This is a genomic window from Variovorax boronicumulans (genome assembly GCF_040544675.1).
GTDB lineage: Bacteria > Pseudomonadota > Gammaproteobacteria > Burkholderiales > Burkholderiaceae_C > Variovorax > Variovorax boronicumulans_D.
The window spans coordinates 330,484-445,826 of the sequence record NZ_JBEPKK010000002.1; the positions used below are offsets into that span (position 1 = coordinate 330,484).

The window sequence follows — 115,343 nt, forward strand, 5'->3', positions numbered from 1 at the left end:
CCACGCCCCGAGGCGGTGGCGATGGCGACGATGGGATCGGAGGTGCGGGCAAGCGTCATGGCAGCGCGATTCTTTCAGCAAAAGGAAAAGGGCCGCGGATGCGGCCCTTTGCGGTGGTGGCGAAGACGGTGCGGCTTACTTGCCCAGCACGCCCAGCCGCTTGTTGATGAACCACTGCTGCGCGATCGACAGCACGTTGTTCGTGATCCAGTACAGCACCAGGCCGGCCGGGAAGAAGATGAACATCACGCTGAACGCGAGCGGCATGATCCACATCAGCTTGGCCTGCATCGGATCGGGCGGTGTCGGGTTGAGCCAGGTCTGGAACAGCGAGGTGGCCGTCATCACGATCGGCAGGATGTACCAGGGGTCCGGTGCCGAGAGGTCGGTGATCCAGCCGATCCACGGTGCGTGGCGCATTTCGACCGACGACAGCAGCACCCAGTAGAGCGCGATGAACACCGGGATCTGGATCACGATGGGGAAGCAGCCGCCCATCGGATTGACCTTTTCGGTCTTGTAGATCCGCATCATCTCCTGCTGCATTTCCTGCGGCTTGTCTTTCAGCCGCTCGCGCATTTCCATGATCTTGGGGTTGACGGCCTTCATCTTGGCCATGCTGGCGTAGGCCTTGGCATTGAGCCAGTAGAAGGCCGCCTTCAGCAGCACCACCAGCGCCACGATGGACCAGCCCCAGTTGCCGATGATGTCGTGCAGCTCGTTGAGCAGCCAGTACAGCGGCTTGGAGATGATCGCGAAGATGCCGTAGTCCTTGACCAGGTCCAGGCCCGGTGCAATGGCTTCGAGCTTCTTTTCTTCTTCAGGGCCGGCGAACAGCGCGCTGTTCACGACCTGCGTGGCGCCCGGGGCGATCTTGGGCAGGCTGGCCACCATGGCGATGGTGAAGAGGTTGTCGCCCAGGTCCTTCACGCGGAACTCGCGGCGCAGCTGTTCGCTCGCCGGGTCGCCCTTGAGGAGCCACGCCGACGCGAAGTAATGCTGGACCATGGCGATCCAGCCGTCGTTGGCGGGCGGCGGCGGCTCGATCTTGCCCTTGGCGATGTCCTTGAAGTCGAGCTTGTGGAACTTCTTCTCGTTGGTGTAGGCGGCCGGACCGGTGAAGGTGTTGGTGCCGAACATCGTGCCGGCAGCCACGGTGCCGTGGCGCAACAGCTGCATGTAGAGCTGCGCTTCGCGCGGCTGGTCGCTCACGTTGGTCACTTCGTGGCGCACGCCGATGGTGTAGTCGCCGCGGTGGAACACGTAGGTCTTGGTGTACTTCAGGCCGCCGACGGGGGCGCTTTCGAAGCTCACTTCCAGCGTGTTCTGGCCGTCGGCCATCTCGCGCGGACCGGCCTTCGGCGTCATCGGCGTCAGGTGGTTGGGAAAGCGGTCACCCGAGTCGACAGGGTTCAGCAGGCCGGTTTGCGCCACATAGCGCGTGGCCGGCGAACCGTTGTCGAACAGCACCACGCGCTGGGTGCGGTCGGCTTCGTCGTATTTCTGCAGCGCGAGGTGGTTGACCGTGCCGCCTTCGCTGTCGATGGTGGCCTTGAACAGGTCGGTGGTCACCACGACCTGCTCGCGGGGCGTGGCCGGCGCGGTCTGCGTGGGCACGGCGCCCGCGTTGCCGCTGGTGGCGGCGCCCGATGCCGTGGGCACGCCGTTGTTCGCGCCGGGCGCGGTGCCGGCCGGAGCGGCAGCCACGGCGGCCGGCTTGGTCGACGGCAGGAAGGTCGGCTTGTTGCCGTTGAAGACCTGCCACTGGTCCCACAACAGCACCAGCGAGAACCCAAAAATCACCCACAGGATCGTGCGGCGGATATCGTTCATGACGAAGACTTCTTGTCGGAGGAGAGAAGAGACGAAAACAGCGAGCCTGACTTGTCAGTGCGACACGGTGATTTCGGTGGAACCGGATCGTGGCCGCCCTGGCACCAGGGCTGGCAGCGCACGATGCGATGCAGAGTGAGGTAACTGCCTTTGAGCGCCCCGTGCACTTCCAGCGCCTCGATCGAATACACCGAGCAGGTCGGCGTGAAGCGGCACGACTGGCCGAGCCAGGGGCTCAGCAGCAGGCGGTAGCCCTTCACGAGGCCGATCAGCAGGCGTTTCATGAGGAGGATGAGGTGGTGGGCGAGGGCGAGGACGGGGGCGGTGCCAACGGCGCAGGCGCCGGTGAGCGCGCGGCCCGCGCCAGCAGCTGCTGGAGTTCGGCGCGCACGGCGCCCTTGAGCTTGTCCGAGGAGGCGCTCACGAATTCCTTGCGGTCGAAACCCGCCCGCAGCCGCACCACGTGCGCGGCACGAAGCAGGCCGACGTCGGACGCGGCACTCACGGTGTAGATCTGGCGCTTGATGGCGTTGCGCGTGACCGCGCGGCGCGCCCAGCGCTTGGGCACCATGGCGCCCAGCCAGACATCGTCGGACGCGAACAGCGGAGCCGCGCTCGATGCGAGATCGAGCGCACAGCGATGCAATGCGAAATGAGCAGTGCGCGCCACGGTGGCACCTGCGAGGACGGCCTGGAATTGCGCGCGGGTCTTGAGCCGCTGCATGGAAGCCGAGCCGTGTCCGTCGTTTCCGGTCGGGCCGTTTGCGCTAGCTGAGGATGCTGGCGCTGGCGGGTCGGCTGCTGGCAACGGCAGGTGGGCTGCCGTCAGACGGCCAGGCGCTTGCGGCCCTTGGCGCGGCGTGCGTTGATGACGGCGCGGCCGCCGCGGGTCTTCATGCGGACCAGAAAGCCGTGGGTACGGGCGCGGCGGACTTTGGATGCTTGGTATGTGCGTTTCATGATGGTTCCTGATTCCCTGATTTCCGCATGTGAAAAACCTGCGGGCGCTGGGGAGCGTGGTTCGGATGGCCCCCGAAAGACGCAATGAGGTTTTCAGGGAAACCCGCAATTATCGCAAACATTCGGACGGGGAACAATCTTCGACTGCATTTGCGGGCCTTTCGCAGCCATTTTGCGGCCGTCCGCAGCGTGTGGATAAGGCTTTGACAAGTTAGAATGCCAGCCGCCTTCCAGCAGAGAATATCCACAATACCTATACCAAGAAATGCCTGAAGGTTTCACCACTTTTCCCAACGCCCATGTCCACTGACGGCATCGGTGAAAGCCTCTGGCAGGCCTGCGTCGACCAGCTCGCGCAGGAACTGTCGGAGCAGCAGTTCAACACCTGGATCAAGCCCCTCACAGCACAGGTCGCCGACGACCTGTCGCGCATGACGGTGTTCGTGGCCAACCGCTTCAAGCTCGACTGGATCCGCGCCCAGTACGCCGGCAAGATCGCTGCCATGGCCGAGAAGATGTACGGCCAGCCGGTGGCCGTCGAGTTAGCGCTTGCTCCTCGCGAAGCGCCCGTGCGCTCTGCACCTGTTGCCATCACGACCGAAACCGATGTGCCGCGCGACGTGGCCGGCCCGGGCGAAGATCCGGCCGCGGCCGGCTTCAAGAACCGACTGAATTCGGGCCTCACTTTCGACACCCTGGTCGAGGGCACGGCCAACCGCATGGCGCGCGCCGCGGCCATGCACGTGGCCGGCATGCCGGGCCATCTGTACAACCCGCTTTTCATCTACGGCGGCGTCGGCCTGGGCAAGACCCACCTGATGCACGCCGTGGGCAACCGGCTGCTGGCTGACCGCCCCGATTCCAAAGTTCTCTACATCCATGCCGAGCAATTCGTGTCGGATGTGGTCAAGGCCTATCAGCGCAAGACTTTCGACGAGTTCAAGGAGCGCTACCACTCGCTCGATCTGTTGCTGATCGACGATGTGCAGTTCTTCGCCAACAAGGACCGGACGCAGGAAGAATTCTTCAACGCGTTCGAGGCCCTGCTCGCCAAGAAGTCGCACATCGTGATGACCAGCGACACCTATCCCAAGGGCCTGGCCGACATCCACGAGCGGCTGGTTTCGCGCTTCGACTCGGGCCTCACGGTGGCCATCGAGCCGCCCGAGCTCGAGATGCGCGTGGCGATTCTTATCAACAAGGCGCGCGCCGAATCGGCCGAGATGCCGGAAGAAGTGGCTTTCTTCGTCGCCAAGAACGTGCGCTCCAACGTGCGCGAGCTCGAAGGGGCGCTGCGCAAGATCCTGGCCTACTCGCGCTTCAACCAGAAAGAGATCTCGATCGCCCTGGCGCGCGAGGCGCTGCGCGACCTGCTGTCGATCCAGAATCGCCAGATCTCGGTCGAGAACATCCAGAAGACGGTGGCCGACTACTACAAGATCAAGGTCGCCGACATGTACAGCAAGAAGCGCCCGGCCAGCATTGCGCGGCCGCGGCAAATTGCGATGTACCTGGCCAAGGAACTCACGCAGAAAAGCCTGCCGGAAATCGGCGAGCTCTTCGGCGGGCGCGACCACACGACGGTGCTGCACGCGGTGCGCAAGATTTCGGGCGAGCGCCAGCAGCTGACCGAACTCAACCAGCAGCTCCACGTCCTCGAACAAACGCTCAAAGGCTGAAGCCGGATGTCACCCAGAATGCCCCTCGCGACAGCGGAGAATGGCGTCTTACAAGCTGATTCAAAGAGATAAGAGAAGAGGAAGAGAACATGATCGTTTTGAAGGCCACCCAAGACAAGGTCCTCGCCGCGCTGCAGTCGGTCGCGGGCATCGTGGAGCGGCGTCACACCCTGCCGATCCTGGCGAACGTGCTGATCCGCAAGACCGGCGGCCAGCTCCAGCTGACCACCAGCGACCTCGAGATCCAGATCCGCACCACGGCCGAACTCGGCGGCGACGAAGGCAACTTCACCACCACCATCGGCGCGCGCAAGCTCATCGACATCCTGCGCACCATGCCGGCCGACCAGACCGTGAGCCTCGAATCGAGCGCGAGCAAGCTGGTGCTCAAGGGCGGCAAGAGCCGTTTCACGCTGCAGTCGCTGCCCGCCGAAGACTTTCCGCTGGTGCAGGAAGCCGCCAATTTCGGCCCGGTGTTCAGCGTGCCGCAAAAGACGCTGAAGGACCTGCTCTCGCAAGTCTCCTTCGCCATGGCCGTGCATGACATCCGCTACTACCTCAACGGCATCCTGTTCGTCGCCGAAGGCAAGCAGCTGAGCCTGGTGGCCACCGACGGCCACCGCCTGGCGTTCTCGTCGGCCACGCTCGACGTCGAAGTGCCGCGCCAGGAAGTCATTCTTCCGCGCAAGACCGTGCTCGAAATGCAGCGCCTCCTGTCCGATGCCGAAGGCGCCATCGAGATGCAGTTTGCCAACAACCAGGCCAAGTTCAGCTTCGGGGGCATGGAGTTCGTCACCAAGCTGGTCGAGGGCAAGTTCCCCGACTACAACCGCGTGATTCCGAAGAACCACAAGAACTCCGTCACGCTCGGCCGTGCAACGCTGCTGGCCAGCCTGCAGCGCACCGCCATCCTGACCAGCGAGAAGTTCAAGGGCGTGCGCCTGAACATCGAGCCCGGCACCCTGCGCATCGCATCGAACAACGCCGAGCAGGAAGAAGCCCAGGACGAGCTCGACATCGACTACGGCGGCGACGCCATCGAAATCGGCTTCAACGTGACCTACCTGATCGACGCGCTGTCGAACATGTCGCAAGACATGGTCAAGCTGGACCTGGCCGACTCCAACAGTTCAGCCTTGCTGACCATCCCCGAGAACGCATCCTTCAAGTACGTCGTGATGCCGATGCGTATCTAGAAGCCACACCACGCAGCGCCTTGCGCACACAACCCGCGGCCCCCCGCGGGTTTGCGCTTTCAAGAGGCGGCGAATCGAGATCTTGAGAGCCCGACAAATCACGTCAATGCCGTGAGAGAGATAGAGGAATATCGAATGAGTGCAGAAGAAAACAAGCCCGAAGTGCCGCACACCGAGCCGGTCTACACCCCTGAAATCCAGGTCGTGCCGCCCGAGGCCATTGCGGCCGACACCAGCTACGGCGAAGGCTCGATCACGATCCTGGAAGGGCTTGAAGCGGTGCGCAAGCGCCCCGGCATGTACATCGGCGACACCTCCGACGGCACCGGCCTGCACCACCTGGTGTTCGAAGTGGTGGACAACTCCATCGACGAGGCGCTCGCGGGCCATTGCGACGACATCGTCGTCACCATCCACAGCGACAACTCCATCTCGGTCACCGACAACGGCCGCGGCATTCCCACCGGCGTGAAGATGGACGACAAGCACGAGCCCAAGCGCTCGGCCGCCGAAATCGCACTCACCGAGCTGCACGCGGGCGGCAAGTTCAACCAGAACAGCTACAAGGTCTCGGGCGGCCTGCACGGCGTGGGCGTGAGTTGCGTGAACGCGCTGAGCGTCAAGCTGCGCCTGATCGTGCGCCGCGAAGGCAAGATCCACGAGCTCGAATTCAGCCGCGGCTTCGTGCAGAACCGCCTGCTCGAAACCGTGAACGGCGTCGAGGTGTCGCCCATGAAGATCATCGGCGACACCGACAAGCGCGGCACCGAAGTTCACTTTCTGCCCGACACCGAAATCTTCAAAGAGAACGCCGACTTCCACTACGAAATTCTCAGCAAGCGCCTGCGCGAGCTGAGCTTTTTGAACAACGGCGTGCGCATCCGCCTGCTGGACGAACGCACCGGCAAGGAAGACGACTTCTCCGGCGCCGGCGGCGTGCGCGGCTTTGTGGAATTCATCAACAAGGGCAAGACCGTCCTGCATCCGAACTCGTTCTATGCAGCGGGCGAGAAGCCGGCCGACACCTACGGCGGTATCCCCGGCACGCACATCGGCGTCGAAGTGGCGATGCAGTGGAACAGCGGCTACAACGAGCAAGTCCTCTGTTTCACCAACAACATCCCGCAGCGTGACGGCGGCACCCACCTCACGGGCCTGCGCGCCGCGATGACCCGGGTCATCAACAAGTACATCGAAGAGCACGAGTTCGCCAAGAAGGCGAAGGTCGAAGTCACCGGCGACGACATGCGCGAAGGCCTGTGCTGCGTGCTGAGCGTGAAGGTGCCCGAGCCCAAGTTCTCCAGCCAGACCAAGGACAAGCTGGTGTCCAGCGAAGTGCGCGCGCCGGTGGAAGACATCGTCGGCCGCCTGCTCACCGACTACCTGCAGGAGCGCCCGAACGACGCCAAGATCATCTGCGGCAAGATCGTCGAGGCTGCCCGCGCCCGCGAAGCGGCCCGCAAGGCCCGCGAAATGACGCGCCGCAAGGGCGTGCTCGACGGCATGGGCCTGCCCGGCAAGCTGGCCGACTGCCAGGAGAAGGATCCCGCCCTGTGCGAGGTCTACCTGGTGGAGGGCGACTCCGCCGGCGGCTCCGCCAAGCAGGGCCGCGACCGGAAGTTCCAGGCCATCCTGCCGCTGCGCGGCAAGATCCTGAACGTGGAAAAAGCGCGCTACGAGAAGCTGCTCACCAGCAACGAAATTCTCACGATGATCACCGCGCTGGGCACCGGCATCGGCCGTGCCGGCGCCACCACCGCGGGGGGCGGCGCGGACGACTTCAACGTCGCCAAGCTGCGCTACCACCGCATCATCATCATGACCGACGCCGACGTGGACGGCGCCCACATCCGCACGCTGCTGCTCACCTTCTTCTATCGGCAGATGCCCGAGCTGGTCGAGCGCGGCCACATCTACATTGCGCAGCCGCCGCTGTACAAGGTGAAGGTCGGCAAGGAAGAGCAATACCTGAAGGACGGGCCCGCGCTCGACACCTTCCTGCTGAAGGTGGCGCTGAAAGACGCGCGCATCGAAACCGGCGGCGCCGGCTCCACCACGCTCAGCGGCGACACCCTGGCCGAACTGGCGCGCAAGCACCAGGTGGCCGAGGCCGTGATTGCGCGCCTGCGCAACTTCATGGACGCCGAGGCCCTGCGCGCCATCGCCGACGGCGTGTCGCTCGACCTGGACACCACGCCCGCCGCCGAGGCCTCGGCCATTGCGCTGCAGGCCAAGCTGCGCGAGCTCAACACCACCGGCATCCCCGCCGAGGTGAGCAACGAGTTCGACGCCCGCACCGACAAGCCGCTGCTGCGCATCAGCCGCCGCCACCACGGCAACATCAAGAGCAGCGTGATCACGCAGGACTTCGTGCACGGCGCCGACTACGCGGCCCTGGCCGAAGCCGCCAACACCTTCCGCGGCCTGCTCAGCACCGAAGGTGCGGTGGTCAAGCGCGGCGAAGGCGAACGCACCAAGGAAGAAAAGGTCGACGACTTCCGCCAGGCCATGAAGTGGCTCATCAGCGAAGCCGAACGCGCCACCTCGCGCCAGCGCTACAAGGGCCTGGGCGAAATGAACCCCGAGCAGCTGTGGGAAACCACCATGGACCCGACCGTGCGCCGCCTGTTGCGCGTGCAGATCGACGACGCGATCGAAGCGGATCGCGTGTTCACGATGCTGATGGGGGATGAGGTGGAGCCGCGCCGGGAGTTCATCGAGCAGAACGCGTTGCGGGCGGCGAATATCGACGTTTGAGTTTGTGTAGGTTCTCAGAGTAGATGCAAAAATTCTCATCACTTGCAAAAACTCGGACGCCTTTCACCAGCATCTTTCGACTGGAAATATCAGCGGGGCTGAATTTTTCCTCTGGCGAGAGTTACACGGGTCTGCCGTGCCGTTCTCGCAAGCCTTCATTACCACAGGCGTCTCATCCAATCATCGTTGACTGCTAAGGAATGGTCAACGCACGCCTGTACCTCTTGCGGGTGCGCACGGCTGCGCGCCGCGAACTGCCGATCCAGACCAAGACGGGAACTCTGACCGACACCGAGCGGGCCATGAAGGCGGCCAAGGTCCGTCTCAACGACTACTCATCGATCCGGTGGGCCGAGGCGCAAGAATCATCCGACGCACTCGTGGTAGCAGCCAAGTCAAGAAAGCGCCGCCTGACGCCCGAGGACACGCTGGCGCTCCACCAGCGTGACCGCGCCTGGCTGGCCCAGAAGCTGGCTGAGCCCTTCGACGGGCCGACGGTGGTTGTGACCCACCACGCCCCGCACCGAAACTCTCTCGCGCGGCACTATCAGTCCGACTGGCTGTCCGCATCTTTTGTGAGCGAGCTCCCAAGTTCCTTCTTCGAAGTGCCGTCACTCTGGGTGCATGGCCACATCCACGAGAGCTTTGACTATCAAGTGGGCAACTGCCGGGTGGTGTGCAATCCCCGGGGGTACTTGCAGCATGGCCGCGGCCTGGAGAACAAGCAGTTCAACCCCGAGCTCGTGGTCGAGCTATGAGCAACACCCCGTTGCTGCCGGACGCGAGGTCTTGAACGCTGAACCCAAAGGATCTGCATCGTTCCCATTGGACGGATAACACCATGGCCCCCACCCCCACCATCCACGGTGCCGAGCTCATCGCCTTCTTGCAGGACAGCTCGGGCAGCCAGACGAAGTCAATCCTCATCGAGGCCGAACGACCGACCGTGCGTGCGCCCTCGCGCTCTGGAAAGCACCCAGTCTCGTCTGCCCGACGCATGCTGCCTCCGCCCGCGGCGGCATTGTTCAAGCGGCACGCCAAGAAGGCCGGCGATACCGCGCCAGCGGCCATGGCGGAGATCGAGCAGACCCTGAAACGCCTCGGTCTTGACGGCTTGGCCCGTCGAAATGATCTCTGTGGCTCCTTTGTTGTGGAGGCCACACCCGAGCAGATTCGGGAGCTGGCAGCAACGCCCGGAGTCCAGGCCGTCCGACCGAATCGGCGCCATCGCAAGATCCACGCTGTTGCTGCGTAGGCTCGTCAAAGGAAAGCCATGGACCAGGTCCCAACTCAACGACAGCAGCACGATCCGGCAGACCAAGGCACCGCAGACTACCGACGTCTGGCCCAACAGCTCTGCGATGTGGTGGACGGGCGCCAGATTCTGTCGCCAGCGAAGTTCATCGAGATGATGGGCTTGGATATCGATTCCTTCTCCAGTAACGCGCATGTCCATCGAAGCACGGTCATTCGCGCGCCCGCAGCAGAGAGCATCCAGTCGCATATCCGCACGAGCCTACGAGTGCTGGCTGCCGTGGCGGCGGTCTCGGGAGGGGACCTCCAGGCCGCCAACTTCTGTTACCGGAACGAGCAGCTCACCCCGTTCAACTACAAGACAGCCGAATCCCTGGTGGCCGAGGGGCGAGCCGCCGATGTGGTCGACCTCATGACGTCTTACGAAGCAGGGTTCACTGGATGACCAACCCTGCACTCATGTTCTTTGGCGACCCACACGGTGATCTCCATCCCGTGATCGCCGCAGTCGAGCGCTTCCGGCCCGAGGCGATCGTGTTGCTGGGCGACATCCAGGCGCACCAGCCGCTGCACGTCGAGTTGAGCCCAATCTTGGAACTCACCGAGGTCTGGTTCATCCACGGAAACCATGACACGGATTCGGACGCTGATTACGACAACCTGTGGGGATCGGAGCTCGCCGACCGCAACCTGCATGGGCGCATCGTCAAGATCGCCGGGTACAAGGTTGCGGGCCTGGGCGGCATCTTTCGCAGCAAGATCTGGGACCCGCGGCGGCCGATCAAGGAGGCCGCATTCGCTTCGGCCGACACGTTGCATCGGTCCATGCGTTCCGAGGAGCGGTGGAGGGGCGGCGTTGGCCGTCGACACCGCTCCACCATCTTCCCGGACGTCTATCTGCAACTGCTGCGCAGCCCGCCCGCCGACATTCTGGTGACGCACGAGGCGCCGGCAGCACACCCGCACGGCTGGCGGGCGATCGACGAACTCGCCGAGACGCTCGGCGTCCAGCTCGTAGTCCACGGTCACCATCACCAGAGCGTCGACTATCTCGCGGAAGGGATGCAGAGTGCTGCAGCACCGTTCCGCGCCTTCGGCGTCGACATGGGCTCGCATCTGGCGTGGCCGCGGGATCCGCAAAAGGAGACTGGATCGGAAGTTCATCCACAAGACTTGCTGGACCTCGCCATGCAGGTATTCGGCGCAGAGGCTCCAGCTTGGCTGAACAAGCCGCACAAGCTGCTCGACGGCCAAACGCCTGCAGCATTCGCTGCCGGGGGCGGCTTGGACAAGGTCCGATCAATGCTTGTTGCCATCCAGTACGGCGGTGTCGTATGAAGGCCGATCAAAATGGATCGGGAGGTCCGGAGTGATCCTGTTCCTCGACTTCGACGGCGTTCTGCATCCAGAGGGAGAAGATCACACCCTCTACGGTGATGTCGACTTCTACTTTCTGCTGCGCCTGGAGGCGTTGCTGCGCGAATTCCCGCGCGTGAACATGGTGATCAGTTCGTCTTGGCGCGAGCAGTTGCTCTACAAGACCTTGCTGAAACCGTTCTCGAGTGACATCCGAGCCCGAATTCTTGGGGCCACACCACATTCGGGCTTTGGCCTTCCGCCGCCGTACAGGAAGCGCGAAGGAGAAATCCTTGCCTGGCTCCAGATCCACGAAGCGGTCAACGAGCCCTGGGTCGCACTCGACGATGCCTATTGGCAGTTCGATCACTGCAAGGACCATCTGGTGGTGTGCGGCTCGTTCACCGGCTTCGATGACAAGGCCAGCGCCGAGCTTCGCGCGCACTTTGAGGAGGCATCCCGATGAAAGTACTGGTCCTCTCCGACCTCCACCTCGAGTTCGCCCCGTTCGAGCCGGTGCCCAATCTTGAATTCGATGTCGTCATCCTTGCCGGCGACATTCACTCGCCGGCCGAGCGTGCCGTGCAGTGGGCAGCGGATCGCTTTCGCGGCATGCCGGTGATTTATCTGCTCGGAAACCACGAGTACTACGACGGCCGGTTGGACACGACACTGACCGAAGCGCGCACGGAAGCCGCGGGCATCCAATTTCAATGATTCAGTGGACTAGTTATGCCGGCGGGGCGTCCCGAGTGGATTTTCTGCTTCCGGAAATTGAGGCCGTCGTTGAGGTCAAAAAATCGAGGTCGGGGCTCAGCGCGAGGGAACTGGGGGCGCAACTTATCGTGGATATTGTGAAGTACGAGAGGCATCCGAACTGCCGCACGCTTTTCTGCTTCGTGTATGACCCAGATGGTCGAATCGCTAATCCGCGTGGAATCGAGAACGATCTAAATGCGAAACAGGACGAGCTCACAGTCAGAGTTCTGATTGCTTCGTGAGCATCAAATGTGGGCTCTAATTTTCTGGAAGCGCAAGGTGCCTGGCTACACCGTGATTGATCCTGCTTCCAGTCCCGCGTTGAAAACGGCGCTGTTCTCACGATCACCCAAAAGTCCCTGGGACATCAGGCCGTCGTGAACCTCAGGCAGCGGCGGACATCACACCGACCTCGGCCACGATGATCGGCGTGTGCATGACCATGATGTCCATCGGGACCCTGGGACCGCGCGACGACCTGTGGCTGATCATCGACCGCCTGCTGGCGGTCGACGCGCTGGTCTTCCTCGCGAGCGCGCTGCTGTCCTTCATCTCGAGCCGCTCGGGCGCGCGGCTCGAGAGACGATGTTCATCGCGGGCTGGTCCTGCTGGCGCTGGGCGCGGTCGCGCTGACCTTCGCGTTGCGCTGATCGCGTCAGGTCAGCGGGTCGGCCGGCCCGAACAGCTGGCGCGTGATCGTCCGAAACCAGTCCTCGGAGAACTGCGCCTCCCTCGACAGATCCTCCTCGGACGCATCTTGCGCCGTCAGTCCGCCCGACAACTGGGTGATCCGGTTGCCGGTCTTGTCGAAGCCGTAGCGGTGTGCGATCGAGATCGCGTAGCCGGGCTCCAGCAGGCTGAAACAGGCATTCATGTACTGCGGCGCCGGCGCCGGCTGGCCTTGCAACTCGTTGGCGATCGCGAACGCGCAGACCTTGGCCTGGGAGGACGCGGAGAAGGCGGACTTGGGCATGGTCGCGGCATCGCAGACGTCGCCCACGACATGCACGCCCTTCAGCAGGGTCGACGCCATCGTGGCCTTGTCCACGGGACACCAGCCGCCCTCGTTGGCCAGGCCCGAGCGCGTCAGCATGGCGCCCGCGTGCTGCGGCGGGATCAGGTTGCAGACATCGGCCGCGAGCGTCTCGCCGTTGCCCAGCTTGACGCGCCGGCTCTGTGCGTCGATGCCGACGACCTTGCCGCCGTGGTTGCCGCTGATCCGTTCGATCAGGCTGTTCGGCGTGCCGAAGCCGTAGAGGCGCTCCCAGCCCTGCTGGAACAGCGGCTGCTTCGAGAAGGTCTCGTTCGCGTCCGCGATGACGAGCTTGGCCTTGGGCTTGTGCTTGCGCAGGAAGTGCGCCACGAGGCTGGCGCGTTCGAACGGGCCGGGCGGGCATTTGTAGGTGCCGGGCGGCGGCGCGATCACCACCAGCCCGTTGTCGGGCATGGCGAGCAGTTGCGACCGGAGCGCTGCGAACTGCGCCTCGCCGCCCCAGGCATGGGGCGCCTGCAGCGTGTTCTGCGCGGACAGGCCCTCGATCTCCTCGTAGCGGAACTGCACGCCGGTGGCGACCACGATCCGGTCGAAGGCATGCGCCGTGCCGCGCTGCGTGAGCACCTTGCCGGATTCGATGCCGGTCACGGTGTCCTGGACCCAGCGCACGCGCCGGGCCCAGTTCTCGTAGCCGAAGCGCAGGTCGCTCTCGGGCCGCAGGCCGCCCAGGGCCTCGTTCGACTTGAAGCAGCTGTGATAGGTGCGGCCGCTCTCGAACACCGTGATGTTCGCGCGCGGCATCAGCTCCAGCAGGTAGCGCGCGGCCGTCAGGCCGCCGACACCCGCGCCGACGATGCCGATGCGCACGCCCGTGCCCGCGAGCGGCTTGCCGGCATGGGCGACCTCGGCGGCCATGGCGCCCAGGATCGAGGCGATGAAAGCGCGGCGGCTGAATTCGTTGGAGGAAGAGGTCATGGGGTTTTCAGAGGATCGAAAGCAGGAGTTCGGCCTTGGCGCCGAGCTGCGCGTCGGCGGACGCGTTGTCCCGCAGGTGGTTGGCGAGTTGGCGGACGGTCGGTGTCTTGAAGATCACCGATGCATCCAACTGGACGTCGAACAGTTCGCGGATCTGCGCGATGACGCGGATGGCCGTCAGCGAATAGCCGCCCAGCTCGATGAAGCTGTCGTGCACGCCGATCTGCTCGACCTTCAGGACCTTGGCCCAGATCCGCTGCAGCACCTGTTCCAGCGCGTCCTCGGGCGCGGCGTAGTGCGTGCTCAGCACCGGCCGGCCCTGGGGCGGCGCGGGCAGCGCCTTGCGGTCGAGCTTGCCGTTGCGGCTGCGTGGCAACTGCGCCAGCCAGACGCAGGCGCGCGGCAGCGCATGGGGCGGCAGGTGACCGGACAGCCAGGTCCGCAGTGCCATGTCCGTGGGGGGCGCCTGCTCGCCGCGCGCGACCAGATAGGCCACCAGCCGGTCGTCGAGCGCCGCATGGTGGACCACGGCGGCTTCGGCGATGCCCGGATGCGCCAGCAGCCGCGCCTCCACTTCCGCCAGCTCGAGGCGGTGGCCGGCGATCTTGACCTGGCGGTCGCTGCGGCCGAGGAAGACCAGGGCGCCCGTCTCGTCGAGCAGCGCGCTGTCGCCGGTGCAGTACATGCGTTCGCCCGCCGCCGCCGGATCGGGCAGGAAGGCGGCCGCCGTGGCGCCCGGCGCCCCGGCATAGCCCAGGCTCAGGCCGGCGCCGGCGATGTGGAGCGTGCCGATGCTGCCCTGGGGCACGGGATCGAGCCGGTCGTCGAGCAGGTAGCAGCGGGTCGCGGCGATCGGCACACCGATGCTCTGCCGCTGCGGGCCCAGCCGCGCCGCGGTCGACCAGATGGTGGTCTCGGTCGGGCCGTAGCAGTTCCATGCCTCCTGCGCGACTTCGCACAGCCAGTGGCCCAGCGGCGCCGGCAGCGCCTCGCCGCCGACCAGCGCCTGGGTGCGCGGCACGCCCTGCCAGCCGCGCAGGCGCAGCGCCGACCACAGCGAGGGCGTCGCCTGGATCACGGTGCGGCCGGCGATGTCGCTTGCCGGCTGGTAGGCGGCGGGGGTCAGCGCCTCTTCCCGGCTCAGCATCTGCAGCATCGCCGCGCTCGCCAGCGGCAGGCCGAACTCCAGCAGGCTGATGTCGAAGCTGAGGGCGGAGCTCAGCATCACGCGGTCGCCCGGCCCGGTGCCCAGCAGCGAACGGAAATGCACCAGCACGTTCGCGTAGCTCGCGTGGCTGACCTCGACGCACTTCGGCGCGCCGGTCGATCCCGAGGTGTACATGCGGTAGGCGGGCAGCGCCGGGCCGGCGCGCACGGGCGTGGGCGCGGGCGCGGGCAGCGACCGCGCCTCGTCCTCCAGCGCGCGCAGGCTCGCCCAGCCTCGCGGGCCGAGCCGCCGTGCGCCATCCTCGCCGCAGACCACCAGTGCCGTGTCTTCGGCGATGCGCTCGAAGCGCGACGGCGGATCTTCCGGGTCGAGCACGACGAAGCAGCCGCCGGCGCGCAGCACGCCCAGCAGCGCGACGGCCAGCGCCGCGGTGCGCGGCAGCATCAGCCCGACCACGCTGCCGGGGCCGATCCGGCGCGCGCCGAGGGCAGCCGCCACGGCCGCGGAACGCGCGTCCAGCTCGCGGTAGCGCATGTCGCCATCGGCCGCGCGCACGGCGATCGCCTCGGGGTGCCGCTCGGCCTGCACGGCGAACAGCGCGGGCAGGTGCGTCGCCGGGCCCGTGCCCTCGTCGGCCACCAGCACCGAGGGGCGCAACGACGGCAGTGCGCGCGCCGTTGGCAGCGGCGCATCGATGTCGTTCGCGAGCGCCTCGAGCGCGGCCTGATAGCACCGCGCGACCTGGTCGGCACGCGCCTGGCTGAAGCGGCGCGCGTCGAGGCAGAGGTTGTACGAGATCAGGCCGCTGGCCGGCTCGACGTTGAAGCTCGCGGTCATCGCGAAGCTGGTGACCTCGTGCGCGAAGCGGTCGTGCTGCACCAGCGCCGGTGTCGCCGCGATGCGGTTGTGGAAATTGGTGAAGTAGAACAGCGATTCGGACAGCCGCTCGCCGCCCGCGTCGCGCTGGATCTCGGAGAACGGCAGGCGCCGGAAGCCGAAGGCCTCACGCTGCTGCCGGCCGACCCGGCCCGCCAGCGCGCGCCAGTTCTCGTCGCCGATGGCGGCGCGCACCGGCAGCGTGTTGATGTAGAGGCCGACGCTGCGTTCCGCGGCTTCCTCGTCGAGGCGCACGTTGGCGACGCTGCACGACAGGATCTCGCGCTGCCCCGTCAGCAGCCGCAGCGCCACGAGATGCGCGGCGAGCAGCAGCACGGCCAGGGGCTCGCTGGACTGGCGCGCGGCCTCCTGCAGCCGCGCGTAGATCCGCGGCGGCAGCGTCACCGGATGGTTGCGATGGGCGCCGTCCTGCGCCGCGAGCGCTTCGGGCCCTGCCGCGCCGGGCGGCGCCAGCGGCGTGAGCGCCGCGCCGGCGAGGTAGTCCTGCCAGAAGGCCCGTGTCGACGCGGACTGCATCGCGGCCGATTCGGCGGCGACGAAATCGCGATAGCGGCCGGGCGGCGGCGCGATGGTGTCCGGCCGCTGCTCGACCAGGGCGCGGTAGTCGGCGAACAGCTCCGTGTGGATCTGCTGGTCGCTCCAGCCGTCCATGATCGCGTGATGGAAGCTGACGGTGAACTGGATGGTTGCGGCGTCCAGGCGCTGCACCTGGAAGCGCAGCAGCGGCAGCGTGCGCACATCGAAGCCGCGCTCGCGTTCCGCTTCGATCCACTGCGCGATCCGCTGCTGCTGCGCATCCGGCGCGAGGGCCGAGAGGTCCTCGCACGCGAGCAGTTCCACGCCCTGTGGCCAGACCTGCTGCACCGCGCTGCCGTCGCGTGCGACGTCGAAGGTGGTGCGCAGGCCCGGATGGCGCGCCACGAGCCGCCGCGCGGCCTCGTGCAGGCAAGCCTCGTCGAGCTGCAGGCCGAGACGGTAGCTGAAGATGTCGTGGTAGCGCCCGTCCACTTCGTTCTGGAAGATCATGCCCATCTGCAACTGCGAGACGGGGAAGCTGTCCTCGACGCCCGGTGGCGCGTCGGTGTTGCGCGGCGCAAGCTCGGGCGCGGGTGAAGCCCGTGGCCCTTCGAGCGCCGAGGCTGCCACCGCGAGGTCGCGCAGCACCGGGTGGTCGAACAGGTGCTCGACCGACAGCATGATGCCCTGCCTGCGCGCTTGCACCGCGACGGTGATCGCGCGGATCGAATCGCCGCCCTCGGCGAAGAAATGGCTGGACGGTCCCAGCGTCGGCACGCCCAGGACCGTGCGCCAGATGGCCGCGAGCGTCGACTCGATGCCCTGTGCCAGCGGACCCGCGTCGGCGCTGTCGGCCTGCGCGAGCTCCGCCAGCAGTTGTCGTTCGTCGACCTTGCCCTGCGGCGTGCAGGGCAGGCGTTCGATCGCCACGATGCGGTTGGGCAGCATGAGCGCCGGCAACCGGGTCGCGAGCCAGGCATGCAGCGTGCGCGTCTCGACGGCCGCGTGGGTGGTCACGGCGCAGACGATGGCCGGCTGCGGCTGGTCCGGCAACTGCCGCGCGAAGGTGTGGCAGCCCGAGACGGCCGGATGGCACAGCATCTGCGCGCTGATCTCGCCGGGCTCGATGCGCACGCCGTTGCGCTTGATCATCTCGTCGAGGCGGCCGAGGAAGACATGGTGGGCCGCATCGGTGCGGCGCACGCGGTCGCCGGTGCGGTAGAGCCGTTCGCCGGGCCGGCCCTGGGGATCGGGCAGGAAGCGCTGCGCGGTCTCGCGCGGATGGCCCGCATAGCCCTGCGCCAACTGCGCGCCCGCGATGCAAAGCTCGCCGTCCTCGCCATCGGCCACGGGCTGCAGCCGGTCGTCGAGCACGCGCAGCGCGGTGCCCGGCGTCGCCGCGCCGATCGACACCGGCCCGGGCGCCAGGGCATCGGCGGGCTCGCTGTGCACGCAGCAGCCGACCGTCGCTTCGGTCGGCCCGTATTCGTTGTGCACGATCGATGCGGCCTCGCGCAGCGAGCGCGGCAGCATCGCGCCCGACAGCGCGGCGCCGCCGACCACCACGTGGTCCGGCCAGCGCAGCGGGCGCGGGTCCAGCGATTCGAGCGCCGCGATGCCCTGCAGGTGGGCCGGCGTGAGCTTGACGAAGGACAGCGGCGCCTGGTCGGCGTCGGCCAGCAGGCCGTACAGCGCATCGAGCGGCAAGGGGTCGGGCGCGAAGCGGACCGGCTCGCCCGCAAGCAGCGGCAGCCAGAGGCAGGTCTGCGTGAAGTCGAATGTGAGTTCCGAATGCACCAGGGTGCCGCCGCGCCGCTCGCTGGCGTAGCGCGGCGCTGCCCAGCCCAGGTAGGCCGCGAGCGCCGCGTGGCTGACCGCCGAGGCCTTGGGCGCGCCGGTCGAGCCCGAGGTGAAGAGGATGTAGGCGGGCGCGGCCGGATGCGGGCGGTGCGCGTCCGCGCCGTCGGCGTCCGAAGGGCCAGAGGCCGTCGGCGCCAGCACCGGCGGCAGGCCGTCGGCGTCTGCGGCCGGCGGGTCGGTGCGGATCAGCAGACGCGCACCCGCGCGCCGGCAGCTCTCGCCGGTGCGGCCCTCGGGTGCATCGGCCGCGAGCGGCAGCACGGCGCCGCCGGCGCGCCAGATGGCGAGCCACCAGACGATCCATGCCGGACCGCGCGGGGTCTTCAGCGCCACCGTGTGTCCGGGGCGGATGCCGCGGCTGCGCAGTGCAGCGGCCGCCGCGCGGACGGCCTGGTCGAGTTCGGCATACGACAGCGTCGTGGTCTCGCCGATCAGCGCCGGTCGTTGCGGGTGCTCGCGCGCCCAGCGGGCGACCGCCTCGCCGATGTCCGTGTCCGCGGGTGCGTGCCAGGGCAGGGCGCCGAGGCGCTGGTGCGCCTCGTCGTCGGCGGGCCGCAGCAGACGGCCGAGGCCGGCGGCCGCGGCGTCGAACTGCGCGGGCGTCAGCCCGCGCCCGGTCAGCCGGAGCTCGCCGGGCGCGTCGACCGCGAGCTCCAGCAGCGCCGCCGAGGGCGGCGGCGTCAGCGTGGCCTCCTCGACCGTCAGGCCGGCGAAGCGCGCGGGCAGCGGACAGGCCGGCACGAACAGGAAGCGCGGATCGCCGCCGGCGGCGGCTGCCGCGCCATCGAAATGCTCCGCATGGGAAAGATCTGTGGCCGCCTGCCCGGCAATGGCGGCGGCCGCGCGCGCGCTGCCGCCGCTCCAGTCGACGTCGAACGGCAGCCGCAGCACGCGGCCGATCGGGCCGAGCATGTCGGCATCGCCCGCGAACCGGTTGCCCGGCGCGAGATAGCCCGATGCAACCCGGCCGCGCCGCGTCCAGCGCGACAGGAACAGGACCCAGCGTGCGAACAGCCAGTCGTCGCCCTGCGCGGGGTCGCAGCGCAGCGTGGCGCTTCGTTCGTCGTCGTGCGCCGCGGCCGGCGGCGTCTGGTCCGTCACGGCGAGCTGCCGACCCGCCCAGTAGCTGCCGCCCTGCGGATCGCGCAGCAGGTCGCGGTAGCCTTCGGACAGGTCGGCGTACTGGAGCACCAGCGCCGGGTCCGCCAGGGCCCGGTCCAGGTAGAGGTCGGAGATCCGCCCGAGCAGGTCCGCGACCGACCAGCGGTCGGCGCACCAGGCGCTCAGGCCCAGCTCGAGCACGCAGCCCGTGTCGGTCTCGCGCAGCGCGGCGCACAGGGGCGTTGCCTGCGCGGGCGCCGGCAGGTCTTGCGGCAGGTCCGGCAGCGGCAGGTGGGGCGCGATCTTCTGTTCCGGCTCGGCGCCGTCCCGCGGGGCCTGCAGCGAGGTGCGCAGGATCTCGTAGCGCCGCACCACCGCATCGAGCGCGGCGAGCAGGCGTTCGCGCTGCAGGCTGCCGCGCAGCCGCAGGCGCACGACGTAGCGCTGCGGCGGTTCGTCGCGGCGCCAGCGCGCCTGCTGTTGCGGCGAGAGCGGATAGCCCGGCGATGCGTCTCGGAGTTCGTTCTTCATGTCGTGGGAAATCTACGCGGTTCGTGGGAGGCCTGGGCCGGCGAGCCGATCGTGCGGCCCATCATCAGCCGGATGTCGCGCGGGCCCTCGAAGGCGCAGCGGCCATGCGCCATCAGCAGGTTGTCGACCATCAGCACGTCGTCCTTCTCGAGCAGCAGCCGGCGCTCGCAATGCGCGTAGGCGGCACGCAGCGCGGCGATCTCGTCTTCGCCGATCGGCGAGCCATCGCCATGGAAAGATCGGTTCGGCAGGTAGCCGTCGCCGTACAGGTCGCGGATGGACGCGCGCACCGCGCCCTCGAGGCTGGACTCGTGGAAGAACAGCGCATGGTTGAACCACGACGCTTCCTGCGTGACGGGATGCGTCGCAATGGCGGCGGCGACGCGCGACAGGCTCAGCCGCGTCTGCGAATGCCAGGTGACGTCGTAGCCGGCGGCGCGGCAGATGGAATCGACCTCTTCGGGCCGCTCGCACTGGAACACGTACTGCCACGGCATGCCCAGCGGCGGGCCGAGCTCGCGCCGGTAAAGCACGCCGCGTTCGGCGAAGCGCTCCCGCAGCGCCCAGGGCAGGCGGGCCAGCACCGCGCGCGAATCCGCGAGCAGGTTCTCGCCGCCGGACGCCGCGGGCGCGGCGCACCAGAAGAACAGCGTGCCCGGCCACTGGTGGGCATAGGCGTTCTCGTTGTGCAGTTCGATGCGCTGGTGCGCGGGATGCTCGGTCGCGGTGTAGAGCTTCTCGCCGAGCCGGGTGCGCGGCGTGGAGCGTTCGGTGTAGCCGACGAGCTCGCCGCACAGGCCGATCGCGAGCCGGCTCAATTCCTCGGCGCTCACGCCCGCGAAGCCTCGGGCCAGCACGGCGCCGTGGCGCTGCAACTGCGCGACCAGTTCCGCGCGGGCTTCGAGCGCGCTGTCCGCGAGCGTGGCATGGGGGCGGCAGGGCTCGATGCGCGGCACCGGGCAGTGGGCATCGGCCGCGACGAACCGCACGGCAGCCTCCGAGGGGCCGGCCGGTCGGCGGCGCGCCTTCTGCAGTTGCGCGAGCAGCGCGGCCCCGCCGCCTTCGCTGTTTTCGCTGCGTGATGCCGCGCGCCGCGCGGCCAGCGCCTGTCTTTCGAGCTGGATGTCGTCCATCTGCGCCAGCCGCGCGAGCACGGCGAGGAAATCGTCCCATAGCGCCCGCACCGCACGCTCCGAATGGCGCAGCGGATCGAACGCCACGCTCCCCGAGAAGCCGTCCGCGTCGCGCTGCAGGTTGATCAGCAGGCCGAACTTGGCCGCGCTCGGGGCCAGCACGCGCTCCCCGATCGCCAGCCCGTGCAGGCTCTCGAGCGGCGTGCGCGCGTCGTTGAGGACGAACTTGGCATCGAAGTGCGGCGCCAGATGGGTGCCCATGGCCTGGCGCCATTGCGCCACCAGCCATTCGTAGGGGTAGGCCTGGTGGCTGAAGGCATCGGTCAACTGGCGCTGGAAGGACTGCACGAGTGCGCCGGCATCGCCGCGCTCCGGCAGGCGCATCGGCAGCAGCAACTGGTTCACCATCATGCCGGGCACCTGCTCGAACTCGGGTCGCTCGCGGTTGCGCGCATCCGTCGCGATCGTCACGAGGCGGTCCGTGCCTGCGTCTTCCATCGCCAGGCATAGGGCGGCGACCAGCACGCTGAACTCGCCGGCGCGGTGGCGCGCGCTCAGCAGGTCGACCACCCGCGCCGGCTCGGCGCCGATGGCCACGCGTAGATGGCCGGCCGGCGGCGCGCTCGTCGCCGCGGCGCCGACGTCGGTCGCGGCGCGGCAGCGCTCGGTCTGCGCGGCCCAGAAGGCCGCCAGCTCGTCGCGTCGCGCGGCGAGGTGGCGGGCCTGCCAGTCGGAGAAGTCCACGTACTGCCACGGCGCTTCGGCCGGCTCGGCCGCCGAACCCGCGAGGATGCGGCCGTAGTCCCGCAGCAGTTCGACCAGCACGAGGCGCAGCGTGGCGCCGTCGCTCGCGATGTGGTGGATCACGAGGCACAGGCAGTGCGTCTGCTCGCCCGTGCGCAGCAGCAGCGCGCGCACCACGCGGCCGTTCAGGAGGTCGAAGGGCTCGTCGGCGAACGCGCGCAGCGCCTGCTCGGGCGATGCGCCGTCCACGGCGGCCACGCGGAAGTCCGGCGCGAGATCCTCGCGCCACACCTGAAGGTAGTCGCCCTCGTCGAAGCGGTAGGCGGTGGTGAAGATGCGGTGACGGCGCACCAGCGCCTCGAAGGCCTGCCTCAGCACCTCGGCCGAGAGCGGCCCCTCGATGTCGAGCGCCACGTGGTCGTGGTAGGCCCGGGCCTCGCCGCGGCCATCGAGGATGAGCATCGCGCGCTGCGCGGACGAGACCGGGAAGCTCGCCGTGCGTGCGACGCGCACCAGGGCCGTCCCTTGCGCGCCGGGCCCGCCGGCCAGGATCGCGCGGCGGTGGCCCGCGAGCGTGGGCGCGCTGTAGAAGTCGCGCAGCGTGACTTCCGCGCCGAAGTGCGCATTGGCGCGCGCCAGCAACTGCAGCGCGATCAGCGAATTGCCGCCCGAACGATGGAAGTCCGCCAGGCCGTCGAAGCCCGGCATCGCCTCGCGCCACAGCGCGTGCAGGGCGTCGTGCGCGGCCGGCGCCGGCCGCGGCAGGGTGGAGGTCGGCGCGCGCGTTTCGAGGTGGATCTCCTCGAGCCGACGCAGGTCCACCTTCTGGCTCGCGGTGAGCGGCAGCTCGGGAATGCAGACGATGTCGCGCGGCAGCGTGCCGACCTCCCACTGCAGCGCGAGATGGGCCTGCAGGGCCTCGGCCAGCCGGTCGTCGGCCGCGCCGCGCGGCACCACGAAGGCGACGATGGCCGGCGCGGCGTCCGGCGTTCGCGTTCCGCAGACCAGCACCTGCGCATCCGCGACCGCCGGGTGCCGCGCCAGCGCTTCGCGCATCGCGGCCAGCTCGACGCGGTAGCCGTTGATCTTGACCTGCGCATCCTGACGGCCCATGAACACCAGGCGCCCGGATGCATCGACGCGCGCGCGGTCGCCCGTGGCGTACAGCCGTGCGCCCGGCGCGCCGAAGGGATCGGGCACGAAGGCGGCCGCGGTCTGCGCCGGCCTGCGCCAGTAGCCCTGCGCGACGCCGACGCCGCCGATGTAGAGCTGCGCCTCCACACCCCGCGGCACCGGACGCAGCATCTCGTCGAGCAGATGGACCCGCACGCCGGCCAGCGGCGTGCCGATGCCCGAGGGGCCGCTGCGCCGCGCGGGCACGCCGCAGGCGGTGGCCCAGATGGTGGCCTCGGTGGGGCCGTAGAGGTTCGCGATCTGGGCGTCCGAGGCCATGCGCATGCGCCGCAGCAGGCCGTCGTCGAGCGCCTCTCCGCCCACGGCCCAGAAGGCGAGCCGCTCGAGCGCGCGCGGCAGGCGTCCGTCCTGCTGGAGCAGCAACCGGGCGGCCGACGGCGTGCATTGCAGGTGCGTGGCTGCGGCCCCGGCCGCGTCGGTGCTGCTGCCCGCGTCGCGTGCCGCCGCGAGCCGTTCGAGGCTGGCGGCGACGGTGTCGGCCGGCAGCCCGAAGTCGATCAGGCAGGCCACCTCGTCCACGCCCAGGCGATGGAGCCGCCGCAGGCGCTCGCGCGCCGTGCGCGGGCCGCAGATCAGGCTGCGGTCGGCGACCAGCCGCCGCGCCGCGCCGTCGAGCAAGGCCTCCTGCGTGGGCGCCTCGATCGCGGGCGCCAGGCTGCGCAGCGCATCGCGCGCGCCGTCGAGGTAGCGCACGAGCAGCGGCAGCGCCACTGCCGCGGCCCGGGCGTCGTCGGTGTCGACGTGCGTGTGCAGCATCAGCGTGACCCGTCCGCGCGGCGCGTCCTCGCCATGCAGCGCCTGCCATCTGTGGCGGTAGCGCTCGACATTGCGCGCCAGTTGCTCGATGTCCTGTTCGAGCAGGTGGGTCAGCACGTCCACGCCTTGCTCGGCCGCCGCCTCGAACTGCTCGGGCCGGTTCGACACCGTCATGGACAGCGGGATGGCGGCCTGCGGCGGCAGCGGGATGCGCGCCTCGAAATAGCGGCCATCGGGATCGTGGAACGGCACCGCTTCGCCGCGCCACAGCGCGCGCAGATCGCGCAACTGGCCGGCGACCGTGTCCGCGCGTTGCGCGAGGGGCCTGTGCGCGAGGATGAAATCGGCCGGGTTCCAGCCCGTGGCGAGCGACAGGCCGGCGCGGCCGTTCGACAGGCGCGACACTGCGGCCCAGTCCTCGGCCAGGCGCAGCGTGTGCTGCAGCGGCCCGATCGCGCTTCCGGCGCGGATCGCGATGCGCTGCGTCAGGCCCGCCAGGTGCATGGCCGTCAGCGCCGGGTTGGAGAAGAAGCCGCCGAACGCGGTGAAGTGCCGCTCGGGTGTCCACAGCGTGTCGAAGCCCTGGCGGTCGGCCCATTGCGCGGTCTGCCGCAGCAGCGCGAGGTGATCCTGCGGTTCGTAGTGTTCGGTCGAGCCGAAATAGAACAGGCCCAGCGCGGGCAATGCACCGGCCGCGTCATACGCCTCGTCCGCCGGCGCCTCGCACAGCGCGGCGAGCGAACCGATCCTGACGTGGAAGCCGCGGCTCATCGACCACAGCAGCTCGAGCATCGAGATGTCGAAGGACAGGCTGGAGACCGCGAGCCAGACCTCTTGCTCCTGCGCGCGCGTGCGCGGGACGATCCGGTCCATCGCGCCGCAGAACGCCTCCAGGCTGCCGCGCGACACCAGCACGCCCTTGGGGCCGCCGGTCGAGCCGGAGGTGTAGAGCAGGTAGGCCGGCAGCTCGGGCGAAAGCGGCGCGGGTTCAAAGTCGTCGAGCGCGATCGGCCGCGCCTCGCGCAGCCAGGACGACAGGTCCCGCCATTCGCCCGGCAGATCCTGCACCGGGCCGTCGGCGAGCTGCCAGTGCGCGGCCGCGTCGTCGAGGATCAGCCGCAGTCTCGCGGGCGGGAGGTCCGGCGCCAGCGGCACGTAGCTCAGGCCGCGCGCAAGGCAGGCCCAGATCGCGCAGAGCGTCGCGTGGTTGCGCTCGCCGAGCACGGCGACCCGCTCGCCCGGCCGCGCGCCGAGGCGGTCGAGCGCGGCCGTGACCGCGCGGATGCCGGCCTCCATCCGCGCGAAGCTGAAGTGCGTGCCGTCCTGCGTTTCCAGCGCGATGGCATCGGGCCGGCGCGCGGCCTGGTCGCGCAGCGATTGCAGCAGGCTCGGCGCTTCGCGCGCGGCCAGGCGGGGTCCTTCGAGCATGCCCAGGGGGATGCCCTCGGGCAGGAGCCGGTCGACCGGCAGCGCCGGCTGTTCGAGCGCCTCGCACAACTGCACGAGCATGCTGCGAAAGCCCGCGGCGAACTGCTCGATGCCGGCCTCGCGGTAGAGGCCGGTGTCGTACTCGATCCACAGGTCGATGCCGTCGCCGGCCTCGGCCAGGTAGACGCTGAGATCGAATTTCGCGATGCCGGTCTCCAGGTCGAGCGTCGCCATCTCGACCTCGCCGAGCTGCAGCGGCGGCAGCGGCGTGTTCTGCAGCGAGAACAGGATCGAGGGCGGCTCGGCGACGGCCTGGGGCGCCTCGTGCGCGATGCTGTAGAGCGACACCTGGCCATGGCGCAGCAGATCGCGCAGGGTGGCCGACACGTCGGCGACGAAGGACGCCACCGTGTCGTCCGCAGCGCAGCGATGGCGCACCACCACCGTGTTGGCGAGATAGCCGACCAGGCGTTGCCGCTGCCGCTCGTGGCGGTTGGCCAGCAGCGTGACGATGGCGAGGTCGCGCTTGCCGGTGCGGCAGGCGAGAAAGCGCAGGAAGGCGGCGACCAGCAACTGGTAGCGCGTGACGCGCAGCGCGCGGGCCGAGGCATCGAGCGACGCCATCACGCCGTCGAAGCGGCGCCGCAGCGTGCGCCCGCGCCGCAGTTGCGGCCGTGGCCGGGCCGGGTCCGCATCGGCCGGCAGCCGGGTCCATTGCAGTCCGTCCAGATGGTTCTTCCAGTAGGCCAGCGATGCGAGATAGGCGGGCTGGCGCGCGGCATCGAGCGCATCGGCCACGTAGTCGTCGATGCGGGAGACGGCGGAGCTCGGCGCCGCGGGCCGGCCCGAGGTGTAGGCGACGTAGGCGGCCGCTATGTCCTCGATCAGCACGCCGAGCGACCAGCCGTCCATCACCATGTGATGCAGGCACAGCAGCAGCACCGCGCTGCCCGGCGCGAGCGCGAACAGGCTCGCCCGCATCAGCGGTCCGCGCTCGAGGTCGAAGGGGCGGCGCGTTTCCTGGTGCGCGCACCGCGCCAGCGCCTCCTGCCGCGCGGCTTCGCCGAGCGCGCTCAGGTCATGGCGTTGCCACGGAAGTTCGGCATGGGGCTCGATGCGCGCGACCGGTTGTCCGTCCACGGCGGGGAAGCGCATGCGCAGGCTGTCGTGCCGGGACACGGCCTGCCGCAGGCAGACCGCGAGCGCGGTTTCGTCGAGCGGGCCCGACAGCCGCAGCGCGCTCAGGTGGTGGTAGGCGGGATCGCCCGCGTGCCGCTGCGCCAGCGCCCAGAGCCGGCGCTGCCCCAGCGTCAGCGGCAGCGTTCTCGCGGCGCGCGCATCCGATGTCTCGGCCTGCATGTCCGGCTAGCCGGAACGGGCGAAGCGGAAGACCCGGCTTCCATCGGAGGCATGCCCGGCCATCTAGTCGAGCTTCATGACCTGGAAGATGTTGCCCTCGGGATCGACGCCGTCGTACATCGCGTAGTCGAATCCGTCGTAGCGCTTGAGCGACTGCACCGCGACGCCCGCGCCCGCCAGCTTGTCCCTGTGCTGCGCCAGGTCCGACGAGATCGTGAAGACGAACTTGGCGTTGGTGCCGCTGTGATTGCCCGCCGGCTTCGCACGGAACGCCTCGCCGACGAGGTGCAGCGCGAGCTCGACGCCACCCGCATCGAAGACGACCCATTCGTTCTCGATCTCCTCGGTGATGACGGAGAGTCCGAAATGCTCCTGATAGAAATTCTTGAGCAGCGCGACGTCCCGCACATAGAGGATCAGTCGGGTCATTCTGGTTGTCATGAGCGCTCCACTGGACAAATCGTTGGCACTTGTATGTATGTTCGAAGGCATCGAACCCGTCCAGCGCGCCGGTGGCCCGGCGGTTCCCTCGCTGGCCGCACGTTCACCGTGTCGGCATGCCGCGTTCCCCTCGATCAACTCCTGGCGTAAAGCATACCGCCAACTCCGCGCGCTACAAACTTTTGTTCTTGAAAGTTCGGGTGCGCGCTAGCGCGTCGGCCTCACATCCACGAGGCGGGCCGCCCACAGCGCCAGCAATTCGGCCGTGACGCTCTCGTGCGCACTGCCCTGTTCGTCGAGCAACGCTCCGATCGATCGATCGGGCGCGGCCGCGAGCAGCAGCCGGAACAGCGGCTGCGACACTTCCTGCTCGACCTGGCGGTAGTACTTGTCCGAGTAGTCGTTGGCGATCAGGTGGCGCACGGTCCTGTGGCCCTGGTCGTCGCAAGCTTGCGTCAGCCTGAGTTCGAGGTACGGCGGCACCTCGATGGCCATGTGCAGCAATCCGTCGGCGGTCGCGCCGCGCCGGCTCACGACGAGCTCGCCGGCCACGAGCTGGTCGATGCCCGTGGTCAGCAGGCAGGCCAGTCCATCCTCGAGCGTGTCGACGATCGGCTCGCTGTTGTTGTTGAACGAGGTGTTCAGCAGGACCGGCGTTCCGGTGCGCGCGCCGAAGGCCTGCAGCAATTGCCAGAAGCGCTCGTTGTCCCGCGGCGTCACCGTCTGCAGCCGCGCCGTGCCGTCGACGTGCGTAACGGCGCCGAGCAAGGCCCGGTGCTCCTCGCGCACCTTGACCACCACGCCCATCGACGGGTACTCGCGGCCCTGCGGCACCTCGAAGTAGCGCGCGGCATCCGCCAGCGGCACCGACGGCGCGAAGGGCCGGAAGGCCTCGCGCTTCTTGACCATGGCATTCACGCGGTCCTTGTTGGCGGCGGGGCGCGCGTCGGCCAGGATGCTGCGATGGCCGAGCGCGCGCGGACCGAACTCGGACCGGCCCTGCATCCATCCCAGCACCTGGCCTTCGGCGAGCAGGTCGGCGCTGTGCGCCACGACGTCGTCCGGCCGATGCCATTGCAGCAGCGGCGCCCAGGGCTGCAGCCGCGCCTCCAGGCTCGCCTCGTCGAGCGCCAGGCCGAGGAACGGCGAGGCGCACGCGTTCGCCGCGGGCGCCGCGGCGGCGGGCGCTTCGTCCAGCGCGACCGCCATCGCGGCGCCGAGCGCGCAGCCGGCATCGTGCGATGCGAAGCAGACCGCGAGTTCGTCGAACAGTCCGCTGCGCTCGATCGCGCCGGTCATCGCGCAGTTCTGCGCCACGCCGCCGGCCAGGCAGAGCTTGCGCAGGCCCGTGCTGTCACGAAAGTGTCGCAACAGATGCAGCACCGCGCGCTCGAGCGTGCGCTGCAGCGCGGCCGCGAGATGGTGGTGATCGGCCGTGATCGGCTCGTGCACGCGCCGTGGCCGGAACAGGCGCAGCAGCGAGGGCAGGCGCTCCTGGTGGACCACGATCTCGCCGTTCTCCTGCAAGCTGATGAGCCGCTCGAACGCCGCTGCGTGGACCTCGGGATCGCCATAGGGCGCCAGCCCCATCACCTTGAATTCGTCGCGCGGCTTGAATCCCAGCAGGCGCGTGACCTGCGTGTAGAACGCGCCCAGCGAGTTGCGGATCGGGAGCTTGCGCAGCACCTCGAGCGAACGCGCATGCGCGCGATAGACCGAGCCCGACGCGAGATCGCCCTCGCCATCCATGGTCAGCACCAGCGCCTCGTCGAAGCCCGAGGTCGTCCACGCGCTCACCGCGTGACAGCGATGGTGCTCGATGAAGCGCAGCCGGCTTTCGTCGATCGCCGCGCCGGTCGAGGCCGACAGCGCGGCCGCCAGGAAACTGCGTCCGGACGGATGCACGCCGGTCGCGCGCGGCCGCAGCAGCGCGCGGAAGCCGACCAGCAGATCGAAGTTCTGCTCCTCCATGAAATAGGCGATGCGGTCGACGTCGGTGATCGACACTCCGGCCTGCCGGCAGCAGGCCCGGATCGCTTCCTCGGGCCGGTGGCCCGAGTGCTTGATGCGATTGATGCGCTCCTCCTCGATCGCCGCCACCACGATGCCGTCGCGCACCAGCACCGCCGCGCTGTCGTGCAGCCAGGTGTCGAGCGCCATGGGCTGCTGGTGGTCGCTGGCGCGGCGCGGACGGTCCAAGCCGCCGCTGATGCCGAGGATCAGCATCGGCGGCTCCCGCCCGTCGTTTGCGAGGGGTTCGAAGTCGTGCCGGGGCAATCTCCGGGACCTCGGGTGCAAGGCATCTTCATCGCTCTTTCCTGGTGCGCGGCACCTTCATCGTCGTTCGATGATACGGGCTGATATTCGCGCACGGCATGCGCGATATCCTGGTTGCACAAGCGCGGACGCACAGTAAAATTGGCGCGACTTTTGCGACAGGCCCCACGCCGGATCGCGAAGGCAACGTGGCCGGCCCCGTCGACGATGGGCTGCACGGCTTCGGAAAAAAATAAATACGAGGGGTGCGGGTGCAGAGATTCCACGATGAGGATCCGCTCGATGACAAGGGAGCCATCGCGATCGTTGGCATGGCTTGCCGTTTCCCGGGAGCCGCCGACCTCCAGGCCTTCTGGCATCTGCTGATCGGGCAGCGCAGCGGCCTGCGCATGCTGTCCGACGAGGCGCTGCTGGCCGCCGGCGTGGCCGCCGAAGCGCTGCGCGATCCCGCCTACGTGAAGGCCAACGGCAGCCTCGACGACGCGCTGTGCTTCGATGCCGGCTTCTTCGGCTACGCACCGGAAGAGGCCGCGCTGATCGATCCGCAGCACCGCGTCTTTCTCGAAGCCTGCTGGCATGCGCGCGAGGATGCGATCGGCACGCGCGCCGACGACGAGCGCATCGGCGTCTACGGCGGCTCGGGCTTCAACACCTATCTGCTGACGCATCTGCAGGCCGACGCGCGGACCTGGCAGGGCCTGGACCGCTGGCGCGCCGGCATCGCGAACGACAAGGACACGCTGACCTCCAGGGTCGCCTACAAGCTCGGCTTCAGCGGGCCGGCCGTCACCGTGCAGACCGCCTGTTCCACCTCGCTGGTGGCGGTGCACCTCGCATGCCAGGCGATTCTCGACGGCGATTGCGAACTGGCGCTGGCCGGCGGCGCGAGCGTGCATTTCCCGCTCGGCCACGGCTACCGCCACCACGCGGAGGGCATCGAGGCGGCCGACGGCGTCTGCCGGCCCTTCAGTGCCGAGGCGACGGGCACGGTCTTCAGCGACGGCGTCGGCGTGGTCGCGTTGCGCAGGTACGAGGATGCGCGGCGCGCGGGCGACCGCGTCTACGCGGTGATCCGAGGCAGCGCCATCAACAACGACGCGGCCGACAAGGTCGGCTTCACCGCGCCGGGCATGCGCGGGCAGATCGACGTGATCCGCATGGCGCACGCGGTGGCCGGCGTCACGGGCGGGGCGATCGACTACGTCGAGGCGCACGGCACCGGCACGGCCGTCGGCGACAGCATCGAGCTGCAGGCGCTGGAGCGGGCCTTCGGCAGCCCCGGCGCGCCGCGCACGCCGTGCCTGATCGGCGCGGTCAAGGGCAACATCGGGCACACCGACAACGCGGCGGGCATCGCGGGTCTGATCAAGGTGGCGCTGGCGCTGCACCACCGGCAATGGCCCTCGACCCTGCATGCCGCCGCGCCAACGCCCGCCCTCGCATCGAGCGCGAACTTCGCGCTCTGCCGGCAGGCCGCGGCGTGGTCCGACGACATACGGCTGCGCTGCGCGGGCGTCAGCTCCTTCGGCATCGGCGGCACCAATGCGCATGTGGTGGTCCAGCAGGCGTTCCGCTCCCAAGCCGGCGCGGGCTGGGCGTCCGGCCACCCGTTCCGGCGCACGCACGTCGAGTACCTGCCGCGCGGGCAGCAGGTGTCCGAGGCGGGGCCGCAGGTGCATCTCACGCACCTGCAGTGGGTCGCGGACCCGAGACGCCGGCACGCGGCCGGACAGTCGATCGATCGTATCCTGCTGGTCGCGGCGACCGCGCCGCCCGCGGCCTTGTTGCGAAGTCTCGGCGCGCTGGGGCCGGTCGATCTCTGGCTGCATGCGCAAGCCGATGCCGCGTCCGCATCGGCCTGCTTCGACTTCACCGACGCCGCGCAGTGGGACCGCCTCGCGATGGCACGCGGACATTCACAGCCACCCTCGGCGATCGTCTATCTCGGCGGCCTCGCGCAGGCCCCGGCCGGCTTCGACGACACGCTCGGCTGCGCGCTCGGCTTCGCCGGCTGGGTCGCGCGCATGCGGGGCAGCGGCGCGCTGCCGGGCGTGGCCGTGCACTGGATCTCGACCGGGCTGTCCGGCGCGAACGGTTCGCCATCGATCCCGGCGCATCTGGCCCTGTGGGGCCCTGCGCGCGTGCTGCCGCAGGAAGTCCCGGGCGTGGCCTGCCGGGTCTACGACGTGCACGAAGGCAGCCGGCCGCGCGATGGCGATGCATGGCAGGCGCTGGGCCGCCTGATCGCCATCGAGCAGGCGGCCGAGCGGCCGGCGGACGGCTCGTTCGCCGTCTTCGCATTGCAGGGCGATCGGATCTTCGTGCCGCATCCGGCCGCCGTTGCGCAGCCGTCGGCGCAGGCCGAAGCGCCCGCGCTACGCACCGGCGGCACCTACTTCGTGACGGGCGGCGCGGGAGGCATCGGGCGTGAACTCGCGGCCTGGCTGGTCTCGCGCTGCCGGGCCCGCGTGATCGTGTGCGGACGCCGTCCCGTCAACGACGTGCAGGGCTGGTCCGCTTTCCATGCGCAGTTCCCGTCGATCACTTATGTGCAGGCGGACGTGGAGAGCGACGCGCAGCTCGCCGCCATCGCACAAGACGCGGGGCTCGCCCCGGACGGCATCCACGGCGTCTTCCACTGTGCCGGCGCGGCGGGCGAGGGCGGCCTGCGCGCGAAGGACGTCGCCGCGGCCCGGCGCCGCTGCGCGGCCAAGGTCGCGGGCGCTCAGGCGCTGTGCTGCGTGTTCGCCGATGTGCCGCTGGACTTCATGGTGTTCTTCAGCTCGGTCAACGGCTGGCTCGGCGGTCCGGGACAAGCCGAGTACTGCTCGGCGAACGCCAGCCTCGACGCGCTGGCGCGTTCGGGCGCCTTGCCGTGGCGCACGCTGTCGATCGCCTGGGACACCTGGCTCGACACCGGCATGGCGCGGCGTTCGCAGGACGCGGCCGATCCGTCCGCGCCGGCGACAGGCGCGCACGAAGCGGGCGTCTCCTTTCACCTGCCGGCCTCGTCCTGGCTGCTGCACGAGCATCGTGTCGATGGCGTGGCGGTGCTGCCCGGCACCGCGCACCTCGCCTTGCTGTTGCAGGTGGCGCAGGCCGAGGGCAGGGCGCTCGAGCTCCAGGGCGTCAGGCTGCTGAATCCGGCGCTGGTGCGCGAGGGTTCGGACATGCGCCTGTCGGTGTCGCGCCCCACCGCCGCGGACGAGGCCTTCCAGGTGCGCGATGCGAGCGGCCTCGTGCTCGCCAGCGCCACGGCCGCCGCACACGCCGATGAGGCCGCGTCCGTGGCGCTGCCTTCGCACCTCGCGGGCTTTTCCGCCACGCAGGCGCAGGCCTGCGAGATCCGTCCACCGGCGCGGCTGCAGGTGGGCCAACGCTGGCAGGGCGTCGAAAGCCTGAGCCGCTGCGGCGAGCTGTACCGCGTGGCGCTGCGCACCGGCGCGCTCGCGCAGGACTTCGGCGAGTGGCCCTGGCATCCCGCCGTGATGGACCTCGCGCTGCTGCCGCTGCAGACGCAGGCTGCGGCTTTCTCTGTGCCCGTGGCCTTCGAGCGCGTGCAGCCGGTCGCTTCGCTCGCGACGGCGCGTTTCAGCTACGTGCGCCTGCGCGAGGGCGCGGCATCGCGCGGTATTGCCGATGTCTGCATCACCGACGCGCACGATGCGGTGCTGCTGACGATGTCGGGCGTCGCCTTCGTGCCGCTCGAGGCGCGCGCGTTGCGGCAACGCGCCGTGACGGACGAAGCCTTGTCGCGCGGCCTGCCCGTGCCCGCGGCGCTCGAGCAGCTCGGCCGCCTGCTCGACGGCTGCGCGCTCGATGCCGTGATCCTGTCGGCGGCGAGCCTGCCCTTGATCGAGGAGCATGCCGAGGCATCGGCCCGGCGCTACCGCGGCGTCGCCACGCGGCCGGCCGAAGCAACCGGGCAGGACGCCGCAGCGCGCGAGGCGCTGCTGTGCCGCCTGGTCGCGGGCCACCTGGGCTACGACACGGTGTCACCGGACGCGAATTTCTTTTCGCTCGGCGGCGATTCGCTCAGCGGCCTGCTGCTGATCGAAAGCGCGTGCAAGGAGGGCCTGCAGCTCTCGCTGGGCGCGCTCTACGATGCGAAGACGCTGGCGGAGCTCGCGCGGACGGCGGCGCCGGAGGCCGCGGTGCAGGCCGTCCCCGCGCCGCGCGCCGAGCCCTTCGCGCTGCTGTGCGACGAGGACCGCGCCCGTGTCGCCGAGGAGGTCGCGGGCGCCGTCGATGCGTTCCCGCTGTCCGCGCTGCAGAAGGGCGTCGCCTACTACCGCTCGCGCTACGGTGACCGGCCGATCTACCGCGACCTGCTCTGGGTCGACGTCGAGGGACCGTTCGACGAAGCGCTGCTGCGCCAGGCCTGGTCGGACTGCGCGCGGCGGCATCCGGTGCTGCGCACGCGGGTCGACACCGCGCGCTTCCGCGAGCCGCTGCAGATCGTCAGTGCCGATGACGAGGCCCCCCTGGCCGTCGGCGATCTCGCGGGCCGCGGCGTGCGCGAGTGGGCCGAGGCGTCCGATCTGCCCGCGCGCTGCCCGGTGGGCCGGGCCGTCTATCTTTTCGCGCTGACCGACGGCGCGGTGCTGCATCTGCTGCTGCTGCTCGACGATGCCCTGCTCGACGGCTGGAGCGCCACCTCGCTGCTCGCGGAACTGCTCGGCAACTACGGGCAACGGCTCGACGGCGGGCTGCCGCCGCGGCAGCCGTCTCCCGCGCTCTCGTTCCATGACCATGTACGCCACGAACGGCAGGTCATCGCCGCGGGCGAGGAGCACCGGTTCTGGCGCGAGCACCTGGACGGCTGCGTCCCTTCGGCGCTGACGCGCAAGGCGCCCGACGCGCGCGAGCGGGTGCCCGAGATCGAGATCCGCGAGCTGCCGTTCGGCGCCTCGGGCGAGGTGGACGCGCTCGCGCGGACCTGCGGCGCCACGCCCAAGGTGGTGCTGCTCGGAAGCTACCTGCGCGCGCTGTCGCTCTGGTGCGGCAGCCACGAGGTCACGACCGGCCTGGAGACCCACACCCGCCTGGAAGCCGAAGGCGGCGCCGAGGTGCTCGGTCCGCATCTCAACATGCTGCCGCTGCGGCAACTGTTCGCGCCCATGCCGGTGCGCAGCTACCTGCTCGCGCTCGCGCGGGCCGAGGCGCAGGCCATCGCGCACCGGCATCTGCCGCTCAGCGAAATCCAGCGCGACTGGGCCGTGCCGCTGTTCGACAACTGCTTCAACTACACGCACTTCCGCAAGCTGCAGGAGGTGGCGGGGGACGGTGGCCTCGGCCGGTCGCTGCGCTTCAAGGGCTATGCGGGCGAGGAGAAGACCCACTACCCGTTCAAGCTGTGGGTCGACTGCAGCGCCGCTGGCATCTACCGGCTCTACATCGCCTACGACCGCCTGCGCATCGACGAGGCCGATGCCCGCGCGATCGCGGCCTTGTTCGACACCGTGGCGCAGGCTTTCGCGTGGGCGCCCGATGCGGACCTGATGTCGGTCGGCGCGCCCTCCGGCGCGCAGGGGGCGCTGCGCGCGGTGGAAGCAACGCCCGAACTGGGCGAGCTGTTCCGGGCGTCGTGGCAGGCGCACGCGCATCGCACCGCGGTGCGCGAGGCGGACCGCTGCTTCTCCTACCGCGAACTCTCGTTCGAGGTCGAGCGCAGCGCGCGCGAACTGCGGCGGCGCGGCTGCCGCCCCGGCATGACGGTCGCGGTCGTGCTGCCGCGCTCGTTCCGCTGGATCGTCGCGATGCTCGGCGTGCTGAAGGCGGGTGCGACGATCCTGCCGATCGACCCCTATCTGCCCGATGCGCGCATCGAGATGATGCTGCGGCAGGGACGGCCGCTGCTGGTCGTCGCCGATGCGGCGATGCAGAGTGAGCGGCTGAAGGCTTGGCGCGGCCCGATGCTCGCGCCGCTGGAGGACGCCGCGTTCGACGCAGAGCTGGCCGGGCCTTGGGCGGCGTCGGCCGACCTGCCCGCCTACCTGATCTTCACCTCCGGCAGCATGGGCCTGCCCAAGGGCGTGATCAACACCTGCAGGGGCCTGGCCAACCGCTTCGTCTGGCAACTGCGCAGCCATCCGGTCGGCCCGGACGACGTCTTCCTGTCGCGCACGCCCGCGAGCTTTGCCGACGTGTTCTGGGAAAGCTTCGGGCCGCTGTGCGCGGGCGCGACGCTGGTGATCGCCGACGATGCCGAAAGCCGCGATCCCGCGCGCATCGCGCAGTTGCTGCGGCGCTGGCAGGTGACGCACCTGGTCGTGGTGCCCACGCTGCTGGAGCCGGTCCTCGCGCAGATCGAGGCCGACGCCGGCAACGGTCCGTTCGCCCTGCGGCAGGTGTCGGTCAGCGGCGAGCCGCTGAAGGTCGCGCTCATGGCGCGTGCACGCGCGCTGCTGCCGTCCGTGCGATGGCTCAATCTCTACGGCTCGTCGGAAGTGTCGGCCGATGTCAGCGTCTTCGAACTCGGCGACTGGCAGGCGCGGCCGGACGAGCCTTCGATCGTTCCGGCGGGGGCCGCGCTGCGCAACATCGGACTGCATCTGCTCGACGAGAACCTGCAGCCGGTGCGCGAGGGCTGCACGGGCGAGCTCTATGTCAGCGGCGTGGCCCTGGCCGACGGCTACCTGCGCCAGCCCGGGCTGACCGCCGCGCGCTTCCTGCCGAACCCGTGGCCGCAAGGGGACGACGACACGCGGATGTTCCGCACCGGCGACGTCGCGCGGCAGGGGCGCTGCGGGCTCGAGGTCCTGGGCCGCGCGGATCGGCAGGTCAAGGTGCGCGGCGTGCGCATCGACCTGGGCGATCTCGAGACGCGGCTGGAGCGCCTGGCGCCGGTGGCGCGCGCGGCGCTGATCGAGGGCGGGGGCAAGCTGGCCGCCTACGTGCAGTGCCGGCCCGAGGCCGATCCCGCGCAACTGTGGCCCGTGCTGCGCGCGCAACTGCTGCCCGAGGAGCGGCCCGTGCAGATATGGCTGGTCGAGCGCATGCCGCTGACGACGGCCGGCAAGATCGATCGCCTGGCGCTCGCCGGCACCGGCGTCCTGCATTCGGACCTGGCGCGCGCCGCGCTACAGGGCGAGACCGAACACCGGCTGGCCGGGCTCTGGGCCGAGCTGCTGCCCGGCGCGAACATCCATGCGGACAGCCATTTCGATGAGCTGGGCGGACATTCGCTGCTGGCGCTGCAACTGGCGGGGGGCATCGAACGGGTCTTCGGCCGCCGCCTCGGCATCGCGCAACTGCAGGCCACCGGCCAGTTGCGCGCGCAGGCCCGGCTGGTCGATGCGCAGCACGCCGCCGCACCGGTCGCGCACGCGCCGATCGTGCCCGATCCCGCCGCGCAGTCGCTGCCTTTCTCGCCCACGCCGCTGCAGCAGGCCTACTGGGTCGCGCGCCACCGCGAAAGCCCCGAGGGCGGCAGCAGCCACCTCTATCAGGAGTGGCTGATTCCGGGGCTCGATGCCGACAGGCTCGAGGCCGCATGGCGCCGCGTGGTCGCACGCCACGGCATGCTGCGCGCGCGCATCGACGCCAACGGACTGTTCACGGTGCGGGACGCGAACCCCTCCGGCCGCATCGTGCGCCACGACCTGTCTTCGCTGGCGCCGCCGGCGCGCGAGGCGGCGCTGCTGGCATCGCGCGAGCGCCATGCCTTCACGCCGTTCGCCGATGGCGAGGCGCTGTTCCAGCTGCAGGTCTTCCAGCTCGCGCAGGCCGAATCGGTGCTTGCCGTGAAGTTCGACCTGCTGCTCGCCGACGCCTGGAGCATGGGCATCCTGGCGCGCGAACTCTGGACGCTCTACGCCGACCCCGCGGCCGAACTGCCGCCGCTCGGGATTTCGTTCCGCGACGTGCTCGAACACACGCGCGCGCACCACGATGCCGCGGCCCGCGAGGTCGCGCGGCGCTACTGGAGCGAACGCATGGCGCGCTTTCCGGGCGCGCCGGAGCTGCCGGTGCGCGCGCACGCGCCGGATACGCTGGCGGTGCGCCGGCGCGAGATGGTGCTCGAGCCTTCACGCAGGCAGGCGCTCGAAGCGCTGGCCGCGCGCGCCGGCCTGCCCGCGAGCAGCCTGCTGCTGGCCGCCTTCGCGGCCGTGCTGCAGCGCTGGTCGGCCCGCAAGGCGTTCGCGCTGACGCTCACGCTGTTCGACCGCCCGTTCGTGCATCCGCAGGTCAACCACGTGGTGGGCGACTTCACCTCGGTGCTCTGGCTCGCGATCGACGGCGAGCGGCCCGGCGCGTTCCTCGCGTTCGCGCGCGCGCTGCATGCCCGGCTGCTCGAGGGGCTGGAGCATCGCGCCTTCAACGGCATCGACGTGGCGCGCGCGACGCGCTCCGAATTGCGCGCGGTGGATGCGATGCGCTACGTGTTCACGCACATCGCCGAGGTCGACGGCGGCGCGGCCGCCTTTCCCCCGGGCAGCAGCGAGCGCCATCGCATCACGCGCACGGCCGGCGTGTGGATCGACAGCCAGGCCGTCGGCGAGGCCGGCCGGCTGCGCCTGCATTGGGACGCGGTCGACGAACGCTTCCCGCCGGGCCTGGTCGACGACATGTTCGCGGCCTACCGCGACCTGCTCGAAGCGCTGCTCGCCGAGGCCCAGGCCGAGGGCGGCGGCGCGGCGGAGGCCGTCGAGCTGCAATTGCCCGCGGCGCAGCAGGCGCGCCGGCAGGCCGAGCGGCAGGCCGATCCGCCCGCGCAGGACTACCTTGCGGCCATCGAGGCGCAATGCAGCGAGGCGCCTGACGCGCCCGCGGTCATCGCGGCCGACAGGACGCTGTCGTACGGCGAGCTGTGGGCCCGCGCGCGGCGGCTCGCGCTGCAACTGAAGACGCAGGCGCCGGACGCCGCCTGCGTGGCGATCCACCTCGAGCCCGGCTGGCGCTATGTGGTGGCGGTGCTCGCCACGCAGATCGCGGGCCTGGCCTATGTGCCGCTGTCCCTGCGCTGGCCGCGCGCGCGCGTGGCCGGCGTGATCGAAAGCTACGGCATCGGCCATGCGATCGCCGACGAGGAGCTCGCGGCCTGGAGCCCGCGGCCCGGCGGTGTCCGCACGCTGCGGGTGCCGGCGCAGGACGACGGGCCGGCGCCGCCGGCTTCCATGCAGTCGGCGTCCGACCCCTCGCTGCTCGCCTACGTGATGTTCACCTCGGGCAGCACCGGCGAGCCCAAGGGCGTGACCATGCGGCGCGGCGCGGTCGCCAACACCCTGCGCGACATCTGCGCGCGCCTGCGCCTGAACCGCGACAGTCGCGTGCTGGGGCTGTCCGATCCGGGCTTCGACCTGTCGGTGTTCGACATGCTGGGCACGCTGATGGCCGGCGGCGCGCTGGTGCTGCCCGACCCCGCCGACCGCATGAACCCGCAGGCCTGGTGGGCGCTGTGCCGCCGCCACGGCGTCACCGTGTGGAACAGCGCGCCGGCCCTGTTCGAGATGCTCGCCGACTACGCCCGCGGCAAGACCGGGCGGCTCGGCACGCTGGGGCTGCGCTGGGTGATGTTGAGCGGCGACTGGATCGCGCTGCACCTGCCCGCGCGGCTGCGCGAACTCGCGCCCGGTGCGAGGCTGCTGTCGCTGGGCGGCGCCACCGAGGCCGGCATCTGGTCGGTCTCGTTCCCGGTGACCGCGGTGCAGCCGGGCTGGACCCGCATCCCCTACGGCATGCCGCTGCGCGGCCAGCGCTGCGACATCGTGGATGCGTTCGGCCAGTCCTGCCCCGACGGTGTCGCGGGCGAGCTGACCATCGCCGGCGCGAGCCTGAGCGACGGCTACTGGCAGCGCCCGCTGCTCACCGCGCAGGCCTTCGTGACCGACGAGCGGACCGGCGAGCGGCGCTACCGCACCGGCGACCTGGCGCGCTGGCGGCCCGACGGCGTGATCGAGCTGATCGGACGCATCGACTCGCAGGTCAAGATCGCGGGCCATCGCATCGAGTGCCAGGAGGTCGAGCACGCGGTGCTGTCCCATCCGGGCGTCGCGCGCGCCGTGGTGGTGCCGGTCGACGGCAGCGGCGGCCTTGCGCTGCATGCGGTGCTCGAACATGCGGACGACGTCTCGATCGAGTCGATCCGCCTGCATTGCGCCCAGCGCCTGCCCGAGGCCATGGTGCCGCGGCATTGGCACAGCCGCCTGGGCATTCCATTGAACGACAACGGCAAGATTGATCGCCGCGCATTGCGCGAGCGCATCGAGGCCACACTGCAGGAGGTTGCTGGCGCATGACGCAGAGACTGATTCGAACGAGGGCTTTCGCGCCATGGCGCTTCGCATGGGCCGCCGGCCTGCTGCTGGGCCTCGCACAGGGCGCGCAGGCGCAAGACGGCGCCTACCTGGCGAAGGACTGCATGGCGTGTCACGACAGCGCGCAGGGCCGCAACCAGGGCATCCCTTCCATCGTGGGACAGAAGCGCGAATTTCTGCGCGCCCGGCTGGATGCGTTCCGCCGTCCGGGCTCGGACGCGAAGCTCATGCCGCGTCTCATGGCCGCCTACACGTCCGACGAGATCGAGCAGATCGCGGCCTACCTGTCGACCCGGCCCTCGCCGCTGATGCCGGTGCCCGATGCGGGTCCGAAGAGCGGCGTCACGGTCGCCGGACTCGCCAAGTACCGGGCCCATTGCGCGGCCTGCCACGAGCACCTCGATGCGAGCCCGCTGCTGCGCGGGCAGAACCGCGCCTATCTGGTCAACGCGTTGCGCGATTTCGTCTTCGGGCGCCGCGCCATGCCCGATGGCATGCGCGACAGCCTGTCGGGGCTCAGCGCCGAGGACCTGGGCGCGGTGATCGATTTCATGGCCTCTTCGAAGAAGGACAAAGAGTGAAGCGTTCGTCATCCCCATTTCTCGCGCGCGCCGCAACGGCGGCGCTGCTGGGCATCTCGCTGTCGGCCACTGCGGCCGAAGATGCTCCGCGGCCGGCCGAGCTCAGCCCGATCTTCGTCGCGGCCTCGGCCTACGCGAAGATCATGTGCTCGGGGATCTTCGTCTCGGGCCTGCGCGAGAGCCAGATCCGCCTGGAGGACCTGTCGACCATGCCGCCGATCCCGGTGGAGATCGACCGCGAGCGCCGCACCGTCACGGCCGTGACGCGCTCGGCCCGGCGCGTGGCCCGCTTTCGCGAGGGGCTGGGCTGCACCCTCGACAACGCGCCTTCGCCGCTGCTGGACCGCGCCAGCTCGCCGAAGTCCTATGCGCAGATGCCCGAGGCGACGGCGGGACGGCCGGCGGCGCTGCCGCTGGCGCTGCATCCGCAGCTCGAGAAGATCCTCGACCACGCCTTCCGCGAGGACGACTCCGCCTTGCTGAAGAACACGCGGGCCGTGCTGGTGATCCATCGCGGCAAGATCATCGGCGAGAGGTACGCCGACGGCGTCACGGCGGACACGCCGCTGGCGGGCTATTCGATGGTCAAGGGCGTCGCCAATCTGCTGACCGGCCTGGTGGCGCAACGCGGCTGGCTGACGCCGCAGCGCATCGGCCTGCGGCCGGAGTGGGGCGTCGCCCCGGCCGATGCGCGCAACGGGATCTCGGTGGACCACCTGCTGCGCATGACCTCGGGCCTGGACTGGTCGGAGCAGTACCTGGGCGCGATGTCCGACCTCATGACCATGCTGACCTCCGCGCCGGACCCGGCCGCCTACGCGGCCGCCAAGCCGCTCGCGGCGCCGTCGCGTCCGGCCGATGCGGCCCGGGCGCTGCCGAACGCCGAGCAGTTGTCCACGCTGCTGGGTGCGCCGGGCATGTCGCGCCAGCGCGCCGAGACGAAGAGCGTGCTGCCCGGACAGGCGTGGCGCTATTCGGGCGGATCGTATGAACTGCTGTCCGACACGCTCGCGAAGACCCTGCGCGCGCACGACGAAGACCCGCTCGTGTTCCCGTACCGCAACCTGTTCGCGCCGCTGGGCATGACTAGCGCCGTGCTGGAGGCCGCGCCCAACGGCACCTTCATGCTGTCGTCGTTCATGCTCGCCACGTCGCGCGACTGGGGGCGGCTTGGTATGTTCCTGCTCGACGAGCAGCGCGGCAAGCCGCGGCCCGGTGTCGCGCTGCCCCCCAACTGGCTGAAGGACAGCCTGCGTCCGACGCTCGCGCAGGAGCTGCCGGTCGGCACAGAGATCGGCTCGGGCTACTGGCTCAATTCGCTGGGCAACAAACTGCCGCGCGACACCTTCTACCTCGGCGGTTTCCAGGGGCAGTTCCTGGTCGTCGTGCCCGAGCGCGAGCTGGTCGTGGTGCGGCTCGGAACCACCGCGTCGGACGGCAACTGGATCATGCGCAAGCTGCTCGAGGAGCTGATGCCGCTGGTCGATTGAGCGGACCGGCCCGTCGAGGCCCGGCCACCTTCCTGTTCCCTGTGTTCAAGAAAGAAGAAACGATGAAACTCACGATGAAATTCCTGGCGACGACACTCGGGCTGGCCGCCGCGCTGGCCTGCGGGCAGGCTTCGGCCCAGGCGCCAGCGGGCGGCGCGAATGCAGCGCCCGCCAACGCCGCGGGCGGACCTGTGGCCTCGATCGTCAGCATCTACGTGAACCCCGCGAAGCAGGAGGAATTCCAGACCTCCTACAAGCAGCAGTACGCGGCCCAGACCCGGCATCCGGAGGGCGTCCTCGAGTCCTATCTGCTGGCGCCGGCCGCCGGCGACTCGGCAGCGCCCTTCAAGCACGTCACGATCTGGCGCGACCGCGCCTCCTACGACGGCTTCCTCAAGAAGGTGACGAGCGGCGAACATCCGGTCGGCGCGAAGACCAGCTACGGCAACGGCGACGACATGTACGCCAGGCGGCCGATCTACGAGCTGTATTCGGTGAGCCTGCGCCGCGTGGACGCGGCGTCTGCGTCCGACGCGCCGAAGAACTGACGGGTCGTGGCGTTTCCGAACGAGTCCGGCGCGGCGCAGGCCGTTGCCGCTGCGCAGCCCATGGACCGGGTCCGCGCCATCGTCGAGTCGGTCCTCGGCGTGGCGGTGCCCGGGGACGAGACCAACATCATCGGCCTCGGGGCCAACTCGATGGAGCTGGTGCGCATCATCAATCTCATCGAGGACGAGACCGGGCTGCGCCTGCGGTTCGAGGACGTGGGCTTCGAGCCCACCATCGCTGCGCTCGCGCGCAACATCGAGGCGGCGCGCGAACACGAGGCCGAGGCGCCGGTCCCGCGCGGCGATGCGCGCGAGGCCGAGGCGGCCGTGCCGGCGCGGTCGCTGCCTGCCGTTGCCGGCATTCGCCGCAACGAGGGCTGGCCCGTCGTGAAGCTCGCGGGACCCACGCCGCCGGCCGATGCGCCGGGCGCGAGCGTGCGGGCATTCGGCCGCGAGCCGCTGGCGCTGGCGCAACTCGCGCAGTTGCTGGAGACCCTGCGGCTGCCGGGCGAGGGGCAGGCGGGCCATGCGGCGTACGCCTCCGCGGGCGCGCTCCATCCGGTGCAGACCTACCTGTACGCGAAGACCGGCGCGGTGGAGGGCCTGCAGTGCGGGCTCTACTACCACCATCCGCGCAGCGGCGAGCTCTGGCTGCTGGCGCCGGACCTCGTGCTCGACGAGTCGCTCTACGAGCCGCTGCTCAACGCGCCGGTCTACCGGAGCGCGGCGTTCGCGCTCTACCTGGTGTCGCGGCCCGGCGCCATCGAGCCGTCCTATGGACAGCGCGCGCGTGACTACTGCCTGCTGGAAGCGGGGGCGATGGCGCAACTGCTGCGCACGCGCGCGCCATCCTGCGGCATAGGCCTGTGCGCGATCGGCGAGTTCGCCTTCGAGCCGGTGCGCGACTGGTTCGAGCTCGACGACGATCAGGCCTGCCTGCATTCGCTGGTCGGAGGCGCCGTGACATGAATCCGGTCCAGGGGGCGGCAGGCCATCCGCTGTCGGTGAACCAGCAGTCGCTGTGGCGCAGCCAGCAGCTGTTTCCCGACGCGCAGACCTACGGGATGCTGGGAATCGCGCGCACCGGCACGGTTCCCGCCATCGCGCCCCTGCGGCGCGCCTACCGCCGCCTGCTGCAGCGCCACGAGATCCTGCGCTGCCGGATCGTCGAGGCGGCCGGCGTGCCGGCCGCCCACCCTGTGCCGCTCGAGGGCTTCGGCGACGGCGAGTTGCTGCCGTTCGTGGACGCCTCCGGCTGGTCGGCCGCGCGCCTGGCCGCCTTCGTCGACGAGCGCTTCGGCCAGGCCCACGCGACCAGCGGCACGACGCTGTTCCATTGCGTCGCGCTGGTGGCCGACCGCGCGGCGGCCGATGCACTGGCGGCGGCCGACGCGGAGCGCGCCGCTCCCGGCGGCGAGAGCGTCGGGCTGCTGGTGTTCACGGGACACCATCTGGTGATCGATTTTCTGTCGTTCCCGCTGCTGCTACGCGAACTGCAGTCGCTCCATGCCGAGGAGGAGGAGCAGGGCGCCGCGCCCGGTGCGCGCGAAGGCTTCCTGGCCGATGCCAATGCCTGGTCGCTTGCGGCCTCCGAGCGCGAGCTGGTCGCGAAGGAGGAGGCCGCCATCGGCGCGTTCGCCGCGCGCCTGACGCCGCCGCCCGAGCCGCTGTCCTTCGGCGGCGATGCGGCGCCCGCGTCCGGCGGCCCGGCGCGCGAACGCCGCTTCCCGTTGCCCGCAGCCGCGCGCGAGGCCTTGCTGCGCTGCGCGCGCGCGCACGAAGTCACGCCCTACGTGGCGATGCTCTCGCTGTTCCAGGTGTTGCTCCACGTGCATTGCGCCGCCGCCGACATCAGCGTCGCGACGCCCCTGCACGGCCGCCAGCGCCGGCCGTTCGGCCGGACCGTGGGCTATTTCGCGAACGTGCTGCCGGTGCGGCAGCGCCTGGACGCCGGCTGCGGCTTCGGCGACCTGCTGCGGCGCAACCACGCCGCGCTGCGCGAGGCGATGCGGCTGGCCGCCGTGCCGTTCCCGCTGCTGTGCGAGCGTGCGCGGGTGCGCGAGCTGCGGCCCGGGTCGACGGCCCTGACGCAGGTCACCTTCGTCTGGGACGCGATGCCGGCGCCGCGCGATGGCGACTGGCTCCAGACCCTGCGGATCGAGCAGCGCGGCACGCCCTATGAACTCGCGCTGACGGTGTATGCCGAGGACACTGGCTGGACCTGCGGCCTGAAGCACGACGCGGCCCGCGTGAGCGCGCATTTCGTCGAGCGCTGCATCGAGGACCTGCCGCGCTTCGCGCTGCAGCTCGCGCAGGCGCCCGAGCTGCCGCTCGGCGCCGCCGGCCTGGTGCAGCCGCCCGCATGGCACTGCCCCGCGGCCATCGCGCCGCCGCCCGCCGAAGACCTGATCGAGCAGGCCTTCCTGGCGAACGCGAGGCAGGCGGCTAGCGCGACCGCCTTGCGCGATGCACACCAGTTGCTCACGCACGCGGAGCTCGAACGCACCACCCGGCAGATGGCCGCCGCGCTGCTGCGCCTCGCGCCCTCGGGCGGTCCGGTCGGAATCCTCATGGAGCGCGGCGTCGACGCCGCGATCGCAATGCTCTCGGCCTTCCGCGCCGGCATTGCTTTCGCGCCGCTGCATCCCGGCCAGGCAGCGCCGTGGCTCGCGCAGGCCTGCCGCGGCGCGGAGCTGCGCTGCCTGGTCTTCTCGCCGTCCCAGGCCGCCGCTGCCGCCGCGCTGCCCGTGCCCGGGCTGGCTCATGCGCGCTGGCGCGAACTGGCGCAGGAGGCGCCGCCCGCCGACTTGCCCACTGTGCATCCGCTGGCGACCGCCTACGTGATCCACACCTCGGGCTCGTCGGGCGCGCCCAAGGGCGTGGCCGTCTCGCGCGCGAGCCTGCAGCACCTGATGGCGGCCACCCGCTTCATGTTCGCGGACCCGGGCCAGCACTGGAGCCTCGCGCACCACGCCAGCTTCGACTTCGCGATCTGGGAGCTGTTCGGGCCGCTGGTGCACGGCCACGCGCTCACGGTGCTCGACGAGCGCAGCGCCACTTCGCCGGATGCGCTGCACGCCGCGATCCTGCGCGACGGCATCACGCACCTGGGGCTGACGCCGCCCGCCTGCCGTCTGCTGCTGCCCTGGCTCGAACGCCAGGGCATGGGGCGGCTGCGCACGGTCTGCGCCGGCGGCAGTGCGGTCGATTCCGCGCTGGCCGGCGCGTTCGCAGGGCTCGGGCTCGATATCTGGAGTTTCTACGGTCCGACCGAAGCGACCGTCTGGGCCACCGCCGTGCGGGTCGGCAACGGCCGGCCGGGCGCGCGCATCGGCCATCCCTTCGCGGGCCTGCGCGTCTACGTGCTCGACGACGCGCTGCAATGGGTGAGCGAGCAGCGCGCGGGCGAGCTCTACCTGGGCGGGCCGCAACTGGCCGGCTACCTGCAGCCGGCGCTCACGGCCGCGAGCTTCCTGCCCGATCCCTGGCAGGCGGGCGAGCGCATGTACCGCACGGGGGACAGGGTCCGCTACACGCGCACGCACGGCCTCGAATTCGTCGGCCGGAGCGATCGGCAGGTCAAGCTCAACGGCTATCGCATCGAGCTTGATGCGGTCACGCATTCGCTGGCGGGCTGCGAGGGCATCGCGCAACTGGCCTGCGTGCACCTGCCGGCGCAGGGCCTGTGCGTGCCGTACACGACGGCCGACGGGCAGCCGTTGCCGGCCCCGGCGCTCGCGGCCTTCGCGCGCCAGGTGCTGCCGGCCTACATGCTGCCGCTGCGCTTCGTGCACCGCGCGGCGTTTCCGCTCACGCGCAACCGCAAGCCCGATCTCGATGCGCTGGGCGCGGAGCTGTCGGCGCAGCTCGCAGCCAGCGGCGGGGCCGAGGCGAGCGACGAAGCGCGCTGGGTGGAGGAAATCCTCGCGGTGCTGCGGCAGGCGCTCGGCGTGCCGGTGGTGCGGGCCGACGAGAACTTCCACGAACTGGGCGCCAGCTCGATCGTGCTCGCGCGGCTGCATGCCCATCTCGCGCAGCTCGCGGCCACGGCGCCCGAGCTGGTCGATCTCTACACCTTCCCAACCGCCCGCGGTCTCGCGCGCTGGCTGGCGCAGGGCGGGGAGATGCAGGCAGCGTCGCCGGCGCATGCGCCGGCCCGCTGGCAGGGGCGGCGCCCGCGCGCGCCGCGTCCCGAGCGGCATCCGCCGGGGAGCGCCTGAGCCATGTGCGGATTCGTCGTCGCCTGCCATCTCGAAACGCCCGTGCCGGCCGCCGCGCTGGAGGCCGCGCTCGACACGCTGCGCCACCGCGGCCCCGACGGCCGGGCTTCGTGGCGCTCGCAGGACGGCCTGTGCGGCATGGGCTTCCATCGGCTCGCGCTGGTCGGCGCCCGCGAGCAGGCCCAGCCCTTCCATGCTGGCGAGGTGCATGCCGTGGTGAACGGCGAGATCTACGGGCATGCGGCGCTGCGCGGCGCGCTGGAGGCCGGCGGCGCGCGCTTCGCCACCGACTCCGATTGCGAGGTCGTGGCGCACGGCTACCTGAGCGCGGGCATCGGCCACATGCGTGGATTGAACGGCGAATTCGCGGGCGTGCTGTGGGATGCGCGGCGGCGTCGGCTGTTCGCGTTCCGGGACCGCTGGGGCGTGAAGCCGCTGTTCTATCGGCTCACGCCGCAGGGCATCCATCTGGCCTCGGAAGTGAAGGCGCTGATCGCGCTCGGCGCCCGGCCGCGCTGGGACCGCGCGAGCCTATTCCAGCACTTCTTCGCCTCGATCGGCCCGGCCCGGACGCTGTTCGAGGGCATCGGGCAGGTGCCGCCGGGCCATGTGCTCGAGTGGAGCGCGCAGGGCTGCACGGTGACGCCGTTCCTGGACCCCGCCGACGAGCCCGACGAGGCCGCGCGGCAGCGCCTCGCGGCCGCGCCGCGCGAATGGATGCCGCGGCTGGTCGAGGGTCTGCGGCAGGCCGTGCACGACCGCTTCCAGGGCGATGCGCCGGTGGCCTGCTACCTGAGCGGCGGCGTCGATTCCGCGACGGTGGCCGCGCTGGCCGCGCGCCACGGCCGGGCCGGTATCACGGCCTTCACCGTCGACTTCGGCGGCGGCGCCGGCGACGCGCGCGAGGCCGCCGACATCGCGGCCGGCCTCGGCCTGCGGCACGAGGTGCTCCCGGTCGCAGAGACGCAACTGGTCGCGCATTTCGCGGACGCGGTGCGCCACGCCGAGACCATCGGCTTCAATGCCATCGGCGCCGCGCGCTGGATGCTGGGCCGGGCGGTGGCCGGCGCCGGCTACAAGGCGGTGCTCACGGGCGATGGTGCCGACGAGCTGTTCGGCGGCTACGGTTTCTCCAGCGTCGATCGGCTCTGCGCGCGCTCGCCGAGCCACGCCCGCCTGATGGACCAGGTGCTGGAAGGCGGGCGCCAGGCGCTGGCGGCGGAACTCGGGCAGCCGCTGCCTCTGTTCAAACTGGACCCGGCCCGCCATGGCGGCCAAGTGCCCTATCTGCTGGCGAGCTGGAACCACCAGCGCAGCGGGCTGCGCCATCTGCTGCGCCCGGAGTTCCTCGAAGCCTTCAGCGGCTGCAACCCCTACGACGCGCTGGTGGAGCAGACCGGCGCGTCTGCGCCGTCCGGCCTACGCCGGTCGCTGCAGCTGTGGCGCCGGTCGCTGTTCGTGAACCACATCCTGGTCTCCGAGCGCTTCGACATGGCGCACGGCGTCGAGACGCGCTATCCCTTCCTCGACAACCGGGTCGCCGCCATCGCCGGGATGCTGCCCGACGACTGGCTGGTCGAGGGCGCACAGGACAAGCGCTTCCTGCGCGAGGCCGTGGCGGCGTTGACGCCCGAGGCAGCGCGCCGCGCCCCGAAGCGGCCTTTCGAAGCGCCGGCCGCCTTCGCGGCCAGCGGCGACGGTCCGTTCCGGCGCTACCTGCGCGAGGTGCTGCACGGCGATGCGGCGCGGCACTCGGGCATCTTCGATGCGCGGCAGCTCCAGCGGCTGGAGGCGCGGCTGCCGTCGCTGTCGGGCAAGTCAGCGCAGCGCGTGGACGGCCTGCTGACGATGGCGCTGAGCTTCTTCGTCCTTCAACAGTCTCTGGGGGTGGCCGAATGAAGCGCGAGGCCGCAACCCCCCGTTCTTCTCTCGCGCCCTCGCGGCGCAACGCATTCGCAAAACAGGCGCACCGGCGCAACACCATGAGGATCAGACCGTGAGCACGCTAGACACATTGCTTCTGTCCGCCGAGCAACTCGAGCGCTACCGCGCGCTGTTGGCCGAAAAGGGGCTCGCGAGCCGGCAGCCGCTGCGCATTCCTGCGCGCGAGCCCGGGACCCGCGCGCCGCTGTGCAGCTACCAGGAGCCGCTGTGGTTCATCGACAGCTATGCCGGCGGCGACACCGCGCACAACGTGGTGTACCCGATGGGCCTGCCCGAAGGGGAGATCGACGAGGCGGTGCTGCAGCAGGCCATCGGCCGGATGATCGAGCGCCACGAGATCCTGCGCACCACCTTCCGGCAGGAGGCCGACGCCGTGGTGCACGTGGTGCACGAGCACTGGCCGCCCACGCTCGAGCGCGTCGATCTGCGGCCGCTGCCCGAGGCGCTGCGCGAAGCCCGCGGATGGAAGCTGGTCGACCAGGAGGCGGGCCACCAGTTCGACCTGGAGCACGGCCCGCTGCTGCGCTTCACGCTGCTGACGGCCGCGCCCCGCAAGCACGTGCTGCTCGTGTCGCTGCATCACATCGTCTGCGACACCTGGTCGGTGGCCATCATCGACCGCGAGGTGCGCACCCATTACGACGACATCCTGCACGACAGGCCCTGCTCGTTGCCGCCGGTGCCGCTGCAGTTCCCCGACTATGCGGTCTGGCAGCGCGGGCAGTGCGACAGCGGCATGTACGCGCGCCATCTGTCCTACTGGATGGAGCGGCTCAAGGACGCGCCGCAACTGCAGCTTCCCACCGACTTCCCGATCCCCGAGCAGCGCAGCCACCGCGCGAGCAACTGCCTGGTGCTGGTGCCGCCGCCTCTGCTGGAGAAGGTCAAGGCCTTCGCCCAGCGCGAGGGCGTGACGCTCTACATGGTGCTGCTGACCGCCTACAAGGTCATGCTCTCGCGCCACACGGGCCAGACCGACATCATGGTCGGCACGCCGCACGCGAACCGGGAGCGCGACGAGCTGCGCGACGTCATCGGTTTCACCATCAACTCGCTGGTGCTGCGCACCGAGCTGGGCGGCAACACGCCGTTTCGCGAAGCGGTCCAGCGCGTCAGGATGTCCGCGCTCGAAGCCTACGAGTACCAGGACGTGCCGTTCCAGACGGTGGTGGAGGCGCTGGGCACGCGCGGCAAGGGCCGGCAACTGAGCCGCTATTCGCTGTTCCGGGCCTTCTTCTCGGTGCAGAACATCCAGTGGGCCGACATCCAGTTGCCCCAGATCAACACCGGCTCGCTGCACCAGAAGCCGCGCTTCACGGTGCCGCATCCGACGACCAAGTACGACATCTACATGTACCTGCGCGAGCGCGACGGCATGGTGCTCGGCGGGCTCGAGTACGACGTCGAGCTGTTCTCGCAGGAGCGCATCGAACGCATGGTCCGGCACTTCCTGCGGGTGCTCGAGCAGGGCGTGGCCGATCCGCTCGCGGGCATCCACGAGCTCGCGCTGCTGGCGCCCGAGGAGGCCGCGCAGCAGCAGGCGGCCCTGCGCGGCGAGGCGCGCGACGCGGCGCCGCCGGCGGACATCTACAGTTGCTTCGAGGACGCGGCGCGGCGCTTCGCCGACCGGCCGGCCCTGGTCGACGGCGACACGCGTCTGAGCTACCGCGAACTGGCCGATGCCTGCGCCGCGTTGGTCGGGCTGCCGCCGCGGGCGGCCTCGGGGGCGCAGCGCCGCATCGGGGTCCTCGCGGACCGTTCCGCGGGCATGGTCGTGTCGCTGCTCGCGAGCCTGCGTGCCGGCGGCCTCTGCGTGCTGCTCGATCCCTCGGCGCCGGCCGCGCGCATCGAGGAGACGGTGCGGGCCCATGGCATCGAGCTGCTGCTGTGCGATGCCGCCGTCGATCTCGCGGGCGGCGTCGAGCAGCGCCTGATCGCGCACGAGGTGCAGGCCGGCGGTGCGGCGACGCCGCGCCCGCCGACGCCGGCCCAGGCCGGCGCCTTCGTCTTCATGACCTCGGGGTCGACCGGCGTTCCCAATGCGGTGGCGCTCTCGCACGCCGGCGTCCTGCACGGCCAGTTGCCGCAGACCTGCCCGCATCCGATCGGGCCGGACGACCGCTTGCTGCTGAGCGCGCCGACCAGTTCGGCGCGGCTGGTCGGCGAGCTGCTGTGGCCCTTGCTCAACGGCGCCGCCGTCGTGCTGTGCCGGCCGGGCGGTCACCAGGACCCGGTCTACCTGGGCGAGATGCTGCAGCAGCACCGGATCACGCATTTCAGCGTGGTGCCGCAGGTGCTGTCGGTGCTGGTCGAGGAGCGCGTCCTCGAGCGCTGTCCGGCGTTGAGCCTGGTGTACTGCGTCGGGCAGAACCTCGATGCGGCGCTCGCCTCGCGCTTCGTGCAGGCCTCGCGCGCGACCCTGTACAACAGCTATGCGCAGACCGAGGCCTGTCCCGTGAGCTTCCATGCCTGCGATGGCGTGCAGAGCGAAGGCCTGGTGCCGGTCGGGCGGCCCGCCCCCAACACCCCGGTGCATGTGCTCGACGCCTGGTTGCAGCCGGTGCCCGTCGGCGTGACCGGGGAGATCGCGGTCGGCGGCGCGAGCCTGGCGCAGGGCTACCTCGGCAATCCGCGGCTGACGGCCGAGAAGTTCATGCCCGATCCCTTCGGCGAGCCCGGCGCGCGGCTCTACCGCAGCGGCGACCTCGGCGCCTGGACCGAGTCGGACACGCTCGTGCTGCTGGGCCGCAGCGACCAGCGCGTGAAGATCCGCGGCTACCGGATCGACCTCACGGAGATCGAGCACGCACTGCTGGCCATCGAGGGCGTCGAGGAAGCGGCGGTGGTGGTCGCGGCCGGCGCGCGCGACGAGCCCGCCATCCTGGCCTTCGTGAAGGCGCAGCCGCTCTCGGTCGAAAAGCCCGGCCGGCTGGCGCAACTGCTGCGCGCGCGCTTTCCGGTGCAGCGCAAGAAGGTGCAGGCCACGCTGCCCGAGCAGCTGCGGGCGATCCTGCAGGCGAAGCTGCCGTTCTACATGGTGCCCGCGCGCATCGTGCAGCTCGACGAGCTGCCGCGCGGGCGCACCGGCAAGGTCGACCGCGTCGCGCTGGCCGAGCGCGGCAGCCCGCAGGAGGCGGCCGGGACCAAGCCCGACGGCGCGCCCAGGAGCGAGCTCGAGCGCCGGCTGATCACGATCTGGCGCGAGGTGCTGGGCGTGCCCGCGGCCCAGGCGATCGGCATCTACGACAGCTTCTTCGAGCTCGGGGGGCACTCGCTGAGCGCGGTCAGGATCGTCAAGCGGGTCCAGTCCGAGCTGGAGGTGAAGCTGGAGATCCGGCATGTGTTCGAGGCCGTCACGATCGCGGGCCTGTGCGAGCTGATCGCCTGGACCTCCGACGCCGAGAGCTTCGACGACATCAAGCTCTGAGTGGAACGCGGCGACATCCCGGCGGCGAAGACGGCCGGCCCCCGCGGGCAGGGGCTGGCGCCCTACGTCCGCGTGTTCGAGGCCACGGCGCGCGCGCATGCGGCCGCGCCGGCCGTGGAGGAGGGCGAGGAGCGCGCGAGCTACGCGCGGCTCGACGGCCTGGCGAACCGTTTCGCCGCCGAGCTGCGGCAGCGCGGCGTGGGGCGCGGCGCCTTCGTCGCCATCGCGCGCGAGCGCGGCGTGCTCGCGCTGGCCGCGATCCTAGCCTTGTTCAAGCTCGGCGCCGCCTATGTGCCGCTCGATCCCGCGCTGCCTGCGGCGCGCCGGCAGCGCATGCTGGCGCTGTGCGGATGCGCGCTGGTGCTGGCGGGGAACGAGGAGGGCGAGGACGGCTGCCCCGTCGCCGACCTGCAGGCCTGGGCGGCGCTCGGCCCCTTGCCCGATGCCGACTTCGCGGGCGGTGACGCCGCGGACCCGGCCTACGTGATCTTCACCTCGGGATCGAGCGGCGAGCCCAAGGGCGCGGTGCTGTCGCAGGCCAACCTGCTGAACCATCTGTGGGCCAAGGTCGAGGACCTGGGCCTGGGCCCCGGCGACCGCATCGCGCAGACCGCGCCGTTCGGCTTCGACCTGTCGGTCTGGCAGTTCCTGGCCGCGGGGCTGGTGGGCGCCTGCGTGAGCGTGATGGACCGCGAGACGGTCGCCTATCCGCCCGCGCTGCTCGACGCGATGGTTGCGCGCGGCGTGACGGTGTTCCAGGCGGTGCCGAGCTACCTGTCGGTGTTCGTCGATGCCGTCTCGCGGCGTCCGGGCGGGATGGGGACGAAGATCCGCGCGGCAGTCACGGCCGGCGAAGCGCTGCCCGCGGCGCTCGCGCGCCGTTGGTTCGAGACCAGCGCGATCCCTCTGATGAATGCCTACGGCCCGACGGAATGCGGCGTCGACGTGACCCATCACCTGATGCACCGCGCGCCCGAGGGCGAGCTCGTGCCGATCGGCCGGGCCATCCCGGGGGCCGCGCTCCACGTCGTCGATGCCGACCTCGTGCCCGTGGCCGAGGGCGAGAGCGGCGAGCTGCTGATCGGCGGCGTCGCGACCGGCATGGGTTATGTCAACGCGCCCGCGCCGACCGCCGCCGCCTTCGTGGAACTGCCCGCGCTCGGTGGCCGCTTCTACCGCAGCGGCGATCGCGTGCGCTGCCGCGGCGGCGTCCATGAATTTCTCGGCCGGCTCGATCTGCAGATCAAGCTGCGCGGCCACAGGATCGAACCCGAGGAGATCGAGGCCGCGCTGCTGCGCCAGGCCGGCGTGCGCGCCGCCGCCGTCGTGCTGCACCGCGAGGGCGAGCGCGCCGAGCTGGTCGCGCTCGTGCAGCCGTCGCAGCCGCAGGGGGCGGACGGCGAACTGGCGGGCCTGCTCGCGCAAGGCCTGTCGGCCGACCTGCCGGCTTACATGGTGCCGCGCTTCATCGAGTTCGTGCACGAGATGCCGCTCAATGCGCGCGGCAAGACAGACCGCGGCAAGGTCGGGCAATTGCTCGCCCTGCTGAAGCCCTTCGAAGCCTAGGAGCTGCGAACTTGAGCATCGTCAACCGCCTTCTCTACCGGATCGCCGAATGCGATCCCCTGTACCGCCACGTGCTGAACCGGCGTGCCACGCGCGAGTTCCGCGCGCACCAGGCCGAGCTCGGCGACGAAGGCCGGCGCGTGCTCCACGATCTCGACGAGAGCGGGCTCGCCTTCACCCGCATCGAGCGTTTTCCGGGCATGGCGGACCTGTTCGAAGAGCTGCGCGAACGCGCGCTGCTGGTCGAGGCGCGGCGGCGCGACGTCGTGCCGGCCGGGTCGGACCAGGCCCGGACCTATGCCTTCATGTCCAACGTGCTGGGCTCGTACCCGCGCTTCGATCCGCAGAGCATCTTCGCGCGCTTCGCCTGCCAGCCGCCGATCCTCGAGATCGTGAACGCCTATTTCGGCATGTTCACCCAGTTGCGCAAGTACGCGGTGTTCAGGAACGTCTTCTCCAACCGCTCGGAGAACGGCAACTGGCACCGCGACGGCGTGTGCGACGCGATGGTCATGCGCGTCTTCGTCTACTTCGACGACGTGGACGAACGCAACGGCGCGATGCGCTACGCGCGCGGCACGCACCACCGCAGCGAGGGCGGCAGCCGCGAGCGCATCGAGGGCGCGCGGCTGGACACCCTGTCGGTTTCCTGCTGCGGGCCGACCGGGACCCTGGTCTTCGCCGACACGCGCGGCTACCACCGCGCGGGCGAGTTCACCGAGGGCGAACGCTGGCTCTACTACGGCATGTTCACCTCGCCGGGCTTCGGCCTGGACTACTTCCGGCGGCAGGAGCACCGCGCGGCGCAGCGCGGCGACCCGGTGTCGTGGGCGCTGTCGAGCCCGATGACGCTGGCCGACAACTTCCGGGCGGCGCCATGAGCACCGACGACCCGCAGGCGCCGCTGTCCTGGGGGCAGCGGCAGATGTACCGCGCCATGCAGGTCGATGCCCAGCCCTGGCATTTCCACATGACCGACGTGCTCGTGCTGCGCGGCGCGGTCGACCTGGAACTGCTCGCGCGCAGCCTCGCGCAGGCGCTGGCCGCGCAGCCCTCGCTGCATGTGAAGCTGGCGCCCTGCGCCGACGGCGCGGAGGGCGTGGTGCAGCGCTTCGACGGCCTGATGCCGACCGAATGCCCGGTGCACGACTGGTCCGACCGGCCGTGCGAGGAGGTCGAGGCCCGGCTGCTCGAGATGCGCGCGCATTTCGGCCGCACGCCGTTCGACCTGGCGGCAGGACCGCTGTTCCGCGTCGCGCTGGTGCGCCTGCGCGCCGACGAGGCCTGCCTGCTGCTGACGCTGCACCATCTGCTGGCCGACGACTGGTCGATGGGCCTGCTGCAGCAGGACGTGGCGGCGCGCTACGCGGGCGCGCCGCTCGTGAGCGCCGAGCCCGCCCCGTACTTCGAATTCGCGCGACGGCAGGAGGCCTGGTTGCAGTCGCGCGAGGGCGAACGCGCGGTCGCCTGGTGGAGCGACCGGCTGCAAGGGCTGCCGGCGCAGTTCCCGATACCGTCCGACCGGCCGCGCCCCGTGGCGCCGGCGCGGGGACGTGCCACCGTGAGCGGCAGTCTCGCGGGCGAGCTCGTGCAGTCCCTGCGGCAGCTCGGCCGCGAGGCGCGCAGTTCGCTGTTCGTCGTGCTGCTGGCGGCCTACAAGGTGCTGCTGTGGCGGCTCGCGCTGAGTCCGCGCGTGCCGGTGGCGACCCTGGTCGGCAACCGGGACGACGGTGTGTTCGACCGGACGGTGGGGCTCTTCTTCAACACCATCGTGCTGGTGTCCGAGCTCCGGCACGACCAGCCGTTCCGCGATTTCGTGGCGGACCTGACGCGCACCACGCTCGACGGCATGCAGCGGCAGGCGGTGCCGTTCCAGCACCTGGTCGATCGCCTGTGCCCGGTGCGGGACCCGGCGCGCGTTCCCTTCGCGCAGGCGATGTTCTCGTTCATGGCGGCGTCGAGCCGGCGCCTGCGCATCGGCGATGCCGAGCTCGAGCAATTCGGCGGCATCGACACCGGCTCGGCCTACGACCTCAAGGTCACGGCCTACGAGAAGGGCGAGGGCGTGGAGGTGCTGCTCGAATACGACGCGGACCTGTTCGATGCCGCGACCGTGCAGGCATGGCACGAGGCCTACCTGCGCATCCTGGCCGATGCCGCGGCGGCGCCGCTGGCGCCGGTGCAGGCGCTGGGATTCGCACAGGCGTCCGCGCAGGCCGGCGCCGCGGTCGTGCGCGATGCCTGGGGCGCCGACGTACCGGCCGGTTTCGCCGGCGAGCTGTGCCGCCTCGAAGGCGGCGAGGCCGTGCGCACCGGCCTGCTCGCGCGGCGGCTGGCCGATGGCCGCATCCAGCCTTTCGAGGCGAGGCCCGCTACCTGGGTGGTGAATGGCGAGACGGTAGAGGTCGCCCTCGTGGAGCGCTGCGCCCAGGCCGTCCCGGGCGTTCGCCAGGCGCTGCTGACCTTCGACGCAGCGCGCGGGCTGGTCCTCCATCTGGTGATCGATGCCGAACCCTTCCGGCTGCCCGCCTTGCGCCGGCAGCTCGTCGCGTCGGTGCCCGCGCATTGCGTGCCGGGCGGTTTTCGCGTCGTCCCGTGGATCGCCGAACGCATCGGCGGCATCCCGGACCTCGACGCGCTGTGGCAGATCGGGCGCGACGCCGATGCGGCGGCTGGCCGCGCAGCGGGCGATGCGCGCGAGGCCGCGATGCTCGCGATCTGGTCGCAGGCCATGCGCGTGCCGGCGCTCGGGCCGGACGACGACTTCCTCGGCGCCGGCGGCAACTCGCTGACGGCGGCGCTGATCGTCGCGCAGGCCAACCAGCACCTGGGCGCCGCGCTGACGCTGCGCCATCTGTTCGAGGCGCGGACCGCGGCGCGCTTCGCCGCCCTGGCCTCCGGGGCGCCGGCCGCGGCCGTGGCGCAGCCCTGGCATGCGCAGCCGCAGGCGCGCAGCGCGCAGCAGGCCCGGGTGGAGGTCGATGGCCGCGTGTCGTACCCCGCGTCCGAAGCGCAGGCGCGCATGTGGATGCTGGACCGGCTGCTCGGTCCGTCGGACCGCTACGTGCTGCGCAACGCCTTCCGGGTCGCGGGACCGCTCGACGCGCGCGCGCTGGGGGCCGCGTTCGAGGCCCTGGTCCGGCGGCACGAACAGTTGCGCGCCGTGTTCCTGGAGAGCGACGGCCTGGTGCGGCAATGCCTGCTGCCGGCCGACGGCATCACGCTGCGCGAGGTTTTCTGGGACGCGGAACCCGGACCCGATGCGCTGCCTCCCGCCACGCTCGTGCGCGAACTCGATGCAGCTTTCGACCTGCGCACCGGGCCGCTGGCGCGCGCGCTGCTGGTGCGCACCCGCGATCCCGAGGTCCACCAACTGCATCTCGCGCTCCACCACAGCGTCGCCGACGGCTGGTCGCTGGGCGTGCTGTTCGACGACTGGCTTCGGCTCTACGCGGGCGACCGGGCGCTGCCTGCGTTGCCGGCCGAGTACCGCGACCACTGCTGCTGGCGGATCTCGCAGGCGGGCGCCCAGGTCCACGACGAAGACCTGGCGTACTGGCGCCGTCAACTCGAGGGTGCAGACGCGACCCTGCCGCTGCCCGAGCGGCCGGCCGGGGAGGCCGCGCCGCAGCAGGCCGGCCGCCGCGCGTTCCGCTTGCCCGCCGCGCTGTGCGAGCGCCTGGGCGCGATCGCCGCCGCCGAGGACGCGACGGTCTACACGGTCCTGCTGGCGGGCTTCGCGGCGGTGCTCGCGCGCTACGCGGGACAGAAAGCGCTGAGCATCGGCGCGCCGGTGGCGAACCGCGACCTGCCGGGCACCGACCGGATGGTCGGGCTGTTCGTCAACACCGTGGTGATGCGGCTGCGCATCGGGGCGGCCGCGTCCCTGCGCGAGCTGCTGCGGGACACCCGCGACACGGTGCTCGCGGCCCTGGCGCATGCGGCCGCGCCGTTCGAGGCGGTGGTGCAGGCGCTGCAGCCGCAGCGGCACCTGGATGCCTCGCCCCTGTTCGAGCTCATGTTCGCGTTCCAGAACCTGCCCGGCGTCTCGTCCGTGCCCGGCGAGCTGGCGCTCGGCGTGCTGCGCCAGGACGCCGCGCGGGCGAAGTTCAAGCTCGGCTGCACGCTGACCCAGGTCGAGGGCGTGGCCTACGGCGAGCTGGAGTTCCGCGAGGACCTGCTCGATCCCGCGCTGATGGAGCGCCTCGCGGCCGACTACGTCGCGGTCCTGACGCAATGGGCAGGGCAGCCCGATGCGGCCTGTCATGCGCTGCGCGTGGCGGTCTCGCGGCCACGGCCGGTGACGGGCACGGCCTCCGGCGTGGCCGGCCTTCGCGCGGCCTGGGAGATCGTGCAGCGGCAAGCCCTGCGCACGCCCGAGCGCGCGGCGCTGCGCCATGGGACGGCGACCCTGTCCTATGTGCAGCTCGATGCCGCGGCCGCGCGCATCGCCGCCGCGCTGCGCGCGCGGGGCCTGGGCGCCGGCCACCGCATCGGCCTGTGCCTGCCGCGCTCGCCGCGCGCGATCGTGGGCCTGCTCGGCATCCTGCGTGCCGGCGCGGCCTACAGCCCGATGGACGCCGATGCGCAGGACGACGCCTGGCGCGAGCATGCGAGCGGCGCGCGGCTCGACGCGATCCTGCGGCTGCCGGACGCCCGCGCATGGCCGGACGATCTGCGCGCGCTGGACCTGGAAGAACTGCTGGCGGCAACGCAGGCGCCGGCGGCGCACGAGGACGCCGCGCGCCATCCCCAGGCCGCGGCCGTGATCTTCCGCACCTCGGGCTCCACGGGCCAGCCGAAATACGTGACCGTGCCGCACGAGGGCATCGTGGCGCTCGTCGCCTGGGGCTGCGAGGCCTACGATGCCGACACCTATCGCCACGCCAGCTTCGCGACCGCGCTGGGTTTCGATGTCTCGCTGTTCGAGATGTTCGTTCCCTGGGCCCTGGGCGGCTGCGCGGTGCTCATGGACCATCTGCTCGCGCCGCGCGAGGAAGAGCCGGCATTGAGCTGCATCAGCGGCACGCCCTCGCAGGTGCGGGCCCTGCTGGGCCAGGGGCGCTTCCCGGCGGGAGCGGTCACGCTCAACATGGCCGGAGAGGCGTTGCCGCCGGAGCTGGTGACGCGCGTCTTCGCGCAGACGCAGACGCGCCGGATCTTCAATCTCTACGGGCCGACGGAGTGCTCCGTCTACGCGAGCTTCGAGGAGATCCGCCGCGATGACCGCGCCGGTCCGGTGCGGATCGGCCGGCCGCAGCCCCACGTCACGATGCACGTGCTCGATGCCATGGGCCGCGAAACGCCGCAGGGCGTGGCCGGCGAGATCTGCATCGGCGGCAGCGGCCTGGCGCACGGCTACACGGGACAGGCCGCGCTCACGGCCGAGCACTTCGTGCCCGATCCCTTCTCCGGCGTGCCGGGCGCGCGCATGTACCGCACGCGGGACATCGGACGGGTCGACGGCGAGGGCGCGGTGACCTACGTCGGGCGCGCCGACGGCGTGCAGAAGCTGCGCGGGATCTGGGTCAACTTCGACGAGCTCGCGGCCGATGTCCGCGCCTGCCCGGGCGTGCGCGACGCGGTGGTGCTGCCCGTCGCGGAACGGGAGGGCGGCGGCGATGGCGGCGTGGTCGCGTTCTGCGTGCCCGAGGACGGCACGCGCTTCGACGAGGCGGCCCTGCGGCGGCTGTTCCGCGCGCGGGTGGGGCGGACGCGGCCGCTGGCCTACGGACGGATCGTCAACCGCTTCGTCGCGCTCGACGCGCTGCCGCTCCTGCCCAGCGGCAAGGTCGATCTGCAATCGCTCGCGCGGATGGCGCCCGGCCGGCCCGTGCGCGAGCGCGCCTCGGTCGCGCCGACCGACCTGCTCTGGCACCTGCTGCGCGAGGCCTGGGGCGCGGCGCTGGGCATCGAGGACGTGGGCGAGGGCGACGACTTCTTCGCGCTGGGGGGCCACTCGCTGCTGGCCTTGCGCATGCTCGCGGCCATCGAGGCGTCGAGCGGCCTCGCGCTGCCGTTCGCGACGATCTTCGAATTCCCCGTCTTCACCGAGTTCGCCGACGAGGCCGGCCGGATCGCGAGCGGGCAGGCCGGGCCGGATGCGGCGGCGGGACCGATCGATCGCCTGGCGCGGACCGGCGGCGACGACCTGCCGGTGTCGCGCGCGCAGCGGCGGCTGTGGTTCCTCGACCAGTTCGAGCCCGGCACACACCACAACGTGCCGCTGGTGCTTCGGCTGCAGGGCGCGACGCACGCCGCGCGGCTCGGGCAGGCCGTGCATGCCTGCCTGCAGGAGCACGAGGTGTTCCGCACCTCCTTCCACTTCGCGGACGGCGACGTCGTGGCCCGCATCGCCGGGGAGGCGCCCGCCGGGCCGGTGCTGCACGACTGGTCCGCGCTCGCGCCCGAGGCACGGCGCGAACGCGAGGCCGCGCTGCGGCAGGCCCATGCGGCCCATCGCTTCGACCTGTCGCGGCCCGGCCTGGTCCGCATCGAGCTGGCCCGCCTCGCGCACGACGAATGGCTGGTGGCCATGGTGTTGCACCACATCGTCACGGACGGCGAATCGATCGCGCTGCTGGCGCGCGAGATCGGCCGGCGCTACGCGCAGCCCGGGGCCGTGTCCGCGCCGCGCCTGCAGTACGTGGACTACGCGGCCTGGGACCGGCGCGGCGCGCTCGATCCGGCCCATCAGGCGCACCTGGCGTACTGGAAGACGCAGCTCGACGGCGCGCCGGCCTTCCTCTCACTGCCGGCCGACCATCCGCGGCCGGTGGTGTCCAGCCACGCGGGCGCGGCCCATGCCTTCTTCCTGCCGGAGGCGGAGCTGGCGCAGGCCGGCGAGGTCTTCGCGCAGCTCGGCGTCTCGCGCTTCATGGGGCTGCTCGCGACGTTCAAGCTCGCGCTCTACCACCACACCGGCAGCCGCGACCTGTGCATCGGCACGCCGGTGACGAACCGCCGTGCCTTGCCCACGCGCGCGATGCAGGGCTACTTCCTCGACATGCTGGTGCTGCGCACGCGCTTCGCCGCGACCGACACGCTGGCCGATTTCATCGGCAAGGTGCGCGCGTTGTGTGGCGCGGCCTTCCGTCACCAGGCGCCCGGCTTCGACGCCGTCGTCGACCTGCTGCAGCCCGAGCGGACGCCGGGCTACCACCCGCTGTTCCAACTGGCCTTCGTCTACACCGACGGTGGCGCGGCCTCCGCCGACGAGACACCGGGCCTGCGCTGGACCGCCTCGCAAGGCGGCAACCGGGGCACGCAGTTCGACCTGACCTGTCACTGCAACGAAACGCCGGACGGGCTGTGGGTGACGCTGGACCACAAGGCCACGCTCTACGCGCCGCAGACCATCGCGGCCTTCGGCGCCCACTTCCGCCATTGCCTGGCGCGGCTGTGCGCGCACCTGCATGCGCCGATCGCCGCGTTTCCCACGCTGGCCGCGCGGGCCTGCGTGCCGCCGCCGCGGAACGCGGCCCTTGTGGCGCGCGGCGACAGCTGCCTCGCGGACGGCTTCGAACGCTGGGCGGCCCGGACGCCCGAGGCGATCGCGCTCAGGACCACGGCGGCCGAATTCAGCTACGCGACCATCGAGACCGAGGCCAACCGGCTCTCGCACCGCTTGCTGCGAGACGGCCTGCGGCCCGGAGAACCGGTCGCGCTGTGCCTCGACCGCAACGAGACGCTGGTCGTCGCGCTGCTGGCCGTGAGCAAGGCGGGTGGCTGCTTCGTGCCGCTCGACAGCCAGATTCCGCCGCTGCGGCTGCGGGCGATCCTCGCGCGCCACGGCATCCGGCGACTGGTCTCCACGCAGGCGCTGCTCGCGCCTCTACTGTCGGGCGCGGCGCAACCGCTCGAACTCTCGCACTGCTACGACTTCGGCGCGCGCACGGTGTCTTCGGCCTGGCGGGGGATCGGGACGCTGGTGGGCGCGCGGGACTGGGCCGGCGAAAGCAGCGCCCGCGTGCCGTCGCGGCACCGGCTGGCGCTTCCGGCCTACGTCATCTTCACCAGCGGTTCGACCGGTGAGCCCAAGGGCGTCGTCGTCGGCGATGCCGCCGCCTGCGCGACGCTGGACTGGATCAACGCGCGTTTTGGCGTGGGCCCCGGCGATCGCCTGCTGTGGTGCGCATCGGTCGGCTTCGACCTGTCGATCTACGACGTGTTCGGCACGCTGGGCGCGGGCGCCACGGTCTGCATCGCCGACCGGGGCATGCTGGCGGACCCCGTCATCATCGCGTCCTACCTCGCGCTCTGGGGCGTGACGATCTGGGACTCCGCGCCCGCGGCGCTGCAGTTCGCGCTGTCCGGCTGCGAGGTGCTCGGCGCGGCCCATCGCTGCGATGCGCTGCGGCTGGTCATGCTCAGCGGCGACCGGATTCCGGTCAAGCTGCCGGCCGCCGGCAGCGGCGCCTTTCCGAATGCGCACTGGCATGCGCTGGGCGGCGCGACCGAAGCGGCCGTCTGGTCGAACCATTACGAGATCGGCGACGCCGAAGGCGCGCGGGCCCTGGGCCGCGGCGCCGCGGTGCCCTATGGCCGGGGCTTCGGCGCCGCCGCCTATTTTGTGATGAACGATGACTTCCAGGTCTGCCCCGACGGGGTCGAGGGCGAGCTGTTCATCGGCGGCGGCTGTCTGGCGTACGGCTACCTCGATGCGCCGGGCCTGACGGCGCAGCGCTTCGTGCCGCATCCGTTCGAGGCCGGCGCCAGGCTCTACCGCACCGGCGATCGCGTCAGGCGCGACAGCACCGGCACACTGTGGATCCTCGGGCGGCAGGACGGTCAGGTGAAGCTGCGGGGCTTTCGCATCGAACTCGGCGAGGTGGAGCAGGCGATCCAGGGGCTGGCCGCGGTGAAGTCCGCTGTGGTGCTCAAGGACGCGACGCGCGACGCCCTACACGCGCACGTCGAACTGCACGGCACCGGGACGCTCGCTCCCGCGGTCGTGCAGGAACACCTCGCCGCCCGCCTGCCGCACTACATGATTCCGTCGGCGATCCATGTCGTCGAGGCCTGGCCGATGACGGCCAACGGCAAGCTCGACCGCGAAAGGCTCGCGCGCGCCCACGGCGCAGCCGTGGCGCCGCGCCGATCGCCGCCGGCCGCCGCCGGCACCGTGGCCCACCGGCTCGCCGCGATCTGGGAGCAGGTGCTGCAGGTGCCGGTGGACGACGCGCAGCGCAGCTTCTTCCACTACGGCGGTTCGTCCCTCGATGCCATCGAGATGCTGCGGCACGCCAACGCGCAGTTCGGCACCTCGCTGCGAGTGACGGACATCTTTCATCACCAGACGCTCGCGCTGTTCGCCGCGCGGATCGAACAGCGGGAGACGCCGGCCCGGACGGACGATGGCGCCCTGACCATCTGGAAGGCTGGCGACGGCACGGCCCCCGCGCTGGTCTTCATCGCACCGCCCGGGGCGGACGGTGCCTGCTATGCCGCGCTGCTCGACGAACTCACAGCCTGGCCCGGCGCCCTGTGCACGGCGGCCTTGACTCTGCCGCTGCTGCGGCGCTGGCATGGGGGTGCGGAACGCACGCTCGACGCGCTGGGTCGCCTGCTGGCCGATGCGATCGCGCAGGCCGGCATCGCGCGCTTCGTGCCCTGCGGCTGGTCCTTCGGCGGCACGCTCGCCGCGCGCCTGCCGGGGCGCGGCGAGCGCGCGCTGCTGATCGACGCGTACGAGGCCTCCGCGGTCGCCGGGGGGCTGCGACCGGAGGACGAGGACTGGCGCGACTGGCAGGGCCGCATGGGCGAAGGCCTGCTGCCGGCCGGTGCGGACGCCGCCACGAGGGCCGAGCTGTTCTCGCTGTCCCTCGCGGTGCTGGGCACGGGGGGCGATGAGAGCGGGCCCGCGGGGCAGGGCTGTCTTGCGCTGATCGAGAGCAACCGGCCCGACGGCCGGCGGGCCTCGGCCGGCTGGCCTTTGCTGCGGCTGTCGCGCATCGACGAACTCGATGCGCACCACTACGAGATGCTGCGCCAGCCCTGGGTGAAGCAGGTGGCGGCATGGATCGGGGCGTGCCTGGCGCGCAACGCGTGATCGGGGCCGCGCGCGACACCGATTGTTTTTATGCCGCTGATATCATTATTCGCATGAAGGACCCGCAGGTCCTTCGCGTCAAGGAGAAGCTTCAATGAGCTGGGATCAGGAAGACACCGAGTTCCACGTCGTCGTGAACCACGAAGAACAGTATTCCATCTGGCCGGTCTACAAGGAGGTGCCCGCGGGTTGGAAGACCGTCGGCGTCCGCGGCAAGAAGGCCGAGTGCCTCGACTACATCGAGAAGACTTGGATCGACATGCGTCCGCTGAGCCTGCGCAAGGCGATGGAGAGTTCCTCGGGCGGCCAGTCTTGAGCTGAGAGGCGCAGAGGCATGGCCGCGGCGGGAATGGAAAAGCTCGGGCCGTCCGTTTTTCGCGTGCTGCCCACCAAAGTCACGCCGACGAAGTACTGCAACTTCTTCGTCACCCATCCGCAAGGCAATCTGCTGTTCCCCTGCTTCGCCAAGGGCGGCAACATCGATGGCGCCTTCGATGCGATGGAGGCGATGGGCGGTGTCGGCGCGCAGCTGCTCGGCGACATGCACCTCAAGAGCAGCCACTGCGACGAGCTGCGCGAGCGCTTCGGCACATTGACGTATTGCAGTGCGCCCGAGCTTGAGGACGTGAAGAAGAGCGTCAAGCACGTCAAGGCGTTTCCATTTCGCAGGCACCGGCTGTTTCCGCACGTCGAAGTAATTCCCACGCCCGGCCACCGGCCGGGAGGGACCTGCTACCTGGTCGAGTTGGAAGGCCGGCGCGTCCTGTTCGCCGGCGACAACGTCGGCTACGACGCGGGGCACTGGACGGCCTTTCCGTCGAAGCAGGGCAAGGCTGAGCTGCTGCAGTCGTTCTCGGTGCTCGCGGCCTGCGAGTTCGATGTGCTGTATGCGATCACGCTCGCGACCGAGCCGGTGTGCTCGGTCCGGCTCGCGACGGCCGCCGCGCGCGAGCGCTTCTTCCGGGATGTGGCCGCGCGCGCAGGCCTGGCCTGATTCCGCCCGGTCATGCCTTCCTTCATCGATCTCAAGCAGGCGTTCAGCCGGCGCGTGGTGCTGCATTTCCTGCCCGGGCATCGCGACGGCGTCGTGCAGTTCATCGTGGGAGCACAGCCCGAGGGACGCTTCCATGCCGAGCTGGCCGACGGCATCCGGCTCCATGACGGCGTGCATGCGGCGCCGGACGCGAGCATCGCGATGACCGAGGAGGCGTTCCAGGCCCTGGTGGAGCACCCCGAGCAGCCGCTGCGTTGCGGTGCCGTGCTGAACGGCGACCGTGCCTTGCTGTCGCTGGTCGCGCTAGCGGCGCATGGCGAAGGCGCGCCCGGCCCGGCCCGGCTGCGGGCGATCGAGCATCGTGCCGCGCAGCGCCTGCGCCTGGATCCACCGGTGCGCCGCCGCGCGGACATCGATTCGGCCGTGCTGTTGTGGGCGCTGCATTTCGGCGTGCCCCTGGTGCTGAGCTCGATGCTCGGCCAGGGGGGCTGGCGGATGCCGCTGGAGAACCTGCGCGAGCAGTTCGGCGAGCTGCCCCTGGTCGGGCTCGACGCCGACGTGCTGGGCGCGTCCCTCGACATCTCGACCTTCGGCGCGCTGATCCGCGACGCGCGGGAGGGTGCGAGCGCCCCGGCCTACAGCGGCGGATGCGCGCTGCCGGGACCCATGCACGAGGCGTTCGCGCTGCCGCTGCTCAAGCCGGGCTGCTTCACCCGTCCCCAGCTCTGGATGGGGCGGCGCGACGAGGCCGCCTGCACGCGGCTGCATCGGGACTTTCTGCATGCGTTCATCGGCCAGGTCAGCGGCGTCAAGACCTTCATGCTCGCGCCGCCGGAGGATGCGCCGACCCTGTACCCCGGCGCCTGCTTCAACATGTTCCAGCTCGCGCGCTTCGATCCCTTCCTGCCGGACTTCGCGAAATTCCCGCTGGCCCGCGAAGCGAGGCTGTTCGAGGTCGAGCTTCAGCCCGGTGAACTGCTGGTCCTGCCCGCGGGCTGGTTCCATACGGTGCGAAGCAACGGCTTCGTGATGTCCGTCAATCGCTTCATGAAGGAAGAGGCCTGGGCCTCGCTCGCCGAGCGCATCGAAGCCGCGCCGCCCGGCACGGCGCGCGAGCGTGCGGATCAGTTGCGCTGATGCGCCGGCCTCAGCGCCGGGCCGCCACCGCGGCAATGTGCCCGACCAGTTCCTTCGGCGACTCGATCTCGAACGCATGCCCCAGGCCTGTTGATGGCGCAGTGGCGGCAGCAACAGTCACCTGCATTCGGACCAATGTAGCCAGCTCACCATGCGTCGGCCACGGTTTCGATGGCCGCATCCAGCATGGTGTTGACCAGCTCAGCATTTGGATGCTCCCCAATGGACCAGCTGATGACCAGGCCATCGAAGCAGTCGATGATGGGTGAGAGGTACACCTTGCCGGCCGGGATCTGGAACTCGGTGATGTCGGTGAGCCACTTCTCGTTCGGGGCCGCTGCCTGGAAGTCCCGGTTGATGAGGTTCTCGGGCGCTGGACTGATCTCCCTCAGATAGGAGCCATACCGGCGCCGCTTGGGTTTAGAGACGACCGAGCTCTCTTGTTTCATCAACCGCTGCACGACCTTCTCCGAGATCGTGACGCACTGCCGGGCCAGAGATGCCTGCAGTCTGCGGTAGCCGTAGCAGCGGTGGTTGAGTTCGAAGATGTCGCTGATGCTGCGGCGGACAGCGAGGTATTTGTCTGCCACCTTCACACGGGCTCGATGGTAGAAGTACGAGCTTCGCGCCAGTTCCAACTGGACGAGGAGCTCTGGCAGGCCATACAGCTCCTTAAGGGCGTCAACCAGCAATGTCTTCTCCCGGTTGGTCAGGAGTTGCAGATCGACGCCCAGGCCTTTTTTTAATATTTCATTGGCCTTCTTCAAGAGATCGCGCTCGAGCTGCAGTTGCCGGATGTCGCGTTGCAAAGCCTCCAGCTGTCGCTCCAGTTCCTCTCGCTCTGGCACTGGCACAGAGTTGTTGTGGCGTTTCATGGATGCAGGAGCCTCACGACCGAGTAGTTGGTTTTTCCAGTTGTACAGCGTCGGCCTGCACACGCCCAGCTTTTCGGCCACGGCCTGCGCGCCTTCTTCTCGATTGCAAAGTCCGATGACTCCGGCGTGCTTCAATGCCTCTGGATACCTTGGAGGCGCAGACCTGCCAACCAAGGCCTTCATGGTCTCAGGAAGCGCCTCGCGAACCCACGCAGTCAACGTCCCTCGACCGGGATAGCCCAGAGCCCTCATCGTTGCAGCAATGCAGCGATCATGAGTGAGGTAGTGCTCGACAGCCGCCTCCTTCTGCGCTTGCGAGTACTTGGGAGGTCGACCCGCATAGCCCACGGGCAAATCGAGGCGCTGCTCGAATTCCCGGCACCAGCCCTTCAAGGCATTCTTGGTTGGGTAGCCCAGCTGACGAATGGTCGCTCGGACGCGTTTGCCGAGCTTGATGTAGAGCTGGACCGCTCGAACCCTGTCTTCGTACGAATACATGAACTACCTCCTGGTAGTCCAAGTTTTTGTCCGCATCCCCCAACAGGCAGCTCGAATGGCTCGCTCTTCGGCGCCTTTACCGACGGACCGATCATGACGCTCGTGTACAGCTCGCTGGGCTTGAAGTTCAGGATGTTTGATTCCACCGACTACCCCGCCAAACATCTCTGCGCCTTGACCTATCAAGGCCCGGATCGGTTTGTCGGACGACCCATGGCGCTATCATTCATCAAGAATGATTCTCAATATCAGCTTTCCGCCGGCCTGAAAAGAAGCCCATGCAAGCCCGACGCACTGCTGGGAATCTCACCGAGATCGTCCTGCCCGAACCGAGTCCGTCGGCCGATGACGAGGTGATGCATTGGCCCTCGCACATGGGGAAGGGGGGCACCCGGCTGTGTGCGCTCGACGAAGGCCTGCTGCTCGGCATCACACAGGGCAGTCTGCACCGGCCAACCCGCATCGCGGCCGAGCAGCCGAGTTGCCTGGTCAACCTGTGCTTCGTGGTCGATGGCGAGATCGGCGCCGAACCCGAGGCGCCCCTGCCTGCATTGCGCGGCGGCGCGGGCGTGGCCTTCGCCTGGTTGCTTCCGCAAACCACGTCGACCACCGAGCTGTCGCAGTGCCATCGGCTGGCTGCCATCGACCTGTCGGTCTCGCGCGAGTTCGTCCAGGGCTGGGCCGAGACCTGGCAGCTGTCCTTGCCCGATGCCTGGCGCCGCGCTGTCGAGGGCCGCGACGTGCCACTGATCGAGACCGGCGGCATGCCGCCGGCGGCGCTGGGCCATGCAAGACAACTGATCGGGCAAGCCGGCGAGACGCCGCTACAGCGCTTGCGCCGCGAATCGATGGCGCTGGAGCTGCTGTCCGAATACCTGTTCGCGCGCGTCGAAGCCCAGCGCCGCACGCCCGCAGGCCGGCAGCTCGCGCCGATCGAACTCGAACGCGCACTCGACGCGGCCTCGCGCCTCGCGGGGCGCCTGGAAGATCCGCCGGGCATCAACGAGATCGCGCGCGAGGTCGGCCTCTCGGGCTCGCGATTGAAGCTGGCGTTCCGCCAGCTCTTCGGCTGCGGCGTCTACGGCTACGTCAAGGCGCTGCGGCTCGAGGCCGCGCGCTGCGCGCTGATCGAGGGCCAGCAGGTCAAGTCGGCGGCGCTCTCGGTGGGCTACACGAAGGCCGGGCATTTCGCCCGCCAGTTCCGAGACCGCTTCGGCATTGCGCCCGGACGCTATGGCGCATGAGGCCGCCGATACCGAAGTGCCTCTCACGCGGCAACTGCCGAGCGGGCTGAGGCTGCGCGTCTTCGCCGCGAAGCAGGCCGCGCCGGTGGACTGCGCCGGCATGGTCGCGCTGTTCGTGCGCGCTGGCGAGTTCCTTGTCGACGGCATGGCCATCACCGCCGACCAGTCCTGGCACGGCCCCGCGCAAGCGGTGCGCCTCGTTGCCTCGTCCACCGTAACGCCCGACGCCGTGCTCATCGACACACCAGGCGACGCACGCTTCGGCGACGAGCCCGGCGACGAAGCCCCGAGCCCTATCGACGCCGAATCGGCCGTCGCCCTGGAGCGCCTGATCTCGCTGTCGACACGGACCGACGCAGCCAGCACGCTCGGCTGCCATTTCGAGGCGATGCGCCTGCTGACGATGCCGGCGATGCGCGCCACCAAGCCCGCCGCGCCCGATGGCCGCGTGCTGCGCGCGGCCTCGATCCTGCGCTCACGGATGCAGGACCCACCCAGCCTCGAGGCCCTGGCGCGGGAGGTCGGCCTGAGCCCGGCCGCGCTCAAGCGCGCCTTCCCCGCGGCCTTCGGCAGCCCGCCCTATGCCTGGCTGCGGCGCGAGCGGCTGATCGAGGCACGTCGCCTCATCGAGCAAACCGCGCGGCCCATCGCCGACATCGCGCACAGCGTCGGCCTTGCGGCCGGTGGACATTTCGCTGCGGCCTGCCGCGAACTCTTCGGCATGGAGCCACGCGCGCTGCGCGAGGCCGTTCATGTTCCTCACGGAGCCGCATGGAACACTGCGCGCGAACTGCGCCGCGAATAATTCCTTCACGCGAAATTGCCGCGGTCGGAAAAAAGGTCTCCATCCATGTCGCGTCCCCGCGAACACGTCGTCCGCCGGACCCTCGCCGTGCTGCTGGTCCTCGCGGGGTCCACCGCCATCGTCCAAGCGCAGCCCGCGCCCGCCGCGGCACAACCGCAGCAACAACAGCAACTCAGTGGCCGCGACATCGCCCAGCGCGCGCGCCAGGCCGAAACCCATCGCGATGTCTACCGCCGCTACCTCATGACGGTCGAGCGCGAGGGCGTCACGCTGCGTCGCGGCCTGGAAAGCTATTCGATGCGCCTGCCCGACGCGAGCCGCGGCCTGCTGGTGTTTCATGAACCGGCCGACGCGCGCGGCATCAAGTACCTGACGTGGAACTATGACGAGATCGCGCGCGACGACGACATGTGGATGTTCCTGCCCAACGAGCGCATCGTGCGCCGCATTGCCGGCAGCTCGCGCCGCGGCTCGTTCATGCGCAGCGACCTGCTCAACGAAGACCTGCAGGATCGCAGTGTCGACGACGACGAACACAAGTGGCTGCGCCGCGAGCCCTGCGGCGACGCGAACTGCCAGGTGATCGAGTCCAAGCCGGTACGCGCCGATGTGTCCGAGTATTCGCGGCGTGTGACCTGGGTGCGCGAGGACCTGTGGCTGCCGGTCAAGGTCGAGTATATGGATCGCTCGGGCGCACTGGTCAAGACCGCGAGCTACCAGGACTTCCAGCGCTTTGGCGACGCCTGGAGCCGGACCAGGACCGTGATCACCGCCGCCGACGGCCGTTCGCGCACCGTCCTGCTGGCCGAAGAGACGCGCATCAACGCTGGCCTGCAACCCCGATTGTTCGAACACGCCAGCCTGCGATGACTCGCGGCTGACGGGCTGCCGTCGCCACCAAAAATCCGCCTGCCGACACTAACTCTCCGTCGGCCGCTTGTTCCTCCCTTTGTCGGCAAGGGTTCGCTGAGCACAATCACCCAAGTTGCGAATTATTCGCATTTGGGTGATTTTTTAGCGATCAAGGAACAAAAATGGGGAAGAGGAGTATCGCGCGGCGTGCCGCGCCAATGAGAGGAGCGCACCTGCGGCCGCTGATGCTGCCGCTGCTCGCGTGGATGGCCGCCGCGGGCCTGGCGGCACACGCCCAGGATGCCGCCAGGCCGGAGCCGGCAGCCGACGAAGGGCTGCCCACTGTCCAGGTCACGGCGCAGAAGGTGCTGCAGGACAACCAGAGCGTGGGCGCCAGCGTCTACGTGCTGGGCGGGGTCGATGCCAGGGAGCAGGGCATCACCGGCCTGACCGACCTGGTGGGGCGCGTGGGAAGCCTGCACAACCTGCAGACGGGCAGCACGCCGCTGCTGTCGATACGCGGCATCGGCCAGCGGCTGAACACGCCGGGCGTGGGCCTCTACGTCGACGACGTCCCGTACCTCGACCACTTCGCCTTTCCAGCCAACCTGCAGCTGTTCGACATCGAGCGCATGGAAGTGCTGCGCGGACCTCAAGGCACGCTCTACGGCGGCAACACGATGGGCGGCGTGCTGAACATCGTGACGCGCCAGCCCGATGCGCAACTGCGCGGCGAGGGCCGGGTCACGCTCGGCAACCACGGCCTGCGCCAGGCCAGCGCCGACCTCAACGTGCCGCTCAACAAGGACAACCTGTTCCTCGGCATCTCCGCCGCCAGCATCCGGCGCGACGGCTACACCCGCAACACCTTCCTCGGGCGCGACGTCGATACGCTCGACGAGCAGGGCCTGCGGCTGCGGTTGCGCTATCTGCCGACCGACCGCCTGGACATCACCCTGGGCGTCGACATCGCGCGCATCCGCGACGGCTACTACGACAAGACCGACGCCAGCAGAGGCCGCCGACTCGAAGACACGCCGGCCCATCGCCTCGCGCTCGACTTCCCGGGCCGCGACGACAAGGACCTGCGCGGCGCCTCGCTGCGCGTGCGCTACGACGCCGATGCGTTCAGCGTCACCTCGATCACCGGCCTTCGCGACAACAAGTACACCTTCGCCGGCGAATTCGATGCCACGCCGCAGCCGGTGGCCAACGACGTCTTCGGGATGCAGCAACGCCAATGGACGCAGGAATTGCGCATCGGCTCGCGCACCGCCGAGAAGACCGGGCTGTCCTGGCTTGGCGGTGTCTTCCTGTTCAACGACCGCCGCGAAGGCCAGGACAAGCTGGCGATGGTCCCGCTCGGCATCGACTCCTACACCGACACCCGCCGCCGTTCGCACGGCACCGCCTTCTTCGGCAATGCCGAGTACTGGTTCACACCGCAATGGGGCGTGCAGGCCGGCCTGCGCCACGAGCGTGAGACCGTGTCCTTCGGCGCCGAATCCTCGTCATACATGGGTCCGATGCGTGTGGCGAACACACCGTTCAAGAACTACGAGCGTTCGTTCTCGCAGACAGCACCCAAGGCCGGCGTGATGTTCAAGCCCACAGGCAGCACGATGTTCTACGGCACCGTGGCCAAGGGCTTTCGCAGCGGCGGCTTCAACAATGTCGTGCTCAGCGAAGCGGACCGCGCCTACGGGCCCGAGACCAACCTCAGCTACGAAGCCGGCGTCAAGGTGGCCTCGGAGGACAAGCGCCTGCAGCTCAACGCCTCGGTGTTCCGCGTCAACATCGACGACCAGCAGATCAGCCAGTCGCTGGGCGCCGGCGCCGAGGTCACGCGCAATGCCGGCAAGTCGCGCCACCAGGGGGTCGAACTCGACGCGGCCTACCTGCTTCCCGCGGGCTGGCAGGTGTCGACCTCGCTGAGCTACCTCGATGCCAAGTTCCGCTCGTATTCCGATCCAGCCACCGGCGCCAACTACGCCGGTAACCGCGTGCCCTTCGCGCCCAACCGCATCTTCTCTGCGGCGATCCAGAAGCGGCATCTGCTCGACAACGGCCTGCAGTTGGTTGGCCGCGCCGAGGTCAGCCATGTCGGCGACATCTACTACGACACCGCCAATCGCCTGAAGGCGAAAGCCTACAGCTTGCTCAACCTGCGTGTCGGCCTCGAGGGCACGCGCTGGTCGGCCTCGCTGTGGGCCCGCAACGTGACGAACAGGAAGTACATCAAGGACGCCGGGGTCAACCCGCTGACCTTCGCCAACCAGGTGGCCTTCGGCGCGCCCCGCACGGTGGGCCTCGATCTGGCCGTCAAGTTCTAGCTGCCGATCCCCGGCCCGCCTCGCGCGGGCAAGCGGCGAAGCGCGGTCCACGGGCCGCGGTGCCGCCGAAGTTTCACCGCCATCTCGATGGAGAAATCAAGGATGTCTCACGCAGACAAGGGCCTGGGGAATCTCCTGCTCGAACGGGTCGCCGCCGCCCCCGCCAAGACCGCGCTTCGCTTCCTGCGCCAGGGCGAAGAACAGACCGAAGCCCTCAGCTACGAAGCCCTGTATGCGCGCGCCGCCCGCCTCGCGCATGCGCTGGCCGCGCACCAGCCGCGCGGCAGCCGCGCGCTGCTGCTGTTCGATGCCGGCATCGACTTCGTCGTCGCCTTCTGGGCCTGCACGCAGGCCGGCATGGTCGCCGTGCCTGCGCCGCTGCCCAAGCTCAACCGCAGCCTGCGCTGGTACGAACACATCGTGCAGGACGCGCAGATCGGCTGCGTGATCGGCGAGCCCGCGCTGCAGGCGCGCCTGGCTCCGGCCTTCGCAGCCAGCCCGCCGCTGCGCGCACTGCACTGGTTCTTCGAAGACCCGACGCGGCCCGCGCTGCCGCTGGTCGATGCGCGCGGCGAGGACCTCGTGTTCCTCCAGTACACCTCCGGCTCCACCGGCGCGCCCAAGGGCGTGCGCGTGTCGCATCGCAACCTCCTGGCCAACGAGGCCGTGATCCAGTCGATCTGGCGCAACGACGCCAACTCGGTCATCGTGAGCTGGCTGCCGCACTTCCACGACATGGGGCTGATCGGCAAGATCCTGCAGTCGCTCTACCTCGGTGCCGAGCTCGTGCTGATGCCGCCGGCCGCGTTCATCCAGCGGCCCGCGCGCTGGCTGGAGGCGATCACGCGCTACCGCGGCACCAACAGCGGCGCGCCCAACTTCGCCTACGAGGCCTGCCTGCGCGACGTCGGCGACGCGCAGCTCGCCGAACTCGACCTCGCGAGCTGGCAGGTCGCGTGGAACGGCGCCGAGCCTGTACGCGCCCGCACGCTGAATGCCTTCGCCGATCGGTTCGCCGCCTGCGGTTTCCGTGGCGAGGCGTTGAGTGCTTCCTACGGCCTGGCTGAAGCCACGCTGATCGTCGCCAGTGCCAGCACCGGGCCCACGCCGTTGCTGCGCGTCGACGCGGCGGCGCTGCAGCGTGGCCGCGCGCAGGTGCTCGAACGCGCACAGGCCGGCACACCCGCGCTCGACTGCGCCACCGACGATTGCTGGCTGGTCGGCTGTGGTCCCTGCGTGCCGGACCACCGGCTGCGCATCGTCGATCCCGACACGCGCAAGCCGCGCGAGAGCGGCGAAGTCGGCGAGGTCTGGTTTGCCGGCGCCAGCGCATCGGGCGGCTACTGGGGCCAGGCGCAGGCGAGCGAGGACACCTGCCACGCACATCTGGCGGACGATGCCGGCGACGCCACGCCCTACCTGCGCACCGGCGACCTCGGTTTCATCGACGACGCCGACGGCCAGCTCTACATCGTCGGGCGCATGAAGGACATGCTCGTGATCCGCGGCGCCAACCATGCGCCGCAGGACATCGAGCACAGCGTCGCCACCAGCGACGCCGCTTTCGTGCCCGACGGCTGCGCCGCGTTCTCGGTGATCGCCGGCGGCGAAGAGCAATTGGTCGTCGTGCAGGAACTGCGACGCAGCCATGCGCGCAACATCGATGGCACCGCGCTGCTGCGCCGCGTGCGCGAGGTCGTCGCGACGAACCACGAGCTGCAGCTGTTCGCGCTGTGCCTGATCGTGCAGGCCCACTTGCCCAAGACCACCAGCGGCAAGGTGCAGCGCCGCCTGTGCCGCACGCTGTTCCTCGAAGATCGGCTCGAAAGCGTTCACGCATGGCGCCGGGGCGAAGTCGACGCGCAGCAGGCGCTGCTGGCCGACGCGGCGCACCAGAGCCGGCGCTACGGCGCGGTCGGGCTCGCGGCGCCGCGGCGCGACGAAGCGGCCGCGCTCGATTGGCTCGAACAGTGGATGACCGCGCACTGCGACGCCGACCCGGACGGTTTCGACCCCGACCTGAGCTTCGCCGCCCGCGGCATCGATTCCGCGATGACCGTGCGCATGGTCCATGCGCTGGCCCAGTGGAGCGGCCTCCCGCTCGAGCCCGAGGTCGCCTGGAACTACCCGACGCCCACCGCGCTGGCCGCCCATCTCGCGTCCCATCCCGAACCCGCGCCGGACAGCTCGCGCGAGAAAGCGCTCGCATGACAGAAGACCCACGCAACGAACCCATCGCCATCGTCGGTGCCGCCTGTCGCCTGCCCGGCGGCGTGCACGACCTCGACAGCTACTGGGCCCTGCTGCGCGACGGCCGCGATGCGCTCGTGCCCGTGCCGCCCGAGCGCTGGGACCGCGCGGCCTTCTTCGATGCCGATCCCGATGCGCCCGGCAAGTGCTATGTCGACCAGGCCGGCTTTGTCGCCGACGTCGACCGCTTCGATGCCGCCTTCTTCGCGATCCAGCCCGACGAGGCCGCCGCCATGGACCCGCAGCATCGCCTGCTGCTGGAGACCGCGTGGCATGCGCTGGAGTCGGCCGCGCTCGTGCCCGACGCCCGCTTCGGCGAGCGCACCGGGCTCTTCGTCGGCCTGTGCACCGACGACTACGCGCAGCTCGGCCTGCCGATGCACGCGCTGTCGGCCGTGTCGGCGCACCAGCAGCTCGGCGGCATGCGCGCGCTCGCGGCGGGGCGCGTCGCCTATCACCTGAACCTGCAGGGGCCGGTGATGCAGCTCGACACCACCTGCTCCTCGTCGCTGCTCGCGGTGCACCAGGCCTGCCGCAGCCTGCGCAGCGGCGAGACCGACTGCGCGCTCGCCGGCGGCGTGAACCTGATCCTCTCGCCGGCGCCGATGGTGGCGATGAGCCGCCTGCGCGCGCTGTCCCCCAGCCAGCGCAGCCGCGCCTTCTCCGCCGATGCCGACGGCTATGCGCGCGGCGAAGGTGTGGGTCTGGTGGTGCTCAAGCGGCTGTCGGATGCGCAGCGCGCGGGCGATCCCGTGATCGCGGTGATCCGCGGCTCGGCCATCAACCACGACGGGGCGAGCAACGGGCTCACCGCGCCCAACGGGCTCGCGCAGGAACGTGTCATCGTCGCCGCGCTGCGCGATGCGGGCGTGGCGCCGTCGGCGGTGGGCTATGTCGAGGCGCACGGCACGGGCACGCTGATGGGCGATCCGATCGAGGTCGGCGCGCTGGCGCGTGCCTATGCGCCGGGACGCGACGGCGCGCACTCGCCCCTGTGGATCGGCTCGACCAAGTCCAACATCGGGCACCTTGAAGCCGCTGCCGGCATCGCGGGACTGCTCAAGCTGTGCGCGGCGCTGCGGCATCGGCAACTGCCGGCGAGCCTGCACGTGCAGCGGCTGAATCCGCACGTGCCGTGGGACCGCGTTCCGGTGCGCGTTGCGACCGGTCTGCAGGACTGGTCCGCGCCTTCGGGCGGCGCGCGCTGCGCGGCAGTCAGCGCCTTCGGGCTGAGCGGCACCAATGTGCACGTGGTGGTCGAGGAGGCGCCGATCCCTGGCGCAACCGTTCCAGCTTCATCAACCTGCCTGCTGCCGTTGTCGGCCCGCACGCCCGAGGCCTTGCGTGCGCTCGCCCGGCGCTACCGCGACCTGCTGACCGATGACGCTGGCATCGACCTGCGCACCCTGTGCTTCAGCACCGCCACCGGACGCAAGGCCTTCGCGCAGCGCCTCGTGATCGCGGCCGACAGCACGGCGCAGGCTGTCGAGCGCCTGGATGCATGGCTGGCCGATGCGGCCGCACTCGGCGACGACAGCGGAATGCCGCCCGCGCTGCGCGATGCGGCGCAGGCGTGGTTGCGCCGCAAGCCCGTGGACTGGACCTCACTGTTCGAAGGGCACGACGGCCGCCGCTGCGCCGTGCCGCGCTATCCGTTCGCGCGCGAACGCCACTGGCTCGCGCAGCAATGGTCGTTCACCGGCGAGACCTTGCCGGCGACCACCCCCAGCCTGCTGCACGCATTGCGCTGGCAACCATGGGCAGCGCAGCGCGGCAGGCTCACGTCCTGCCTCATCCTCGGCGCCGACTCCTTGTCCGCCCGAACGCTGGCCGACACCTTGCGCGATCGCGGTACCGACGTCACGCAGGCCATGGCGCCGACGCTGCGGCCCGACACCACGGCCGAAGCCTGCATCTGGCTCGCCCCCGACAACCACTCGATCGAAGCGACGCTCGACGAACTCGCCACCGTCGCGCAATGGGTGAACGCCCGGCCTGCCGCGCCACGGCTGTGGATCGTCACGCGCCAGGCCTTCACCGACAACGAGGCCTCGGACCTGACGGGCGCCGCGATCTGGGGTTGGGCGCGCTCGGCGCGGCTCGAACTCGGCGCGCGCTGGGGCGGGCTGGTGGACCTGCCGGCCGGCGATGCGGCCCGATCGCACGAACGGCTCGCCGAGTGCCTTGCGGCACAGACGACGGAAGACGAATTCATCGTCCGCGTCGATGGCACGGCCATCGAAGTCCCACGGCTCGAAGCCGCGACCCGGCCCGTCGATGACGCCGCCTTCACCTGCGACCCCTCCGGCAGCTATCTGCTGACCGGCGGCCTCGGCGCGCTCGGCATGGCCCTGGCGGAAGAGCTGGTGCAGGCCGGTGCCCGCCACCTGGTGCTGGCCTCGCGCGAAGGACCCGAGCGCCTGGCGCGCGACGCCGACTGCGCCGCGCGTGTATCGGCATGGCAGGCGCGCGGCGTGGCCGTCGACGTGCGGCGCCTCGACGCATCGCAGGCCACCGAGGTGGCCGATTGCCTCGCGCAACTGGCACGCGACGGACGCCGTCTCAAAGGCATCGTGCACGCCGCCGGCGCCCTCGATCGCGGTCCGCTGGCGGGCCTTCTGCAACCGGCCGCACCGCGCACCGGCTGGCATGCCAAGGTGGACGGCGCACGCCATCTCGACCGCCTGAGCCGCGGCGCCGCGCTCGACTTCTTCTGGCTCTGCTCCTCGGTCACCGCGCTGTGGGGCATGCCTGCGCTCGCAACTTACGGCGCCGCCAACGCCTGCCTCGACGCGATCGCGGTGGGGCGCCGCGCCGAAGGCCTGCCGGCCCTGTCGCTGCGCCTGGGCCGCTTCGAGGTCGCGGGCATGATGAGCGACGCCGATGCCGCAGGGCTGGACGTCATCGGCATCGCGCCGATGCGGCTGCGCGATGCGATGGCCGCCATCCGCAGCGCCGCGCAACAGGACGCGCCCGTGGCCACGCTGGTCGCGGCCGATTGGCCCCGCTTCGCGCGCCATCGCCGCGAGCATGGCCCGGCCATGCTGTTCACGCAACTGGCCGGCGATGCAGCCCCTGTCGCCACCGACATCGCCCCGCCGACCACCGACCGCCACGCCTGGCTCGCGCGCACCATCGCCGAAGCGATGAAGCTGCCGGTGGCACAGGTCGCCGACACCGGCAACCTGTTCGAACTCGGCCTCAACTCTCTGATGTCGATCGTGATCCGCCGGAAGATCGAAGCGGCCTGGGGATTGTCGACCGCAGCGACGCTGATGTTCGAGCACCCGAGCGTCGATGCGCTGGCCACCTGGCTGGCCAGGCACTCGCAACAGCCGCAAGCCGCTGCGCGCGATGCCGGCCCGCCACGCACCGTCTTCCTGTTCAGCGGCCAGGGGAACGTGCACGCCGGCATGGGCCGCGATTTCTATGCGCAGGCGCCAGGCTTTCGCCACACGGTCGACGAATGCTGCGCGCAGCTGCAAGCGGAATTCGGCTACGACCTGCGCGAGCGGCTGTTCAGCACCGATCCCGAGGCCCTGTCCCGCACCGGCGATGCCCAGCCCGCGCTGTTCGTGGTCGAGCTCGCGATGGCGCGCCTGTGGGAAGCGCAGGGCGTGCGCGCGGACTGCCTGCTCGGGCACAGCATGGGCGAGTTCGCCGCCGCCTGCCTCGCGGGCGTGTTCTCGCAGGCCGATGCGCTGCGGCTGGTGATGGCGCGCGCGCGGCTGGTGCAGGCGCTGCCGGAAGACGGCGGCATGTACGCGGTGTTCGCGCCGCGGCAGGCGGTCGACGCCGCGCTCGCACGCTGGCCCGGGCTCTCGCTCGCGGCCGTCAACTCGTCGCGCCAGTTCGTGCTCTCGGCCGACAACGCCACGCTCGCGGACTGCATCCCCGCGCTCCAGCAGGAGGGCATCTCCTGCCAGCCGCTGATGATGCGTCATGCCTTCCACTCGCCCCGGCTGCGCCCCATGCACGCGGCCTTTGCCGAAGTCGCGCGTTCGCTGCGCTTCAGCCCGCCCAAGCGGCCGCTGATCTCGACCGTGACCGGCATGCCGGCCGGCGACGACATCGCAACGCCGGCGTACTGGGTCCACCACATCGAAGCCACCGTGCGCTTCGACGAGGCGATGCGGCTCGCGCTGCGCGAAGGCGGCAACCGCTTCATCGAGATCGGGCCGCGCGATGCGTTGACCGGGATCGCGCAAGAGCTGGCAGGCGAAGTCGATGCGGCGAGCGGCGAAGGTCCCATGCAGCGCGAGTTCATCGCCTCGCTCCCCCGCGACGAGCATGGCGCCTTCGAAGCCTGGGAGTCCGCGGTGCAGCGCCTGCGTCCCACCGCGCTGCTCGCACCCGATCCCGCACGGCGCCACGACCCCTTCCCGATGACGCCGATGCAGCAGGCCTACTGGCTCGGACGCCATGCCGCCGTGGCGGGCGGGCAGGTCGCGATCCACATGTACCTGGAGCTCGATGTGCCCGCGCTCGACGTGGCGCGCATGGAGCAGGCCTGGAACGCACTGATCGCGCGCCACGACATGCTGCGCGCGATCGCATTGCCCGACGGCTCGCAGCAGGTGCTGGCCGAGGTGCCGCGCATCGCGCTTGCCTGCCATGACGCGCGCGATGCCGACGATGCGCAGCTTGCGGCGCACCTGTCCGAGGTGCGCGGCGTGCTGTCGCACCGCAATGTCGCGCTCGACCGCTGGCCGCTGTTCGATATTCGCGCGACGCACCTGCCCGGCGATGTGTCGCGGCTGCATATCAGCCTCGACGGCTGGTGCCTCGATGGCTGGAGCTACCAGATCCTGTTCCACGAGTTGCATCGGCTCTACGTCGATCCGCAAGCGAACCTGCGCCCGTTGAGCCTGGGCTTTCGCGACTACGTGCTGGGCCTGCAGGAACTGGAGAAGGGGGAAGCGCACGCGGCGGCGCTGCAACGCTGGCAGCAGCGGCTGCCGACACTGCCGCCTGCACCGCGCCTGCCGCTGTGCGAGGTCCATGGCATTGCGCCATTGCAAGGTGGATTCAATCGCTGGCAGCGCCAGCTCGACAGCACCGTCTTTGCCGGCTTGCAACGGCATGCGGCGCGCCATTCGCTCACCGCCGCGACCGCGATGCTCGCCGCCTATGCGCGCGTGCTGAGCCGCTGGAGCGAATCCACCGACATCGCGCTCAACGTTCCGCGCTTCAACCGCCAGCCGTTGCATCCCGACGTGCCGCACCTGGTGGGCGAGTTCGCTTCCTTCACGCTGCTGGCCGTGCGCCGCCGTGCGGGCGAGGACTTCGCGACGCAGGCGCGCGGCTTGCAGGCACAGCTGTGGGAAGACATGGAAGGCACGCCGGTCGCCGGCGTCACGCTGCTGCGCGAGCTCAACCGCCTTCACCGGCTGCAGGCGAGGGAGCACGGCGAAGCCACGGGCCCGGTGCTGATGCCATATGTCTTCACCAACATGCCCGAGGAAGCGCTCGACGGCTCGCAGATCGGGCTGCTCGATGCCTGGGGCGCCGACGGCCGCATCCACGACTTCATCACGCAGACCCCGCAGGTCTGGCTCGACTGCCAGTACCACCTGCGCGATGGCGGGCTGTTCGTGTTTTGGGATGCGCTCGACAACGTCTTCGCACCGGGACTGCTCGACGCGCTGTTCGAAGCCTACGTCGGCCTGCTGACGAAGCTCGCGCACGACGATGCGGCCTGGACCGAGGTCGATCCGTTGCCGCTGCCCACCGCGCAGGCGCAGGTACGCGATCGCATCAACGGCGTGGTGCGCGCGCTGCCGCAGGACACGCTGTACGACCGTTTCGCGCGAAGCGTTGAACAGCACGGGGCGCGCCCCGCGGTGCTCGGCGAGGGCTGGACCCTGAGCTATCGCGAACTCGACACCCAGGCCAGCCGCTTGGCCGGCCGCATCCTGCGGACGCTTGGCGAACGCGCGCCCGATGCCGGCCCCCCTGTGGTGGCCGTGGTCATGCGCAAGGGATGGCAGCAGGTCGCCGGCGTGCTCGCTGTGCTTGCGGCCGGCGGCGTGGTGCTGCCGCTCGATCCCGAGATGCCGGCGTCGCGGCTCGCGTGGATGCTCGGCGATGCGGACGCCGCGCTGGTGGTCGTGCGCGAAGGCGGTCCCGTGTTGCCCGAGGGTCATGCGCTGCAGCAACTGGTCGTCGAAGAACACGCGACGCCGCACGCCACCGGCATTTCACTGCCTCTGCGCGCACATGACGGCCTCGCTTTCATCATCTACACCTCGGGCTCCAGCGGCGAGCCCAAGGGCGCACGCATCGGCGAGCCCGGCCTGCTGAACTCCGTCGACTTCACGATAGAGCGCTTCGGCATCGGCAGCGCCGACCGCCTGCTGGCCCTCACGCCGCTGCACCACGACATGGCCTGCTTCGACCTGTTCGGCGCGCTGAGCGTCGGCGCGGGGATCGTCATGCCCGAGCCCGTGGGCACCAAGGACCCCGGCCACTGGCTGCGCCTGATGCAGGCGCACGGCGTGAGCGTGTGGAACAGCGTGCCGGCGATGCTCGACATGCTGCTGAGCCATGCCGAGAGCGATGCGGCGATGGCGCGCGAGGCCTGCGGCGCGCTGCGCCTGGCCTTCCTTGGCGGCGACTGGATCGCGCTCACGTTGCCTGCGCGGCTGCAACGCCTGAATGCGGCCGCGCGCGTCGTCAGCGTCGGCGGCCCGACCGAGACCACGCTGTGGAACGTGATGCACGAGGTCGAGGCGCTCGATCCGCACTGGCGCAGCATTCCCTACGGCCGGCCGATCGCCAACACGCGCTACCACGTGCTCGACGACCTGCTCGAAGAGCGCCCCGACGGCGTGATCGGGGAGATGCACGTCTGCGGCATCGGCGTGGCGCAGGGCTATGTCGGCGATCCGGCGCGCAGTGCTGCCGTGTTCCTGCGCCATCCGCGCACCGGCGAGCGCATGTACCGCACCGGCGACCTCGGCCGCTACGGCGCCGACGGCACGCTCGAATTCATGGGTCGGCGCGACCGGCAGGTCAAGATCTCGGGCGTGCGCATCGAGCCCGCGGAGATCGAGGCCGCGCTGCTGCGCCATCCGGGCGTGACGGCCGTGGCCGCGGTGATCGTCGGCGACGGCACGCACCGCAGGCTCGCCGCGGTGTGGGTGCCGAAGGCCGGCACACCGGCCGATGCCGAGGCGCTGCGGCTGCATGCCGCCGCCGAACTGCCGCTTGCGCTGCGGCCCACCGCCTGGCTGCCGCTGCCGGCGCTGCCGCTGACCGCGAACGGCAAGGTCGATCGCCGCGCGATCGCCGCCTTCGTGCTCGCCGCCGTCGCACCGCAAGCGCCCCGGACACCCGCCTCGCCGGAGCGCATGAACGCCGTCCAGCAGCAGATCGCCCGCCTGTGGGCCGACCTGCTCGAACGCCCGAGCGTCGGCCTGCGCGAGAACTTCTTCGATGCGGGCGGCAACTCGCTGCTCGCGACGCAACTGTTCGTGCAGCTGCGCGCCGCCTGGCCGCGCATCGCCTCGGTGGTCACGCTCTACGAGCACCCGACCGTCGAGGCGCTGGCTGCGCATCTGCAACCTGGCGAGCACGCGGCACCGCGCAGCGGCGCATTGCCGGCGGCCGCGTCGCGCGGCGAACGGCGGCGCGCGCTGCACCAGGGCACGGCCCCATCCAACCAACTTCCACAGCTGCCATGACACCTGCACACCACGATCTCCCCGTCGATCCGTCCCTTCAAGGGACCCTCGCCATCGTCGGCATGGCCGGCCGCTTCCCGGGCGCCGAGGACATCACGACGCTCTGGCGCCACGTCTGCGAAGGCCGCGACGTGCGCGACACCACGGCGCAGGGCTCCGGCTACCTGTTGCAAGGCATCGAGGACTTCGCGGCCGACTTCTTCGAAGTGCCGCCGCGCCAGGCGCGGATGCTCGATCCGCAGCACCGCGTGTTCCTCGAGACCGTGTGGCACGCGCTCGAGAACGCGGGCTACGTGCCCGACCGTTGTCCGGGCCATGTGGGCATCTACGCGGGCTCGAACTTCAACAACTACATGTTCCATGTGGCGGACAACTTCGACCTCGATGCCATCGAGACCTACCTCGAAGCGATGATCGCCAACGACAAGGACTACCTCACCTCGCGCGTCGCGCACAAGCTGGGCTTCAGCGGGCCGGCGGTGACCGTGTCGACCTCGTGCTCGACCTCGCTGGTGGCGATTGCGACCGCCTGCCAGAGCCTGCTCGACTTCCAGTGCGACATGGCGATCGCGGGCGGCGCCGGCCTCAACGTGCCGCAGCAGCGCATCTACCGCGACTACAAGGAAGGCGGCATGTCGCGCGACGGCGCCTGCCATGCCTTCGATGCCGACGCGACCGGGGTGGTGCATGGCAACGGCGTGGGCGTGCTGGTGCTCAAGCGCACCGAGGACGCGCTGCGCGACGGCGACGCGATCGTCGCGCTGGTGCGCGGCTTCGCGGTCAACAACGACGGCGCGCGCAAGGTCGGCTATTCGGCGCCCAGCGTCGAAGGGCAGGCCGAGGTGCTGGCCGAGGCGCTCGCGATGGCGGGCGTGGACCCGGCCTCGGTGGGCTACATCGAGGCGCACGGCACGGGCACGCCGGTGGGCGATCCGATCGAGTTCGCGGCGCTGTCGCGGGTCTATGGCGAGCAGGGTGCCAAGCGCTGCGCGCTGGGTTCGCTCAAGACCCACGTGGGCCATCTGGGCGCCGCCGCGGGCGTGGCCGGCAGCATCGTCGCGGCGCTGGCCTTGCAGCGGCACACCGTGCCGCCGATGCTGCACTACACGCGGCCCAATCCTTCGATCGACCTGGCGGGCAGCCCCTTCGAGGTGCTGACGCAGGCGCGCGACTGGCCGGCCCAGGCGCAGCCGCGCCGGGCGGCGGTGAGCTCCTTCGGCATCGGGGGGACCAATGCGCATCTGGTGCTGGAAGAAGCGCCGCAGCTGGTGCCGGTGCAGCCTGCTACGGGCACGCAGCTGGTGGCGCTGTCCGCGCGCAGCCGCGAAGAACTGGACCGCATGGCGCAGCGGCTGGCCGATCATCTCGAAGCGAATGCAGGCGCATCGCCGGCCGACGTCGCGTTCACGCTTGCGCACGGCCGCAAGGCCTTCAAACACCGCCGCACCGTGGCCTGCGACAGCGTGCAGGACCTCGTGCGCCAATTGCGCCAGTCCGCGCGCGTCACACCGGCTTCCGAGACGCCGCCAGCCATCGCCTTCATGTACCCCGGCATCGGCGCGCAGCACGCGGGCATGGGCGAGGCGCTCTATCGGCAGGAGGCCGTCTACCGCGACAGCATCGACCGCTGCGCCGCGTTGTTGCAGCCACTGCTCGGGCGCGACATCCGCTCGGCGCTGCAATCGGACGATGCGACCGATCTCGCCGATCCGCCCTTCGGCCTGGCCTGTGTGCTCGCGGTCGAGATCGCGCTGACCGAACTCTGGCGCAGCCGTGGCGTCGCGCCGTCCTGCCTGATCGGGCACAGCCTCGGCGAGTACGCGGCGGCCTGGGCTTCGGGCGTGTTCACGCTGCCGCAGGTGCTCGGGCTGGTGGTGCTGCGCGGGGAGCTGATCCGCCGCACCGCCGAAGGCGCGATGCTGGTGGTCAGCCTCGACGAGGCCGCGTTGCGCGCGATGCTGCCGGATGGCGTGTCGGTCGCTGCCGTCAATGCCGAGCGGCTCTGCATGGTGTCGGGCTCGACGCAGGACATCGCGGATTTCGAACGCATGCTCGGTGCGGCCAAGATCGTCACGCAGCGCCTGGGCGCGGACCGCGCGGCGCATTCGAGCCTGCTCGATCCGGTGCTCGACGAATTCAGGGCGGCCGTCGCGGCCATGCCGCTGCAGCCACCGGTCGTGCCTTTCATCTCGAACGTCACGGGCACCTGGATCACGCCCGCCGAAGCCACCAGCGCCGACTACTGGGTGCGGCATCTGCGCGAGACGGTGCGCTTCGCCGACGGCGTGGCTGTGCTGCTGAAGGAGGGCCGCCACGCGCTGCTCGAACTCGGCCCCGGGCGCGGCCTCGCCACGCTGGCCAAGCGCCACGCGCTGGCGCGCCGCGACCATTGCATCCTCGCGAGCCTGCATGGCGGCGAGAAGGCCGGTGACGACGCGCGCGCCTTCACGCAGGCACTGGGCGCGCTCTGGTGTGCCGGCGGCCCGGTGGAGATCGCGCGGCTGGTGGGCGACGCTTCGGCGAGGCGCATCGCGCTGCCGGTCTATCCCTTCGAGCGCCAGCGCTATTGGCTCGATCGCCGCGCGGCAGTCGCGGACGCATCGGCCAGCCTTGGCAAGCGCAGCGACATCGACAGCTGGTTCTACGTGCCCTCGTGGCGGCAGGCGCCCGCCCCAGCGAGCAGTGCCGCCGCGCATGGCGTCGAATGGCTCTTCGGCGTCGCGGGCGAATGGTTCGATGCGCTCGCGGCCAGCCGCCGCGACGAAGGCCACACCGTGGTCCGTGTCGAAGCCGCCGACGCATGGGAACGCGTGGGACGGACCCACTACCGCGTGCGCCCTGCCAACGACGAAGACCATGCGCGCCTGTTCGAAGCCGCGCTGGCAGACCACGGCACGCCCGCGCGCATCGTGCACGCGTGGGCCGCAGCGCCCCAAGCAGCCACTCGCGCGCAGGACGATGTGCTCGCATCGCCCGCGCAGCAACTGGGGCATGCGAGCCTGCTGTGCCTTTCGCGCGCACTCGCGGCGCGCGGACTCACCGGATCGGGCCTGGGCATCGCGGTGCTGTCGAGCCAGGTGTTCGGCGTCACCGGACAGGAACGGCTGGTGCCGGAGAAGGCGACGCTGCTGGGTCCGTGCAGGACCTGGCCTTATGAATTCCCGCAGCAGGGCTTCGTGCACATCGACCTCGACGAAACGCCGCAGCCCGGGCCGTGGATCGACGGCCTGATGCGCGACATCGATGGCGCCGCCGCGCAGACCGGCAACCTGCTCTCGCTGGCCTGGCGCCAGGGGCGGCGCTGGCGCTTCGGCGTCGAGGCGCTGAGCCTGCCGGCGCCATCGACCGACACGCCCGTGAGGGACCAGGGGCTCTACCTGATCACCGGCGCGTTCGGCGGCATCGGCAGCCTGGCCGCGCAGTGGCTGGCCAGCACCGCGAAGCAGCCGCGCCTCGTGCTGCTGAGCCGCAGTGCGCTGCCGCCGCGCGCGCAGTGGGCGGCGCTGCTGGCGGATGAAAGCGCCGAGGCGGCGCTGCGTGCGCGCATCCGCCAGGTGCAAGCGCTCGAAGCACTCGGCGCCGAGATCGAGACCGTGCAGGCCGACGTCGCCGACCGCACGCGCATGCAGGCCGTGCGCGCACAGATCACCGCGCGATTCGGCGACGCCCCGTTCCACGGCATCGTGCACGCGGCGGGCGTTCCGGGCGGCGGGCTGATGCAGCTCGAGGACAGCGCCGCCGACACGCGCAACCTGCGCGCCAAGGTCGACGGCACGCGCCTGCTGGCCGAGCTCTTCGACACGCCCTCGCTCGATTTCCTGATGCTGTGCTCCTCGCTCGGCGCGCTCGCGGGCACGCTGGGGCAGGCCGAGAACACGGCCGCCAACGCCTTCCTCGACGCCTTCGCGCAGGCCGGCCCTCTGCGCGCGGGCGTGGCGCGCAGCGTCAACTGGGACTACTGGCTGGAGGTCGGCATGATCCTCGAGCTGGCCGAGCGGCACCACCGCATCACCGGCGGAGAGATCGAGACCGGCATCCGCCCGGCGGAAGCGCCCGGCTGCTTCGAGCGCGTGCTGCGCGCCGGGCTGCCGCAGATGGTGGTATCGACCGCCGATTTCCCCGCGCTGCTGGCCGCGCGCGCGAAGGCGGCAGGGCAGGCCCTGGCCGTGTTCGAGAACGCCGACCTGCGGCGCGATGCGGACGCACCGGGCCGGCCGCTCGACGGCCCACCCTATGCGCCGCCGACCAACGCGATCGAACGCGTGCTCGCGCTGCTGTGGCAGGAGCGGCTGGGCATCGAACGCATCGGCATCGACGACGAATTCCTTGCGCTGGGTGGGGACTCGATGCTCGCGCTGCCGCTGATGGCGGAGATGCGCGAGGCCTTGCAGTTCGACTTGCCGGTGCGGACCTTGTTCGCCGAGCAGAGCATCGCGCGCATCACGCGGCACATCGTCGGCAACGAGGCGCAGCCCGGGCTGACCGAGCGTGTGGCGGCGGTCTATCTGCAGGTGCGGGGGATGTCGTCGGAGCAATTGGCGGCAGCGCTGAACGAAGAGGTGACAGCATGAGCAGCACGAGTCTCAACGCGCAGCAGCGTGCCCTGATGCAAAAACTTCTGCGCGGCGCCGGTGTCGCCATGGCGCCACCCACCGAAGCCACGGTCCCGCGCATCGAACCCGACACCGCACACCGCCACGATCCCTATCCCCTGACCGACATCCAGCAAGGCTACCTGCTCGGCCGCAGCCGCCACTTCGTGCTGGGCAACGTCTCCAGCCACGCCTACCTCGAGTACGAGATAGAAGGCCTCGACATCGAGCGCTACCGCATGGCCTGGCAACAGGTGATCGCGCGCCACGACATGCTGCGCACGGTGGTGCACGACAGCGGCCGGCAGCAGACGCTGTCCGAGGTGCCGCCGTTCGAAGTCGCGGTGCAGGACCTGCGCGGCCTCGATGAAGCCGAGCGCGAACGCGCGCTGCTCGCGCTGCGCGAGAAGATGTCGCACGAAGTGCGCCCCGCCGACTGCTGGCCGCTGTTCGACGTGCGTGTGAGCCTGATCGGCGGCGACCGCCAGCGCATCCACTGGAGCTTCGATGCGATCGTCTCGGACGTCTACAGCAACTTCATCTTCCAGGAGGAGCTGCTGCGCTGCTACCAGGATCCGCAGCTGCGGTTGCCGCGCACTACGCTGAGCTTTCGCGACTACGTGCTCGCGCTCAAGGCGCAGGAAACCACCGAGACCTACGCCCGCGCGCAGCGCCATTGGGATGCGCGGATCGAGACACTGCCCGCCGCGCCCGCGCTGCCGCTCGCGAAGGAGCTGGCCGAACTCAAGCAGCCGCATTTCACGCGCTTGCGCTTCCGCCTGCCGCAACCGGCCTGGGAGGCCTTTCGCCAGCAGTCGCGCGCGATCGGCGTCACCACCACCGTGGCGCTGCTCACGGCCTTCTCGCATGTGCTGCGGCGCTGGAGCCGCGAGTCGCGCTTCACGCTCAACATGACGCTGTTCAACCGCCAGCCCTGGCATCCGGAGATGAACGCGATCGTCGGCGACTTCACGGCGACGATGCTGCTGGGCGTCGAGGCGCTGGCCGATGGGCAGGACAGCGCGTTCGCAAGCCGCGCGCGGCGCATCCAGGACCGCTTCCTCGACGACCTGGAGCACCGTCTCTACAGCGGCGTGCGCGTGCTGCAGGCCTGGGCCAGCCGGTCGCCAGGCCAGGGCCAGAAGCTCGCGCCCGTGGTGTTCACGAGCGCGCTGCAGGTGGGCGACGTGAGCGAACAGCTCGACACCGGGCGCGAGCAGCTCGGCCGCCTGAGCTACTCGATCACGCAGACGCCGCAGGTTCTGCTCGACCACCAGGTGTACGAGGAGGGCGGTTGCCTGTGCATCCACTGGGACCATGTGGCCGAGGCCTTTCCGCCCGGACTCATCGACGCGATGTTCGAGGCCTACGCCGCGAACCTGCAGACGCTCGCGGCCGACGCGTCGGCCTGGCGGCGCGAACTCGCGGTGGCGCTGCCGCGCGTGCAGCAACAACGCCGCACGCAATACAACGCCACGCGCGACGAAACGCTCGCGGCCGAGGCCGATGAGCCGCTCTATGCGGCCTTCCTGCGCCAAGCCTCCGCGCGGCCTGAAGCCACGGCAGTGATCGATGGCACGACACGGATCGCCTACGGCGAGCTCGCGCGGCGTGCACAAGCCGTGGCCGCAGTGCTGCGCGCGGGCGGCGCCATGCCCGACACGCTGGTCGCGATCACCTGCCCCAAAGGCTGGCGCCAGGTGGTGGCGGCCCTCGGCATCCAGATGAGCGGCGCGGCCTACGTGCCGATCGACCCCGAACTGCCGCGCGCGCGCCGCGAGGAACTGCTGCAGCAGACCGGCGCCGCCTGGGTCGTGACCGACGCGCACACCGACGCCGCGCTCGAATGGCCCGCCGCATTGCGCCGCCTGGTCATCGACGACGCAGCACCCGCGTCCGACACCGCGATCAAGCCCTGGCCCTGCCGCGCCGACGACCTGGCTTACGTGATCTTCACCTCGGGCTCCACCGGCCGCCCCAAGGGCGTGGTGATGGACCACCGCGCGGTGCGCACCACATTGCTCGACCTGCAGGCGCGCCTCGCGCTCGAGGCATCGGACCGGGTGTTCGCGCTGTCGTCGCTGAGCTTCGACCTCTCGGTCTTCGACATCTTCGGCACGCTCGCGGCGGGCGCGGCCATCGTCATGCCGCGGGCGGGGCACGATCGCGACCCCTCGCACTGGTGGCAGTGCGTGCGCGAGCACGGCGTCTCGGTGTGGAACAGCGTGCCCGCGCTGATGGAGATGCTGCTGGCGCAGCGGCATGCGCCCGGCGCGCTCGACAGCGTGCGCGCCGTGCTGCTCAGCGGCGACTGGATCCCGCTCGCGCTGCCCGAGGCCGTGCACCGCGCCGCGCCGAAGGCTGCGCTGCTGAGCCTGGGCGGCGCGACCGAAGCTGCGATCTGGTCGATCCAGTACCCGGTGGCGCGCGTGCTTGAAGGCTGGCGCAGCATTCCCTACGGCATGCCGCTGGCGAACCAGAGCATCCACGTGCTCGACGATGCGATGCAGCCCTGCCCCGAGCATGTGGTCGGCCGTCTCTACATCGGCGGCGACGGACTCGCGCAGGGCTACTGGGGCGATGCGGCCAAGACGGCCGAGCGCTTCGTCACCCATCCGCGCACCGGAGAGCGCCTGTACTTCACCGGCGACCTCGGCAGCTTCCGCCCAGAAGGACACGTCGAGTTCCTGGGCCGCGAGGACTTCCAGGTCAAGGTCGGTGGCCACCGCATCGAGCTCGGCGAGATCGAGGCCGTGCTCGCGCGCCACGCGGCGGTGCGGCAGGCGGTGGTGCAGGTGGTTGCCGATCCCTCGGGCCAGCGCCGGCTGGTGGCCTATGTCGTGCCCGCCGACGCGGCCAAGGCGACGAACGCCGATCTGCAGGCCTTCCTGGCCGAGCACCTGCCGCGCTACATGCTGCCCGCGGCCTGGGTCCAGCTCGAGGGCGGGCTGCCGCTCTCGTCCAACGGCAAGGTCGACCGCCAGGCGCTGCCCGCGCCCGACTTCCAGGCGCAGCGCGCGGCCGCGCACGTCGCGCCGGCCGATGCGATGGAGCAGCGCATCGCCGCCATCGTCCAGCAGCGGCTGGCCTGCGGACCGGTGAGCGCGGAAGACAACTTCTTCGACATCGGTGCAAGTTCGCTCGACATCGTGGCGATGCACCAGGCGCTCGAAGAGCAACTCGGGCGCAGCCTGTCGGTCGTCGCCTTCTTCGAGCACGCGAGCGTGCGCGCGCTGGCGCGGCACCTGGGCAGCGACGCGCCGGCCGCCGAGGACAACAACCTGATGGCGCAGGCCCGCGAACGCGCCGCGCTCACGCGGCGCCGCCCGCAGCGACCGGCCACCGCCGGCCCTCAATTCGCCGAAGACAACCCATGAACTCATCCACACTTTCCGCGCCTTCCCACCTCGGCGCCCCGGTGCTCGAACACCCCGAGGCGGTGGCCGTCATCGGCATGGCCGGGCGCTTTCCGCAATCGCCCGACGTCGAGGCCTTCTGGCAGCACCTGGCGCAGGGCCACGAACTGATCCAGCGCTTCAGCGCCGACGAGCTGCGCGCCGCCGGCTTCGGCGCCGAGCAGGTCGCGCGGCCCGGCTTCATCGGCGCCGCCTCGGTGCTGGAAGACGCCGACGCCTTCGACGCCGATTTCTTCAAGGTCACGGCCGCCGAGGCCGAGCTGATGGACCCGCAGCACCGCGTGTTCCTCGAATGCTGCTGGCATGCGATGGAGAACGCGGGCTATGCGCCGGGCGATCCGGCCGCGGGCGAGGTCGGCGTGTACGCCGGCTGCGGCATCAGCACCTACATGATGGCGGCCGCGCCGCGCCTGACCGGCGGCGGCCAGACCTCGCTGCTGCAGCTCTTGGTGGGCAACGACAAGGACTACCTCGCCACGCGCGTGTCGTACAAGCTGCGGCTCACCGGGCCCAGCGTGTGCGTGCAGAGCGCCTGCTCGACCTCGCTGCTGGCGGTGCACATGGCGGCGCAGAGCGTGCTCGCCGGCGAATGCACGATGGCGCTGGCGGGCGGCGCCGACATCTCGGTGCCGCAGACCATCGGCTACGAGTACCAGGCCGGGATGATCTTCTCGCCCGACGGGCACTGCCGCGCCTTCGATGCGAAGGCCGGCGGCACCGTGGCCGGCAACGGCGCGGGCGTGGTGCTGCTCAAGCGGCTGGACCTGGCGCTGCGCGACGGCGACACCGTGCTCGCGGTGCTGCGCGGCTCGGCGGTCAACAACGACGGCGCCGACAAGATCGGCTACACCGCGCCCAGCGTGGCGGGGCAGGCGCGCGTGATTGCGCAGGCGCTGGCCGTGGCCGACGTGAGTCCCGACAGCATCGGCTACGTGGAAGCGCATGGCACGGGCACCGAGCTGGGCGACCCGATCGAGGTGCATGCGCTGGAGCGGGCCTTTCGCGGCGAGACGCGGCGCACCGGCTTCTGCGCGCTCGGCTCGGTCAAGACCAACATCGGCCACCTGAATGCGGCGGCCGGCATCGCGAGCTTCATCAAGACGGTGCTGGCGCTGCGGCACCGCGCGATTCCGCCCAGCCTGCACTACACACAGCCCAATCCGAAGATCGACTTCGCGCGCAGCCCGTTCTTCGTGAATGCCGAGTTGCGCGATTGGGAAGCGGGACCGACGCCGCGCCGCGCGGGGGTGAGCTCGTTCGGCTTCGGCGGCACCAACGTGCATGTGATCCTCGAGGAGGCGCCGACCGTGGCCGAGGTCGCGGCCTCCCAAGGCGCGGGGCTCATGCTGTTGAGCGCGCACAGCGAAGCGCAACTGCGCACGCTGGCCGACAGCCACGCGGCGGCGCTCGAAGCCGACGACGCCCCCACGGTGCGCGATGCCTGCCACACCGCGCTCGCCGGCCGCCGGCACGACGGTGCCCATCGCCTCGCACTCGTCGGCCTGGACCGCGCCGACCTCGCCGCCGGCCTGCGCGACTACGCGCTGCTCGGCGAGGCCACCGACCGCGCGAGCCTCGGCATCGTCGCGTTCGGCGAGCCCCAGGTCGCCGCGTTGTTCACGGGGCAGGGCGCGCAGTACGCGGGCATGGCGGCGGGCCTGTACGGCACGCATGCGGTGTTCCGCGAAGCGCTCGATGCCTGCGCGCAGGCGCTCGAAGGCGTGCTGCAGCAGCCGCTGGCACAGGTGCTGTTCGGTGAACACACGGCCCTGCTGGAACGCACCGACCACGCGCAGCCCGCGATGTTCGCGGTCGAGTACGCGCTGTACCGCACCTGGAGCGCGGCCGGCGTGCGTTTCCGCGCGGTCGCGGGGCACAGCCTCGGCGAGTTCGTCGCGGCCTGCGTGGCCGGCGTGATGAGCCTGCCCGATGCGCTGAAGCTGGTGGCTGCGCGCGGCCGCCTGACACAGTCGATCGAGGGCGACCGGGGCCGCATGCTCGCGGTGCTGGCGGAAGAGCCGGTGGTGCGCGCGGGCCTGCGCGGCTACGAACGGAGCCTGAGCATTGCGGCGATCAACGGCCCGCGCAACCTGGTGGTGGCCGGCGACAGCGCCGCCGTCGAACGCTTCCGCCTGGCGATGGAAGCGCAGGGCGTGAGCACGCGGCCGCTGCTGATCGCCGACGCCTTCCATTCGCCACGCATGGACCCGGTGCTCGACGACTTCGAGCGCATCGTGGCGCAAGTGCCTCTGCAGGCGCCGCGCATGCCTGTGGTCTCGAACCTGCATGGCCGCGTGGTGGCCGACGACGAGATCACACGGCCGCGCTACTGGCGCGACCATCTGCGCGAACCGGTGCTGTTCGCGGCGGGCGTGCAGTGCCTGGTGCAGGAGCTGGATGTGCGCGTGCTGCTCGAATGCGGGCCGCATCCGGTGCTGTCGCGGCTGGCCGCCGACTGTGTGGGGCCAGATGCGGGCATCGACTGCATCGCCTCGCTGCAGAAAGACCAGGACGACCAGACGCAGTTCCTGCTCGCGGCCGGCCGGCTCTACACACGCGGGGTCATGCTGGAATGGAAAGGCTTGACCGGCGATGTGCAGGCGCGGCGCGTACCGTTGCCGGGCTATCCGTTCGCGCGGCAACGGTACTGGCTCGCGGCGGTCGACAAGGGCTTGCACGGGCATGCGTCTGCACCGGCAGCCTCCCCGGCCTGGGAGGCTCTGCTGTCGGCTGGCCGGGCACAGGCCGATGCGGGTCTAGAAACACTGGGCCTGGAAACACTGCGCGCGCACGAAGAGCTGTTGCTCGCGCATGCGCGCGCCTCGGTGCTGCGCGCCCTCGACCGCCTCGCGCTGTTCGCGGAAGACGGCCAGCCGCACGCCGCAGCCGTGCTCGCACAGCGCGGCGCCGTGCAGCCGCGCTTCCATCAACTGCTCGAACGCCTGCTGCATGCGCTGGCCGACGCGGGTGAACTGAAGCGCGATGCCGACGGCGTCTTCGGCGGCTTCGCGCCACCGGACGACACGCGCATGGCACTGCTGGCAGCGCGCTGCGAGCCGGTCTGGGCCGCATCGCCGCACTTCAAGCCGGTCTTCCTGCAGGCGGCCGACCAACTGGCCGCCGTGCTCGCGGGCAAGACCAGCGGCCTTGAAGCGATGCTCGGCAACGACTCGCTCACGAGCGCCGAAGGCATCTATGCGGACCTGCCGACTTCGCGCTATTTCAATGCGCTGGTGAGCGAGGTGGTTCGCGCCTGGGTTGGCCGCGCGGGCACACGCCCGCTGCGCGTGCTGGAGATCGGCGCGGGAACGGGTGCCACCACGCGCCAAGTGCTGCCGCATCTGCCGGCATCGCGCACCGAATACGTCTTCAGCGACGTCTCGCCGCTGTTCCTCGACCGCGCGGCTGCGCGCTTCGCCGATCAGCCGTTCGTGCGCTACCAGCTGTTCGACATCGACCGCGCGCCCGCATCGCAGGGATTGGAGCCAGGGTCCTTCGACCTGGTCCTCGCGTCCAACGTGCTGCATGCGGCCGCCGACCTGCGCGCCACCATGGCCAATGTGCGCGATCTGCTCCGGCCCTCGGGCGTGCTCGTGATGTACGAGATCGTGCGCGAGACGCTGATCGGCGAGATCACCACCGGCCTGCTGCTGCCTGTCGTGCGCGACACGGGGCTGCGCGGCATCCAGCCGTTCATGGACGAGGCGCAGTGGCATGGCCTGCTCGACGGGCTGGGCTTCGATGCGCAGGCGAGCTTTCCGGAAGCGAGTTGTGCCGCCTCGGCGCTGGGCGAGCGCGTGCTCGTGGCCCGCCGTGCCGAAACGGCGGAGGGACACACGCAAGCTGCAACGCCGATGCGCACGGATGCGCCGGTCTATCGCCGCACATGGCAACTGCATGAAGCCGCGGCATCGACCGCGCAGGAAGAACCCGGGCACTGGTTCATCGTGTCCGACGCATCGGGCGTCGGCAAGGCACTGGCCGACGCGCTGCAAGCGCGCGGCCACCATGTCGAACGCATCGCGCCCGACGAGGCCTATGCACTGGGCGCCCGGCTGCGCAGCTGGGTGCGGCGCAAGGACGGATCGCCCGGTCGCGTCGTGCACCTGCGCGGCATCGACGGCGCGCTCGATGCACAGACCACGGGCACCGAACTGCGCGCCCACCAGGAGGAAAGCCTCGGCGATCTGCTGCGCCTGCTGGGCGCGCTCGGCGAGGCCGACGTGCAGGCCCTCGGGCAGCTCGGCATCGTGACGCGAGGCGCGCAAGCCGTGGCGGCGCATGAAGCGCCCATGCTGGCGCAGGCGCCGCTGTGGGGCTTCAGCCAGGTCGCGGCGCTGGGCCATCCCGAACTGCACATCGAGCTGCTGGACCTGGACCCGGTGGCCTCGGCACGCGAGAGCGCGCAGCAGTTGATGGCCGCGCTGCTGCAAGGCGGCAGCGAGACCGAATGCGCGCTGCGCGCCGGTCGCCGCCTGGTGCCGCGCCTGCATCGCCACCCCGTGCCGCTGGCGGCGCCGCAACCTCTGGCCTGCGATCCATCGGCCACTTACCTGATCGCTGGCGGCCTCGGCGGCCTGGGCCTCGAAACCGCCCGCTGGCTGGCCGCGCACGGCGCGCGCCACCTCGTGCTGGCGGGGCGCCGAGCGCCCGGCACAGCGGCCATCGAAGTCATCGATGCGCTGAAAGGCAAGGGCATCGACGTGCAAGTGGCGCAGACCGACCTGCGCGACGAGGCCGCGCTGCGCCGCACGATCGATGCGCTGCCGCATCCGCTCAAGGGCGTGGTGCATTGCGCGGTCGTCACCGATGCCGCGCAACTCGGCGAGCTGCCGCCGCTGGAACGCGCGCTCGAAGTGATGGCACCCAAGGTCGAAGGCGCATGGAACCTGCATCGCGCCACCGAGGGCGCGCCGCTCGACTTCTTCATCCTCTATTCGTCGTCGGTCTCGCTGGTGCCCGCGCGCGGGCTGCCCGACTACGTGGCGGGCAACGCCTTCCTCGACGCGCTCGCGGGCTACCGCCAGGCACGCGGGATGCCGGCACTCAGCGTGAGCTGGGGCGCGTGGTCCGACGTGGGCACGGTCGCCGACAGCGAGCAGCTGAAGCGGCTCGAACGCGGCGGCCTGCGCAGCTTCACGCCGGCAGGTGCGCTGGAATTGCTGGCACTCGCAATGGCGAGCGGCGAGCCGCACCTGGGCGTGTTCGACGTCGATTGGCCCGTGCTGCTGCGCGGGCATCCCGCAGTGCAGCTCGAGCACTACTTCCAGCCGGTCGCGATGGCAGCGGGCGCCAAGGCCCTTGCCGGCCGCTCCGACATCGCCGAGGCCGGCGACGTGCGCGCCGCGCTCGAGGCCGCGCCCGACGAAGCGGCGCGCGAGCAGCTGCTGCGCATGCACCTGCAACAGACCGTGGGCCGGCTGCTGCGCCGTGCACCGGCCGACATCCCGCCGGACGCCGACCTGCTGCACCTGGGCATCGATTCGCTGATGTTCCTGGACCTCACGCACCGCTTGGGCCAGGCGCTGGGACTGCAGATCCGGCCGAACGAGCTGATGGCCGAGATGAATGTCGCCGCCATGGCGCGCAAGCTGGCGGCGGCAACGGGCAACGGGGCCACTACCGCCGACACCCCCGCATCGCTGCTGCAGCCGCGCCCCGACGACGCCGCGCTGCCCTTCGAGCTGACCGACGTGCAGCAGGCCTACTGGATCGGTCGCCACCAGGACATGGCGCTCGGCAGCGTGGCCTGCCACGGCTACATGGAGCTGGACTGCGAAGACCTCGACCGGCCGCTGCTCGCCACGGCCTGGCGCGACCTCGTGGCGCGCCACGAGATGCTCCGCTGCCTCATCGAAGCCGACGGCATGCAGCGCATCCTCGCCAGCGTGCCGGCCTACGAGATCGCCGACATCGACCTGCGCGGCGACACGCCCGCTGCGCGCCAGGCGCGGCTCGATGCGGTGCGCGGCGAGATGTCGCACCGCGTGCCGCGCACCGACCGCTGGCCACTGTTCGACATCCGCACCAGCCGACTCGATGCGCGCCGCACGCGGCTGCACATCAGCCTCGACAACATCATGACCGACGGCCGCAGCATCGGCATCCTGCTGAGCGAGTGGGTGGCGCGCTATGCGCGGCCCGAGCAGCCGCTGCCGCCGCTGGGCCTGGGCTTTCGTGACTACACGCAGGCGGTGCAGCGCCATCGCCAGACCGCCGAGCATGCGCGCGCCCGCGATTACTGGGTGCAGCGCCTGGAGGACATGCCGCCCGCGCCGCAGCTGCCGCTCGCCAAGGACCCGGCGCAGATCGCCTCGCCGCGCTTCCACCGCCGTGAATTCAACCTGCCGCCCGAAGCCTGGCAGCGCCTGCGCCAGCGCGGCGCCGAGCGCGCGGGCCTGACGCCTTCGGGCCTGCTGCTCGCGGTGTACGCCGAGGTGCTGGGACGCTGGAGCGCGTCGCCGCGTCTCACGCTCAATGTGCCGACCTTCAACCGCCTGCCGGTGCATCCACAGGTCAACGACATCGTCGGCGAGTTCACCTCGCTGATCCTGCTGGCCGTGGACGGCGATGCCACGCTGTCCTTCGCGGCACGCGCGCGCCAACTGCAGCAGCAACTGCTGCGCGACCAGGCGCACGACAGCTTCACCGGCGTGCAGGTGATGCGCGAGATCGCACGGCGCGAGGGCGCGCAGCGCGCCGCGATGCCGGTGGTCTTCACCAGCACCTTCGGCCTCGCGGAGCAGGCCGACACGGGCCATGCCGAGCGCGAGCAGCAGGCCACGCGGCTGGGCGATCTGGTCTACACGATCAGCCAGACGCCGCAGGTCTGGATCGACAACCACGTGCACGACCATGGCGGGCGCCTCAACGTCTGCTGGGACAGCGTGGACGAGCTGTTCCCCGAGGGGCTGCTCGATGCGATGTTCGGTGCCTACTGCGCGCTGTTGCGCGACCTCGCCGCCGAGAGCGATGCGACATGGGGCCTGCGCGCGCCGGTCGCTCTGCCGACCGCACAGCAGGATCGTCGCGACAGCTACAACGCGACGGCCGACGCGATGCTGCTGCGCGCGCCGACGGACCTGCTCGCGCCATTCAGGCAGTCGGTGTCGGCGACACCGCAGCGCGCGGCGCTGATCGCGGGCGAGGACACCTTCAGCTACCGCGCGCTCCACGAGGCCGCGCAGTGGGTCGGCTGGCGGCTGCGCAATGCGGGCGTGCAACCCGGCGAGCGCGTCGCGATCGTCGCGCCCAAAGGCTGGCAACAGGTGGTGGGCGTGATCGGCGCGATGGCGGCGGGCGCGGCCTATGTGCCGATCGATCCGCAATGGCCCGACGCGCGGCGCCATGAACTGCTCGCGGTCTGCGGCATCCGCCACGCGATCGTCGGCGCGCACGATGCGGCGCTCGCATGGCCGACCGAGGTCGAGGTGCTCGCCGTGCCCGATGCGCGCGTGCTGCGCGAATGCAGCGCCGAGGCGCAGGGCTTCGCATGGCACGAGGCGCAGGGCAGCGAACTGGCCTACATCATCTTCACCTCGGGCTCCACCGGCCTGCCGAAGGGCGTGATGATCGACCACCGAGGCGCGCTGAACACGGTGCTCGACATCAACCGGCGCTTCGACATCGGCGCCGGCGACGCGGTGTTCGGCCTGTCGGCGCTGAGCTTCGACCTGTCGGTGCACGACATCTTCGGCAGCTTCGCTGCGGGCGCCTGCCTGGTGCTGCCCGAGGCGGAGGGCCTGCGCGATGCGCAGCACTGGCTCGAACTGATCGAGCGCCATGGCGTGACGGTGTGGAACAGCGTACCCGCGCTGTGCCAGATGCTGGTCGAGCAGGCCGGCGCACGCGCCGGGTCGCTGCGCAGCCTGCGCACGGTGATGCTCAGCGGCGACTGGATCCCACTGTCGCTGCCGGACGCGCTGCGCGCCGCGGCGCCGCAGGCCCGCCTGATCGGGCTGGGCGGTGCGACCGAGGCGTCGATCTGGTCGATCCACCACCGCGTCGATGGCGTGCAGCCCGACTGGCGCAGCATTCCCTACGGCACGCCGCTGGCGAACCAGCGCTTCCATGTGCTGGACGCGGCCTTGCGGCCGTGCCCGGAATGGGTGGTCGGGGAGCTGTACATCGGCGGTGTCGGGCTGGCGCTCGGCTACTGGGCCGACACGGCGCGCACGGAAGCGGCCTTCGTGGTCCATCCGGACACGGGCGAGCGGCTCTACCGCACGGGCGACCTGGGGCGCTTCCATCCGCGCGGCTACATCGAGTTCCTGGGCCGGCGCGATCACCAGGTCAAGGTCAACGGCTACCGCATCGAGCTGGGCGAGATCGAATCGGCGCTGCGCGCGCACGAGGCCGTGGGCGAGGCGCTGGTGCTCGCGATCGGTGCCGACGGCGGCCGCAGCCGGGCCGGCGCGGCGGCGCAGCGCAAGCAGTCGCTCGCGGCCTATGTGGTGGCGGCGGACGGCGCGGCGCGGATCGAGCGCGATGCGCTGCGCGATTTCCTGCGCACGCGCATTCCCGAGTACATGGTGCCGTCGGAGGTGATCGTGCTCGAGCGCCTGCCGCTGAGCGCGAACGGCAAGGTCGATCGCGCTGCGCTGCCGGCGCTGCAACCGCAGCCGGTGGAGCGCGAGAGCCTGCCGCCGGTGACGCCCGCCGAGCGCGCGCTGGCGGCGGAGTGGGGCGCGCTGCTGTCGCTGACGTCGGTGGACCGGCGCGATCACTTCTTCGAACTGGGCGGCGATTCGTTGCTCGCGACGCGGCTGTGCGTGCGCATGAAAGAGCGCCATGGCATTGCGCTGTCGGTGCGGCAGGTGTTCGCGAACCCCGAGCTCGAGGCAATGGCCGCCTGCGTCGTCGCGCCGGTGTCGGGGCCGAGGGAACTGGTGGTGCGACTGAGCCCGGGCAAGGCTTCGGCCGCGGACCGCCACTGGTTCGGCTTCCACGGCAGCGACGGCGACGTGTTCGTCTTCCGGCCGATGGCCGAGGCCCTGCGCCAGCTCGATGCGAACGCGGCGCTGCATGGCCTGCAATCGCCGCTGGACCCGCCGCTCACCATCGAGGCGATGGCGCACACCTACGTGCATGCGCTGCGCGAGGTGCAGCCGCAGGGGCCTTACCGTCTGTGCGGTTTCAGCTCGGGCGGGGTGCTGGCGTGGGAGGCCGCGTGCCAGTTGCGCGATGCGGGTGAGACGGTCGAGCGGCTGCTGCTGGTCGACACGGCGTTGCTGCCTTCCGCGCTGATCGGCAAGCCGCTCGCGACGCTGGCGCTGTTCGCGGCCAGCCTGGGCGTGCCGGCCGCGTCGCTGCCCTGGCTCGAAGGACTGGCGCCGCTGCCGGGTGCCAATCCATCCGAAGAAGCATTGGCGGCATGGCTCACGCAGATGCCGCACGCCGACAACGAGGCGCTGCACATGGCGGTGAATGCGCTGGCCGCGGGCGAAGGCCGGGAGGCGGACGACCTGCGGGCGCGCTTTGCGATGTTCCGGCATCACGTCGAGGCGGTGGCGCGGCATGTGCCGCGTGAGTTGGACGACGTGGCGGTCACGTTCCTGCATGCGACGCAGGGGGTGCAGGCGGACGCGGCGGCGCCTTGGCGCGGGCTTTGCGATCGGCTGGTGTCGGCCGGTGTGCCGGGGGACCACTTCAGTTGCATGCAGACGGCGCAGGTGGCGCAGTGGGTGCATCACCTGATGGGTGAGCGGGCTGTGGAGGAGGTCTTGTCATGAGCACGCCCAAAAGCTGGGTCCAGGCCGACGCAACACCGGGCACGCCGCGCATGCGCCTGTTCTGCCTCCCGCACGCCGGCGGCGGCGCATCGTTCTATCGCGGATGGCAGATGCACATGCCGCAGGACGTGCAGGTCTGCCGCATCCAGCCGCCCGGCCGCGAAAACCGCATCGGCGAACTCGCGTACCGCCACATGACCGTGCTGGTCGCCGAACTGGCCGCGCAGCTGCAGCCCTGGCTCGACCAGCCCTTTGCGCTGTTCGGCCACAGCATGGGATCGGTCGTGGCCTACGAGCTCGCCTGCGCGCTGCAACGGGCAGGCAGCGCACCCGCGCACCTCTGGGTCTCGGCCTGCCGCGCGCCGCACATCGCCGACACCCGGCAGATCCACCACCTGCCGCAGGCCGAATTCTTCGCGGCCCTCGGCGCGCGCGGCGGCACCCCAGGGAGCGTGCTGAACAACAGCGACTACATGGCCATGATGGAACCGGTGCTGCGCGCCGACCTCGCGCTCATCGAGCGCTGGCACCGCACCACCTGGCAACCGCTTCCGTGTCCCGTCACCGCGCTGGCAGCGACCGACGACGGCGTCACGCCACTCGATGCGGTGGAAGCCTGGCGCCCCTACACCCATGCGCGCTTCGAACTGCACCGCTTCACCGGCGGCCACTTTTACCTTTCCGACCCGGCCTTGTCCGTGCCCGCCCTGGTGGGCCGCGCCCTGGCTGCTCACATGAACCAGGAGTCCATTGCATGACGATGATGTCCACCGAACTCGCCACCCTGCTCGAGATGATCGAGTCCCCGGCCGCGACCAGCGCCGATTTCGCGAACGCGCGATTGCCCGCCTCGATGCAGGCGCTGGCCACCCTGCGCCAGGACCAGGAGATGTTCGCGGGCATGGCCAGCGAAGACAAGGATCCGCGCCGCTCGCTCAAGCGCGTGGAAGTGCCGATCCCCGAGCCGCGCTCGGGCGAAGCCATCGTCGCGGTGATGGCCTCGGGCATCAACTTCAACACCGTCTGGTCGTCGATCTTCGAGCCGCTCTCGACCCACCAGTTTCTTGCGCAGTACGCACAGAGCCATCCTCGCGGGCGCATGCACCAGCAGGACTATCACATCCTCGGCAGCGACGCCTGCGGCGTGGTGGTGCGCGTGGGCGAGGGCGTCACGCGCTGGAAGCCGGGCGACCGTGTGACGGTCAACCCCAGCGTCTTCGGGCTGATCGATCCCGCGGGCCACGACGATCCGCTGGTCGATCCCGATGCGCGCGCCTGGGGCTTCGAGACCAACTTCGGCGGACTGGCGCAGTTCTGCCTGGTGCAGGAGAGCCAGCTCATGGCCAAGCCCGAGCACATGAGCTGGGAAGAAGCCGCCTCGCTCGCGCTGGTGTCGGGCACGGCCTACCGCATGCTGGTGTCGCGCAACGGCGCGCGCATGAAGCAGGGCGACAACGTGCTGATCTGGGGCGGCTCGGGCGGCATGGGCGCGGTCGGCATCCAGTACGTGCTCAACGGCGGCGGGCGGCCGGTGGCCGTGGTGTCGGGGCCCGAGAAGGAAGCGCTGGTGCGAGAGCTGGGCTGCGAGATGGTGATCGACCGCTCGAAGCTGCGCGGCAGTTTCATCAAGGAAAGCGGCGAGCTCAACACGCGCCAGCTCGTGGCCTTCCGCGGCGCGGTGGAGCGGCTGCTGGGCGGCGAGGAGATCGACATCGTCTACGAGCACACCGGGCGCGAGACCTTCTCGGCCAGCGTCTTCGTGGCGCGGCGCGGCGGCAAAGTCGTGACCTGCGGCTCGACCACCGGCTATCAGCACGTGTACGACAACCGCTACCTGTGGATGCACGTGAAGTCGATCATCGGCTCGCACGGCGCCAACTTCCGCGAGGCCTACGAGGCCAACCGCATGGCCTGCCTCGGCAAGATCCATCCGACGGTGTCGCAGTCGTTCCCGCTGGCGCAGGCGGCGGAAGCGGTGGCACAGGTGAAGGCGAACCGGCACGTGGGCAAGCTGGGTGTGCTGTGCCTGGCGGAACGCGAGGGAATGGGCATCCGGCGCGTGACGATGCGCGAGGGCATCGGCGAATCGCGCTTCGATCTATTCCGCAGGTTCCAGGCGCGGCAGCAGGAGGCGGCGGCGCAGAAGGCTTCGGCTGCCGTCGCGGCGACAGCCTGAGAGCCTGATGAGGGCCTGAGGGCTGCTACGCCCCGGCCCCGCCGATCCGCCACCCTTTCACCTGCGACTGGCTGCGCCACAGCCGCGCATAGGTGCCGTCGGCGGCGATCAGTTCTTCGTGGCGGCCCTGTTCGACCAGGCGGCCGCCTTCGAGCACCAGCAGCTGGTCGGCATGCCGCACCGTGCGCAGGCGGTGGGCGATCACCACCACGGTCTTGTCGCGCGTGAGGCGGTCGATGGCCTGCTGCAGCTCGCGCTCGTGCGTTGCGTCGAGGCTGGCGGTGGCCTCGTCGAGCAGCACGATGGGCGCGTCCTTGAGGATCGCGCGCGCGAAGGCGATGCGCTGGCGCTCGCCGCCCGACAGGCCCGCGCCGCCTTCGCCCAGCGGTGTCTCGTAGCCCTGCGGCAAGTCCATGATGAAGCCGTGCGCCTGCGCCTCGCGCGCCGCGGCTATCAGTTCGTCCATGCTCGCCTCGGGGCGGCCGATGCGCAGGTTGTCGGCCACGGTGCCCGAGAACAGCACCACGTCCTGGAACACCATCGCGACATGGCGGTGCAGCACCTCGAAGGGCATCTGGCGCACGTCGACGCCGCCGATGGAGACGCTGCCTTCGGACACCTCCCACAGCCGCGCGATCACGTTCACGAGCGAGGACTTGCCGGCGCCCGACGGCCCGACGATGGCTGTCAGCGAACGCGCGGGCAAGGTGCAGCTGATGCCGCTCAGCGCGAGCCGGGCATCGGCGGCGGCGTCGTAGGCGAGGGCGACGTTGTCGAGCCGGATGTCGAAGCGGGTCGGCGTGACTGCGGCTGCAGGCTCGGGCAGCGTCGGCTGCGCCAGCAGGTTGCGCACGCGCGGCAGGCCCTTGTGCGCGAAGCGCAGCAGCCACAGCGCGAAGCCGAGGTCGGAGAGCCGGCGCGTCATCGTGATCGCGAGCAGCGCGAAGATCAGGAACGCGGGCGCGGCGAGGGTGCCGCCCGCCAGCAGGAAGGTGCCGATCAGCAGCACGCAGACAAAACCCGCCTCGGTGATGAAGCTGAAGGCATGGATCATCGGCGCCGGACCGGTCTCGATGCGGATGGCCGCATCGCGCAACTGCGCCAGCGCGATGCGCAGGCGCTCCAGCCCCTCGCCCTGGCGGCCGAAGGTGCGCAGCACGGCGATGCCCTGCACGTACTCGGCGGAGGCGTTCTTCGCGTTGTCCGAGGCCTGGATCAGCGTGCGCGTCTCGCGGTCCATGCGCCGCATCGCAGCCATCAGCATGACCACGGCCAGCGGGAGCGTGAGGAAGATCGCCAGGCCCATGCGCCAGTCGATCGCGAGCAGCGCGAGGCCCATGAACAGCGGCAGCGCCGCCGACACCGTGAACAGGCCGATGAAATGAGCCCAGATGTCCTCGATCAGCGCCATGTCGGCGGTCAGCACGCCCGCGAGCTGCCCGCTGCGGCGGCGCGAGAAGAAGCCCATCGGCAGGCGCCGCAGATGATCGGCCAGGCGGATGCGCGCCTCGCCCATCTGCCCGTAGGCGGCGCCGTAGATGCGCGTGACCGCGGGCATGCCGAAGCCGACCTGGACCAGCAGCGCCAGCGCCATGCCGGCCACCAGCCAGCCGGTGCGCGCGAGGGAGGCCTGGCCGGTGAAGAGATCGCTGAGCAGCACGTAGGTCAGCAGGTAGGGCGCGGTGGCCGCCAGGGCTTCGCCGATGGACAGCGCCATGCCACGAAGCAGGCGGGGATCGCGTTTGCCGGCGAGGTCGTCGCCCAGGCGCAGGAGTTCGAACAGGTTCATGGAAGGATCTCGCTGGGGATGCTGTCGGTGTGCGGCTGTGGGTGTTGCCCCGGCTCGTCGGCCGTCGGCCGCCGGCCGCCGATCTGCCAGTCGGCGGCTTCCTGCTGGTCGGCCCACAACCGCTGATAGAGCGCGCAGCGTTCGAGCAATTCGGCATGGCGGCCCTGGTCGACGACGCGGCCCTGGTCGAGCACGACGATGCGGTCGGCATCGGCCACCGTGGCCAGGCGGTGCGCGATCACGAGCACGGTCTTGCCGCGGCAGGTCTCGGCGAGTGCGTCCTGGATCAGGGCTTCGTTCTCGGGGTCGGCGAAGGCGGTGGCCTCGTCGAGCACGAGGATCGGCGCCTGCTTGAGGATGGCGCGCGCGATCGACAGCCGCTGGCGCTCGCCGCCCGACAGGCGAGCACCCCGTTCGCCGAGCAGCGTGTCGTAGCCCTGCGGCAGCGCGCGGATGAACTCGTGTGCGCGCGCCAGCCGCGCGGCCTCGTGCAGCTCGGCGTCGCTGGCCTTGGGTCGTGCGAGGCGCAGGTTCTCGGCGACCGAGCCGGCGAACAGGAAGACGTCCTGGAACACCAGCGACACGCGGTCGAGCAGCGCGTCGAGCGGCAGCTCGCGCACGTCGACGCCGCCGAGGCGCACGCTGCCAGCGTCCACGTCCCACAGGCGCGCGACCAGCCGGGCCACGGTGGTCTTGCCGGCGCCGCTCGGGCCGACCAGCGCGGTGACCTGGCCCGCGGGCACTTCGAGGCTCAGGTCGTGCAGGATGTCGCGGCCCTCGTAGCGAAAGCGCACGCCGTGCAGCGAGAGGCCGGCGTCGACGGGCACGCGGTGCGCCTTCGCGGCGCTCTCATCGAGCTCCGCGCCGTCGAGGATGCCGTTGATGCGCCGCAAGCCTTCGCCGATGCGCATCAGGTCGCCGCCGGCGTAGGTCAGCCGCAGGAACGCGGACAGCACCTGCGGCCCGAGCACGATGAACAACAGCAGCACCGGCAGCGTCACCTCGCCACGCTGGTAGAGCCAGACGCCCAGCGGCGCGATCGCGAGCAGGCTGGAACCCAGCAGCGCGGTGAAACCGACCCAAACGGCGCGCATGCGCTTCGTGTAGGTCAGCAACCAGTTCACCGATTCGCGGATCGCATCGCGCAGCTCGCCGAACGACCGCGCGCCGAGCCCGAAGGTCTTGATCACGTGGATGCCGCGCAGGTACTCGAGCATGGCCGCGTTGATGCGCGCCTGCACCGAGTGCCATTCCTGCATGCGCGCGCGCGCCTCCTTGCCGAAGAAAAGCCCTTGCAGCGCGAGCGCGACCGGCAGCACCGCGATCGAAGCCAATGCGAGCCGCCAGTCGACGATGAACAGCAGCACGGTGGTGGCCACGGGCACGGTCAGCGCGGCGATCATGTCGGGCAGGCTGTGGGCGATGAAGCCTTCGAGCGCGACGGCGTCGTTCATGAAGGCCTTCTGCAGGTCGCCGCTCCCGGTGCGCGAGAAGAAGGACATCGGCACGCGCGACAGCTTGCGCGCCATGCGCATCTGCACGTCGTGCATCACGCGGAAGGCGGCGATGTGCGCGAGCAGGCTCGATCCGGCGGCGAACACGAAGCGCACCAGCAAGGCCCCGAGCGCGAACCAGGCGAGCTGGCGCAGGTGCGCGGGGTCGGGCTGGGCTGCGAACACCTCCACGGCCATGTAATACAGCACGCCGTAGGGCACGAGCTGCACCAGCGCGGCCAGCATGGACATCAGGCTGGCCCCGACGGTCAGCGACAGCTGCGTGCGGGCGAGGCCGAGCAGGCTGGCGGAGCCTTGGGGCGCCGCGGATGTTTCGGACGAAGTGGCGCTGCTCATTGCGGCTGCTCCTGACAAGTAAAGAGGAGGCCGCCGCGGTGCGCGCGCGGGCCTAGGAGGGTGGCGCGGGCGCCGTGTCGGGCATCAGCGAGAGGCCGCTCGGCGACACGCCGAAGGTCTCCTTGAAGATCGCCGAGAAGTGGCTGGGACTGCGAAAGCCCACCATCTGCGCGGCCTGCATCACGCCGATGCCTTCCTCGCCGATCAGTTGGCGCGCGCGCTGCAGCCGCTGCTTCTGCAGGAAGCTGAAGGCCGAGGTGCCGTAGACCAGCCGGAAGCCCGACTTGAGCTTGTTGTCGTTGATGCCCACGCGCCAGGCCAGCTCGATCAGCGTCGGCGGATCGCGCATTTCGCTGACCAGGATCTCGGCCGCCTGATGGATGCAGGCCAGGTCCGACGCCTTCATGCGCGCGGCCGCGGCGCCAGGCAGCGAGAGCTTGCGCAGCAGCTCGAGCTGCTGCGACCACAGCTCCAGCACCTTGGCCGACAGGTAGTGCCACTGCATGCGCGGCTGGTGCGTGCACTGCACCACCTCGCGCGCCACGCCGAGCATCCATTGCGAAGCCAGGCCGGAGTTGTAGACGCCGTGCCAGAACGAGTTGCCGAGCACGTCGTGCAGGAAGGCCTCGTCGGCCGCCTCCAGCCAGTTCGGGCTCAGGTGGATGGTGAGGAAGCAACCGCGCTCGCCACCCTTGAAGTGGGAGGTGACATGGCTCTCGGTGCGCGACTCCATGCTCGGATAGCGCGCGAACAGCGTCTCGTGACGACTGACGCGCACCGGCTTGCGGCCCGCGGTGACGTTGACCAGGCTGCCTTCGAGGCAGACCGTGAAGCTCAGATTGGGCTGAGCCACCACGTTGGCGTAGATCTCGGTGTCCTCGATGAAGGTCGACTCCATCAGGGCCAGGCTGGCATCGCCCAGCAGCGGTACGATGAACACGCGGCCCTGGCCGTAGCGCGGCGGAATCTGCCACACCTTGCCGCTGGCCGGGGCCGAAACCTCGGACGTGTCGAAGCGTGCCTGTTCCGGGGGCAGGCCGAACAAATCCGCGATGGAAACCCTGTTCTTCAATGCCGCCCGACTCTAGAAGTTGATAATCGTTCTCATTAAGATTTATCGACATTGATTTGTCAAGCATTTCGGGGACCCTGAGGAGGTTGATCTAGAAGGACCGTCGCGCCGAAATCCGGAACGAGGACTGCCTGCGCCACACGCCGTATTCGCTGGCCGCCGAGCCCCAGATGCGCATGACGCCGGCGTCGAAGCGCCACTGGTCGTTCATCTCCCACTGCGCATAGAGTTCCGCCGAGCCGCTGTGATCGCTGGCCTGCAGCACGCCGCGCACACCGGCCTCGACGCTGCTGTCGAAGAAGCGGTCGCGCACCAGATAGGTCAGCCCGTAACGACGCTGGCTGCCGCCGGCATTGAGCGGCGAAGGGGCGAGATGATCGAAGTAGGCCTGCAGATTGGCGTAGGGCCCGTCGTCGAACTGCCGGTCCCAGCCGAGCACCCCGCGAAAGCGCCGCGTACTGCCGACGGTGCCGGTCAGCGTGCCGACGATCGGCGCATCGGGCTCCCACGCGATCTCGCCACGCAGGCCATTGCCGCCGAGCACACCCTGCACCGCCATCCCGAAGGTGCGCACCGGCGGCGCCACGAAGCGCCCGCCGCCGAGCGACAACGGCTCGCGCGCATGGCCCTGGTAGGCGACCATCTCCAGGTCGAGCCCGTTGCCGTAGCGGATCCAGCGCATGCCGTACTCGGGCCGCGCCGGCGTCTGGACCCGCGTGCTCGTCACGCCCGCTTCGCGCTGCCGACGCAGCACATCGGGCTCCCACGGACTCCCCGATTCGGGCAGACGCGCCACACCCGCACGCGGCACCCACACCATCTGCAGCCGGCCGCCGAAGACCTCGCGCTCGACCGTCGCCATCCAGCTCGGCAGGCGCGTGGTGTTGCGCAGGCCGCCCGTGAACGGGTCCGAGAGATCGACCGGGTTGATCAGGTCGAGCACGCTGCGCCCATCGGCCGCGCCCCAGCGCAGGCGCCGGCGCCCCGCGTCGAAACGCCATTCCCCCAGGTCGGCACCCAGCGTCAGCTCGTGAAGCCGGCTGCGCACGGTGGAACTGCGGTAGGTCGCGAGCGGGTCCCAATCGAGGTACCCGGAGGCGAGCACCGAGACATTCCCGATCTTTCCCTGGCTGTCGAGCCAGACCCGCTGGGTCGCGCTCATCGCATGCCCGTCGCCCAGCCGCGAGCGCAGCTGAGTCATGAAGTGTCCCGAGGTCGTCCACTCGTCGGCGCGCGAGGGCAGGGGGCAGATCAGCGTGACGCATGCGATCAGGAGAAGACTAGGACTGTGCCTGCACATTCGAGGGGACTTGTTCGACCGGCACGCGCGGCGGAAAGAGCGTCAGCAGCGCGGGCACCAGCAGCAGGTCGCAAACCAGCGCGCAGAAGAACGCGAACGCCGAGACCAGCCCGAATTCGGCGAGGTCGGTGCTCTGCGAGAACACGAAGGCGCCGAAGCCGATGAACAGCACCGACGAGTTGAACAGCAGCGCGCGCCCGATGTGGCGCACGGTGGCGCGCAGTGCAGCGGCCTGGTCGCCCAACTCCCGCAGGTGCCTGTTGAAGTGGGCGAAGAAGTGCACGTTGTCGTCGACCGCGACGCCGATCACCACCGGCGCCAGCATCATCAGCGGCAGGTGCAGCGGAATGCCCAGCAGGCCCATCAGCCCGAAGGCGAACACCACCGGCAGCACGTTGGGCACCAGAGCGATCAGGCTCAGCCGCACCGAGCGCAGGATCGCCAGCAGCAGCACCGCCACCGCCGCCAGCGCAAGGCCGAAGCTCAGCATTTCGCCCTGCACGATCAGGTCGCACAGCGCCACCACCAGCGCGAAGGTGCCGGCCGCCTCGACGCGCGTGTCGGGCGCCAGGGTGGCCGCGGCTTCCCGGTCGATGAAGGCTTCGAGGTTGCGCAGGTCGCGCGAATCGATGCTGCGGGTGCGCACGGTCATGCGCGCCTGCGAGCCGTCGAAGGACATCAGGCGCTCCAGCGACCTGCCGCCGCTGGTCTCGTACAGGAACAGGTACTCCGCCGCCTGCGCCGCCGAGTCGGGCAGCTTGTGCCAGGCCGGCGCGTCGCCGTGCAGGGCCTGGTTGGTGCGGGCCACGACGTCGGCCAGCGAGCGGGTCTCGGTCACCAGTGGATGGGTTTCGACGCGCGCCTGCAGAGCGGCCATGCGGCGCAGGAAGTCGAGGTCGCGCACGCCTTCCGGCTTCGGCGCGGTGAGCACGATCTCCACCGCCATCGCGCCCTTCATGCGCTCGTCCATCAGCTCGTAGGACAGGCGCAGCGGCGCGCCGCGCGGGAAGCTCTCGACGGTCTTGGTCTGCGGCTCGACGCTGTGCGCGGCGCTGACCGCGAGCACGGCCACGGCCAGGAACGCGAGGGCGACTGCGAGCGGCCGCGCCATCGCGAAACCGACGATGCGCTGGAGCACGCGCTCCAGCCGCCCCTCGCGCTGCTGCACGGTCCGCGCCTTGCGCAGCGGACGGCCCGTGGCCAGCATGGCGGGCGCCAGCACCAGCGACAACCCCGCGGCCAGCACGATGCCCACGGCCGCAAGCACGCCCAGCTGGTTGATCGGCTTCAGCGGCGCGCCGCCGAAGGCGAGAAAAGCCGCGACGTTGGTCAGCGTGGTGAGCATGATCGGCACCGCCACCCGTTCGAGCGAGCGCACCACCGCATTCGGATGCGGCGTGCCGCCCTCCAGCTCCTGCTGGTAGTCGGCGATGACATGCACGCTGTCGCAGATGCCGATGCTGACCAGCAGTGTGGGCAGCATGGCCGCCAGGCCCGTCATCGGCCAGTCGAACACCGCTGCCAGCGCGAACGTCCAGACCACCGACAGCGTCATCACCACCAGCGGAATCAGCGCGGCCTTCACGCTGCGCAGCAGCACCAGCAGCATGACGCCGAACAGCACCAGCCCGATCAGCCCGAAGCGGCCGATCTCCTCGCCCACCAGCTTGTCGAAGGCCTCGCCCAGGACGGGGCCGCCGATCAGGTGGACCTTGAGGTCGGGGAACTGCGCGACGATCTTGCCCACGGCCGGGCCGACTTCCTTGCGCTGCAGCTCGCGGTCGCCGGGGTAGGCCTTGAGCTCCACGACGATGGCCGTGAGCGTGCCGTCGTTCGACACGAAGCGACCCGCGAGCGCTTCATCGCCGAGTGCGCGCGTGCGCAGCTTCGCGAGGTCTTCGGGCGTCGAGGGAATGTCCTTGAAGAGCGGCCCCACATGCAGCGTCTCGCCCTCGGCGCTCATGACTTCGGCCGAGCCCAGCCAGGTGACTTCGCGCATGTAGGGCGTGCCTTTTTCCAGCGCGACGGCCAGCGCCTTGACGCGGCCCAGCAGCGCGCTGTCGAACACGTTCTTGTTCTCGACCAGCACCACCACGCTGTCGTCGTTGCCGAAGGTGCGCTCGAAGCGCTTGACCGCAAGCAGCCGCGCATCGTCCGGCGCGAAGTACGAGGACTCGCTTTCCTCGAAGCGCAGGTGCGACAGCTGCATGCCCAGGATGACGGTGAGGAGGGCAACGATCGCGAACACGGCATAACGTCCGCTGACGATGCGCTGTGCCCACCGGCTGCGCCAGCCTGGCGGTGATGAGGGGCTGTTCATGTTCGTTCCGAGCGGGCAGGAAGGGATGTGAAACCGGGAGAAAAAGGGTCCGCGCGCAAGGCTCTAGCTCGGCCGGCGCGGGGTGAGCAGTGACCGTAACTGCGAACGGTTCTCAGCAACCGGCCGGAGTGTTCATGCCGGCTCAGAGCGGGCCACGAACGGCGCGCGGAACGCGCCAATGCTGCAAGAATCTCGCGCCAGATCCGTTGGTTGGATTGGGCTCCCGCGGTTAAGCCACCGGGCTCCTCGGCGCCAAGCCGGCTGACCGGCCCCTTCAAGCAACCGAAGAAGAAGAGCGTCTTCTCGTGCGGAGCATCTTTTTTCCACGCCCTCTGAGAAAGGGGCCCGGAAGATTCTCAGAAAAGATGCGTAACGTGCCGCCAATGTTGAGACAGCGTTGCATCTACCCAGAGAACCTACAGAGGCTGCCCCGCAGCCGCGCTACCCCAACGAAGCCGGCTCCGAATCCCCCGCCACGAACGGCGCCCCCTGACGCGGTGCCTTCAACGGCAGCCACAGCCGAAAGCGCGTCCCGCCTTCCGCCGCTTCCCAGGTCACTTCGCCCCCGATGGCGCGCGCGCGCCGCACCATGTTCGACAGCCCGTGCCCCGTGGCACCCTCGGGCTGGGCGGTGAAGCCGCGGCCGTTGTCGACCAGGATCACCGCCACGCCGTCCGCCTCGCGCGCTGTCGCCACGCGCAGCTCGGTGGCGCCCGCGTGCTGCATCACGTTCGAGATGCCCTCCTGCAGGATGCGCAAGATGTGCAGCGCGCTGCGCGGGTCCAGCCATTCGAGCGGCGGCACGTCGATCACTTCCCAGCGCAGGCGGAGGCTCGAATCGCGCAGCCGCGGCAGCAAGCGGTAGCGCAGGGTCGCCAGCAGCAGCAGCAGGTCGGCCTCCACCGGCTCCAGCGAATCGACGGTGAGCTTCAGGTCGTCGATGCATTCGCGCAGCACCAGCGCCATCTGCGGCTCGCTGAGCTTGCCGGCCTCGGCCACCTTCAGCGCGCTGATCAGCTGCGAGCCCATGCCGTCGTGGATGTCCTGCATCAGCCGCTGGCGTTCGCGGCTCAGGGTTTCGCGCTGCTGCACCTCGCGCAACTGCGCATAGTTGGCGGCCAGTTCGGCCTCGCGTTCCCGCAGGCGCTCGGCCAGGTGCGCGTTGGCGCGCTCCACGTCGTCGACCGCGCCGACATAGCGGCGCAGGATGATGTAGATGAACATCAACAGGCGGGCCGTCGTCGACACGGGCCAGAGGTAGATGTCCTCCGGGCTCACGAAGTAGTTCTGCATCAGCCAGTCGTGGATGGCCACCGGCAGGTCGACGATGCCGACCAGCGAGGCCAGGATGCCCTCGCGCGAGCCCTGCCGCCACGCGGCCCAGGCGATGATCAGCACGGCCGGGATGCCCGCCAGGATGGTCAGGAGGTACGACAGCGGCGCCAGCGCATCCATGCCGGGCAGCACCTGCAGCAGCGGCATCGTCACCGTCCAAGACAGCGCCAGCAGCACCAGCAGCGCGCGCCCCACCCAGCGCGGTGCGCGCGGCACCAGCGTCGCGACGAAGAAGAACCAGGTCACGAGCAGCGCGTTGACCGAGTTGACCGTGATCCAGCCGAACCACGCCGAAGGAATCGGCAGCGGCTCCAGCCCCATGTAGTAGTGCAGCCCGCGCAGCACCATGAACAGCGTGTACAGCGCAAACAGCAGGTAGATGCTCTCGCGGCGGCGCAGGAGCCACACCGAGAACGCGAACAAGCCCAGGCCCATCACCGCGATGCTCATGACCTCGGAGATGCGCGACTGCAGCGCGCGGCGCCACTGGAAGCGCGGCTCCAGCGCGGGCTTGGCGCCGACCCACGCGGTGGAGACGGCGCCGCCGGCGCTCGTGAGGCTGTCGATGCGGATGCGCAAGGTGCGCGGCGCGCGGCTTCCGTCGCCTTCCTGGCCGTCGGCCGGCATCCAGAGCGGAAAGTTGAAGGCGTTCCACACCGTGTCGCCCGCCGACTTGTAGATCAGCCGCTCGTCCGCATACACCGCGACGCGGCCGATGGTCTGCCAGCGCGGCAGGTAGAAGAACGCGTTCTCTGCCTGCACGCCGCGCAGGTCGAGTTCGATCCAGGTGCGCAGCCAGGCGTCGGTGCCGGCTCCCGGCACGACGGCGCGCGGCCAGGTGTAGGGCAGGGCGACCGGCTTCCAGTCGCCCGCGAGCGCAGCCGCATCGAGCTGCCGAGGCGGATCGCCAGTGGGCGCCTCGATCGGCTGTGTGAGCACGCGCGCCCTGGTGAAGTGCTGGACGTTCTGTGCATTCGCATCGGGTACATCCGGCAGCGCGATCGCAGCGGACGGTCCCGCGAAGAACGCGGCGGCCGCCACCATCACCAGCAGCAGCAAGGCCGCCAGGCCGCGCCTAGGGCGCCAGAAGACCCTGGCTTCGGGCTTCATGGATGGCTTCGACCTGCGAGCGCACTTCCAGCTTGGCGTAGATGCGCCGCACGAAGCTCAGCACGGTGTTGCGCGTCACGTCCATCAACCCGGCGATCTCCTCGTAGCTGAAGCCCTTGGTGATGTATTCGAGCACTTGCCGCTCGCGCGGCGAGAGCTGCGCCTGTTCGGCGGCGGGCACTCCGGCCGCTGGGCTCGGGGGCGTGCCCGCCTGCTTGAAGCGCGTGAGCAGCTGGCGCGCGATGAGCGGGCTGATCGGGCTGCCGCCGGCCTGCGCGGCGCGGATCTCCTCGACGATGTGGCGCGGCGAGCTGTCCTTGAGCAGATAGCCGGTGGCGCCGGCTTCCAGGCTCTGCATCACATGCGCCTCGTCGCCGAAGGACGTGCTGACCACCACGGCGCAGTCGGGCCACGCCGCCTGCGCCGCGCGAATCACCTCGACGCCCGAGCCGTCGGGCAGGCCCAGGTCCACCACCAGCACCTGCGCGGCCGGCAGGCGCAGCATCGCGCGCGCCTCGCGCACGCTGCGGGCCACGCCGTGCAGTTGCAGCCCCTCGGCGGCGCGAATCGCCGTCGCCAGCGCCTCGGCGATCTGCGGGTCGTCTTCAACGAAGGCGACCTGGATCGTTGGCGAGGCGGGGAGATTCGGCATGACGGGCGGCTTGGAGGTGCAGGATTGTCACCGAATGTCACTCGTCGCGCTCACTGGAATGCCGCCTTCGCCACCGGCGCGCGGCCCTCCCAACAGCGGCAGCACTGCGGCGCGGGCCGCGCGTGCGCCCCTTCTACTTGACCGACATCGTCAATGGCGTCTGCGCGACCGAGCCGTTCGACTGCGGCACGTTCACCATCACCTGGATGTCGCCCTTGAAGCCCGCGGGCGGCGTGCCCGAGACCTTGCCGGTCTTCGGATCGAAGCTCAGCCACGACGGCAGCGGCTTGCCGTCGGTCATGGTGGCGGTGACGCGCGTGCCCTTGGGCAGCTGGCTGGGCAGCGGCACCTGGGCGGCGACGGTTGCCACCCCGCTCCTCGTGTTGGAGACGACCGTCATCGCGCCCAGGTTGGTCTGCTGCTTGCTCTTGTCGTTCTGCACGTCGACGTTGAAGGTGCCGGAGCCGTTGCCGCCGCTGAGCTGCTGGTGGGTGATGGTCTTCTCGGTCTCGGGCGGCGTCGACGCGGCGGCCGGTGCGGGAGAAGTGGTGGCGGGCGACGTGGTGACCGCAGTGGTCGCAGGCGTTGCGGCGGGCTTGGACGCGGGCGCCACCCCCGGCACCCATGCGGGCCCGGCAGCCGGGGCCGGCGAGGTTGCCGGCGTGGCCGGGGTGGTCTGCGCGGCGGGCGTGCTTGTGGGCGCGGTTGTGGGCGTGCCCGCCGGTGCCGCCGTACCGCCGGTGGTCTTGGGCCGCGTGCCCTTCTTCTCGGTGTCCTCGCTCGCGCCGGCCGCCGCGAACTGCGCGCCGAAGGCAAAGCCCTTGGTCGTGCTGACCGCGTCCTTCATGACGACGTTGCCGCCGGCCTCCACCGAGGTCGGTGCCGCGCCGCTGGCCTGCGTGCCCGTCATCGTGGTGTCGCCGCCGGAGCTGAAGCCGACCTTGCCGCCCTTGCTCTCGAAGGTGGCGCCGGTGGCGGTGTCGCTCCTGGACATCTCCACGCCGCCCGAGGCCGAGGCGCCGCCGCCGAAGCCCTGCACGCCGCCGCCGGCCGTGGCCGCCACCGACACCTGGAATGCGCTGCTGTCGGTCTTGCCGCCCGCGGCCTGGATGTCCAGGTTGCCGCCGGCCGCTGTCTTGATGTCGCCGGCCGCTGTCACCTGGGTGCCGACCAGGGTGGTGTCGCCGCCGGACTTGAGCGACACGCCCTGGCCGCTCGCGATGGTGGCGACCTGGTCGCGCCGGCCCGAGGTGTTCGACTGCCCGTAGTCGATGCTGCCGCTGGCGCTGACCTGGTTGACGCCCGCCGTCGCGGAGGCGGTGACGCCGGCCGAGCGGGTGCCGGTTTCGAAGGTGTCGCGCGCGGCGTCGATCTTCAGTGCCCCACCCGCGGCGATGTCGACCGGGCCCGCGGCCGCGAGCGTGGTGCCTTCCAGGCGGGCGTCGTTGCGCGTCACGATGGTGATGCCCCCCGTGCCCGCATCGATGCTGCCCGCCACCGCCGTGCTGGTCTTCGAGCCCGACTGGCTGTAGTTGCCGTAGCCGCTCCCGGTGCCGGTCGAATTCACAAGGTCGACGTTGAGCGCGCCGCCGGCGCCGGCGGCCATGCTGTCGGTGCGGGTGGTGTTGCCCGCCGCCTGGAAGTCCAGCGAGCCGGCCTCGATGTTCACGCCCTTGCCCGCCTGGATCTTGGTGCCCTCGAACACGGTCCGGTTGTTCGACGTGCTGTTGAAGTTGCCGCCGACCTGGATGGTGCCCTGGCGCGCGGTGCTGCTCGACGACGAATCGCTCGTCGTGCCCACGTCGAACGACATGGTGATGCCCGCGCCGGCCATGGCACCCGCGCCCAGCCCGGAATTGCCCTTGCTCACCTGGTTGGCGGAGCCGGTGTCCGCCGCCGCTGCCGCGCCGGGTGCCGCGGGCGCGGCGGCGGGTGCGTTCGCGGCCGTGGTGGCGCCGGCGCCGGTCGCGGCGCCCGCACCGGTCGTGCCGCCTGTTCCGGCTGTACCGCCGGGGCCCGCCGTGGCGCCCGCCCCCGCACCCGTGCCGGGGACGCTCATGCCGGGCGTCACCT

The 115,343-nt window shown here is 70.5% G+C and carries 53 protein-coding genes and 1 pseudogene (2 of these 54 only partly in view); 35 read left to right on the forward strand and 19 right to left on the reverse strand.

Going from position 1 to position 115,343, the window contains the following annotated elements; all coding sequences use genetic code 11:
- The 5 genes from mnmE to rpmH form a co-directional block, all read right to left on the reverse strand.
- Window positions 1-59, reverse strand: partial view of a tRNA uridine-5-carboxymethylaminomethyl(34) synthesis GTPase MnmE gene (gene mnmE / locus ABIC90_RS04885; protein ID WP_354352922.1) — the start only. 1,351 nt of this gene lie to the left of the window's left edge; only the first 59 of its 1,410 coding nucleotides appear in the window; it begins with the start codon at window positions 57-59; the stop codon falls past the left edge of the window.
- Window positions 60-135: 76 nt separating this feature from the next.
- Window positions 136-1,833, reverse strand: a complete 1,698-nt coding sequence (gene yidC / locus ABIC90_RS04890) for a membrane protein insertase YidC (protein WP_354352923.1) — start codon at window positions 1,831-1,833, stop codon at window positions 136-138.
- Window positions 1,830-2,117 carry a membrane protein insertion efficiency factor YidD gene (gene yidD / locus ABIC90_RS04895; RefSeq protein WP_354352924.1) on the reverse strand — a complete coding sequence of 96 codons (288 nt, stop codon included), beginning with the start codon at window positions 2,115-2,117 and terminating at the stop codon, window positions 1,830-1,832. The genes yidC and yidD overlap by 4 nt, the downstream gene beginning before the upstream one ends.
- Window positions 2,114-2,557 (reverse strand): ribonuclease P protein component, encoded by a 444-nt coding sequence (locus ABIC90_RS04900; RefSeq protein WP_354352925.1) that lies wholly within the window; start codon window positions 2,555-2,557, stop codon window positions 2,114-2,116. Before ABIC90_RS04900 ends, yidD begins: the two co-directional genes overlap by 4 nt.
- Before the next feature lie 101 nt (window positions 2,558-2,658).
- Complete coding sequence (rpmH, locus tag ABIC90_RS04905; protein ID WP_007834827.1) at window positions 2,659-2,793, reverse strand: 50S ribosomal protein L34; 135 nt, start codon at window positions 2,791-2,793, stop codon at window positions 2,659-2,661.
- A 299-nt stretch (window positions 2,794-3,092) separates the two neighbouring features.
- Between rpmH and dnaA the strand changes: the two genes are divergently transcribed.
- The 10 genes from dnaA to ABIC90_RS04955 all read left to right on the forward strand — a co-directional run bounded on the left by dnaA (window position 3,093) and on the right by ABIC90_RS04955 (window position 12,036).
- Window positions 3,093-4,472, forward strand: coding sequence for a chromosomal replication initiator protein DnaA (gene dnaA / locus ABIC90_RS04910; RefSeq protein WP_354352927.1), 1,380 nt, complete (start codon window positions 3,093-3,095; stop codon window positions 4,470-4,472).
- Between the two features lie 89 nt (window positions 4,473-4,561).
- Window positions 4,562-5,668, forward strand: a complete 1,107-nt coding sequence (dnaN, locus tag ABIC90_RS04915) for a DNA polymerase III subunit beta (RefSeq protein WP_354352928.1) — start codon at window positions 4,562-4,564, stop codon at window positions 5,666-5,668.
- A 135-nt stretch (window positions 5,669-5,803) separates the two neighbouring features.
- A complete protein-coding gene (gene gyrB / locus ABIC90_RS04920; protein ID WP_354352929.1) occupies window positions 5,804-8,425 on the forward strand; it encodes a DNA topoisomerase (ATP-hydrolyzing) subunit B in 2,622 nt (873 codons plus the stop codon).
- Between the two features lie 200 nt (window positions 8,426-8,625).
- A complete protein-coding gene (locus ABIC90_RS04925) occupies window positions 8,626-9,183 on the forward strand; it encodes a hypothetical protein (RefSeq protein WP_354352930.1) in 558 nt (185 codons plus the stop codon).
- A gap of 83 nt (window positions 9,184-9,266) precedes the next feature.
- Window positions 9,267-9,680 carry a hypothetical protein gene (locus ABIC90_RS04930; RefSeq protein ID WP_354352931.1) on the forward strand — a complete coding sequence of 138 codons (414 nt, stop codon included), beginning with the start codon at window positions 9,267-9,269 and terminating at the stop codon, window positions 9,678-9,680.
- 18 nt (window positions 9,681-9,698) lie between these two features.
- A complete protein-coding gene (locus ABIC90_RS04935) occupies window positions 9,699-10,124 on the forward strand; it encodes a DUF2384 domain-containing protein (RefSeq protein ID WP_354352932.1) in 426 nt (141 codons plus the stop codon).
- Window positions 10,121-11,017, forward strand: a complete 897-nt coding sequence (locus ABIC90_RS04940; protein WP_354352933.1) for a metallophosphoesterase — start codon at window positions 10,121-10,123, stop codon at window positions 11,015-11,017. Before ABIC90_RS04935 ends, ABIC90_RS04940 begins: the two co-directional genes overlap by 4 nt.
- 31 nt (window positions 11,018-11,048) lie before the next feature.
- Complete coding sequence (locus tag ABIC90_RS04945; protein WP_354352934.1) at window positions 11,049-11,501, forward strand: HAD domain-containing protein; 453 nt, start codon at window positions 11,049-11,051, stop codon at window positions 11,499-11,501.
- Window positions 11,498-11,752 carry a metallophosphoesterase gene (locus tag ABIC90_RS04950; protein ID WP_354352935.1) on the forward strand — a complete coding sequence of 85 codons (255 nt, stop codon included), beginning with the start codon at window positions 11,498-11,500 and terminating at the stop codon, window positions 11,750-11,752. The genes ABIC90_RS04945 and ABIC90_RS04950 overlap by 4 nt, the downstream gene beginning before the upstream one ends.
- Window positions 11,749-12,036, forward strand: coding sequence for a hypothetical protein (locus ABIC90_RS04955; protein ID WP_354352936.1), 288 nt, complete (start codon window positions 11,749-11,751; stop codon window positions 12,034-12,036). The genes ABIC90_RS04950 and ABIC90_RS04955 overlap by 4 nt, the downstream gene beginning before the upstream one ends.
- Before the next feature lie 413 nt (window positions 12,037-12,449).
- Here ABIC90_RS04955 and ABIC90_RS04960 read toward each other — a convergent pair whose 3' ends face one another.
- The 5 genes from ABIC90_RS04960 to ABIC90_RS04980 all read right to left on the reverse strand — a co-directional run bounded on the left by ABIC90_RS04960 (window position 12,450) and on the right by ABIC90_RS04980 (window position 29,117).
- A complete protein-coding gene (locus ABIC90_RS04960) occupies window positions 12,450-13,763 on the reverse strand; it encodes an FCSD flavin-binding domain-containing protein (RefSeq protein ID WP_354352937.1) in 1,314 nt (437 codons plus the stop codon).
- A gap of 7 nt (window positions 13,764-13,770) precedes the next feature.
- Window positions 13,771-19,836, reverse strand: coding sequence for an amino acid adenylation domain-containing protein (locus ABIC90_RS04965; RefSeq protein WP_354352938.1), 6,066 nt, complete (start codon window positions 19,834-19,836; stop codon window positions 13,771-13,773).
- Window positions 19,833-26,450: a MupA/Atu3671 family FMN-dependent luciferase-like monooxygenase gene (locus tag ABIC90_RS04970; protein ID WP_354352939.1), complete on the reverse strand. Its 6,618-nt coding sequence runs from the start codon at window positions 26,448-26,450 to the stop codon at window positions 19,833-19,835. Before ABIC90_RS04970 ends, ABIC90_RS04965 begins: the two co-directional genes overlap by 4 nt.
- Window positions 26,451-26,513: 63 nt before the next feature.
- The gene (locus tag ABIC90_RS04975; protein ID WP_354352940.1) at window positions 26,514-26,891 is read right to left on the reverse strand and encodes a VOC family protein; all 378 of its coding nucleotides are present in this window, start codon (window positions 26,889-26,891) and stop codon (window positions 26,514-26,516) included.
- 207 nt (window positions 26,892-27,098) lie between these two features.
- On the reverse strand, window positions 27,099-29,117 hold the full coding sequence (locus tag ABIC90_RS04980; protein WP_354352941.1) for a carbamoyltransferase family protein: 2,019 nt from the start codon (window positions 29,115-29,117) through the stop codon (window positions 27,099-27,101).
- Between the two features lie 362 nt (window positions 29,118-29,479).
- Between ABIC90_RS04980 and ABIC90_RS04985 the strand changes: the two genes are divergently transcribed.
- From ABIC90_RS04985 to ABIC90_RS05050, 14 genes are all read left to right on the forward strand, one after another.
- Complete coding sequence (locus ABIC90_RS04985; protein WP_436318168.1) at window positions 29,480-39,409, forward strand: amino acid adenylation domain-containing protein; 9,930 nt, start codon at window positions 29,480-29,482, stop codon at window positions 39,407-39,409.
- The gene (locus tag ABIC90_RS04990; protein ID WP_354352944.1) at window positions 39,406-40,008 is read left to right on the forward strand and encodes a c-type cytochrome; all 603 of its coding nucleotides are present in this window, start codon (window positions 39,406-39,408) and stop codon (window positions 40,006-40,008) included. Before ABIC90_RS04985 ends, ABIC90_RS04990 begins: the two co-directional genes overlap by 4 nt.
- Complete coding sequence (locus ABIC90_RS04995) at window positions 40,005-41,498, forward strand: serine hydrolase domain-containing protein (protein WP_354352946.1); 1,494 nt, start codon at window positions 40,005-40,007, stop codon at window positions 41,496-41,498. The genes ABIC90_RS04990 and ABIC90_RS04995 overlap by 4 nt, the downstream gene beginning before the upstream one ends.
- 62 nt (window positions 41,499-41,560) lie before the next feature.
- Window positions 41,561-42,046: an antibiotic biosynthesis monooxygenase gene (locus ABIC90_RS05000; protein ID WP_354352947.1), complete on the forward strand. Its 486-nt coding sequence runs from the start codon at window positions 41,561-41,563 to the stop codon at window positions 42,044-42,046.
- Window positions 42,047-42,052: 6 nt separating this feature from the next.
- The gene (locus ABIC90_RS05005; RefSeq protein ID WP_354352948.1) at window positions 42,053-43,015 is read left to right on the forward strand and encodes a nitroreductase family protein; all 963 of its coding nucleotides are present in this window, start codon (window positions 42,053-42,055) and stop codon (window positions 43,013-43,015) included.
- Complete coding sequence (locus ABIC90_RS05010) at window positions 43,012-46,266, forward strand: AMP-binding protein (RefSeq protein WP_354352949.1); 3,255 nt, start codon at window positions 43,012-43,014, stop codon at window positions 46,264-46,266. Before ABIC90_RS05005 ends, ABIC90_RS05010 begins: the two co-directional genes overlap by 4 nt.
- Before the next feature lie 3 nt (window positions 46,267-46,269).
- Window positions 46,270-48,165, forward strand: a complete 1,896-nt coding sequence (asnB, locus tag ABIC90_RS05015; protein ID WP_354352950.1) for an asparagine synthase (glutamine-hydrolyzing) — start codon at window positions 46,270-46,272, stop codon at window positions 48,163-48,165.
- A gap of 97 nt (window positions 48,166-48,262) precedes the next feature.
- Window positions 48,263-51,637: a condensation domain-containing protein gene (locus ABIC90_RS05020; protein ID WP_354352951.1), complete on the forward strand. Its 3,375-nt coding sequence runs from the start codon at window positions 48,263-48,265 to the stop codon at window positions 51,635-51,637.
- Complete coding sequence (locus ABIC90_RS05025) at window positions 51,638-53,203, forward strand: amino acid adenylation domain-containing protein (RefSeq protein ID WP_354352952.1); 1,566 nt, start codon at window positions 51,638-51,640, stop codon at window positions 53,201-53,203.
- An 11-nt stretch (window positions 53,204-53,214) separates the two neighbouring features.
- On the forward strand, window positions 53,215-54,084 hold the full coding sequence (locus ABIC90_RS05030; protein WP_354352953.1) for a phytanoyl-CoA dioxygenase family protein: 870 nt from the start codon (window positions 53,215-53,217) through the stop codon (window positions 54,082-54,084).
- On the forward strand, window positions 54,081-63,254 hold the full coding sequence (locus tag ABIC90_RS05035; RefSeq protein WP_354352954.1) for an amino acid adenylation domain-containing protein: 9,174 nt from the start codon (window positions 54,081-54,083) through the stop codon (window positions 63,252-63,254). Before ABIC90_RS05030 ends, ABIC90_RS05035 begins: the two co-directional genes overlap by 4 nt.
- A gap of 94 nt (window positions 63,255-63,348) precedes the next feature.
- Complete coding sequence (locus tag ABIC90_RS05040) at window positions 63,349-63,570, forward strand: MbtH family protein (RefSeq protein ID WP_354352955.1); 222 nt, start codon at window positions 63,349-63,351, stop codon at window positions 63,568-63,570.
- Between the two features lie 18 nt (window positions 63,571-63,588).
- The gene (locus ABIC90_RS05045; RefSeq protein WP_354352956.1) at window positions 63,589-64,248 is read left to right on the forward strand and encodes a hypothetical protein; all 660 of its coding nucleotides are present in this window, start codon (window positions 63,589-63,591) and stop codon (window positions 64,246-64,248) included.
- A 12-nt stretch (window positions 64,249-64,260) separates the two neighbouring features.
- Entirely contained in the window at window positions 64,261-65,385 is a 1,125-nt protein-coding gene (locus tag ABIC90_RS05050) for a cupin-like domain-containing protein (protein WP_354352958.1), read from the forward strand.
- Window positions 65,386-65,540: 155 nt separating this feature from the next.
- Here the strand turns inward: ABIC90_RS05050 and ABIC90_RS05055 are convergent.
- Window positions 65,541-66,758 (reverse strand): annotated as a pseudogene (locus ABIC90_RS05055) (IS3 family transposase); the annotation flags it as partial.
- 278 nt (window positions 66,759-67,036) lie between these two features.
- Here ABIC90_RS05055 and ABIC90_RS05060 point away from each other — a divergent pair.
- From ABIC90_RS05060 to ccrA, 11 genes are all read left to right on the forward strand, one after another.
- The gene (locus ABIC90_RS05060; protein ID WP_354352959.1) at window positions 67,037-68,002 is read left to right on the forward strand and encodes a helix-turn-helix transcriptional regulator; all 966 of its coding nucleotides are present in this window, start codon (window positions 67,037-67,039) and stop codon (window positions 68,000-68,002) included.
- Complete coding sequence (locus ABIC90_RS05065; protein ID WP_354352960.1) at window positions 67,992-68,807, forward strand: helix-turn-helix transcriptional regulator; 816 nt, start codon at window positions 67,992-67,994, stop codon at window positions 68,805-68,807. Before ABIC90_RS05060 ends, ABIC90_RS05065 begins: the two co-directional genes overlap by 11 nt.
- 45 nt (window positions 68,808-68,852) lie before the next feature.
- A complete protein-coding gene (locus ABIC90_RS05070; protein WP_354352961.1) occupies window positions 68,853-69,677 on the forward strand; it encodes an outer membrane lipoprotein-sorting protein in 825 nt (274 codons plus the stop codon).
- Window positions 69,678-69,877: 200 nt separating this feature from the next.
- Entirely contained in the window at window positions 69,878-71,992 is a 2,115-nt protein-coding gene (locus tag ABIC90_RS05075; RefSeq protein WP_354352963.1) for a TonB-dependent receptor, read from the forward strand.
- 102 nt (window positions 71,993-72,094) lie between these two features.
- On the forward strand, window positions 72,095-74,203 hold the full coding sequence (locus ABIC90_RS05080; RefSeq protein ID WP_354352964.1) for an AMP-binding protein: 2,109 nt from the start codon (window positions 72,095-72,097) through the stop codon (window positions 74,201-74,203).
- On the forward strand, window positions 74,200-81,927 hold the full coding sequence (locus ABIC90_RS05085) for a non-ribosomal peptide synthetase/type I polyketide synthase (protein WP_354352965.1): 7,728 nt from the start codon (window positions 74,200-74,202) through the stop codon (window positions 81,925-81,927). Before ABIC90_RS05080 ends, ABIC90_RS05085 begins: the two co-directional genes overlap by 4 nt.
- Window positions 81,924-86,498, forward strand: a complete 4,575-nt coding sequence (locus tag ABIC90_RS05090; RefSeq protein ID WP_354352966.1) for a type I polyketide synthase — start codon at window positions 81,924-81,926, stop codon at window positions 86,496-86,498. The genes ABIC90_RS05085 and ABIC90_RS05090 overlap by 4 nt, the downstream gene beginning before the upstream one ends.
- The gene (locus ABIC90_RS05095) at window positions 86,495-89,896 is read left to right on the forward strand and encodes a non-ribosomal peptide synthetase (protein WP_354352967.1); all 3,402 of its coding nucleotides are present in this window, start codon (window positions 86,495-86,497) and stop codon (window positions 89,894-89,896) included. The genes ABIC90_RS05090 and ABIC90_RS05095 overlap by 4 nt, the downstream gene beginning before the upstream one ends.
- Complete coding sequence (locus ABIC90_RS05100) at window positions 89,893-99,666, forward strand: non-ribosomal peptide synthetase/type I polyketide synthase (protein WP_354352968.1); 9,774 nt, start codon at window positions 89,893-89,895, stop codon at window positions 99,664-99,666. The genes ABIC90_RS05095 and ABIC90_RS05100 overlap by 4 nt, the downstream gene beginning before the upstream one ends.
- The gene (locus tag ABIC90_RS05105; protein ID WP_354352969.1) at window positions 99,663-100,424 is read left to right on the forward strand and encodes a thioesterase II family protein; all 762 of its coding nucleotides are present in this window, start codon (window positions 99,663-99,665) and stop codon (window positions 100,422-100,424) included. Before ABIC90_RS05100 ends, ABIC90_RS05105 begins: the two co-directional genes overlap by 4 nt.
- A complete protein-coding gene (gene ccrA / locus ABIC90_RS05110; RefSeq protein ID WP_354352970.1) occupies window positions 100,421-101,842 on the forward strand; it encodes a crotonyl-CoA carboxylase/reductase in 1,422 nt (473 codons plus the stop codon). Before ABIC90_RS05105 ends, ccrA begins: the two co-directional genes overlap by 4 nt.
- A gap of 25 nt (window positions 101,843-101,867) precedes the next feature.
- On the opposite strand, the gene ABIC90_RS05115 is transcribed toward ccrA, so the two are convergent.
- The 8 genes from ABIC90_RS05115 to ABIC90_RS05150 all read right to left on the reverse strand — a co-directional run.
- The gene (locus ABIC90_RS05115; RefSeq protein ID WP_354352971.1) at window positions 101,868-103,631 is read right to left on the reverse strand and encodes an ABC transporter ATP-binding protein; all 1,764 of its coding nucleotides are present in this window, start codon (window positions 103,629-103,631) and stop codon (window positions 101,868-101,870) included.
- Window positions 103,628-105,481: an ABC transporter ATP-binding protein gene (locus ABIC90_RS05120; RefSeq protein ID WP_354352972.1), complete on the reverse strand. Its 1,854-nt coding sequence runs from the start codon at window positions 105,479-105,481 to the stop codon at window positions 103,628-103,630. Before ABIC90_RS05120 ends, ABIC90_RS05115 begins: the two co-directional genes overlap by 4 nt.
- Window positions 105,482-105,533: 52 nt before the next feature.
- On the reverse strand, window positions 105,534-106,553 hold the full coding sequence (locus ABIC90_RS05125; RefSeq protein WP_354352973.1) for a helix-turn-helix transcriptional regulator: 1,020 nt from the start codon (window positions 106,551-106,553) through the stop codon (window positions 105,534-105,536).
- A 91-nt stretch (window positions 106,554-106,644) separates the two neighbouring features.
- A complete protein-coding gene (locus ABIC90_RS05130; protein WP_354352974.1) occupies window positions 106,645-107,754 on the reverse strand; it encodes a hypothetical protein in 1,110 nt (369 codons plus the stop codon).
- A 79-nt stretch (window positions 107,755-107,833) separates the two neighbouring features.
- Window positions 107,834-110,173: an efflux RND transporter permease subunit gene (locus ABIC90_RS05135; RefSeq protein WP_354352975.1), complete on the reverse strand. Its 2,340-nt coding sequence runs from the start codon at window positions 110,171-110,173 to the stop codon at window positions 107,834-107,836.
- Between the two features lie 441 nt (window positions 110,174-110,614).
- Window positions 110,615-112,618: a sensor histidine kinase gene (locus ABIC90_RS05140; RefSeq protein ID WP_354352976.1), complete on the reverse strand. Its 2,004-nt coding sequence runs from the start codon at window positions 112,616-112,618 to the stop codon at window positions 110,615-110,617.
- Window positions 112,584-113,270 carry a response regulator transcription factor gene (locus tag ABIC90_RS05145; RefSeq protein ID WP_354352977.1) on the reverse strand — a complete coding sequence of 229 codons (687 nt, stop codon included), beginning with the start codon at window positions 113,268-113,270 and terminating at the stop codon, window positions 112,584-112,586. Before ABIC90_RS05145 ends, ABIC90_RS05140 begins: the two co-directional genes overlap by 35 nt.
- A 133-nt stretch (window positions 113,271-113,403) precedes the next feature.
- On the reverse strand, window positions 113,404-115,343 hold the final stretch of the coding sequence (locus ABIC90_RS05150) for a two-partner secretion domain-containing protein (RefSeq protein WP_354352978.1). The gene runs 8,104 nt beyond the window's last position; the window shows 1,940 of its 10,044 coding nt (coding positions 8,105-10,044); its start codon lies off the right edge, out of view; it ends in the stop codon at window positions 113,404-113,406.

Excerpts from the sequence above, each read along its gene's own strand:
- yidC (WP_354352923.1), bottom strand. The coding sequence starts at position 1,833 with ATGAACGATATCCGCCGCACGATCCTGTGGGTGATTTTTGGGTTCTCG.
- yidD (WP_354352924.1), bottom strand. The coding sequence starts at position 2,117 with ATGAAACGCCTGCTGATCGGCCTCGTGAAGGGCTACCGCCTGCTGCTG.
- ABIC90_RS04900 (WP_354352925.1), bottom strand. The coding sequence starts at position 2,557 with ATGCAGCGGCTCAAGACCCGCGCGCAATTCCAGGCCGTCCTCGCAGGT.
- rpmH (WP_007834827.1), bottom strand. The coding sequence starts at position 2,793 with ATGAAACGCACATACCAAGCATCCAAAGTCCGCCGCGCCCGTACCCAC.
- dnaA (WP_354352927.1), top strand. The coding sequence starts at position 3,093 with ATGTCCACTGACGGCATCGGTGAAAGCCTCTGGCAGGCCTGCGTCGAC.
- dnaN (WP_354352928.1), top strand. The coding sequence starts at position 4,562 with ATGATCGTTTTGAAGGCCACCCAAGACAAGGTCCTCGCCGCGCTGCAG.
- gyrB (WP_354352929.1), top strand. The coding sequence starts at position 5,804 with ATGAGTGCAGAAGAAAACAAGCCCGAAGTGCCGCACACCGAGCCGGTC.
- ABIC90_RS04925 (WP_354352930.1), top strand. The coding sequence starts at position 8,626 with ATGGTCAACGCACGCCTGTACCTCTTGCGGGTGCGCACGGCTGCGCGC.
- ABIC90_RS04930 (WP_354352931.1), top strand. The coding sequence starts at position 9,267 with ATGGCCCCCACCCCCACCATCCACGGTGCCGAGCTCATCGCCTTCTTG.
- ABIC90_RS04935 (WP_354352932.1), top strand. The coding sequence starts at position 9,699 with ATGGACCAGGTCCCAACTCAACGACAGCAGCACGATCCGGCAGACCAA.
- ABIC90_RS04940 (WP_354352933.1), top strand. The coding sequence starts at position 10,121 with ATGACCAACCCTGCACTCATGTTCTTTGGCGACCCACACGGTGATCTC.
- ABIC90_RS04950 (WP_354352935.1), top strand. The coding sequence starts at position 11,498 with ATGAAAGTACTGGTCCTCTCCGACCTCCACCTCGAGTTCGCCCCGTTC.
- ABIC90_RS04955 (WP_354352936.1), top strand. The coding sequence starts at position 11,749 with ATGATTCAGTGGACTAGTTATGCCGGCGGGGCGTCCCGAGTGGATTTT.
- ABIC90_RS04960 (WP_354352937.1), bottom strand. The coding sequence starts at position 13,763 with ATGACCTCTTCCTCCAACGAATTCAGCCGCCGCGCTTTCATCGCCTCG.
- ABIC90_RS04965 (WP_354352938.1), bottom strand. The coding sequence starts at position 19,836 with ATGAAGAACGAACTCCGAGACGCATCGCCGGGCTATCCGCTCTCGCCG.
- ABIC90_RS04970 (WP_354352939.1), bottom strand. The coding sequence starts at position 26,450 with ATGCAGGCCGAGACATCGGATGCGCGCGCCGCGAGAACGCTGCCGCTG.
- ABIC90_RS04975 (WP_354352940.1), bottom strand. The coding sequence starts at position 26,891 with ATGACAACCAGAATGACCCGACTGATCCTCTATGTGCGGGACGTCGCG.
- ABIC90_RS04980 (WP_354352941.1), bottom strand. The coding sequence starts at position 29,117 with ATGCTGATCCTCGGCATCAGCGGCGGCTTGGACCGTCCGCGCCGCGCC.
- ABIC90_RS04985 (WP_436318168.1), top strand. The coding sequence starts at position 29,480 with ATGGCTTGCCGTTTCCCGGGAGCCGCCGACCTCCAGGCCTTCTGGCAT.
- ABIC90_RS04990 (WP_354352944.1), top strand. The coding sequence starts at position 39,406 with ATGACGCAGAGACTGATTCGAACGAGGGCTTTCGCGCCATGGCGCTTC.
- ABIC90_RS05000 (WP_354352947.1), top strand. The coding sequence starts at position 41,561 with ATGAAACTCACGATGAAATTCCTGGCGACGACACTCGGGCTGGCCGCC.
- ABIC90_RS05010 (WP_354352949.1), top strand. The coding sequence starts at position 43,012 with ATGAATCCGGTCCAGGGGGCGGCAGGCCATCCGCTGTCGGTGAACCAG.
- asnB (WP_354352950.1), top strand. The coding sequence starts at position 46,270 with ATGTGCGGATTCGTCGTCGCCTGCCATCTCGAAACGCCCGTGCCGGCC.
- ABIC90_RS05035 (WP_354352954.1), top strand. The coding sequence starts at position 54,081 with ATGAGCACCGACGACCCGCAGGCGCCGCTGTCCTGGGGGCAGCGGCAG.
- ABIC90_RS05040 (WP_354352955.1), top strand. The coding sequence starts at position 63,349 with ATGAGCTGGGATCAGGAAGACACCGAGTTCCACGTCGTCGTGAACCAC.
- ABIC90_RS05045 (WP_354352956.1), top strand. The coding sequence starts at position 63,589 with ATGGCCGCGGCGGGAATGGAAAAGCTCGGGCCGTCCGTTTTTCGCGTG.
- ABIC90_RS05050 (WP_354352958.1), top strand. The coding sequence starts at position 64,261 with ATGCCTTCCTTCATCGATCTCAAGCAGGCGTTCAGCCGGCGCGTGGTG.
- ABIC90_RS05060 (WP_354352959.1), top strand. The coding sequence starts at position 67,037 with ATGCAAGCCCGACGCACTGCTGGGAATCTCACCGAGATCGTCCTGCCC.
- ABIC90_RS05065 (WP_354352960.1), top strand. The coding sequence starts at position 67,992 with ATGGCGCATGAGGCCGCCGATACCGAAGTGCCTCTCACGCGGCAACTG.
- ABIC90_RS05070 (WP_354352961.1), top strand. The coding sequence starts at position 68,853 with ATGTCGCGTCCCCGCGAACACGTCGTCCGCCGGACCCTCGCCGTGCTG.
- ABIC90_RS05075 (WP_354352963.1), top strand. The coding sequence starts at position 69,878 with ATGAGAGGAGCGCACCTGCGGCCGCTGATGCTGCCGCTGCTCGCGTGG.
- ABIC90_RS05080 (WP_354352964.1), top strand. The coding sequence starts at position 72,095 with ATGTCTCACGCAGACAAGGGCCTGGGGAATCTCCTGCTCGAACGGGTC.
- ABIC90_RS05085 (WP_354352965.1), top strand. The coding sequence starts at position 74,200 with ATGACAGAAGACCCACGCAACGAACCCATCGCCATCGTCGGTGCCGCC.
- ABIC90_RS05090 (WP_354352966.1), top strand. The coding sequence starts at position 81,924 with ATGACACCTGCACACCACGATCTCCCCGTCGATCCGTCCCTTCAAGGG.
- ABIC90_RS05095 (WP_354352967.1), top strand. The coding sequence starts at position 86,495 with ATGAGCAGCACGAGTCTCAACGCGCAGCAGCGTGCCCTGATGCAAAAA.
- ABIC90_RS05100 (WP_354352968.1), top strand. The coding sequence starts at position 89,893 with ATGAACTCATCCACACTTTCCGCGCCTTCCCACCTCGGCGCCCCGGTG.
- ABIC90_RS05105 (WP_354352969.1), top strand. The coding sequence starts at position 99,663 with ATGAGCACGCCCAAAAGCTGGGTCCAGGCCGACGCAACACCGGGCACG.
- ccrA (WP_354352970.1), top strand. The coding sequence starts at position 100,421 with ATGACGATGATGTCCACCGAACTCGCCACCCTGCTCGAGATGATCGAG.
- ABIC90_RS05115 (WP_354352971.1), bottom strand. The coding sequence starts at position 103,631 with ATGAACCTGTTCGAACTCCTGCGCCTGGGCGACGACCTCGCCGGCAAA.
- ABIC90_RS05120 (WP_354352972.1), bottom strand. The coding sequence starts at position 105,481 with ATGAGCAGCGCCACTTCGTCCGAAACATCCGCGGCGCCCCAAGGCTCC.
- ABIC90_RS05130 (WP_354352974.1), bottom strand. The coding sequence starts at position 107,754 with ATGACTCAGCTGCGCTCGCGGCTGGGCGACGGGCATGCGATGAGCGCG.
- ABIC90_RS05135 (WP_354352975.1), bottom strand. The coding sequence starts at position 110,173 with ATGAACAGCCCCTCATCACCGCCAGGCTGGCGCAGCCGGTGGGCACAG.
- ABIC90_RS05140 (WP_354352976.1), bottom strand. The coding sequence starts at position 112,618 with ATGAAGCCCGAAGCCAGGGTCTTCTGGCGCCCTAGGCGCGGCCTGGCG.
- ABIC90_RS05145 (WP_354352977.1), bottom strand. The coding sequence starts at position 113,270 with ATGCCGAATCTCCCCGCCTCGCCAACGATCCAGGTCGCCTTCGTTGAA.